The organism is Flavobacterium sp. WV_118_3 (genome assembly GCF_039778605.1).
GTDB lineage: Bacteria > Bacteroidota > Bacteroidia > Flavobacteriales > Flavobacteriaceae > Flavobacterium.
Genome location: NZ_CP156060.1, coordinates 2,750,894 through 2,866,236, shown reverse-complemented (window position 1 = coordinate 2,866,236; position 115,343 = coordinate 2,750,894). Strand labels below are relative to the sequence as shown.

At 39.5% G+C, this 115,343-nt stretch carries 99 protein-coding genes and 5 tRNA genes (2 of these 104 running past the window's edge); 59 read left to right on the top strand and 45 right to left on the bottom strand.

Annotation, left to right across the window (positions count from 1 at the left end; all coding sequences use genetic code 11):
• The 7 genes from ABFU83_RS13370 to ABFU83_RS13340 all read right to left on the bottom strand — a co-directional run.
• On the bottom strand, positions 1 to 1,465 hold the beginning of the coding sequence (locus ABFU83_RS13370; protein ID WP_347066632.1) for a PKD domain-containing protein. It extends 1,871 nt beyond the left edge of the window; the window shows 1,465 of its 3,336 coding nt (coding positions 1-1,465); the start codon lies at positions 1,463 to 1,465; the stop codon falls past the left edge of the window.
• Between the two features lie 12 nt (positions 1,466 to 1,477).
• Positions 1,478 to 2,488: a hypothetical protein gene (locus ABFU83_RS13365; RefSeq protein ID WP_347066630.1), complete on the bottom strand. Its 1,011-nt coding sequence runs from the start codon at positions 2,486 to 2,488 to the stop codon at positions 1,478 to 1,480.
• A 129-nt stretch (positions 2,489 to 2,617) separates the two neighbouring features.
• Positions 2,618 to 3,448, bottom strand: coding sequence for a T9SS type A sorting domain-containing protein (locus tag ABFU83_RS13360; RefSeq protein ID WP_347066628.1), 831 nt, complete (start codon positions 3,446 to 3,448; stop codon positions 2,618 to 2,620).
• 136 nt (positions 3,449 to 3,584) lie between these two features.
• Positions 3,585 to 4,376 (bottom strand): T9SS type A sorting domain-containing protein, encoded by a 792-nt coding sequence (locus tag ABFU83_RS13355; RefSeq protein ID WP_347066626.1) that lies wholly within the window; start codon positions 4,374 to 4,376, stop codon positions 3,585 to 3,587.
• A 110-nt stretch (positions 4,377 to 4,486) separates the two neighbouring features.
• Complete coding sequence (locus tag ABFU83_RS13350; RefSeq protein ID WP_347066624.1) at positions 4,487 to 4,813, bottom strand: T9SS type A sorting domain-containing protein; 327 nt, start codon at positions 4,811 to 4,813, stop codon at positions 4,487 to 4,489.
• Positions 4,814 to 4,925: 112 nt separating this feature from the next.
• Positions 4,926 to 6,113 carry a hypothetical protein gene (locus tag ABFU83_RS13345; RefSeq protein WP_347066622.1) on the bottom strand — a complete coding sequence of 396 codons (1,188 nt, stop codon included), beginning with the start codon at positions 6,111 to 6,113 and terminating at the stop codon, positions 4,926 to 4,928.
• 199 nt (positions 6,114 to 6,312) lie between these two features.
• Complete coding sequence (locus ABFU83_RS13340) at positions 6,313 to 9,063, bottom strand: TonB-dependent receptor (protein ID WP_347066621.1); 2,751 nt, start codon at positions 9,061 to 9,063, stop codon at positions 6,313 to 6,315.
• 196 nt (positions 9,064 to 9,259) lie between these two features.
• Here ABFU83_RS13340 and ABFU83_RS13335 point away from each other — a divergent pair, with 196 nt between their 5' ends.
• Together ABFU83_RS13335 and ABFU83_RS13330 are read left to right on the top strand one after the other, a co-directional pair.
• Positions 9,260 to 9,943: a response regulator transcription factor gene (locus tag ABFU83_RS13335; RefSeq protein WP_136403987.1), complete on the top strand. Its 684-nt coding sequence runs from the start codon at positions 9,260 to 9,262 to the stop codon at positions 9,941 to 9,943.
• Positions 9,944 to 10,987: a cell wall metabolism sensor histidine kinase WalK gene (locus tag ABFU83_RS13330; protein WP_136403988.1), complete on the top strand. Its 1,044-nt coding sequence runs from the start codon at positions 9,944 to 9,946 to the stop codon at positions 10,985 to 10,987.
• Here the strand turns inward: ABFU83_RS13330 and ABFU83_RS13325 are convergent.
• Positions 10,952 to 12,028: a glycosyltransferase gene (locus tag ABFU83_RS13325; protein ID WP_347066619.1), complete on the bottom strand. Its 1,077-nt coding sequence runs from the start codon at positions 12,026 to 12,028 to the stop codon at positions 10,952 to 10,954. The two genes, ABFU83_RS13330 and ABFU83_RS13325, sit on opposite strands and share 36 nt — an antisense overlap.
• 238 nt (positions 12,029 to 12,266) lie before the next feature.
• Here ABFU83_RS13325 and trmB point away from each other — a divergent pair, with 238 nt between their 5' ends.
• From trmB to ABFU83_RS13310, 3 genes are read left to right on the top strand one after another with little or no spacing between them, the layout of a single operon-like run.
• Entirely contained in the window at positions 12,267 to 12,941 is a 675-nt protein-coding gene (trmB, locus tag ABFU83_RS13320; protein WP_347066617.1) for a tRNA (guanosine(46)-N7)-methyltransferase TrmB, read from the top strand.
• A 17-nt stretch (positions 12,942 to 12,958) separates the two neighbouring features.
• Positions 12,959 to 13,585, top strand: a complete 627-nt coding sequence (locus ABFU83_RS13315; RefSeq protein WP_347066615.1) for a LysE family transporter — start codon at positions 12,959 to 12,961, stop codon at positions 13,583 to 13,585.
• A complete protein-coding gene (locus ABFU83_RS13310) occupies positions 13,585 to 13,917 on the top strand; it encodes an MGMT family protein (RefSeq protein WP_347066613.1) in 333 nt (110 codons plus the stop codon). Before ABFU83_RS13315 ends, ABFU83_RS13310 begins: the two co-directional genes overlap by 1 nt.
• Positions 13,918 to 13,919: 2 nt before the next feature.
• Here the strand turns inward: ABFU83_RS13310 and ABFU83_RS13305 are convergent, their stop codons facing one another.
• Together ABFU83_RS13305 and ABFU83_RS13300 are read right to left on the bottom strand one after the other, a co-directional pair.
• Positions 13,920 to 15,272, bottom strand: a complete 1,353-nt coding sequence (locus ABFU83_RS13305) for a HAMP domain-containing sensor histidine kinase (protein ID WP_347066611.1) — start codon at positions 15,270 to 15,272, stop codon at positions 13,920 to 13,922.
• 11 nt (positions 15,273 to 15,283) lie between these two features.
• Entirely contained in the window at positions 15,284 to 16,639 is a 1,356-nt protein-coding gene (locus ABFU83_RS13300) for a sigma-54 dependent transcriptional regulator (protein WP_347066609.1), read from the bottom strand.
• Positions 16,640 to 16,786: 147 nt separating this feature from the next.
• Here ABFU83_RS13300 and ABFU83_RS13295 point away from each other — a divergent pair, with 147 nt between their 5' ends.
• From ABFU83_RS13295 to ABFU83_RS13225, 15 genes are all read left to right on the top strand, one after another.
• Positions 16,787 to 18,028, top strand: coding sequence for an HlyD family efflux transporter periplasmic adaptor subunit (locus ABFU83_RS13295; RefSeq protein ID WP_347066607.1), 1,242 nt, complete (start codon positions 16,787 to 16,789; stop codon positions 18,026 to 18,028).
• A gap of 126 nt (positions 18,029 to 18,154) precedes the next feature.
• Complete coding sequence (locus ABFU83_RS13290; RefSeq protein WP_136403996.1) at positions 18,155 to 18,868, top strand: ABC transporter ATP-binding protein; 714 nt, start codon at positions 18,155 to 18,157, stop codon at positions 18,866 to 18,868.
• 30 nt (positions 18,869 to 18,898) lie between these two features.
• Complete coding sequence (locus tag ABFU83_RS13285; protein ID WP_347066605.1) at positions 18,899 to 19,642, top strand: head GIN domain-containing protein; 744 nt, start codon at positions 18,899 to 18,901, stop codon at positions 19,640 to 19,642.
• A 2-nt stretch (positions 19,643 to 19,644) separates the two neighbouring features.
• The gene (locus ABFU83_RS13280; protein WP_347066603.1) at positions 19,645 to 22,047 is read left to right on the top strand and encodes an ABC transporter permease; all 2,403 of its coding nucleotides are present in this window, start codon (positions 19,645 to 19,647) and stop codon (positions 22,045 to 22,047) included.
• Positions 22,048 to 22,383: 336 nt separating this feature from the next.
• On the top strand, positions 22,384 to 23,514 hold the full coding sequence (locus ABFU83_RS13275) for an Mrp/NBP35 family ATP-binding protein (RefSeq protein ID WP_347066601.1): 1,131 nt from the start codon (positions 22,384 to 22,386) through the stop codon (positions 23,512 to 23,514).
• A 1-nt stretch (position 23,515) separates the two neighbouring features.
• Complete coding sequence (locus ABFU83_RS13270) at positions 23,516 to 23,755, top strand: NifU family protein (protein ID WP_347066599.1); 240 nt, start codon at positions 23,516 to 23,518, stop codon at positions 23,753 to 23,755.
• A gap of 173 nt (positions 23,756 to 23,928) precedes the next feature.
• Complete coding sequence (locus ABFU83_RS13265) at positions 23,929 to 24,987, top strand: NAD(P)/FAD-dependent oxidoreductase (protein ID WP_347066597.1); 1,059 nt, start codon at positions 23,929 to 23,931, stop codon at positions 24,985 to 24,987.
• 2 nt (positions 24,988 to 24,989) lie between these two features.
• Positions 24,990 to 25,319 carry a ferredoxin gene (locus ABFU83_RS13260; RefSeq protein ID WP_347066595.1) on the top strand — a complete coding sequence of 110 codons (330 nt, stop codon included), beginning with the start codon at positions 24,990 to 24,992 and terminating at the stop codon, positions 25,317 to 25,319.
• Positions 25,320 to 25,418: 99 nt separating this feature from the next.
• Positions 25,419 to 25,781, top strand: a complete 363-nt coding sequence (locus ABFU83_RS13255; protein WP_347066593.1) for an S-adenosylmethionine decarboxylase — start codon at positions 25,419 to 25,421, stop codon at positions 25,779 to 25,781.
• Between the two features lie 2 nt (positions 25,782 to 25,783).
• Positions 25,784 to 27,010 carry a DUF4178 domain-containing protein gene (locus ABFU83_RS13250; protein WP_347066591.1) on the top strand — a complete coding sequence of 409 codons (1,227 nt, stop codon included), beginning with the start codon at positions 25,784 to 25,786 and terminating at the stop codon, positions 27,008 to 27,010.
• Positions 27,011 to 27,021: 11 nt separating this feature from the next.
• Complete coding sequence (locus ABFU83_RS13245; protein ID WP_347066589.1) at positions 27,022 to 27,207, top strand: hypothetical protein; 186 nt, start codon at positions 27,022 to 27,024, stop codon at positions 27,205 to 27,207.
• A 16-nt stretch (positions 27,208 to 27,223) separates the two neighbouring features.
• Positions 27,224 to 27,439 carry a DUF350 domain-containing protein gene (locus ABFU83_RS13240; RefSeq protein WP_300490590.1) on the top strand — a complete coding sequence of 72 codons (216 nt, stop codon included), beginning with the start codon at positions 27,224 to 27,226 and terminating at the stop codon, positions 27,437 to 27,439.
• Entirely contained in the window at positions 27,432 to 28,949 is a 1,518-nt protein-coding gene (locus tag ABFU83_RS13235) for a polyamine aminopropyltransferase (RefSeq protein ID WP_347066587.1), read from the top strand. The genes ABFU83_RS13240 and ABFU83_RS13235 overlap by 8 nt, the downstream gene beginning before the upstream one ends.
• A complete protein-coding gene (locus tag ABFU83_RS13230) occupies positions 28,927 to 30,552 on the top strand; it encodes an NAD(P)-binding protein (protein WP_347066585.1) in 1,626 nt (541 codons plus the stop codon). The genes ABFU83_RS13235 and ABFU83_RS13230 overlap by 23 nt, the downstream gene beginning before the upstream one ends.
• Positions 30,533 to 31,543, top strand: a complete 1,011-nt coding sequence (locus ABFU83_RS13225; protein ID WP_347066584.1) for a hypothetical protein — start codon at positions 30,533 to 30,535, stop codon at positions 31,541 to 31,543. The genes ABFU83_RS13230 and ABFU83_RS13225 overlap by 20 nt, the downstream gene beginning before the upstream one ends.
• Positions 31,544 to 31,573: 30 nt before the next feature.
• On the opposite strand, the gene ABFU83_RS13220 is transcribed toward ABFU83_RS13225, so the two are convergent.
• From ABFU83_RS13220 to ABFU83_RS13200, 5 genes are all read right to left on the bottom strand, one after another.
• The gene (locus tag ABFU83_RS13220) at positions 31,574 to 32,359 is read right to left on the bottom strand and encodes a DUF3050 domain-containing protein (protein WP_347066583.1); all 786 of its coding nucleotides are present in this window, start codon (positions 32,357 to 32,359) and stop codon (positions 31,574 to 31,576) included.
• A 165-nt stretch (positions 32,360 to 32,524) separates the two neighbouring features.
• Positions 32,525 to 33,703 (bottom strand): acyl-CoA dehydrogenase family protein, encoded by a 1,179-nt coding sequence (locus ABFU83_RS13215; RefSeq protein ID WP_256551590.1) that lies wholly within the window; start codon positions 33,701 to 33,703, stop codon positions 32,525 to 32,527.
• Positions 33,704 to 33,932: 229 nt separating this feature from the next.
• Positions 33,933 to 34,640, bottom strand: coding sequence for a methyltransferase (locus ABFU83_RS13210; RefSeq protein ID WP_347066580.1), 708 nt, complete (start codon positions 34,638 to 34,640; stop codon positions 33,933 to 33,935).
• Positions 34,641 to 34,648: 8 nt separating this feature from the next.
• Positions 34,649 to 35,179, bottom strand: a complete 531-nt coding sequence (gene rimM, locus ABFU83_RS13205; RefSeq protein WP_347066579.1) for a ribosome maturation factor RimM — start codon at positions 35,177 to 35,179, stop codon at positions 34,649 to 34,651.
• Between the two features lie 16 nt (positions 35,180 to 35,195).
• The gene (locus ABFU83_RS13200; protein ID WP_347066577.1) at positions 35,196 to 35,747 is read right to left on the bottom strand and encodes a 30S ribosomal protein S16; all 552 of its coding nucleotides are present in this window, start codon (positions 35,745 to 35,747) and stop codon (positions 35,196 to 35,198) included.
• A gap of 252 nt (positions 35,748 to 35,999) precedes the next feature.
• Between ABFU83_RS13200 and ABFU83_RS13195 the strand changes: the two genes are divergently transcribed.
• The 6 genes from ABFU83_RS13195 to trxA all read left to right on the top strand — a co-directional run bounded on the left by ABFU83_RS13195 (position 36,000) and on the right by trxA (position 45,945).
• Positions 36,000 to 36,683: a DUF6252 family protein gene (locus tag ABFU83_RS13195; protein ID WP_347066575.1), complete on the top strand. Its 684-nt coding sequence runs from the start codon at positions 36,000 to 36,002 to the stop codon at positions 36,681 to 36,683.
• Between the two features lie 147 nt (positions 36,684 to 36,830).
• Positions 36,831 to 38,189: a TolC family protein gene (locus ABFU83_RS13190; RefSeq protein WP_347066573.1), complete on the top strand. Its 1,359-nt coding sequence runs from the start codon at positions 36,831 to 36,833 to the stop codon at positions 38,187 to 38,189.
• A gap of 37 nt (positions 38,190 to 38,226) precedes the next feature.
• Positions 38,227 to 39,276: an HlyD family secretion protein gene (locus ABFU83_RS13185; protein WP_347066571.1), complete on the top strand. Its 1,050-nt coding sequence runs from the start codon at positions 38,227 to 38,229 to the stop codon at positions 39,274 to 39,276.
• Positions 39,277 to 39,279: 3 nt separating this feature from the next.
• Positions 39,280 to 40,863, top strand: a complete 1,584-nt coding sequence (locus tag ABFU83_RS13180; RefSeq protein WP_347066569.1) for an MFS transporter — start codon at positions 39,280 to 39,282, stop codon at positions 40,861 to 40,863.
• Positions 40,864 to 40,965: 102 nt separating this feature from the next.
• Complete coding sequence (dnaE, locus tag ABFU83_RS13175; RefSeq protein ID WP_347066568.1) at positions 40,966 to 45,468, top strand: DNA polymerase III subunit alpha; 4,503 nt, start codon at positions 40,966 to 40,968, stop codon at positions 45,466 to 45,468.
• A 159-nt stretch (positions 45,469 to 45,627) separates the two neighbouring features.
• Positions 45,628 to 45,945: a thioredoxin gene (gene trxA, locus ABFU83_RS13170; protein WP_136404020.1), complete on the top strand. Its 318-nt coding sequence runs from the start codon at positions 45,628 to 45,630 to the stop codon at positions 45,943 to 45,945.
• A gap of 103 nt (positions 45,946 to 46,048) precedes the next feature.
• On the opposite strand, the gene ABFU83_RS13165 is transcribed toward trxA, so the two are convergent.
• The 7 genes from ABFU83_RS13165 to ABFU83_RS13135 form a co-directional block, all read right to left on the bottom strand.
• Positions 46,049 to 46,507 carry a hypothetical protein gene (locus ABFU83_RS13165; protein ID WP_347066567.1) on the bottom strand — a complete coding sequence of 153 codons (459 nt, stop codon included), beginning with the start codon at positions 46,505 to 46,507 and terminating at the stop codon, positions 46,049 to 46,051.
• Between the two features lie 901 nt (positions 46,508 to 47,408).
• Entirely contained in the window at positions 47,409 to 47,912 is a 504-nt protein-coding gene (locus tag ABFU83_RS13160; RefSeq protein WP_347066565.1) for a hypothetical protein, read from the bottom strand.
• A 446-nt stretch (positions 47,913 to 48,358) separates the two neighbouring features.
• Complete coding sequence (locus ABFU83_RS13155) at positions 48,359 to 48,883, bottom strand: hypothetical protein (protein WP_347066563.1); 525 nt, start codon at positions 48,881 to 48,883, stop codon at positions 48,359 to 48,361.
• 49 nt (positions 48,884 to 48,932) lie between these two features.
• The gene (locus ABFU83_RS13150) at positions 48,933 to 49,274 is read right to left on the bottom strand and encodes a DUF1493 family protein (protein ID WP_347066561.1); all 342 of its coding nucleotides are present in this window, start codon (positions 49,272 to 49,274) and stop codon (positions 48,933 to 48,935) included.
• 166 nt (positions 49,275 to 49,440) lie between these two features.
• The gene (locus tag ABFU83_RS13145) at positions 49,441 to 50,070 is read right to left on the bottom strand and encodes a hypothetical protein (RefSeq protein WP_347066559.1); all 630 of its coding nucleotides are present in this window, start codon (positions 50,068 to 50,070) and stop codon (positions 49,441 to 49,443) included.
• 39 nt (positions 50,071 to 50,109) lie between these two features.
• A complete protein-coding gene (locus ABFU83_RS13140) occupies positions 50,110 to 50,736 on the bottom strand; it encodes a hypothetical protein (RefSeq protein ID WP_347066557.1) in 627 nt (208 codons plus the stop codon).
• The gene (locus tag ABFU83_RS13135) at positions 50,736 to 58,022 is read right to left on the bottom strand and encodes an RHS repeat-associated core domain-containing protein (RefSeq protein WP_347066555.1); all 7,287 of its coding nucleotides are present in this window, start codon (positions 58,020 to 58,022) and stop codon (positions 50,736 to 50,738) included. The genes ABFU83_RS13140 and ABFU83_RS13135 overlap by 1 nt, the downstream gene beginning before the upstream one ends.
• Before the next feature lie 366 nt (positions 58,023 to 58,388).
• Here ABFU83_RS13135 and ABFU83_RS13130 point away from each other — a divergent pair, with 366 nt between their 5' ends.
• The 3 genes from ABFU83_RS13130 (at position 58,389) to ABFU83_RS13120 (ending at position 59,838) form a co-directional block, all read left to right on the top strand.
• A complete protein-coding gene (locus tag ABFU83_RS13130; protein WP_347066553.1) occupies positions 58,389 to 59,315 on the top strand; it encodes a DUF58 domain-containing protein in 927 nt (308 codons plus the stop codon).
• Between the two features lie 86 nt (positions 59,316 to 59,401).
• Positions 59,402 to 59,478 (top strand) — tRNA-Asp (locus ABFU83_RS13125).
• A 283-nt stretch (positions 59,479 to 59,761) separates the two neighbouring features.
• A tRNA-Asp gene (locus ABFU83_RS13120) sits at positions 59,762 to 59,838 on the top strand.
• A 303-nt stretch (positions 59,839 to 60,141) separates the two neighbouring features.
• Here ABFU83_RS13120 and ABFU83_RS13115 read toward each other — a convergent pair.
• A complete protein-coding gene (locus ABFU83_RS13115) occupies positions 60,142 to 60,858 on the bottom strand; it encodes a S24 family peptidase (RefSeq protein ID WP_347066552.1) in 717 nt (238 codons plus the stop codon).
• A gap of 478 nt (positions 60,859 to 61,336) precedes the next feature.
• Between ABFU83_RS13115 and ABFU83_RS13110 the strand changes: the two genes are divergently transcribed.
• The 4 genes from ABFU83_RS13110 (at position 61,337) to ABFU83_RS13095 (ending at position 66,430) form a co-directional block, all read left to right on the top strand.
• On the top strand, positions 61,337 to 61,525 hold the full coding sequence (locus tag ABFU83_RS13110; protein ID WP_347066551.1) for a hypothetical protein: 189 nt from the start codon (positions 61,337 to 61,339) through the stop codon (positions 61,523 to 61,525).
• Positions 61,526 to 61,932: 407 nt separating this feature from the next.
• A complete protein-coding gene (locus ABFU83_RS13105; protein ID WP_347066549.1) occupies positions 61,933 to 63,399 on the top strand; it encodes a tetratricopeptide repeat protein in 1,467 nt (488 codons plus the stop codon).
• 11 nt (positions 63,400 to 63,410) lie between these two features.
• The gene (locus tag ABFU83_RS13100) at positions 63,411 to 64,874 is read left to right on the top strand and encodes a sigma-70 region 4 domain-containing protein (RefSeq protein WP_347066547.1); all 1,464 of its coding nucleotides are present in this window, start codon (positions 63,411 to 63,413) and stop codon (positions 64,872 to 64,874) included.
• A 113-nt stretch (positions 64,875 to 64,987) separates the two neighbouring features.
• Positions 64,988 to 66,430 carry a T9SS type A sorting domain-containing protein gene (locus ABFU83_RS13095; RefSeq protein WP_347066545.1) on the top strand — a complete coding sequence of 481 codons (1,443 nt, stop codon included), beginning with the start codon at positions 64,988 to 64,990 and terminating at the stop codon, positions 66,428 to 66,430.
• A gap of 43 nt (positions 66,431 to 66,473) precedes the next feature.
• Here the strand turns inward: ABFU83_RS13095 and ABFU83_RS13090 are convergent, their stop codons facing one another.
• A complete protein-coding gene (locus ABFU83_RS13090) occupies positions 66,474 to 66,974 on the bottom strand; it encodes a DUF456 domain-containing protein (RefSeq protein WP_347066543.1) in 501 nt (166 codons plus the stop codon).
• A gap of 91 nt (positions 66,975 to 67,065) precedes the next feature.
• On the opposite strand from ABFU83_RS13090, the gene ABFU83_RS13085 reads away from it, so the two are divergent.
• Positions 67,066 to 67,548 (top strand): hypothetical protein, encoded by a 483-nt coding sequence (locus tag ABFU83_RS13085; RefSeq protein WP_347066541.1) that lies wholly within the window; start codon positions 67,066 to 67,068, stop codon positions 67,546 to 67,548.
• Here ABFU83_RS13085 and ABFU83_RS13080 read toward each other — a convergent pair.
• Positions 67,526 to 68,668, bottom strand: coding sequence for a glycosyltransferase (locus ABFU83_RS13080; RefSeq protein WP_347066539.1), 1,143 nt, complete (start codon positions 68,666 to 68,668; stop codon positions 67,526 to 67,528). The genes ABFU83_RS13085 and ABFU83_RS13080 overlap by 23 nt on opposite strands.
• A complete protein-coding gene (locus ABFU83_RS13075; protein WP_347066537.1) occupies positions 68,656 to 69,600 on the bottom strand; it encodes a hypothetical protein in 945 nt (314 codons plus the stop codon). Before ABFU83_RS13075 ends, ABFU83_RS13080 begins: the two co-directional genes overlap by 13 nt.
• Positions 69,601 to 69,623: 23 nt before the next feature.
• On the opposite strand from ABFU83_RS13075, the gene ruvC reads away from it, so the two are divergent.
• The 7 genes from ruvC to ABFU83_RS13040 all read left to right on the top strand — a co-directional run bounded on the left by ruvC (position 69,624) and on the right by ABFU83_RS13040 (position 74,151).
• Positions 69,624 to 70,178 (top strand): crossover junction endodeoxyribonuclease RuvC, encoded by a 555-nt coding sequence (ruvC, locus tag ABFU83_RS13070; RefSeq protein ID WP_136402086.1) that lies wholly within the window; start codon positions 69,624 to 69,626, stop codon positions 70,176 to 70,178.
• Between the two features lie 8 nt (positions 70,179 to 70,186).
• Positions 70,187 to 71,314 carry a radical SAM family heme chaperone HemW gene (gene hemW / locus ABFU83_RS13065; protein ID WP_347066535.1) on the top strand — a complete coding sequence of 376 codons (1,128 nt, stop codon included), beginning with the start codon at positions 70,187 to 70,189 and terminating at the stop codon, positions 71,312 to 71,314.
• Between the two features lie 87 nt (positions 71,315 to 71,401).
• Positions 71,402 to 72,169, top strand: a complete 768-nt coding sequence (locus tag ABFU83_RS13060; protein WP_347070220.1) for a cyclase family protein — start codon at positions 71,402 to 71,404, stop codon at positions 72,167 to 72,169.
• A complete protein-coding gene (locus ABFU83_RS13055; RefSeq protein ID WP_347066533.1) occupies positions 72,166 to 72,528 on the top strand; it encodes a DUF4260 domain-containing protein in 363 nt (120 codons plus the stop codon). Before ABFU83_RS13060 ends, ABFU83_RS13055 begins: the two co-directional genes overlap by 4 nt.
• 1 nt (position 72,529) lies before the next feature.
• Positions 72,530 to 72,901, top strand: a complete 372-nt coding sequence (locus tag ABFU83_RS13050; RefSeq protein WP_347066531.1) for an MmcQ/YjbR family DNA-binding protein — start codon at positions 72,530 to 72,532, stop codon at positions 72,899 to 72,901.
• 81 nt (positions 72,902 to 72,982) lie between these two features.
• Entirely contained in the window at positions 72,983 to 73,708 is a 726-nt protein-coding gene (locus ABFU83_RS13045) for a PH domain-containing protein (protein WP_347066529.1), read from the top strand.
• Positions 73,709 to 73,719: 11 nt separating this feature from the next.
• Positions 73,720 to 74,151: a beta-hydroxyacyl-ACP dehydratase gene (locus tag ABFU83_RS13040; RefSeq protein WP_347066527.1), complete on the top strand. Its 432-nt coding sequence runs from the start codon at positions 73,720 to 73,722 to the stop codon at positions 74,149 to 74,151.
• Between the two features lie 35 nt (positions 74,152 to 74,186).
• On the opposite strand, the gene ABFU83_RS13035 is transcribed toward ABFU83_RS13040, so the two are convergent.
• The 3 genes from ABFU83_RS13035 to ABFU83_RS13025 form a co-directional block, all read right to left on the bottom strand.
• Positions 74,187 to 75,287 (bottom strand): DUF4407 domain-containing protein, encoded by a 1,101-nt coding sequence (locus ABFU83_RS13035; protein ID WP_347066525.1) that lies wholly within the window; start codon positions 75,285 to 75,287, stop codon positions 74,187 to 74,189.
• A gap of 124 nt (positions 75,288 to 75,411) precedes the next feature.
• Complete coding sequence (locus ABFU83_RS13030) at positions 75,412 to 75,960, bottom strand: rRNA adenine N-6-methyltransferase family protein (protein WP_347066523.1); 549 nt, start codon at positions 75,958 to 75,960, stop codon at positions 75,412 to 75,414.
• A 20-nt stretch (positions 75,961 to 75,980) separates the two neighbouring features.
• Positions 75,981 to 77,369, bottom strand: a complete 1,389-nt coding sequence (locus ABFU83_RS13025; RefSeq protein WP_136402093.1) for a dipeptidase — start codon at positions 77,367 to 77,369, stop codon at positions 75,981 to 75,983.
• A gap of 139 nt (positions 77,370 to 77,508) precedes the next feature.
• Here ABFU83_RS13025 and ABFU83_RS13020 point away from each other — a divergent pair.
• A tRNA-Leu gene (locus ABFU83_RS13020) sits at positions 77,509 to 77,589 on the top strand.
• A 149-nt stretch (positions 77,590 to 77,738) separates the two neighbouring features.
• On the opposite strand, the gene ABFU83_RS13015 is transcribed toward ABFU83_RS13020, so the two are convergent.
• Positions 77,739 to 78,176, bottom strand: coding sequence for a hypothetical protein (locus ABFU83_RS13015; protein WP_347066521.1), 438 nt, complete (start codon positions 78,174 to 78,176; stop codon positions 77,739 to 77,741).
• Between the two features lie 93 nt (positions 78,177 to 78,269).
• Between ABFU83_RS13015 and ABFU83_RS13010 the strand changes: the two genes are divergently transcribed.
• The 5 genes from ABFU83_RS13010 to ABFU83_RS12990 all read left to right on the top strand — a co-directional run bounded on the left by ABFU83_RS13010 (position 78,270) and on the right by ABFU83_RS12990 (position 85,603).
• Positions 78,270 to 78,950 carry a glycerophosphodiester phosphodiesterase family protein gene (locus ABFU83_RS13010; RefSeq protein ID WP_347066519.1) on the top strand — a complete coding sequence of 227 codons (681 nt, stop codon included), beginning with the start codon at positions 78,270 to 78,272 and terminating at the stop codon, positions 78,948 to 78,950.
• Positions 78,947 to 80,161: an NAD(P)/FAD-dependent oxidoreductase gene (locus tag ABFU83_RS13005; protein WP_347066517.1), complete on the top strand. Its 1,215-nt coding sequence runs from the start codon at positions 78,947 to 78,949 to the stop codon at positions 80,159 to 80,161. Before ABFU83_RS13010 ends, ABFU83_RS13005 begins: the two co-directional genes overlap by 4 nt.
• A gap of 133 nt (positions 80,162 to 80,294) precedes the next feature.
• Positions 80,295 to 82,796 (top strand): LytTR family transcriptional regulator DNA-binding domain-containing protein, encoded by a 2,502-nt coding sequence (locus ABFU83_RS13000; RefSeq protein ID WP_347066515.1) that lies wholly within the window; start codon positions 80,295 to 80,297, stop codon positions 82,794 to 82,796.
• 224 nt (positions 82,797 to 83,020) lie between these two features.
• Positions 83,021 to 84,172, top strand: coding sequence for a T9SS type A sorting domain-containing protein (locus ABFU83_RS12995; RefSeq protein WP_347066513.1), 1,152 nt, complete (start codon positions 83,021 to 83,023; stop codon positions 84,170 to 84,172).
• Between the two features lie 291 nt (positions 84,173 to 84,463).
• A complete protein-coding gene (locus ABFU83_RS12990) occupies positions 84,464 to 85,603 on the top strand; it encodes a T9SS type A sorting domain-containing protein (protein WP_347066512.1) in 1,140 nt (379 codons plus the stop codon).
• Positions 85,604 to 85,698: 95 nt separating this feature from the next.
• Here the strand turns inward: ABFU83_RS12990 and ABFU83_RS12985 are convergent, their stop codons facing one another.
• From ABFU83_RS12985 to ABFU83_RS12975, 3 genes are all read right to left on the bottom strand, one after another.
• Positions 85,699 to 86,220 (bottom strand): hypothetical protein, encoded by a 522-nt coding sequence (locus tag ABFU83_RS12985; protein ID WP_347066510.1) that lies wholly within the window; start codon positions 86,218 to 86,220, stop codon positions 85,699 to 85,701.
• Positions 86,221 to 86,236: 16 nt separating this feature from the next.
• Positions 86,237 to 87,151 (bottom strand): OmpA family protein, encoded by a 915-nt coding sequence (locus ABFU83_RS12980; protein WP_347066508.1) that lies wholly within the window; start codon positions 87,149 to 87,151, stop codon positions 86,237 to 86,239.
• Between the two features lie 77 nt (positions 87,152 to 87,228).
• Positions 87,229 to 87,708 carry a TspO/MBR family protein gene (locus tag ABFU83_RS12975; protein ID WP_347066506.1) on the bottom strand — a complete coding sequence of 160 codons (480 nt, stop codon included), beginning with the start codon at positions 87,706 to 87,708 and terminating at the stop codon, positions 87,229 to 87,231.
• 84 nt (positions 87,709 to 87,792) lie between these two features.
• Between ABFU83_RS12975 and ABFU83_RS12970 the strand changes: the two genes are divergently transcribed.
• The 5 genes from ABFU83_RS12970 (at position 87,793) to ABFU83_RS12950 (ending at position 92,222) form a co-directional block, all read left to right on the top strand.
• Positions 87,793 to 88,878 carry a diphosphomevalonate decarboxylase gene (locus ABFU83_RS12970; protein ID WP_347066505.1) on the top strand — a complete coding sequence of 362 codons (1,086 nt, stop codon included), beginning with the start codon at positions 87,793 to 87,795 and terminating at the stop codon, positions 88,876 to 88,878.
• Between the two features lie 66 nt (positions 88,879 to 88,944).
• Positions 88,945 to 89,883 (top strand): mevalonate kinase, encoded by a 939-nt coding sequence (locus tag ABFU83_RS12965; protein WP_347066503.1) that lies wholly within the window; start codon positions 88,945 to 88,947, stop codon positions 89,881 to 89,883.
• 54 nt (positions 89,884 to 89,937) lie between these two features.
• The gene (locus ABFU83_RS12960; protein ID WP_347066501.1) at positions 89,938 to 90,858 is read left to right on the top strand and encodes a geranylgeranylglycerol-phosphate geranylgeranyltransferase; all 921 of its coding nucleotides are present in this window, start codon (positions 89,938 to 89,940) and stop codon (positions 90,856 to 90,858) included.
• Between the two features lie 69 nt (positions 90,859 to 90,927).
• Entirely contained in the window at positions 90,928 to 91,815 is an 888-nt protein-coding gene (locus ABFU83_RS12955) for a pseudouridine synthase (RefSeq protein WP_347066499.1), read from the top strand.
• 44 nt (positions 91,816 to 91,859) lie between these two features.
• The gene (locus ABFU83_RS12950) at positions 91,860 to 92,222 is read left to right on the top strand and encodes a nuclear transport factor 2 family protein (RefSeq protein WP_347066497.1); all 363 of its coding nucleotides are present in this window, start codon (positions 91,860 to 91,862) and stop codon (positions 92,220 to 92,222) included.
• A gap of 32 nt (positions 92,223 to 92,254) precedes the next feature.
• Here ABFU83_RS12950 and ABFU83_RS12945 read toward each other — a convergent pair whose 3' ends face one another.
• A complete protein-coding gene (locus ABFU83_RS12945; RefSeq protein ID WP_347066495.1) occupies positions 92,255 to 94,399 on the bottom strand; it encodes a M3 family metallopeptidase in 2,145 nt (714 codons plus the stop codon).
• A gap of 144 nt (positions 94,400 to 94,543) precedes the next feature.
• Here ABFU83_RS12945 and ABFU83_RS12940 point away from each other — a divergent pair, with 144 nt between their 5' ends.
• On the top strand, positions 94,544 to 97,381 hold the full coding sequence (locus ABFU83_RS12940) for an AsmA family protein (protein WP_347066493.1): 2,838 nt from the start codon (positions 94,544 to 94,546) through the stop codon (positions 97,379 to 97,381).
• 89 nt (positions 97,382 to 97,470) lie between these two features.
• On the opposite strand, the gene ABFU83_RS12935 is transcribed toward ABFU83_RS12940, so the two are convergent.
• The gene (locus ABFU83_RS12935) at positions 97,471 to 97,872 is read right to left on the bottom strand and encodes a hypothetical protein (protein WP_347066491.1); all 402 of its coding nucleotides are present in this window, start codon (positions 97,870 to 97,872) and stop codon (positions 97,471 to 97,473) included.
• Between the two features lie 3 nt (positions 97,873 to 97,875).
• Positions 97,876 to 99,018, bottom strand: coding sequence for a hypothetical protein (locus ABFU83_RS12930; RefSeq protein ID WP_347066490.1), 1,143 nt, complete (start codon positions 99,016 to 99,018; stop codon positions 97,876 to 97,878).
• Between the two features lie 263 nt (positions 99,019 to 99,281).
• Between ABFU83_RS12930 and ABFU83_RS12925 the strand changes: the two genes are divergently transcribed.
• Positions 99,282 to 100,268 (top strand): hypothetical protein, encoded by a 987-nt coding sequence (locus tag ABFU83_RS12925; protein ID WP_347066488.1) that lies wholly within the window; start codon positions 99,282 to 99,284, stop codon positions 100,266 to 100,268.
• Positions 100,269 to 100,315: 47 nt separating this feature from the next.
• On the opposite strand, the gene ABFU83_RS12920 is transcribed toward ABFU83_RS12925, so the two are convergent.
• From ABFU83_RS12920 to ABFU83_RS12880, 9 genes are all read right to left on the bottom strand, one after another.
• A complete protein-coding gene (locus ABFU83_RS12920; RefSeq protein WP_347066486.1) occupies positions 100,316 to 102,076 on the bottom strand; it encodes an FAD-dependent oxidoreductase in 1,761 nt (586 codons plus the stop codon).
• Complete coding sequence (locus tag ABFU83_RS12915; protein WP_347066485.1) at positions 102,073 to 103,296, bottom strand: FAD-dependent oxidoreductase; 1,224 nt, start codon at positions 103,294 to 103,296, stop codon at positions 102,073 to 102,075. Before ABFU83_RS12915 ends, ABFU83_RS12920 begins: the two co-directional genes overlap by 4 nt.
• A 137-nt stretch (positions 103,297 to 103,433) precedes the next feature.
• On the bottom strand, positions 103,434 to 104,339 hold the full coding sequence (locus ABFU83_RS12910) for a hypothetical protein (protein WP_347066484.1): 906 nt from the start codon (positions 104,337 to 104,339) through the stop codon (positions 103,434 to 103,436).
• Positions 104,326 to 105,426, bottom strand: a complete 1,101-nt coding sequence (locus tag ABFU83_RS12905; RefSeq protein ID WP_347066483.1) for an RNA polymerase sigma factor — start codon at positions 105,424 to 105,426, stop codon at positions 104,326 to 104,328. Before ABFU83_RS12905 ends, ABFU83_RS12910 begins: the two co-directional genes overlap by 14 nt.
• Positions 105,427 to 105,429: 3 nt before the next feature.
• Positions 105,430 to 106,437, bottom strand: coding sequence for a hypothetical protein (locus tag ABFU83_RS12900; protein WP_347066481.1), 1,008 nt, complete (start codon positions 106,435 to 106,437; stop codon positions 105,430 to 105,432).
• A gap of 220 nt (positions 106,438 to 106,657) precedes the next feature.
• Positions 106,658 to 106,730, bottom strand: a tRNA-Phe gene (locus ABFU83_RS12895).
• A gap of 125 nt (positions 106,731 to 106,855) precedes the next feature.
• Positions 106,856 to 109,147 carry a GH92 family glycosyl hydrolase gene (locus ABFU83_RS12890; RefSeq protein ID WP_347066479.1) on the bottom strand — a complete coding sequence of 764 codons (2,292 nt, stop codon included), beginning with the start codon at positions 109,145 to 109,147 and terminating at the stop codon, positions 106,856 to 106,858.
• 119 nt (positions 109,148 to 109,266) lie between these two features.
• Positions 109,267 to 109,683 (bottom strand): hypothetical protein, encoded by a 417-nt coding sequence (locus ABFU83_RS12885; RefSeq protein ID WP_347066477.1) that lies wholly within the window; start codon positions 109,681 to 109,683, stop codon positions 109,267 to 109,269.
• A 71-nt stretch (positions 109,684 to 109,754) separates the two neighbouring features.
• Positions 109,755 to 109,827: transfer RNA gene (locus ABFU83_RS12880), tRNA-Phe, on the bottom strand.
• A gap of 99 nt (positions 109,828 to 109,926) precedes the next feature.
• Here ABFU83_RS12880 and ABFU83_RS12875 point away from each other — a divergent pair.
• The 5 genes from ABFU83_RS12875 to ABFU83_RS12855 form a co-directional block, all read left to right on the top strand.
• Positions 109,927 to 110,658 carry a type III pantothenate kinase gene (locus ABFU83_RS12875; protein WP_347066475.1) on the top strand — a complete coding sequence of 244 codons (732 nt, stop codon included), beginning with the start codon at positions 109,927 to 109,929 and terminating at the stop codon, positions 110,656 to 110,658.
• The gene (locus tag ABFU83_RS12870; protein ID WP_347066473.1) at positions 110,655 to 111,926 is read left to right on the top strand and encodes a hypothetical protein; all 1,272 of its coding nucleotides are present in this window, start codon (positions 110,655 to 110,657) and stop codon (positions 111,924 to 111,926) included. The genes ABFU83_RS12875 and ABFU83_RS12870 overlap by 4 nt, the downstream gene beginning before the upstream one ends.
• 7 nt (positions 111,927 to 111,933) lie before the next feature.
• Positions 111,934 to 112,488, top strand: a complete 555-nt coding sequence (gene lptC / locus ABFU83_RS12865) for an LPS export ABC transporter periplasmic protein LptC (RefSeq protein WP_347066471.1) — start codon at positions 111,934 to 111,936, stop codon at positions 112,486 to 112,488.
• A gap of 191 nt (positions 112,489 to 112,679) precedes the next feature.
• Positions 112,680 to 113,936, top strand: a complete 1,257-nt coding sequence (locus tag ABFU83_RS12860) for a hemolysin family protein (RefSeq protein WP_347066469.1) — start codon at positions 112,680 to 112,682, stop codon at positions 113,934 to 113,936.
• 114 nt (positions 113,937 to 114,050) lie between these two features.
• Positions 114,051 to 115,343, top strand: partial view of a peptidylprolyl isomerase gene (locus tag ABFU83_RS12855; RefSeq protein WP_347066467.1) — the 5' portion only. It continues 807 nt past the right edge of the window; the window shows 1,293 of its 2,100 coding nt (coding positions 1-1,293); its start codon is at positions 114,051 to 114,053; its stop codon lies off the right edge, out of view.

The following is a 115,343-nucleotide window of genomic DNA, read 5'->3' as shown; positions in this document are numbered from 1 at the left end:
AGACATTGATCCCGTTGGTGTAGAACAATACATTCCCGGAAGGATCATTTTGTACAGAACAAGCCTCCTGCATTGTATTAGTGAAAGGGATGGAAGAATTGTATAGGGGAGTTCCAGTGTTGAAATTAAGCCCGTTATAGGTACTGAAATACCAGGAATTGTCTTCATTTTGTATTGGTTGGCACAAAGAATTAAAGATTTGTTTAGCCGAAGTGGATGATGAGGTGCCGTTATTAATCGTTAATGTGACATTATAGGGAGAATTGCTTACAGAGGAAAATAAGTGTGTGGGGTTTTGTAATGTTGAGGTATTGTTATTTCCGGAGGCTGGATCGCCAAAGTTCCAAAGGTATGTTATATTCGAACCGGTCATGGTTGGTGAAAATGTAACCGTTGTTCCTTGGCAAGGAGCATAATTGCTTGCTGAAAAAGTTGCCGATATCATGTTTTGATAGTTACAAATACCGGTATAAATTGAATTGTCGGTATCGAATAATTCGTATCTATATGTGAATAAGGTGGCGAACATTCTAGAACGTTGCCCTTCGGAGAAGTGTGTTGAGCAATTGTCGTCACCATAATCCATATGATTGTGTATGTCGTCTGGTTGGTTGTTTGGCTCTATACAGGTGTCTTTGTTGATGCATAGGAAATTTGCGGTTTCAGTAGGTGGTGTATCGCAAATACGATCTCCGGCTAGATTGCAGTTTGAATTGTTTAGTTCTGTACAGCCCTCATGGAATGTATGATACAGTCCCAGGAAGTGACCAACTTCGTGAACGAGTGTTTTACCCAAGTTGTAGTTTGGCATTAGATTGCAATTTTGGCAATATTGAGCACTTCCAAAAACATCAGATCTGATAACGACACCATCAAATATGGGGGAAGTATTTGGAAACATAGAGTATCCTAAAGTAGTTCCCGCAGCACCGGTGTTGCTAATGCTTTTTACAACCCAGATCCTTAAGTAACGATTTGAAGAAATTGTGGTTCCGGCTATATTGACTAAATTTTGTTGTTCGGTTTGAGCATCATGATCGGTTAAAGCTGTACTTAAGAGGTGTACTATACCGGGAGTTGTTTGTGTTCCTCCGCTTGATGGGATTGCTATATTACCAGCTTTTGTTGCTAGGCAAAAATTAATTCCATGTGGATTGAAATAGGAGTTTAAGGCTGTTATCTGACTGGTAACCTGATTGTCTGAAATGTTTTCAGGATTATTAACCCCTCCGTGTACAATATAAACAACCACAGGGATCGTTATCATTGCAGATGCAGCTAACTTGGAACTCTGATTTTGAGTCTGATTTATTGTTCGATCCATCTCGTCCAGATAATTTTGGATCGAAGGATTTTCTTTTAGTGCATTGCGCATCAGTTCATCGGTAAGACAGGGTTCCGATTGTGCAAATCCTTTTATAGCGATTAACAGTACTATAAGGATAGTAAGGTATTGTTTTTTCATGCTGTTAAAGGATTATTTGTTATTTGTCAGATTGTTTACAAGTTTTTTTAATTCTTCAATGTCTTTAGCTTGTTTTTCATTGGTTTTATTTTGCTCAATGATGTACAGGGTTAATTCTTCGATTTTTTCCTGTTGGATTTTAAGCATTTCACCAATAGCAATTCCTTCTTCTGCAATTTGTGCTGCCGATGGCACATTTATTAAGCGACCTTTTTCCTGAATATGTTTTTCTACTTCGTTTAGTGTCGGTAATTGGTACTCCGGTTGAAATACATAATCCGCCCAGGCAGATTGAAGATTCACACGTACTTCTTCCGTTAATATACCTCCTTTTACAAAAAGACTATAATTGTTTAGATTAACACCACCGGCTGTTGTTGGGAAATTGCCAAATGTGCTTCCGATACCTACTTTTCCGTTTAGTTTTAATTGACTGGCTGTAAAATCACCCCATATTAAAGGAGTATCAGTTTCTTTGTTGTCAATATAAAGCTTATTGTCGATATCATAACTTAGTGCAACATATGCTCCAATCAATACATTGCCTGAACCTCTGCTTTCTGCTCCTGCATTGATACCAATAAATGTATTGTTATTGCCATCATTTTCTCGACCTGATCCATATCCTATAAAAGTATTTGTCGATCCAGGGGCAAATGCACCGGCTAGGCTGCCTATATATGTGTTTTGATTGCCCGTAGTATTATTAGAGCCAGAACCATAGCCAATAAAGAGATTGTTTGTTCCTGTTGTATTGTCTATACCTGAATGATTGCCGATAAAGACATTTTGTTTGCCGGAAGTATTTGTTCTTCCGGCTGAGTGGCCAATAAAGGTGTTGTTGCTGAATGTAATATTGTTTGTTGACATGCCGGCTTGATAACCATAAAAAGTATTGCCTTCTCCATTACTACCGGATTGTAGACCACCACTTGTGACGGTTGAATTAGAAGCTACGTTTTGTGCATTTAATGATAGAAATCCGCTTAAAAAGAACCCTGTTAAAAGTAGTTTTGTTTTCATATAAATTAGATTTAAAAAATTTCTGACAAATTAAGAAAATAAATTGTTTTAAAAATAACAATATGTTTTAAAATAAAAAAAAGCACCAACATTCGTTGGTGCTCGATAAGGTTAAGAATATGGAGGCTGTTATTTGATGATCAGTTTTTGTGTGGCGGTTTTTCCTTCTTCTGTAATTTTTAAAAGATACACTCCGGTGTTTAGATTGGAAAGCTGAATAGGGTTGTTGTTTTCGGATTTCAAATTCAGAACCTGTTTTCCAAGGATATCATAAATCTCAATTGTTTTATCAGATCCTGTTGTCGAAGTAATATAAAGGTTATCATTGTTGCTGGCCGGATTCGGGTATAATTTTAAACCGTCGATTTGGTGATCGGTTAGTCCCATTGGGGTGTTGTTTACCATTGAAAAATCATCATAGTAAATAAAGCCACCAACGCTGGTTGCTGATTGTCTGTAGGTACGCGCCTGAAAACGGAAATGTGTCGCATTTGTTGGAGCGGTTAGGGTAAAAGTTACTTGTACCCATTGTGCATTGTTGCTGGAATATGTTGTTGGGTGTAATGCATCTCTGTGGTCGGTTAGTTCCGATTCGTTTCCGTTGGAAATGTTAACCCAGGAATGCCAGGCACGGCTACGGGCTTTGGTATCGTTATCCAAAAACCAGTAGGAAATAGTGTAGTTATTTCCGGGAGTAACCGGGATTAGATCATTCGGACTTACGGTTTGTGTATCGTCCTGTGATTGATGTTTTACAGCTGATGCGCCGCTTTTAAAGATACTGGTTTCGCGTGTAATAAAATTATTAGCCGAGAAGGTTTCCGTGTTTACAGGTGTAAATCCGCTTGGAGTCGTGTTGTTGGTCCAGGTTTCAAAATTCCCGTTTGGAATTAAGTTCGTTTGGGCGTTAGCGGTTACGCTCAATGCGATGCTGAATAAAGCCAGGTAAATTTGTCTCATGGTTTTTTGTTGGCAAGATAGCGACCTGATGTTGGCTTTTGATCATCTTAAGGTAAAGGGTAGTTTAAGTTTTAAAATTAGAGCATAAAAAAAGCGTCAACATTGTTGACGCTTTTCTATATAGTGTGAAGAGAAATTATTTGATAACTAATTTTCTAGTAGCCGTTTTTCCTTCTTCAGTGATTTTAACGATATAAACACCAGCGTTTAAGTTAGAAACGTTGATAGCAGCTTCGTTTTCAACACGTGTATTGATTACTTGTTTTCCTAATACATCATAAACAGCAACTGATTTTACAGCTGAAGCATCAGATGAAATATAGAAGTTGTTTCCAGATACCGGGTTAGGGTATACTTTTAAACCAGCGATAGCATTTTCTTGTAATCCTAGTGTGTTATCTACTAAAGTTACGTCATCATAATATATAGCTCCTGAGTTTCCAGTGTCTTGGTATACACGGAAGTCAAAACGCAAGATAGTTGCACCAGCTGGAGCAGTAGCCGTTACAGAAACTTGTTGCCATCCTGTAGTGTTTCCATAATAGTCAGGTTGTAATGAAGTGTCAGTGATACCAGCTGAGCTAGTTCTCCAAGCTCCCCAGTGTCTTCCTTTAGCATTGTCTGTTTCGTCTTTGTACCAGTATGTCAATGTGTATTGGTGACCAGCAACTACAGCAAAGTCAGCAACACCAGCTCTTACGTTACCTGTTCCAGCAGGTGCTGTAAATTTAGCTGAACTTGTACCACCGTGTACGTTACCAGCCGCAGTTTCAAGAGTAACAGATCCTCCGTTTGCAGGAACAGTTACTGTCCATGAGTCAGGAGCACCAGCAGTCCAGTTTTCAAATCCACCGTTAGGTATTAAGTTTTGAGCATTGACAGCATACGATAATGCAACAGTTGCTAATAAAGTGTAAAGTTTTTTCATGTCTTGAATTGTTTTTAAAAAGTGGACAACAAAGTTAAGAAGTATTTCGTGATAAATGAAAACTTTTAATGTAAAATTATGGTTAAATGTAAGAAATAACCCTTTGTTAACTATTTGATAATAAGCTTTCTTGTTGCGGAAGCTTCGCCTTCTTTGATTTTGATGATATAAACACCGGTGTTTAAATTGGCGATATTCAGCTCTTTTGAGTTTAAAGTAGCTTGTAAAATACGTTTGCCTAATACATCAAAAATTTCAACTTCTTTATCTTGTGCCGATTTGGAAGTAATGTATATTTTGTCCCCGTTGGTTGGATTTGGATAAATGTTTAGACCTTCGATAGTGGTACCCGAAGAACCTTTTCCTTCCTGCGCGAATAAATTGGCAGAAAACAGAAAAAAGGCAACTAAGATAATATAAAAGTAATTTTTCTTCATAGGTCTGAATAGGGTATAAAGATATAAAAAAACTTCAAAAGTTATACCAAAAAAAATATCCCTCTAGTTAAAGAGAGATATTTTTTTGAAAAAGACTATAATTATATTTTTATTAGAATCCTACAGTCCATCCGGTAGCCCAGCTTGGAGTAGCAGTTCCGTTTCCGGCTCCTGTTGCAGCAGCCGATTCTGTGAATACAGGATTAATTACTTCGTTGGTAACAGAAGAACCGTCTGTTTTCTTACCTTTTGCGTTTGATCCTATTCCTTCGAATTTAGTGTTTGTCCCTTTTAAAGTAGTACCTACGAAAGAGATGGTTTGATCGTGTTCTACATCATATCCGGTTTTGAAATCTTTCAATACCACGTTGCTGAACATACCTTTAGTTCCTCTTCTTAGTTTTAAAGCCTGATTTTCTGGGTAAGCAGTTGCGTCAGCAGCACTTCCGGCACCGATTAAAGTTAAGTTTGTGATTGTTGGGTTGGAAACCGGGTTTGCATCAAAGTTGAACTCATAGTTATCAGCCTCGATACCTCTGTTTCCTTTTCCGAAAGCAAGTTTACCATACCAGTTGGTGTTAGTACCATTCCATCCTTCAGTCCAGTCAAATTGATCATCCTCGTTTCCGATAGAAATTAAGTTTGAAGTGTTAACGGTTCCTCCGAAAAATTCGAATCCGTCATCAGCACCGTGGTAAACCTCTACGTTTTCAACTACAGTACCAGAACCAACTCCGAAGAAAGAAACTCCGTTGAATTCTTTTTCAGTGTTGAAAGCAGCACCAGAATATTCTATTCTTAAATATTGAATTACACCAGAATTATCGTTTGCAACAGTACCACCGTATGTTAAGTCAGCAACTTCAGATTGCGCTGTAACCGTTCCTCTGTTGATTGGTGCTTTTCCACAAATTACTAAACCTCCCCAGTCACCAGCATTTTTAGTTGTCAAACCACTGGTCATAACTACCGGATTTGCAGCGGTTCCTAAAATGTTGATTTTACCCCCTTGTGCTACTGCGATATAAGCAGATGTTCCTCCGGTTCCTTCGATTCTTGTTCCGGCAGGAATAGTTAAAGTAGCACCGCTATTTACTTGGATTTTTCCAGTAAGCTTGTAAGTTGCTCCTGCAACTAAAGTTACTACACCGTCGTTGATCGTTCCTTTAAAATCATTAGCGTTAGCTGTGAAAGAAGAAGAAGGTCCGCTTGGTGTGCTCTCGTCAGACGAAGAACAACTTGCTAAAGTTCCTGCAGTTACTGCGAAAATTACAAATAATTTTACGATTGATTTTTTCATTTTGTTTTCTGAATAATTTTTTAGTTATGTTTGATGCAAAAGTGCTTCGTTTTTTTTTAAAGCGGGTTAAGCCATTGTCACGGTTGGATTAACATATAAAGAAGTAATTATTAAGCTAATGTTTCGTTTGTTAAGCCAACTTTACTTCAAAAAAGAAGGAGCGAATTATCGCTCCTTCAGGTATCATTTTCTATTTAAATTAAAACTGGTAGTTGATGTTAAAGCTCAGGTTCATTCCTTTGGTATAGGTTAACAAGGTAACATCACCGTTGTTGTTTTCCTGTACGCGTTCGATTTTAGGATTTAAAATGTTTTTAGCCATTAGTCCGATACCTAAGTTTTTATTGATTTTTGATTTTACAATAAAATCTAAGGTTCCTACAGCTTTGTCCACCTGATCACCGCGTAAGTTGGTCCCTAAAGCATAGATACGATCCGAGAAATATGAGTAGGCTAAAGTAGTGGAGATGTTCGATTCTTTGTTGTTCCATTCTTTAAAGAACGATACGTCAGCATTTAGTAATAAAGGCGATGCTCCGGTAAAGGCACTTTTCGATTTGGTAAAGTCAACATTATAACGCGTCTCTTTGTCCACTTTCGAACCGTTTAAGTCCTGAGTGGTATACATATAAGAAGCGTTGATTCCGGCTGTTACTTTTTTACTGTTGTTTTCGCCCGATTGGAAGATCAGTTTACGGAATTCGGCTTCGGCTCCGGCAACATAACCGCGATCTCCGGTGTTTATAAAGGAAATATCGTTGGTAGAAGAAGCGATTGTTACTTCGTTAATCGGATTTAAGATGTATTTTCCGAAAGCAGTAAACGAAATCAACTCTTCGCTTTTCGGGAACATTTCCCATTTCAGGTCTAAATTATAGTTGTCGGAAGGATATAAATCCGGGTTACCTACTTTTACTTCAGTTACATCTTCATAGATAAACAAAGCTCTTTCTTTAAACTGTGGTAAAGTGTAGGTTTTGCTCATTCCTAAACGAAGGTTTTGTTTTTCGTTTAGTTCGTATTTCATGATCAAGTTTGGAAGGAAGGTTGTTTTTTTGAATTCATCTTTGTCCCCAACTGGATCCAATTGCGTTTTCCAATCTACTTTCTGAAAGATATACTCGGCACGTAATCCTAAAACAGCAGTTAATTTGTCGCTGAATTTGTATTCGGTGTTCAAATAACCACCGTGGATGAATTGTTCTCCGGAATATTTCTGAGGATCAAGTGCGTTTGCGATTTCAGCATTTCCAACAAACGTACTGATTTCAAAATAACCATTGCTTAGATTTTGTTGGTTATAGAATAAATCCAGGTTGTCAGGATCTACAATAGTGGTCGTGTAAGGGCCAAATGTTTTAAAGTTAAACTGAGTGGCTTTAAAATCTCTGTTTTTAAAACGACCGTTATAACCGGCTGTAAATTTACCTCTAAAATCGCCACCGTTGGTTTTGTGGAACTTATAGTCAACCGAAGCCGTAGCAACCGTTTCGTATTCTTTTAGACGTTGGAAATAACGGTGGTTGTCCGGTTTTGACTGACTGATGATGGTGTATCCGGTATCGTTTTTTCGTAAGGTGTTATACATCCTGTCCGGAGTGTCACCAGTGATGTTGTTTTGAGCAACACCCCAATTGAATTTAGAACGATCACTAAGCGTGTGTTCGCCTAATAATTGGTTTACGAATAAGGTGTTTTTTACATATTCTGAACGGCGAATCAATCCGTTACCAGCGTCGGCAAGATCGGCGATATAACCGAAATACTCGTCTTTAACCTGGCTGGATGTATTGATAAATAAAGAGTTAAAGCTTACTTTATGATTGTTGTTGATTTTGTAACCCACATTCACCAATCCGGTTGTATTCGTATTGTAACCCATAGAAGAGAAGGTCTTGAAGTTTCGGTTTACCAAACTTCCGTCACCGTTTACGCTACCTTTAGCGCTTCCGTCGCGTTTTGAGGTGTATTCGTTTCCGAAAGATCCGGTGGCGAAAATACTCAATTTGCTTTCCGAACCGATGTCGAACGATTTACCTCCTGAGATTCCGAAAGAACCGGCTACCGGAGTTTTTCCTTCAAATTGCAAGGTGTTGAAATCATAAGTTGAAATCGTTTTCGGATTAGCCGGATTGCTAAAGCCGAAACTGTTTGGCCCTTTTGGAAGGCGGAAGTTGTCTTCGGCCAATGCATTGGTGTTGGCGTTGGAACCAATATCCAGACGTAAAAATCCTTTTCCTTTGTAATCTTTGGAAACGATATCGACGTTACCTCCGGCAAAATCACCCGACGTTTTTCCGTTATATACTTTGTCGATCGATACATATTCTACGATATCGGTTGGGAAAATATCCAATCGGATGTTTTTCTTTTCCGGATCGTTTGAAGGGATAGGTAAGCCGTTCATTGTAGTCGAATTATAACGGTCGCCCAAACCTCTCACATAGATATTTCCGGAACCTTCCTGTTTGGTAATACCGGTCGTTTTGGTAACCGCAGTAGCTACATCGCTCACGCCTTTACGGGAAAGTTCCTGTGCTCCGATACTTTGTTTTATTTCGATGGCTTTTTTCTGTTCTACTAAAAGCGCGCTTTCTTTCTGACGGTTGGTTTCGATTTTTAAAACCACATCTTCCAGTTGTACACCGGCAGTACCTAGTGCTTTGTCAATTGTCTTCGTTTCGCCCGAAGCAATTTTAAAAGGCACTTCTACGGTTTGATATCCTAAGAAGGCAATCATTAGAATGTGGTTTCCTTCCGGAACGCTCAAACTAAATGTCCCTTTTTCGTCGGTATTTGCGCCAATTGTTGTACCTTTAATTGTTACGCTGGCAAAAGGAAGTGGCTCATTGTTCATCTCCTTGTCTGTTATCGTACCTTTAACAGTCCCTTTTTGAGCAAAGGCGAAGACCGTGAACAATAATGTTGTTAGTAATAACTTAAGTTTCATTGTGTTGTTGTTTACGTGTTGTATTAAATTTTGCGCAAAGGAACCCTTTCGAAGTTAACCTGAAGTTAGTAACCTGTTATCGTTTTGTTGGGAATGTATTACGAAATCGTTAACAGATTAAATAATCGTTAACACATATAATCGTTTTGTATTATCTTTACCTTTACAACCCGAAAACACACATAGAGTGTCCATTATGAAGAAAAAAGACATTAAGATTTTATTGGTTGATGATGAGCAGGATATCCTCGAAATCGTAGGGTATAATCTATCACAGGAAGGTTATCAGATCGTAACGGCAAGCAATGGTAAAGAGGCCATTTTAAAAGCTAAAAAGGAAATGCCACAGTTGATCATTATGGATGTGATGATGCCCGAAATGGATGGGATGGAAGCGTGCGAAAACATCCGTAAAATCCCGGAACTGGCCAATGTGATCATAACATTCCTGACCGCAAGAAGTGAAGATTATTCACAAGTAGCAGGATTCGATGCCGGAGCCGACGATTACATCGCCAAACCGATTAAACCGAAAGTTCTGGTGAGTAAGGTAAAAGCTTTATTGCGTCGCTTAAAAGAAGATGAGCAACAAGGTGATGTATTACGGGTAGGTGAAATTGAAATCAACCGCGAAGAATACAAAATTGTAAAAGAAGGAGAAGAAATTATCCTGCCGCGTAAAGAATTTGAATTGTTCTACCTTTTGGCTTCCAAACCCGGAAAAGTATTCAAACGAGAAGAAATTCTCGACAAAGTATGGGGTAACGAAGTAGTGGTTGGCGGCCGAACAATCGACGTTCATATCCGAAAACTAAGAGAAAAAATCGGAGACGATCTATTTAAAACCATCAAAGGAGTCGGTTACAAATTAGAGATATAAATGTCCATAAGCTTTAAAAAATCATACAGATTTGCGGTCAAATCTGCGTTCTATATTACCCTTTTTTCCACCTTATTAATCGCAGGATTGACGTATTGGTTTTATGAACTGAACTATAAATTCTGTATTATTTTTGCTTCAGGCGTTTACTTTTTTTCCTTTTTCGTACTGCAATACCGCGTAGAACGCTTTATCTACCGACGGGTTAAAAAAATCTATGACGACGTGTCGTTACTGGATTCGACCACACTCAGAAGTCAGCCGGTTACAACCGATATGGCGACACTGATGAACGAAGTACAGAAATTTGCAAAAGACAAAAAAATAGAAATTGAAACGTTAAAAATTCGTGAGGAATACCGTCGGGAATTTCTGGGGAATGTTTCTCACGAATTAAAAACACCGTTGTTCACCGTTCAGGGCTATCTGCTTACCTTACTGGACGGGGCGATGAACGATAAAACCATCCGCAAAAAATACCTGCAACGCGCCGAAAAAGGAGTCGAACGATTGATCTATATCGTAAAAGATCTGGATATGATCACCAAGCTCGAAACGGGCGACCTAAATCTGGAATTTACCGAATTCAATATTGTAGATGTGATCCAGAATGTTTTGGATCTTCTGGAAATGCGTGCCGATCAGAAAAACATTATACTGATGTTTGATCGGAAATATACTAAGCCGGTAAAGGTTTTTGCCGATAAAGAGCGCATCCAGCAGGTAGTGACCAATCTTGTTGAAAATTCCATCAAATACGGAAAAGAAAACGGAACAACCGAAATCAGTATCGAGGATTTGGTCAATAACAAAGTGATTATTCGTGTAACCGATAATGGGGAAGGAATTCAAAAGCAGTTTATTTCCCGTTTATTCGAACGATTCTTCCGTGTGGACAAAAGTGGTGCGCGCTCCGAAGGCGGTTCCGGTTTGGGATTGGCCATCGTAAAGCACATCATCGAAGCGCACGACGAACGTATTTATGTAGAAAGTAAAATCGGTGTCGGATCAGAGTTTTCCTTTACGCTCGAAAAGACAAAATAACTGACGCCAGGTGATTTCCTGAGTGATATTTTTGAGTCCTTTATACATATCCACCTGATTTAAATCGCCAACTTTAAATTCGTCTTGTTTGGCATAAGGGACTAAACCTTTTTTCTTTAGTTTTTTGGCCAGATATTCTTGTTCATATTGACCTGGAGTTGGAATAAAAAAGGCTTTTTTGCCCAAATGCGCCAAATCCATAATGGTGGTATATCCGGAACGACTCAATACCATTTTACTCTGGTTAAAGGCTATTTCCAGTTCTTCCGTATTCATAAAATTATAGCAGGTGAAATTCAGGCGTCGCGAGATAGTTTGTTCTTCTTCAATCACACCACGGATAAAAAGGATTTTACCTTCAAAATAGTTCAGTTCCAGTTTTAATTTTTCTTCCAGTAATGTCCGTTGTGGTTCCGGTCCGGACAGAATAACCATCAGATCATATAAGGGCTCGACGGTCTTTTTGTGCAAACGACTTAACGGACCAATATATTTTACATTGGTTACCGGCGTTTCCGTATGACCCAGTTTTCCGGAAAGATTCGGACTTCCGGCGATATCCGGAACCCAGCATTCTCGGTATTTTCGGATAAACTGATGGTGGATTTTAGTCGTAATCCAGGAGGTGTTTCCGGTTAAAACATTCAATTGGTGCGTAATAAAAACCGAAGGAACTTTTGAAGAAAAAACACCCAGTCGGTTGTCGGAAATAATCCCGTCGATGGCTTCTTCCTGAATCCAGCGTTCCACCATTTTCCGTTCGTCCCGCATGGCGCGGTACATATTTGGAATCTGACGGATCATTTTCCATTTAAAATTAGCTCCGTTTTGAGCATACTGGATTTTATAAGAAGGAAGTTCCAAGGCTTGCAGGTGCGGAAATTCTTTTTCTAACAGCGACAACGCAACACCATCGGAAGCAATCACTGGCTGAAATCCGTGATTTTCCAAAGCCTCAATAACCGGGATGCAACGCGTGGCATGCCCAAGGCCCCAATTTAATGGAGCGACCAGAATTCTTTTTTTTCGTTCTTTATGCATTGTACTAAATATTCCAAAAGTTTTTCATTTTACCCCGCGGGCAATCCAAAAGACACAAATCAACCCCTGAAATAACAGGTCTTTATAAAAACCTGCGATGCATAACGGGAAGCGTAAACCAATCCGGTTATCCGGATCTAAATAAGATCGTTTTTGATAACTTATTTAATAACTGCAAAGTAAAACTATTTTAGTTCTTGGATATTTCCGTAATTTTACCAAAATTTTAAGTTTAGTCGTGGGAAGTAAAAATAAATTAAAAAGATTTAAGGAGAACGAGACATTTGGGAACGTATTTCAGCCAACTCGGGAAGAGGTGGTGTCCAATACTTTTCCGTTTAAAGGCAAATGGAAACAGGAGGTTTTTAAAAATGATAACCCGTTGGTGTTGGAATTGGGATGTGGAAAAGGGGAATACTCCGTTGGACTGGCCACGCGTTACCCGGATAAAAATTTTATCGGAATTGATATAAAAGGGGCGCGATTTTGGCGGGGAGCCAAAACAGCTGTTGAAAATGGACTGTCAAATGTTGCCTTTATACGAACGCAGATTGAATTACTGGAATATGTATTTGCAGCAGCAGAAGTAGACGAAATCTGGATTACATTCCCGGATCCGCAAATCAAATACAAGCGTACGAAACACCGTATGACGAACTCGGAGTTCTTACAGCGCTATAAAAAAATCCTGAAAAAAGACGGGATCATGAATCTGAAAACCGATAGCGAATTTATGCACGGTTATACGTTGGGATTATTACACGGCGAAGGGCACGAAGTGTTGTATGCCAATCATAATGTTTACAAAAACGAAGGAGCGCCGGAAGTAGTAACAGCCATTCAGACGTTTTACGAACAACAATACTTAGAACAAAATAAAGCGATAACCTATATCCAATTCAAAATAAAATAAAATAAATGCATTATTTCATGCCCCTCATACTTGGTTTTACAGTGGCTTCGATTGGGATCACACCACCCGGTCTGCTCAATATGACGGCTGCAAAACTAAGTGTGCGGGATGGTAGAAGTAAGGCATTGATGTTTGCATTGGGCGCTACGTTTACCGTATTTTTTCAAACGTATCTGGCAGTATTGTTTGCCAAATTTATCGACCGAAATCCGGAGATCATTAACCTGTTGCAGGAAATTGGACTTGGGATTTTTGTGTTGCTAACGCTCTATTTTTTTACGATTGCCAACAAGCCAAAGAAACCGAAGGAAGAGCTTAAAATGAAAAGCAAAACCAGTCGTTTCTTTTTGGGAATGTTACTGTCGGCACTTAATCTTTTTCCGATTCCGTATTATGTCTTTATCAGTGTATGGTTGTCGCGAAACGGCTATTTCTTTTTTAACCAATCCTATATTTCCCTGTTTGTATTAGGAGCTGTTATCGGATCGTTTTTGGTATTTTACCTCTATATACTGTTTTTTAAGAAAAAAGAAGGCGAAAAACCATCCTTTCTGATCAATAATATCAATTATATTATCGGAACCATAACCGGACTGGTTTCTATTGTTACCCTAATTAAGTTGATCAATAATAATTTGGGATAATGAAAGCCGAAAATGAAAATTTCTTTGAACGGGTGTATGAAGTGGTACGTCTAATTCCGTACGGACGGGTAACATCTTATGGAGCCATTGCGAAAACGTTGGGTGCGGCGCGTTCGGCACGAATGGTCGGCTGGGCGATGAATGCAGCACATGGGAAAGATGATGTTCCGGCACATCGCGTCGTAAACCGCGTGGGAATGCTCACCGGTAAACACCATTTCGAGGGAACCAATCTGATGCAGCAATTACTCGAAAGCGAAGGTGTTAAAGTAAAAAACAACCAGGTGGTGCACTTCGAAAAACTATTCTGGCAACCGGAAATACAGTTGTAATACTACGAATTTTCTTTTTCAATCAGACTAATAACAAATGTCGTATGCGTGCTGTCGCGTTGGTAGTTCAGATAACCGCCATGGGCTTCAATGATATTTTTGGATAGCGTCAAACCAATCCCGGCACCTTCTTTTCGCGTGGTAAAAAACGGAAGGAAAATTTTATCCTGAATCTCCTTTTCAATTCCGGCACCATTATCGGAAATCACAATAAACAAACGGTTATTGGCCACCGATGCGGATAGTTCAATTACTTTCGAATCCGTCGAATCTCCGGTTAACGCATACATACTATTGGTCAGCAAATTCAGTATAACCTGTTCCAATTGGTTGCGGTCGACATACAGCCAGCGGTCAAAATCGATTTTGTTATGGACGCTAATGCCATGCGTTTTAAACAAGGGCATCATGGTATCGACACAAGATTTTACAAGCGATAGTAAAGCGGTTTTTTCCTTTTGCGGTGATGGTAACATCGCCAGTTTCCGGTAATTGTCGACAAAGAATTGAAGATGATCACTTCGGTTGATAATCGTCGAAAGACTTAACCGGATATCCTCCAGATCTTCGGAACTTAAAGCATCCTGATCTACAATTTCCTGTAAATTCTGCGACAGCGAACGAATCGGTGTCAGCGAGTTTAATAATTCATGTGAAATCACCTTCATCAGATTAATCCAGGCTTCTTTCTCTTTTTTCTCAATTACCTTTTGAATGGAATCCAGAAAAATAATATAATATTCGGTATTGTAGCTCTTACTTAAAGACGCCTGTAAGCGGAACGTCTGAAATTCCGCATCGGCATTCGCCCGAATCTGAACAGATGTTTTCACTTCCTGAAAATCAAATTGCTCGATAGCCGAACAAAATGATGGAATCTGCTTTTTCAGATAATGCCATTTGGAAACCTTTGGCACGGTAAACTGATTTGAAAAATAATCGTTCATCAAAAAAATACCCCATTCCGCATCTTTTTTTTCAAGGATTAAAACACCGCTATCGATATTGTTTAAAATGGTTCGGTACACGAGTTCTTTGGACGTTTGTTCGTTTCTCCGTTCTTTTAGCGTTTCGTAAAGCTGGTGCAATTTGCTGTAATTTCCGGTTTTATACGCGTCGGAATAACTGGCCGAATAATCCTGCTGTAAAATAGCGGTGATGGTTTTATCGTAAAATAAAAAAGCATTTCGGATAAAATAATACATTTCCAGCGTGAGTAAGATTCCAAAAAAAACGAAACCAAATAAGGTATAGTAAAGTTGTTTTTGAAACAATACGATACAACTTCCGAGAAGTACCAGAAGTACTAATAAACGGATAAAAAAGGCATGGTGTATTTTCCAGGATTGTGTCATAAACGGCGGATTTAATCGTTGGTGTCAATTCCGAATTTTTCGATCCGGCGGTATAAAGCCGCTCGCGAAAGGCCCAATTCTTCGGCTGTTTTGCTAATGTTATACTGATGTTTGTGCAATGTTTTTTCGATGGTTCGCTTTTCCAGATCCGATAATTGCAGGTCTTCGGTTACGTTGTCCGGCTCGGAAATGGCAGTCAGATCCAGATCGGAAGCCGTGATGGTCGCCTCTTCACAAAGGATGACCGCTCTTTCGATTCGGTTTTCCATTTCACGGATATTGCCATTCCAACGATGCTTTTCCATATTTTCCAGTGCTTTCTCCTGAAATTGCAATTCCTCACGACCATATTTCGCAGCTAATTGTGCCAATAAAAAGTGGGCAAGCGGAATAATATCCTCGTTTCGTTCGCGTAAAGGTGGCAATGGAATCGTCATGGTATTGATTCGATAAAACAAATCTTCCCGGAAATTTTTTGCCGCTACTTCCTGTTTTAAATCGAGGTTGGTCGCGGTGATGATACGCACATTCAAAGGTCGGGCTTTGGCCTCGCCCAATCGGGTAACGGTTTTATTCTGGATAACCTGTAATAATTTGGATTGCAAATGCAACGGAACATTCCCGATTTCGTCCAGAAAAATCGTTCCGCCCTGTGCGGCTTCAAAACGCCCGGCGGTATCGGATTTGGCATCGGTAAAAGCACCTTTCGCATAACCGAACAATTCACTTTCAAAAATATTTTCATTTAACGAACCGAGGTCAACTGCGATAAACGGCTGGTCTTTCCGGTCGGAATGCCGGTGAATATAATCGGCAAAAACATACTTTCCGGTTCCGTTTTCACCAAGGATAAGTACATTGGCATCCGTTTTGGCCACTTTGTCGGCAATGGCATACGCCTGTTTGATCTTGGGAGCATTGCCCATAAAAACCGACTGACCGGTTTGAAGTTGTGGTGGATTCTTTTTTTGCTCTTTCCGACTTTGTGCTACAGCATTGTTGATCACAGTAAGTAATTTATCATTGTCCCAGGGTTTCATCACATAATCGAAAGCACCGGATTTAAGTCCCTCGACAGCTGTTTCGACCTTGCCAAAAGCCGTCATCAGGATGACGACCGTATTTGGTGTAAGCAACTTAATTTCCTTTAACCAGTGAATCCCTTCCCGTCCGTCTTCAAAACCGATACGATAATTCATATCCAAAAGAACCACATCAATTGGATTATCGGCGAGCAATTGCACCAATTTTTTGGGCGAATTGGCGGTATGAATGGTTTCAAAATGTTTTTTTAACAGCAGTTTTGCGGCTAAAAGAATATCATCCTGATCGTCGATAATTAAAATCTGGGCTTGTTTTTTTTTCATGGCTGTTCGGTTTCGGACAAAAAAGTGTCCGATACTGAACACTTCAAAATCATGGCGAATTATAAAACGATTGATAATCAGCAGGTTCTTGATTTTTAAAACAATGGCACGAAATTGTCCTTGTATATCGTATCAAAAAATCAAAAAATGGATACTGTTATCACTCGTAAAAATAGAAAAAATAGCTATCGTATAGGGATAGTGCTACTTTTTTTGATCGTTAGCTATTTTGCCTATTCCATGATCACCAAAGAAAAAAGCCTGAATATAAAACGAGATGAGATTAGCATCAAAACCGTAAGTAAAGCCTACTTTGAAGATTTTATTATGTTTCAGGCGAAAGCCGAGCCCTTAAATTCTATTTTGATCAATATTATTGAAGGCGGTTCGGTACAGGAAATTTTTGTGGAAAACGGTGGGCATGTCGAAAAAGGACAAGCATTAGCCAAACTGTATAATCCGAATACGGAATTAAGCTACCTGACACAGGAGACCTCCATGATCGAACAAATAAATAACCTAAACAAAGCGCGATTGGATATCCGAAATCAGGAATTAAATCTTGCAAAAGATCTGATCGCCATCGAACACGATTACAATACGGCCAAACAATTATACGATCTTAATGAACGACTGTTTAAAAAAGGAATCATTGCCAAAAACGAATGGGAAACGACGCGGGAAGGTTTCCGTTACCAACAGGAACGTAAAAATATTATCCAGCAAAGCATCCAAAAAGAAAAGCAAACCAACCAGATTCAGATTCAGCAAATCAATCGTTCGATAGCCACGATGGAGAAAAGCCTTGATATTTTGCGAGGGAATAAAAAGAACTTTTTAATTACGGCACCCTTATCCGGACGACTATCTTCATTCGAGCCGATTTTAGGTAAAAACTACCAGGCTGGAGAAAGTATCGGAAAAATTGATGTGATGCAAGGGTATAAACTGGTTGCAAAAGTCGACGAATTTTACCTGGAACGTGTATCGGTTGGACAAAAAGGAACGATCGAATACAAAGGGAAACAGTTCCCGGTACATATTGCCAAAGTAATCCCGGAAGTTAAAGACGGTAAATTTCAGGTCGAGTTGAGTTTTGAAAACGCCAAAGAACTGGATTTAAAACAGGGCTTAAGCTTTGGAGTTAAATTAACCCTTTCCGAAAGTGTAAAAACGCTGGTATTACCCAAAGGAAGTTTTAATCAGGAAACCTCCGGAAACTGGATCTTTGTAGTCAATGGTGATAAAGCCATCCGCCGTACGATCAGGTTGGGGCGGGAAAATCCGCTGTATTTCGAAGTACTGGAAGGATTAAAAGAGGGCGAAAAAGTAATCACCTCTTCCTATCAGGATTATAAAGAAGTGACTGTTTTACAATTTGACAAGTAAAATAATGGAATTAATAATAACTTTAACCGGAACCATTTTTAAGTCGGATAAACAAAAGAACAAAATGTAAAAACCTGGAAACGGGAAATCGAAAAAATCAATCAATCAATCTAAAAAACGACAGTTATGATCAGCATTCAAAATCTTTCCAAAGTTTTCCGGACGGAAGAAGTGGAAACAGCCGCATTAAATCAGATTGCGCTGCAAATTAACGAAGGGGATTTTATCTCTGTAATGGGACCTTCGGGTTGCGGGAAATCAACCCTGCTTAATATCATCGGACTTTTGGATGGTATTACCAGTGGCAGCTACAAACTTTTAGGACAGGAGATCAACGGACTAAAAGAAAATGAAAAAGCGAAGTTGCGCAAACAGCAAATCGGATTTATTTTCCAAAACTTTAACCTGATCGACGAGTTGTCGGTATATGATAATATCGAACTACCGCTGATTTACAATAACGTGGGTAGTGCGGAACGTAAAAAACGAGTGGAAGCCATTGCCGAACGGCTGTCGCTTTCGCATCGTCTAAAGCATTATCCGCAGCAACTTTCGGGTGGACAACAACAAAGGGTAGCCGTTGCGCGGGCTTTGATCACCAATCCAAAAATCATTCTGGCCGATGAGCCAACCGGTAATCTGGACAGTCGAAACGGAAACGAAGTGATGGAATTGCTAACCGATCTGCACGCCAATGGAGCAACTATTATGATGGTAACTCATTCCGATTACGACGCGTCGTTTTCACAACGAACCATTCATATGAAAGACGGCGTGATTCTCAGCGAAAAACAAAACGCCCGAAATGTAGATGTTTTGGTCGATGCCAAAGAAAATTAAAAACAACCCCAACCTTAAAAAAGAAAAACCATGATACGAATTGTAATTGCCATAACCGTAAGTCTTATCGGATTTGTGTGCCACGCACAGGTAAGTGAAAATAGAACCGTAGCCGCTTTCACAACCATAGAAGGCTCTCACGGTGTTGAAATACGGTATACGCAAAGTAAAACAGCCGGAATAAAAGTAACTTCAGACACGGCGGATAAAGTACAAATGATCACTACAGAAGTGAGCGGTGGCGTATTAAAAATCAAAATAAAAACCACTAAGGAAGTCAATAATTTCGAAATCGCACGAGTGGAGGTTTCGGGTCCGAATGTTGCCAATTTTAAATTGTCTTCCGGAGCCAAAATGACCTTCGAAAACGAAGTGGAAACCGCGAATGCGCAAATCACGCTTACGTCGGGTACCCATTTGAAAGGAAACATTAAAGCGAAAAACGTACAAATGGATATCAACTCCGGATCGGCTTTTAAAGGCGCGATTCAGGCAACGACGCTAAAAGCAGCATTATCGGGTGCCGGAAAAGCAACGATTACCGGAAAAGCAAGCGAATTAAAAGTGGATGCAAAATCGGCATCGGTTTTGAAAGCCGGTGATCTGGAAGCTAAATACGCTATCGTAGAAGCGGCAAATACTTCGAAAGTAACGGTGCGCGTAACCGAAAAGCTGGACGCTTTTGCCAGTTCGGTAGCGGCGATTGACTATTACGGTAAGCCGAAAGCGGTTACGGCCGACAAAAAATCATTAGGAACTATTACGGCAAATTAAAGATGATACAGAACTGGTTAAAAGTGTTTGTGTATCATTTTAAGCAACACAAACTGTTTTCCATACTCAATGTGTTGGGATTAAGCATCGGGATTTCCGGATTGATCTTCGCCATTCTGTATTGGAATGAGGAACAATCGTATAACGAATGGAACCCGGAAAAAGACAAGGTTTATGAAGTGATCAACGATTTAGGGGATTCTGGTAAATGGGCATGGAATGTAGCGCCAACCGCTCCGATTCTGGAGGCATCCTCCAAAAATATCGAAAGTTACTGTTATTATACGGCATGGTATTCGGAAGAAATTCTGAGCTATAATGGCAAAAAAGAGATGATCAAGAAAATTGGCGCTGCCGAAAGTAATTTCTTCTCCTATTTCCCTTTTGAATTTATAGCCGGAAACCCGAAAACTGCCATACAGGATCAAAGCAGTATAGCCGTGTCGGAAGCCGTTGCGAAACTGTTTTTTAAGGATGAAAACCCGATCGGAAAACAACTTATTTACGATGGGAAGCCCTACGCGGTAAGAGGTGTTTACCGTATTCCGGGTAAATCGTCGATGGCGCCTGATGTGATGCTGTATTTAAAAATGGATAAAAACAGCGAAAGTTGGGGTGATTTTAACTACGGATTGATGTTAAAAGTCAATTCGCCCGAAAAAGCTGCTGCGGTTGCTAAAGAAATTGAAGCGATTTACTACGAACATCGTATCCGGAAAGAGGCCAAAAATATGGGGATTTCGGAACAGGATTTTATTAAAAAATACGGAAAAATTACCGTAAGTCTGACATCGTTGGCCAAAGCAAGATTGGGCGATCAGATCAGCGGTTTGGTGGAAGGAAAAGGAAATTATCAGTTTTTGATAATCATGATGGGACTTTCGGTATTAATTCTGGTACTGTCGATCGTGAATTATGTGAATCTGGCGACCGCCAATGCGATTAAAAGAGCCAAAGAAATCGGTATCCGTAAAATTATCGGAGCGACCAAAAAACAAATTGTCTGGCAGTTTATTTTCGAAACGGTATTGGTGGTATGTGTCGCGTTAATTTTGTCGCTAATGATTGTAGAGCTGACCTTGCCGTATTACAATTCCTTTTTACAAAAAGACCTACAGCTGATTGGAAGCCAGTTTTATTTGCAATTGCTACTGATTGTAGTTGTCGTAATTGCATTAGCCGGTATATTTCCGTCGGTATATGTATCGAATTTCGAAACCTTAAAAGTACTGAAAGGTAATTTTGGACGGAGTAAAAACGGAGTATGGCTTCGAAACGGAATGCTGATTCTTCAGTTTTGCATCGCTACTTTTTTTATTATCGGTTCGTATATCGTATACCAACAGGTTAATTATATGACTAATAAAGAGTTGGGTTATAAAGGCGATCAGGTTCTTACGATTCCGTATCGTTCGAAAAGAGATGGAGCTGATTTCGCACGATACAAAACGATACAACAGGAATTACAAAAAATAAAAGGCATTAAAGGAGTAGGGGCCGGAACATTTAATTTTTCAGGGAACGGCGCTACGTCTTCTACCGGTTTTACGTATAACGACAATCCAATTCAGGCGCAAAACATGGGGATCGATTTCGATTTGCTTAAAATGCTAAACATAAAACTGCTCCAAGGTCGGGAATTGACTCCGGAACTGGCTTCCGATACGATTAATTCAATGTTGATCAATAAAACAACCTGGGAAAAGATGGGAGAGAAAGATCCCGTTGGAAAAGAAATTGAATGGAACGGCAGCAAATTAAAAGTTGTTGGAATAGTCGACGATTTCCATTTGTATGGGTTACAACGGGAAATACCGCCCATGGTTTTCTTTCATATTAAAACCATTCCGTGGATGCAAACCAATATCAACAGGATTTATATAAAAGTGGATCCGCAAAATATGGATCAGACCATTGCCGGTCTGGAGAAATTCTGGACGCAAAAAGTCGATACCGAATATCCGTTCAAATATGATTTCGTAGATAAAGAATATGCGCGAACCTATGAAACCTATGTCAAACAACGCAATTTGTTTTCGCTGCTCAATATTGTAGTGATCACTATTGCCTTGTTCGGATTGTTTGCGCTGGCATCCTATTCGATCGAAAGACGGATCAAAGAAATTGCGATCCGAAGAACCTTGGGGGCCGAAACCGGAATGCTACTTAAAAACCTATCGACACAATACATCATTTTTTGTGTTATCGGTTTTATTCTGGCAGCGATGCCGGCTTATTACCTGCTCAATAAATGGCTGGAAGACTTTGCTTTCCGGATTTCGATCACCATCTTGCCGTTTATTATTGGTTTTGTGGTCTTATTATCGCTCACATTGCTTATTGTGCTTTCGAAAGCCTATCAGGCCACGAGAATCGATATTCTGAAATATCTGAAATACGAATAATTCACTTTGATTTTTGACTACCTCTTGCTGCAATCGGACTTGTTTCGGTTGCAGCTTTTTTTGAAATAAGAGCTAAAAAAGCCGGATTGCTTGCTCGAAAATTGAATTTTAAAATGGATTTCCGAAATTAAATCGGGAATTTTTTAAAAAGAAACAACTGGAAACCGGTCTGAATTACCGTTATTGTCCCGGATTGAGGCTTTTGAAACCGGGAGTGTAAAGCGAAGCTATTGCGCAATAAACAAATACAATTCTTTATCTTTATTTTAAGAACTTTTCATCTTATCTTTGTAACATAAAGTCAGTCTTAATAAACGACTTAAAGCGAATAAAATAATGAAATTAGACAGGAAAGAAATTCTTAAAGCATTGGAAGCGATCTCCATTGCGGGAGAAGGTAAAAATATGGTAGAAAGCGGTGCGGTACAAAACGTAATCACTTTCGGAGATGAAGTAGTAGTGGATTTATTATTGCACACCCCGGCGTTGCATATCAAAAAACGCGCTGAGGTGGACATTATGAAAGTGATCCATGAAAAAATATACGATAAGGCAAAAATAAAAGTCAACATAAAAGTAGAAGCGCCGGAAAAACCGGAAATCAAAGGCAAATCGATTCCGGGAATCAGTAATATTATCGCTGTTTCGTCTGGAAAAGGGGGCGTTGGAAAATCGACTATTACGGCAAATTTGGCGGTAACGCTGGCGAATATGGGCTTTAAGGTTGGTGTTTTGGATGCCGATATTTACGGGCCATCGATGCCGATAATGTTCGACGTGGAAAAAGCACGTCCGATTTCGGTAGAGGTTGACGGAAAATCGAAAATGAAACCCATCCAGAGTTACGGTGTGGAAATCTTATCTATCGGTTTCTTTACCAGCCCGGATCAGGCGGTAATCTGGAGAGGACCAATGGCTTCTAAGGCTTTAAATCAGATGATTTTTGATGCCGATTGGGGCGAACTGGATTTTATGTTGCTGGATTTACCACCGGGAACGGGGGATATTCACCTGTCGTTAATGCAATCGCTTCCCATTACCGGAGCGGTGGTGGTAAGTACGCCACAGGCAGTGGCATTGGCCGATGCCAAAAAAGGGGTGTCGATGTTCCAGGCCGAAAGCATCAATGTACCGGTTTTGGGAATCATCGAAAACATGGCCTATTTTACACCGGATGAATTACCGGACAACAAATATTATATCTTCGGAAAAGAAGGTGCGAAAAATCTGGCAGCAGATTTACAGGTGCCCTTTTTAGGAGAAGTTCCGATTGTACAAAGCATTCGTGAAGCAGGCGATTACGGTCGCCCGGCAGCCTTACAAACGGCAACGCCAATCGAAAAAGCATTTGAAGAACTGGCGCGTTCCGTAGTACAGGAAGTAGTAAACAGAAATGAAAGTCTGCCGCCTACAGAAGCAATAAAAATTACCACGATGGCTGGATGTTCAGCTGTAAAAAAGAAATAAAATGACAACAGAAGAAATCAAACTAAACGTTGAAAGAGCACTCGAAGAAATTCGTCCGTTCTTAAATTCGGATGGTGGCGATATTACCCTTATCGAAATAGAAGACGATAAGCACGTAAAAGTTCGCCTTGAAGGTGCCTGCACGGCTTGTAGCGTAAACCAAATGACCTTGCGTGCCGGAGTGGAAACTACGATCAAAAAATATGCACCGCAGATTGAAACTGTGGTTAATGTAGCATAAATTCAGGATATAGTACCCGGCTTTTGAGATACAGAAGCCGGGACTTTTTTTGTCTTCAGGGTCTTTTCCTGACAGACAGTATAGTGCCTTCCATCGTTAAATTTCTTGATATTTGTCATAGAACAAGAAAATAATTCGAGGGACATTTGTGTCCTTAATTAATCCATTACGTAATGATTGAAACAGATATACTAATTATTGGCGCCGGTCCCACAGGGCTTTTTGCCGTATTCGAAGCCGGACTTTTAAAATTAAAATGTCATATTATCGATGGTCTTCCACAACCAGGAGGACAATTAACCGAATTATATCCCAAAAAACCCATTTTCGATATTCCGGGATTTCCGTCGGTATTGGCGGGCGATTTGGTCGATAACCTGATGGAACAGATCAAACAGTTCCAGCCGGGATTTACGCTAAATGAAAAAGCGGAAACGATAGAAAAACGGGAAGACGGAACATTTATTGTAACCACTGATAAAGGTACGCAACACCACGCAAAAGCGGTTGCTATTGCCGGTGGATTGGGAAGTTTCGAACCGAGAAAACCAATCCTGAAAGATTTGGAATTTTACGAGCAGGAAGATAAGGGAGTGGAGTATTTTGTAAAAGATCCTGAAAAATTCCGCAATAAAAAAGTAGTGATTTCCGGAGGTGGCGATTCGGCTTTGGACTGGAGTATCTTTTTGGCAAATGTAGCCTCGGAAGTAACGCTGGTTCACCGTCGAAACGAATTCCGTGGTGCTTTGGACTCGGTTGAAAAAGTTCAGGAATTAAAACAAGCGGGTAAAATTCGTTTGATCACACCAGCCGAAGTAGTTGGTTTTAAAGGGTCTGAACGTATCGAGTCGGTAGATATCGAAATCAATGGCGCCCGTATGAATGTAGAAACCGATTATTTTATCCCGTTATTCGGATTGACACCAAAATTGGGTGCTATTGCCAACTGGGGACTAGAAATCGAGAAAAACGCGATCAAAGTAAACAATGCGCTGGACTATCAAACCAATATCGAAGGGATTTACGCCATTGGCGATATCAATACCTATCCGGGTAAATTAAAGCTGATTTTATGTGGTTTCCACGAAGCGACTTTAATGTGTCAGAGTGTGTATAACAAACTGAATCCGGGTAAAAAATACGTATTAAAATATACCACCGTAAGTGGTGTCGACGGTTTTGATGGTACCCGTAAGGAAGCCGAAAAAGCGGTTGTAAAATCAATTGAATAGCCATGTCTCAGGATGTAACAATAATCATTACAGACCGTGAAGGAGCGGTTCATGAGGTACAGGCGCCTACAGATATGAATATGAATATCATGGAGCTGGTGCGTGCCTACGAACTGGCACCGGAAGGAACCATTGGTATTTGCGGCGGAATGGCCATGTGCGCGTCCTGCCAGTGTTATATACTCAACGATGTAGGTCTGCCGGAAATGAACGACGATGAAGAAGCGATGTTATCGGAAGCTTTTAATGTAAAAGAGAACAGTAGGCTTGGATGTCAGATTCATATCACGGAAGCATTAAACGGACTACAACTGGAGTTGGCTCCGGAATAATAATAAAGCGAAGATTTTTCTTCGCTTTTTTTGTAACATTTTGGAAAGTCTGCCGTATAATCACCATACGCGATAAATTTCCCGAATGGGGTATAATTAATGACACAAACTTCGTATTCTCCCGGATTACACCAACTTCTGACACTTTCTGTTCCAAACAGTAACAAGCTTACGGCGGCACAGGATTTTGTTCTTTTTACGGACACGATACTACAAAAATACCAACTCGAAAAAGTGGGTGTGGTAGTGCATTCTTTTGAAAATGATAGCTTTACGATCGCTGTCTGCTTAAAAGAATCGCATATCTGTATTCATACCTGGCCGGAATACAACCAGCTTACGATGGATATTTATTTGTGCAATTACCTACAGGATAACACCGCGAAAGTGAAGACTATAGCAAACGATTATATCGAATATTTTCAAGCGGATGTTATTAAAAATTTTGAAATTAACAGATAGATATGAGAATTACGTGCTATCAATGTGATACCCCTACAGATATTGAAGTGCCGTTTCCGGTGAAACAGTTTGTCTGCCCCAATTGTTTTAGTATTTATAAAGCAACCGAAACCGGCGACTTTACCTTTAAAGACAAATACAAATACGACAAAGAGATTGGTAGCCTTACACCGGGACTAAAAGGAATACTGGAAGGTGAGGAGTATACCATTACCGGAGTGATAATCAAGAATTATCAAAACTACTATTGGAGAGAGTATGTTCTTGCCTCGGCGACAGCTAAGTTTTTGTATTTATCGGAAGTGAACGGACACTGGATTTTGTTACGGGAAATTCCGGATGATTTTATAAAAGGCCATCCCAAAATAATCGATTATAACGATAAGGTTTTTAAGCTGTATGATATTGCAAGGCCGAGAATCGCCGCAGCGGCTGGTTTTTTTGATGTGAGTTTGCCAACAGGATTGGTAACCATGGCCGAACTTATCGCGCCACCGTATATGATCTCTTTTGAAAAGTTAGAAAAAGAAGAGCGAACGGTTTTTTTGGGCGAACATATTTCAAAGAAGCAGATAAAACGTATTTTTAAGCCTACGGCAGAATTGCCCAACCGGATTGGTATCGGATTGGTACAACCCTATATTTTTAATGTCCGACAATTGGCTTTGATATTTTGTTCGGTTACCTTGTTGATTCTATTGACGCATTTGTATGTGTATCACGATAAGCAGGAAGAAGTCGTTTTTAGCAATGACATTTCTTTTAGCGAATACAATGACAAAGAGTATATTTCCCCGGCATTTACACTTAATGGCGGTGCATCGCCACTAACCATTTCCGTGAATTCCGGAGTGGATAATTCGTGGGCCAATGCGCAGGTGGCGTTGGTAAACGAAACGACAAACGAAGAGATATATGCCAATAAAGATGTCGAATATTATCACGGTTATTCGGAGGGCGAAAGCTGGACCGAAGGCGATACGTCGGACGATTTTAGTATCTGTGGCGTGAGTGCCGGAAAATACCATTTGGCGATTACGGTTGTAAAAGCACCGGAAGATTTTACTAATACCGGAATGAGGGTAACAGCAACCTGGAACAAAGCGTCCTATTGGAATATTTGGATGCTGGTTATTATTATGGCCGTGATGGTGTTAATTACCTACTTTGGAGAGCTGTATAACGAAGTAAAACGATGGGAAGATAGTCCGTATACTCCTTATGAATAATAGTGATGACCATGAAAAATAATATGCAAACCTATATAATGCAAAATAAATGGCCACTGCTATTGGGGTTGGTCGTTTATTTGGTGTATTTGCAATTTGTAATCGGAGGAAACCGGATCTGCGATTGTGCCACAGTTGAAAAATACGGTACGTCAGAATCGCGTACCCATCATGTAAACCGATTTTATCATAAATAACCAAAAAATAAAAAATATGGATTTTATCAGTACAAAACTTATTTTAAACTCCTTGGTCTTTTCCGTTTTGGGATTGCTGATCTTGCTGGGGTCTTATTTTGTAATCGAAAAATTAACACCCGAAAATACCTGGAAAGAAATTTCCGAAAAGAATAATGTGGCGGTAGCGATTGTGCTGGCGGCATTTATTATCGGAATTTCAATGATAGTAAGCGCAGCGATTCATGGGTAAAAAATTCCTCCGATTTGAATTTTTATTGCTTATCGCCGTTTTTACAATTGCAACCTGTGGATTGGTATACGAACTCGTTGCCGGTACACTGGCGAGTTACCTCTTAGGGGATTCCGTAAAACAGTTTTCATTGATCATTGGTGTGTACCTCTTTTCAATGGGGATTGGCTCGTATTTCTCAAAATTCATTACCAAAAAACTGCTGGACACCTTTGTCGAAATCGAAATATTGGTCGGCTTAGTCGGTGGTTTAAGTTCGGTGGTGCTGTTTCTGTTATTCGAAAGTGTCGATTATTTTCAGTTTATCTTGTATCTGCTAGTGTTTACCACCGGTTGTTTGGTGGGACTGGAAATTCCGTTGCTGATGAACATACTAAAAGACCGTGTGGAATTCCGCGATTTGGTGTCCAATGTGTTTACGTTCGATTATATCGGAGCACTATTGGCGTCGATATTATTCCCTTTGGTTTTGGTGCCGCAATTGGGCGTAATGCGGACTTCTTTGTTTTTTGGTATGATCAATATCGCAATTGCGATTGGTTTGTGTTTTCTGATTAAAAAAGAATTAAACCGACCGTTTGTTTTAAAAGTAAAAGCGATTGCCTCGTTTCTGTTGTTATTGCTTGTTTTTATATTTTCGGAAGCTATTTTGTCCTTTTCGGAAGGCAAACTCTATGGAGAGAATATTGTTTATACGAGTTCGACACCCTACCAACGAATCGTGCTGACGCATAATAAAAGTGATTATCGTTTATACCTTAATAACAACCTACAGTTTAGCTCGGCTGACGAATACCGTTACCACGAAGCATTGGTGCATCCGGTAATGGCCGCTGCGAAAAAAATAGAACGTGTGTTGGTATTGGGCGGTGGCGATGGTTTGGCCGTTCGGGAAATCCTAAAATACAAAGAGGTAAAAAATATCACCTTGGTCGATTTGGACGAAGGAATGACAAAACTGTTTAAAACGAATACCATTCTAACCGGCTTTAATAAAAATTCCTTAACCGATCCGAAAGTAAAGGTGATCAATCAGGATGCTTATATCTGGGCTAAAAACTGTCCGGAAAAATTTGATGTGGCGATTATCGATTTCCCCGATCCGTCGAATTATAGTCTTGGGAAATTGTATTCGCTTAATTTTTACAAATCGTTAGAAACGATTTTAACTCCCGAGGCTTTTGTTGTGGTTCAAACAACATCCCCATATTTTGCTCCGAAGTCATTTTGGTGCATCAATAAGACAATACATGAAATTTTTCCCAAAGTGGATGCCTATCATGCCTATGTGCCGTCATTTGGTGAATGGGGCTATACCATTGCGGCTCGTAATCCGCAGGCTACTTTTGCCACTGTAAACAGGAAAGCAGATGGATTGCGGTTTTACAATTATCAGTTTGATAAATTTAATTTTTTTTCCAAAGATATGGTTTCCAATGACGTGGAGATTAATCGACTGGACAATCAGATTTTAGTGCGCTATTTCGATGAAGAGTGGGGAAAATTATAAATCAAGGCGTACATTTTTAAAAGGGATCGCAGCGTCATTGCTGTTGCTTCCGCTCGTGCAATCCTGTAAAGAGAAAGTTGCCGGGATACTCATCCGCTTGTCGGGAACCAATCATATATTGGGGCATCGGTTATGGGCGAAAAACTTTCCGAAACCAACTCGGGAGATCCGTATTCCATACCTGATTGTAGGCGGTGGAATTTCCGGTCTTAGCGCGGCACGACAATTTCACAAAAAAGGAATCACCGATTTTTTATTGCTTGAGATGGAAGACCATTTGGGGGGTAACTCCTCCAATGGCGAAAACCGGTATTCCAAATATCCGTTGGGAGCGCATTACCTTCCGTTACCCAATTTTCAGGATAAAGAACTGTTGCAATTTCTGGAAGAAAACAACATAATCACCGGATATGATGCAAAAGGTTTTCCGATATTTGACGAAGAACAGCTAACGTTTTCGCCTCAGGAGCGGTTGTATTATAAAAACAGCTGGCAGGAAGGTTTGGTACCGCGATTGGGAACGTCCAAAGCGGAAGAAGAACAGTTTCGTCAGTTTTTTGATAAAATGGAATTCTTTAGAAAAGCAATAGGCATAGATAATGCCTATTGGTTTGACATCCCATTGGCACTGTCGTCTACAGATCCGGAAGCAAGAGCTTTGGATGCGCTTACCATGCAGGAATGGATGGAACGCAACGGATTTACGACAGAAGCGTTGCGGTATTATGTCGACTATTGTTGTCGGGACGATTACGGCTTGGGCGTTGCCTATGTTTCAGCTTGGGCGGGAATTCATTATTTCTGCGGAAGGAAACACGATGCTACGGCCGATAAAAAAGAAAACGTGTTAACCTGGGCGGAAGGAAATGCAAGGTTGGCATCACATTTGAAAAAATATACCGATCAGAAAACATTAAAAAAGCATCTGGTTTATCAGGTGGAAATTCAAAACGATACCGTTACAATCGCGGCATTCGACAATGAAAAACAAGAATCGGTTACCATCATAGCCGATCGGGTGCTTCTGGCGACACCACAATTTGTAAATCAGTATTTGCTAACCGGAAGGAAGGAATTTTCAAAAGCATTTCATTATGCGCCTTGGTTGCTGGCTACGATAACGGTTGCGGAATTAATCGATAATCATAGCTATCCGTTGTGTTGGGACAATGTGATACACGATGCCCAAGGATTGGGTTATATTTATGATCAACATCAATCGCTGCAACAAGTACAACCGAAAAAAGTAATCACCTATTACCATAGCTTTTCGTCGGCAGATATACCCAAGACCAGACGAGCCTTGTACAAAAAGGATGAGGAATACTGGAAACAACAGGTCATAGCCGATTTGCAAAAAGCCCATCCGGATATAGAACAATACATCGAAACCATCGATATTCATCTTTTGGGACACGGGATGATCAGTCCTGTTCCCGGATTTTTATTCGGATCCGAAAAAGAACAGGCGCGACAACCCATAGCGAATAAAATCTATTTTGCCCATTCGGATCTGGCGGGAATCTCCATTTTCGAAGAGGCTTTTCACCAGGGGATTAACGCCGTAAATAAAATGATCAACGATGCAACCTTGGATTCATAAAGCAAAAACCGACAGTCTGTTTATTCTGTTACCGCCATTTTTGGTGTTGGCAGTGATTGTGCTTTTTCAGAAAGAAATCCTTTGGGCAGAACAACACTATTCGTTTTATACCTGGCTATTTCTGATTGTTTTTATCGATGTAGCACATGTGTATGCGACTTTGTTTAAAACCTATTTTGTAGCGTCGGAATTTCAAAAGCGGAAAAAATTATTGATCGGTGTGCCGATAGCGTGTTTTGGAATAGGCATGCTGTTGTTCTCTTTTGGAAGTGCCGTTTTTTGGTCGGTGTTGGCCTATATCGCTGTGTTTCATTTTATCCGACAGCAATATGGTTTTATGCGGTTGTATTCCAGAAACGAAGCCCGAATCAAAACGAATAAATATTTCGATAGTTTGGTCATTTATACGGCTACCGGCTACCCGATGTTGTACTGGTTTTTGTCACCACAGCGAAATTACAGCTGGTTTATGCCACAGGAATTTTTGCAATTTGAAAGCAGTTTTCTGATCGATATCGGAACGGTTTTGTATTGTGGCATACTGAGTGTTTATGTAGTGCGGACCTTATATCTGGCGGTAAAAGAGCGCTATTTTAATGTTCCGAAAAACATGGTGATCGTAGGAACGGCATTATCCTGGTATTTTGGGATTGTCTATTTTAATCAGGATTTGATTTTTACGGCTTTAAACGTGGTTTCGCACGGTATTCCGTATATGGCCTTGGTTTATTTAAAAGAAGTAAAGCAGAAAGAAGAAGTAGAAGCCGTTTCGCGTAGCAGAATAAATTATAGAAGCCTATTGTTTTATGTTGGAATTTTGCTGGGTATTGCTTTCGCGGAAGAATACCTGTGGGAAATAACGGTTTGGCAGGAACATTTCAGTACCGCCTCGTTTGACTTTAGTGCGTTGCATTTTCTTTTAGTACCCTTGTTGGTTGTACCACAGTTTACCCATTATATATTGGACGGATTTATATGGAAATCCAAATAAAAAAACATCCTGAAAAGGATGTTTTTTGTTTTATGTGGTTGCCAGGTTTTTCTGACGGATATTTTCTTCGATGGCATTCCATAATCCGATACGTTTTTCCAGCGCCAATATGGAAACGCTTTCCACTTCACTCCATTTCTCGGAATCTTCACCGCAAAGTTCGCTGATCATCTGCATTGCCATTGGACCGTGATCATCGGCATCGAGTTCGATATGGCGTTCGAAATAATAAACCAGTTTGGAAAGATCGGTTGCCGGGAAATTCTCCTGGAAATGTTTTAAGATGGCGGTAAACATACCCGGAATCAGATCTTCACGACCGAAGGTAAAAGCAGCGGCAATTTCATGCGGTTTTCCCTGTTCAATTACGCGGAAGGTAAAATCAAGGAAAGCCTTGATATTGGGATGTAGGCTACTTTGTTTGATCGACACAAAAATATTCTGAGTGTTCACTACGTTGTCCAGAAATTCGTATACCGTTGTTGTATTGGCGTGACAATCGTTCATCGCATCGATATACATTTCGAAATGACTCAGTCGTTTTCCGTCCAATGAAATATCGGATTCTTCCGCGAGTACAATCTCGTTGATCAAATAACGGGTTTCCGGATTTTTAGTAGCAAACCACGGTGTAGTCGTACAGGTTAGTTTGGATTGTAATGCTTTTAGCAATGACATAAAATCCCAAACGGCATACACATGTCCTTCGAGAAAACAATGCAGATCGTCTATATTTTGAATCTGACTGTATAAAGGATGATTTAAAAGGATATCCTTTTGAGGTTGAATTTTTTTATTGATGGATTTTATATTCATTGGTAAAAGTTTAGTACAAAAATAAACAAGCTAGCGGTTTTGTGAATAGCTTTTAACATTGATTTACGTATAAAGTGATCATTAGGTTTTACAATGTCTTGTTTTTACCATAAAAAAAGAGCTTGGTTACAAGCTCTTTTTAAATATTATACAGGGATTAGAATTCTATTTGAATGCGTTTAATCCGGTTACATCCATACCTGTTATCAATAAGTGAATATCGTGTGTACCTTCGTACGTTACAACCGATTCTAAGTTCATCATATGACGCATGATCGAATACTCGCCTGTGATTCCCATACCGCCTAACATCTGACGCGCATCACGGGCAATGGTTAAAGCCATATCCACGTTGTTACGTTTCGCCATTGAGATCTGAGCTGATGTAGCTCTTCCTTCGTTACGCAATACACCCAATCTCCAGGTTAATAATTGTGCCTTCGTGATTTCAGTGATCATTTCGGCTAATTTCTTTTGTTGTAATTGTGTTGCTCCAATTGGTTTGTCAAACTGGATGCGCTCTTTTGAATAACGTAAAGCAGTATCGTAACAGTCCATAGCTGCACCGATAGCGCCCCATGCAATTCCGTAACGTGCTGAGTCAAGACATCCTAGTGGCGCTCCTAATCCGGATTTGTTTGGTAATAAGTTTTCTTTTGGAACTTTTACGTTGTCGAAAATCAATTCACCGGTAGCCGAAGCACGAAGGGACCATTTATTGTGTGTTTCAGGAGTTGAAAAGCCTTCCATTCCTCTTTCAACGATCAATCCGTAGATTCTTCCTTCTTCATTTTTAGCCCAAACCACAGCGATATCGGCAAATGGAGCATTGGAAATCCACATTTTAGCCCCGTTTAGTAAATAGTGATCACCCATATCTTTAAAGTTGGTCACCATACCACCCGGGTTCGAACCGTAATCCGGCTCTGTTAATCCGAAACAACCGATAAATTCTCCGGTAGCTAATTTCGGAAGGTATTTCATACGTTGCTCTTCGTTACCATATTTCCAGATGGGGTACATCACCAATGAAGATTGTACAGAAGAAGTAGAACGTACACCAGAATCACCTCTTTCAATTTCCTGCATGATTAAACCGTAAGAGATCTGATCCAATCCGGCACCACCATATTCTACAGGAATATAAGGGCCGAAACCACCGATTTCTGCTAAACCGTTGATGATTTGTTTTGGGAATTCTGCTTTTTGAGCATATTCTTCGATAATTGGAGATACATCACGTTTTACCCAGGCACGGGCAGCATCACGTACTAATTTATGTTCGTCTGATAATAAATCGTCTAATAGGTAATAATCAGGAGCTTGAAATAAGTCTGGTTTCATTGTTTATAAATTTTGGTTCACAAAAGTAAGCAAACAAAATCAACTTTTCAACACTATAGAACGCTATAATATCGAATTGGCCTAAATTTTAGAGGTATAAATTCGCTGATTTAAAAATATTTTTGTTTTGAAAATAGGAAAAATTTAAAAAACAGTAAAATAGCTAAATTGAATACATTTTGTTGTAAATATAACAATTGATTGCTTGGAGTGGAGGAACAAAGATGTTTTATAACTTCAGGTAAAAATCTTTAGTCAGTGCGGTATATTCCGGAGTGTATTGATGGCGGGCGATTTCAATAACAAGTTCGTCTGTTTCCGGCTGATTTTCCGGATTTCGGGAAAAAGCGAGTAAGCTTCGTTTGATCTCGGTAGTCGGAGTGCCTTTAACCCGTGTGATTTTAAAAGGAAATAAATCGCATTCCTGCGCCAATCCGATAAAACGTTCTTCTTCTTTAAAAGGGATGATCACGGTAAAAACACCATTATCCGACAATAAAACCGAAGCGGCTTCAGTCAAATCTTCAAACGGCATGGCATCTTCAAATCGGGCCAGATCCCGTTGTTCGTTTTGAGAATAGTAGGTATCGGTGTAAAACGGCGGATTGGAAACGATCAGGTCGTATTCGTCTTCGATTTCTGCTGCAAATTCATCCAAAGCGGCATGATAGCAAAACAAACGATCGTTCCACGGACTGTTTTCGAAATTTTCAACCGCCTGTTCGTAGGCTTCTTCGTCAATTTCCAATGCGTCGACCTGTTCGGCAGTACTGCGTTGTGCCAGCATTAATGCAATTAAACCGGTTCCGGCGCCAATGTCCAAAATGCTATACGGATGATGATCAAGCGGAGTCCAGGCGCCTAATAAAACGCCGTCGGTACCCACTTTCATCGCGCAGCGGTCCTGTGCTATGGTAAATTGCTTAAACTGAAACATAGATGTTGTTAATTGTTCAGGTAGAGATCAACCAAACCTTCCGGAGTGTTTAAGATCACTTTTTTGTTCGGCCGGTCAATAGCAACGATAAAGTCATCGATCATCGGAACCAGAATTTCAATTCCATTGTTTTCGATTTCAAACAAAGGCTGCGCGGAGCTATCATTAATCGAAACAATTTTTCCGATAATTCCCAAACGGGTATCTTCCACATCAAAACCAATTACTTCGTGGAAATAAAATTTATTGCCTTCCAGTTTGGGTAAGGCACTTAACGGTAGGTATAAGGCACAGCCAAGTAGTTTGTCGGCTTCCTCTTCACTAGCTACATCTTCAAAACGGATTCTGAGAAAATCGTTTTTGTGTAGCGAACAGCTTTCAATAAAAAAAGGAACCAGATTATTGTTGAATTCAACAAAAACTGATTCCAATTCTTCGTACATTTCCGGTTCGTCCGTGTCTAAATAAGCCAGGACTTCCCCTTTAAAGCTGAATTTTTTAGCGATTTTACCTAAATAGAAGCATTCTTCTTTACGCATAGAATCGCCGGGTAAATTAAGCTTGAGTTTCTTCGTTGTTTTCTTCAACAGCAGGAGCCTCTTCAGCAACTTCTTCAGCAGCAGCTTCTTCAGTAGCAGCAGCCTCAGCAGCTTTAGCAGCTTCTTCAGCAGCAGCCAAACGCTTAGCGTTTACTTCCTGCTCTGCTTTTAACGCTTTCGCTTTAGCATCAGCCTGAGCTTTGCTTAAACCGTCTTTTTTAGCGTCAACTTTAGAAGCTTTCTCGTCTAACCAGGCAGCCAATTTAGCGTCAGCTTGCTCTTGTGTTAAAGCACCTTTACGAACACCTCCATCTAGGTGGTGTTTTAATAAAGCACCTTTGTAAGAAAGGATAGCTCTTGCAGTGTCAGTTGGCTGAGCACCGTTGTGTAACCATTGTACAGCACTGTCAAGGTTTAAGTCGATAGTAGCTGGGTTAGTGTTTGGATTGTAAGTTCCGATTTTTTCTAGGAATTTACCATCTCTTTTTGCGCGAGCATCAGCTGCAACAATCCAGTAAAAAGGTTTCCCTTTTTTACCATGTCTTTGTAATCTAATTTTTACTGACATAATCTTGTGATTAAATTTTGAGGTACACGACCTCTGTTAAATAAGGGTGCAAATATATAAAACTTTTAAATACAAACGAATACAAAATATATAAAATCCTTAGGTTCGGATGGGAAGAAAACGGGAGCTATCGTTTTGAAAACAAGATAACTTAGGTGTTTTTGTGATTTTTTATGATTTTATTAGCTTATTATCTATAAAAAACTATTTTTGTAGAAATATAATGAACCCAAATATTAATTTGAATTTAAAATGAAAAAAATACTTTCCCTTGTAGTTCTTGTGGCAGCATTCACTTCCTGTGAGCAGAACGTACAATTTAATAATCCGTCGCTTCAGGGTGAAAAGAACTATGGTTTATGGAGAGCTGCTGATGCACATGCTACCATTGGTGCAGACGGATCGGTTACAATCGAAGGGATCACGGTAGATGAGCAGGTGATTTTAAGAACATCTTCTTTCCAAAACGGAACGTATCCGTTAGGAACAACAAACCAAAGCAACAGAGCTAGTTTTATTTCGACGATGAACGGAATGGAAGATATCTATACGACAGGAGTTTTTAGCGGGCCAGCGAGTAAAATTGCTTTAGAAAACGGAGGAACTGGATATACTAATACAACTTCTGCCTTTACATCGGGTGGTTCCGGAACCGGATTACAGGTTGCGATCCAAACGACAGCCGGAGCGGTGAGTACGGTAGCGATTCACCTAAGAGGTACCGGATATGTACCGGGCGATATCGTTACTATTGTAGGTGGTGACAATCAGGCGAAATTCCGAGTGGTTAACGTTCAGGGAAGTGATGGAGAAATCAAAATTGAAAGCATCCAGGACGGAACGATTACCGGAAGCTTTAAATTTAATGCGAAAAACGATAACGATAGTATCGTAAACTATCAAAAAGGAGTATTCTACAGAATTCCGATTTACTAAATCGAAATATATAAAGATACAAAGCCACCTTTCGAGGTGGTTTTTTTATGAATTATAAATGTCTGAAATGAATAAATATTTGGCTTTTTGTGATTTTAACACTTGGTAAAAACACGCCAACTTTGCCTCATATTTATTGATGGACTTATGCATCGCAACACGCTGGTTTTTTTAAACCACAAAAAGAAGAGTATTTCAGGCTATCTACTCACTATCATTTTACTGCTTTCGGGCACAGTAACGATAAACGCCCAACAAATTACCAGGCTAAAGCTACACGATGCCTGGCAAATGGCCGAAAAAAACAACCGGTTTATTCAAAAAGCCCATATCGAAGAACAGGTTTCCGGTGAAACGGTCAAAACAAAAAAAGAACTCCGTTTACCCGAAGTGGAATTGCATTCCCTGTATTCCAGAATTACCAATCTGACAGAGTTTCAAAGTGGCTTTCTCCAGGGAAAACAGGTCACTAAAACCATCCCGGAAATCTACGACGTGTCGGTAGCATTCCGAATGCCGTTATATGCCGGAAATAAAATCAACCATACGGTAAAAATTGCCGAAAAAGAGTCGGAGTTAATGACTTTAAAATCCGAAAAAACGACCAACGACGTAAAGTTACAGGTTGTGGCTTCGTTTTTAGGAATCTATAAAATGATGGCACTTCAGGAAATAATTGACGAAAGCATCCAAGAGGAACAGGAACGTCTAAAAGAAGTACAGTCGTTTAAAAAACACGGAACGGTCACCAAAAACGAAGTCTTGCGCGCCGAATTACAATTATCCGATCGGGAACTGGACGCGCTCACCAACCGCAAAAACATTGCGATCGCCTTACACGACCTGAAAACCATGATGCAACTTCCGGATGATCAATTGATAGAACCGGACACGACACACTTACTTTCCGGATTACAGCATATCGAAAGCTACGACTACTTTTTAAAAGCGGCTTTGGATAACGAAGAGATAAAAATGGCGCAAAAGGAAATCGAAATCGGACATTTGGAAAAGAAACTCGTAAAGTCCAACTACTATCCGGTGATCAGTCTTTTTGGGAATTATAGTTTTAAATATCCGAACTATATGTTTTTTCCGCCGGATCCGTACCTCTATTCGTTGGGGCAAGTGGGGATTGAAGCCACATTTAATCTTTCCGCTTTGCATAAAAACAAAGCAAAATCCCGTATAGCCGATCAACAATTGGAGCGCCAAAAAATGGAAGCCGGCATTGTAAAAGATGCTGTCGAGGATAAAATATTTGCCGATTATAGGCATTATCAGGAAAGTCTCGCCCGGATTCCGGTAACCGAAAAAGCATTGGCATTGGCAGTCGAAAACTACCGGATTGTCAAATTAAAATACCTCAATCAACTGGTTTTGATCACCGAAATGATCGATGCCGATAATGCCTTGCTGGAAGCCCGGTATAAAAATACGGCCACCAAAATTGAAGCCGTGATGAAGTACTACGAGCTACTGCATACGGCCGACCGATTACACTAATTAGTCCAACTCAATATTTTAATTCAATTTTTACAAGATGGGAACACAAAAGGCGCCTAGGGCACATCGTTCTTTTCATACATTGATCACCGTAATTGCCGGTTGTATCGTTTTTTGCGGAATCGTACTCGGAATCTGGTTTCTGATTTTCTATAACAACCACGAAGAAACCAATGATGCGCAGGTCGATCAATATGTTACACCCGTCATGGCTAGGGTAACCGGATTTGTACAGGAAGTGCGCTACGAGGAAAATCAGTTTGTTCATAAAGGCGATACGCTGATCGTAATCGACAACCGGGAATACAAATCCCATCTCGACCGTGCGTTGGCCGATGTGGACAATGCGAAACAAAATATAAAAGTAATCGAAAACAGTGTTGCCGCCGTATCGAATAAAACGTCCGAACAGGAAGCGCAACTCGAAGCGGTGCGGACAGAAGTCTGGAAAACCGGACAGGATTACCAGCGGTATAAGGCTTTATTAAAGGAAGAAGCGGCGACCGAACAACAATTGGAACAGGTAAAAGCCGCTTACGAAACGGCAAAAGCACGGTACAGTGAAATTCAGAAAACCATCCTTACGACGACTTTAAATACAACAGAAACCCGTTCGAAACTGCCAACGGCTGCGGCTGTAGTACAATCCAATCAGGCGATGGCAGACAATGCCTCACTTTTCCTGTCGTATACTATAATAACAGCTCCGTATGACGGTTGGGTGGGTCGGAAAACCATACAGCCGGGACAAATGGTAAAAGAAGGACAAACGCTGGTTTCGATTGTCAGTAAAGAAAAATGGGTAACGGCAAATTTTAAAGAAACGCAATTGCAATATCTGACCATTGGTCAGGAAGTGGAGTTAAAAGCCGATGCGGTGCGGGGACGTGTTTTTCGCGGAACGGTGGAATCGTTATCACCGGCCAGTGGTGCGCGTTTTTCCCTATTGCCGCCCGACAATGCGACCGGGAACTTTGTAAAAATCGAACAACGGATTCCGGTTCGGATTAAACTGGCCGAAACCGATGATCAAACCGAATTTTTACGGGCGGGGATGAATATAATTGTAATAGCCGAACACCAATAGGCGATGTCGCAAACGAGTGTTTTTAAACCTTGGGTTCCGAATTGGGCGATCATCCTGATTCTGATTGTGTGTATGTTGCATTCGATGGTATTGTTGGGGGTATATACCGCGAATGTGACCTATTCGGCCAGTTTTTTGGATGTGGATGTGGAAGATTTACAGTTTTCGTTATGCGTAACCTATGGAACCTTTCTGGCTACGATTATGATCGAAAGCCGACTGTTTAAATTTTTTCCGACCAAAAAGTATTTTGTGACGATTTACAGTCTGGCGGCAATCACGTTTATCTTGTCGGCCTATACCGATAATTATTCCGTATTTATTATGCTGCGGATGGTCGAAGGGATTTTGATGGCCTTACCATGGATTCCGTTGCGTCAATTGCTGATCACCCGGTTTAAATCCAAAAATGCAGTGATCATCGGATTTAGCTGTAATTATGGAGCCTTGTTGCTGGCATCGCCTTTTATTATGAATGTCGCCGTTTGGTTACTCGAAAATTACGACTGGACGTATATGGCGTATGGTTCGGCGTTGTTTCAGATACTTTGTGTGGCGTTGGTTATGCTGACGTTTAACAACAATCGGTTTCATAAAAAAATCCCCTTGTATCAGGTCGATTGGGCGAGTTATATCTTGGTGTTGACAGCCATTTTATGCGGTTCCTTTTTCTTTATTTATGGAGAGCGGAAATACTGGTTCGATTCGTCACAGATCATTCTCGCGTTGATTATAACTTTAGTTACCGGCGGATTGTTTGTGATCCGACAACAATTGGTAAAAAGACCTTGTTTTGATATGAATGTGTTTCGCTATGCGAATCTTCGAACGGGTTTTTTTCTTTTTGTGATTTTTTATATTGCCCGGGCAACACTAAATATGTGTCATAGTGCGATGTTTGCCGTTTGGAATTGGGAACCCTCGCGCGTGGCACAGGTACAATACCTTAATGTGATCGGAAATGTAATCGGAATGGTTTTGGCGGGTATCTTTCTGGCAAAAGGCATGGCGACACGGCTTATTTTTAGTCTTGGTTTCCTGATTTTTGCGATCTATCACTTTTGGTTTACCTTTTTATTTGTGCCCGATGTAACGTTGTCAGATATTCTTATTCCCTATATGTTACAGGGTGTGGCCGTGGGCATTTTATTTGTACCGTTGGTGTTGTTTACGGTTTCGTCGGTTCCGACACATTATGCGCCTTTTTCCGGTACGGTTGGCGTAAGCGGTCGTTTTTGGGGAAGTACGATCGGTTTTTGTATCCTGCAAAATGCTCAGGTGTTTTTACAGCGATCGCATTTTACAAAACTACGCCAGTTTGTGTTGTCCGAAAGTCCTGAAACCGGCGAACGATTAGCTAAACTGACTCAAAGTTTTACGACCAAAGGATTTACGGCTGACGAAGCCTATAAACTAGCAGTTCAACAGTTGATTCAGGCTGTTTCCAAACAATCGGTATTACTGTCGGATATGGAGATTTTTACCGTAATCGGGTACGGACTTTTATTTTTAGTAGTCTTATTATTACTCAATAGGCATCTAAAACAAACCTTCGATCTGTTTAAAAACCGCGTATGGGGTAGTTAATGGCTGTTAACAAATTCTGCTATATTCTTTCTCTAAAAAGCAGTACATTTGAAAATTACTTTTTTTAAAATACGACAGATTTTAAAACACTGATTTTTAGCTATGTACTTGATATTTGATACCGAAACAACTGGTTTACCGCGAAGCTGGTCGGCACCCATTACCGATACCGACAACTGGCCGCGTTGTATCCAGATTGCCTGGCAGCTGCACGATGAAATGGGGAACCTGGTCGAACATCAGGATTATCTGGTAAAGCCTGAAGGGTTTAATATCCCGTATGACGCCGAACGGATTCACGGTATCTCGACCGAGTTAGCCATGGAACAGGGTGTGGCACTAATGGAAGTGCTCGAAAAATTTAATATTGCGCTGTCAAAAGCCAAATATATTGTAGGTCAGAATATTGGTTTCGACGTCAACATTATGGGGTGTGAATTTCACCGAATGAACGTGGGAAGTGATATGGCACAAATGCCAATTCTGGATACCTGTACCGAAGTGACCGCCGAATTGTTAAAATTGCCCGGAGGTAGGGGAGGACGATACAAACTGCCTACATTAACGGAGTTGCACCAATATCTTTTCGGAGTACCATTTGCCGAAGCGCACAATGCGACTGCCGACGTAGAGGCGACGACGCGCTGTTTCCTTGAACTGATCAAACGGGAAGTGTTTACCAAAGAAGAATTGGATGTGGATCCGGAGTACTTCTTTAACTTCCGCCAGAACAATCCGGGTGAAATCAAACTGATCGGTTTAAAGCATATCAACCTGAAAGCGGCTTCCGACGAAATCCGGAAGCGTTTGCAACAGCAAGAAGGAGAAAACCGTCAAACCGTTTCGGAAGAAGACAAAAAAGAACTTAAAGATGCGGCGTTTGCCCATTTGCACAACCATACCCAATTTTCCGTATTGCAATCAACGATCGGAATTAACGACCTGGTAAAAGAAGCCGTAAAATTTAAAATGCCGGCTGTCGCGATGACCGATACCGGTAACATGATGGGAGCTTTTCAGTTTGTAAGTGCGGTGTTAAATCATAACAAAGCAGCGGCGGCCAAAAATAAAGAAGCCGAGGAAAAAGGGGAAGAACCAACCGAAACGGAAGTAAAACCGATTGTAGGTTGCGAATTCTACATTTGCGAAAACCATAAAGACAAAACCAAAAAAGACAACGGTTATCAGGTGGTTTTCCTGGCTAAAAACAAAAAAGGCTACCACAATCTGGCCAAAATGTCATCGATAGCCTATACCAGCGGATTTTATTATGTCCCGAGGATCGACAAAACGGTAGTCGAACAATACAAAGAAGATATTATCGTGTTAACCGGTAACCTTTACGGAGAAGTACCGAGTAAGATTTTAAATATTGGAGAGAACCAGGCCGAGGAAGCTTTAATCTGGTGGAAAGAGCAGTTTGGTGAAGATCTTTATATTGAAGTGATGCGCCACAATCAGGAAGATGAAAACCGGGTAAATCAGACCCTGATTTCATTTTCTAAAAAACATAATATCAAGCTTGTAGCGACCAATAACACCTACTATGCGGCTAAAAAAGATGCCAATGCTCACGATATTTTACTTTGTGTAAAGGACGGAGAAAAACAGGCAACGCCAATTGGTAGAGGACGTGGTTATCGCTACGGTTTACCCAATCAGGAATACTATTTCAAATCGGGAGACGAAATGAAAAAGCTTTTCGCCGATCTGCCGGAAGCGATTCTTTCGATTCAGGAGATTGTCGATAAGATTGAAACCTATTCCCTTTACCGTGACGTACTACTTCCGAAATTCGATATCCCGGAAGCATTCCAGGTGGCCGAAGACGAAGAAGATGGTGGAAAACGTGGTGAAAATAAATTTTTACGTCACCTGACCTATGTGGGTGCGGCAAAACGCTATAAAGAAATAACCGATGACATCCGCGAACGACTGGATTTTGAATTATTGACGATTGAAAAAACAGGTTATCCGGGTTACTTTTTGATCGTACAGGATTTTATTGCCGAAGCCCGGAACCTCGATGTGTCTGTAGGTCCGGGTCGTGGATCGGCAGCGGGATCGGCGGTAGCGTATTGTCTTGGAATTACCAATATTGACCCGATTAAATACGACCTCCTTTTTGAGCGTTTCCTTAATCCTGACCGTGTATCCATGCCCGATATCGATATCGACTTTGACGATGAAGGTCGTGGTCGTGTTATGGAATATGTAATCAATAAATACGGATCGAACCAGGTGGCTCAGATCATTACCTATGGTAAAATGGCAACCAAATCGGCAATCCGGGATACGGCGCGGGTATTGGACTTGCCCTTATTTGAAGCCGATCGTATTGCCAAACTGATTCCGGGAATGATGCCATCCAAATGGAACCTGGCACGTTTTCTGGCGGAAGAAGAAGATCAGGTTAAAAAAGCTCTGAAATCATCGGACGAATTTGACCGCGTTAAAGAGCTAATCGCAATTGCGAAAGAACCGGATCTGGCGGGCGAAACCATTCAGCAGGCCAAAACACTGGAAGGATCGTTGCGAAATACCGGGATTCACGCCTGTGGGGTAATTATCACTCCGGACGATATCACGAATTTCGTACCGGTTACCACGGCAAAAGATTCCGATTTATATGTGACCCAGTTTGACAACTCCGTAGCCGAAAGTGCCGGATTGTTAAAAATGGACTTCCTGGGTCTGAAGACCCTTACACTGATTAAAGACACCGTAAAATTGGTGAAATACCGAACCGGAACCGAACTGGATCCGGAGAATTTCCCGATCGACGATGTGAAAACATACGAACTGTTCCAGCGTGGTGAAACCGTAGGAATCTTCCAATACGAGTCACCCGGGATGCAGAAATACATGAAGGAGCTAAAACCAACCGTTTTTGCCGACCTTATTGCGATGAATGCCTTGTATCGTCCCGGACCGTTGGAGTATATTCCATCATTTATCCGTCGTAAAAATGGATCCGAACCGATCGAATACGATTTGGATGCCTGTGAAGAATACTTAGGTGAAACCTATGGAATCACGGTATATCAGGAGCAGGTAATGCTACTGTCGCAAAAATTAGCGAACTTCTCCAAAGGAGATGCCGACGTTTTGCGTAAGGCGATGGGTAAAAAACAAAAAGAGGTACTGGATAAGATGAAATCCAAGTTTATCGATCAGGCTGTAGCCAATGGCCACGACGCGGTAAAACTGGATAAGATTTGGAAAGACTGGGAAGCGTTTGCGAGTTACGCATTCAACAAATCCCACTCGACCTGTTATGCGTGGATTGCGTATCAGACGGCTTATTTAAAAGCGCATTATCCGGCCGAATATATGGCAGCGGTACTGTCGAATAACATGAACGATATCAAACAGGTGTCTTTCTTTATGGAAGAATGTAAGCGAATGGGCTTACAGGTATTGGGGCCTGATGTAAACGAATCGTTTTATAAATTTACGGTAAACGAAGACTATGCCGTTCGTTTCGGAATGGGAGCGATCAAAGGAGTTGGGGGAGGTGCTGTAAACACGATTGTCGATTGTCGAAAAGACGGTAAATACCGATCGATATTCGACCTGGCAAAGCGAATCGATTTACGGGCGGCCAATAAAAAAGCTTTTGAAAACCTGGCATTGGCCGGAGGATTCGACTGTTTTGCTGCGACACACCGGGCGCAGTATTTTCATACGGATGGTGATAACCTGACGTTTTTGGAAAAAGCAATTCGCTATGGCGCAAAATTTCAGGAAAATGAAAACTCCTCACAGGTAAGTCTTTTTGGAGAAGCCAGTGATGTACAGATTCCGGAACCGGTAGTACCGCCATGTGAAGAATGGAGTACGATGGAAAAGCTGGCGAAGGAAAAAGAAGTAGTAGGGATTTATATTTCGGGCCATCCGTTGGACGATTATAAATTTGAAATGAAATATTTCTGTAATGCGAGTCTGGATACCTTAAAAAACATGGAACAGCATGTTGGAAAAAACCTGAGTTTTGGCGGAATTGTAACCGGCGTAGAACACCGGGTGGCCAAAAACGGAATGGGATTTGCCAGTTTTAACCTTGAGGGCTATGATGAAAGTTACCGCTTTTCGATGTTTCGGGAAGATTATCTGAAATACCGTCATTTTCTGGTAGCCAACTACTTTATGTATTTTAAAGTCAACATCAAGGAAGGTTGGGTGAATAAAGAAGGGAAACGCACGGAACCGCGGATCCAGTTTTTAGATGTCAAACCATTGCAGGATGTGTTAGCATCTTTTGCTAAGAAACTGATCATCCAAATGAATATAGCAGAATTACAGCAAAACCTGATTGCCGAATTACAGGAAATTTTCCAGATGAACGGTGGCGATCACAGTGTGACTTTTGAAGTGATGGAACTAGAGAAAGTGAAGCGTGTTGTAGAAGCACCACTGGTAGTGGAAGACGATGCAGTTGTCGAAGAGGTGTTGGAAGATGCCGAAATAGATATTCCGGAAGAAAAAGAAGAAATCCGGGTGGTGACGAAATTGAGTATGCCGAGTCGGAAGTTAAAAGTCAATATTTCTGCCGAACTGTTGCAGGAACTGGAAAAGATGCAGCTGAATTTTAGATTGAATTAAAGACTGATATTCCGATTTTAAGTGTCTGATTTGAATTTCCTTAAAAAAATGTGAAATCGATTTTAACAATTCGGACATAACGAAAACTGATTTTAAGGCGTTTTAAAAGTGAAAATAAAAAGCTACTTTTGTAGCTAATAAATCCTAAAAGAAAATAAAATGGCACAAGCAATAACAGATGCTACTTTTGAAGAATTAGTATTGAAATCAGATAAACCGGTTTTGGTTGACTTTTGGGCGGCATGGTGCGGTCCTTGTAGAATGGTAGCTCCGATCATTGATCAATTGAGTGAAGAATATGCAGGAAAAGCCGTTATCGGTAAAGTTGATGTAGATGCTAATCAGGAGTTTGCAGCAAAATATGGTGTGCGTAACATTCCTACCGTTTTGGTATTCCAAAACGGAGAAGTAGTGGGACGTCAGGTAGGGGTTGCTCCAAAGCAAACCTATAGCGATGCAATCGACGCATTATTATAATCATTCCGATTATTCAATATAAAAAGCCCTGTCAACAGGGCTTTTTATATTTTTAGTAACCCCTACAGGTTTTTATAACCTATCATATAATTCTTATTTTTTATTAAAACGAGAGTTTAACCCCGATTCCATTGGAATTAGCCGTAAACCGCATTTCATAGGAATCGTTACTTCCTACTGTTTTTAGACTGTCGTTATAGCGTTCAATACTTTTCTTTAATTTTTTTGATCTTCCGGAAAGGACCGGGATCGAAATTATGGTAGCGGCCAATCCTACATAAGTAAGTGGTGTTGGATATTTAACATCAGCTGTAGCGCCATAAAGCACATCACCAGCGGCCAATCCGATACCAAATCCTAATAATAATCCTCCAACAGTGGTCTTGGTGCGTGCTGCTTGATACAATTGCAAAGCCTCCGTATTGGACTGAAGTAATTCCCGTATTTCTTTGTTTTTAAGTTTTTTTTCATCCTTAAATATCGTACTTCTTTTTAAGGATAATTCCTGTGAAAAGGCTGAAATGCTGATCAATAATGCTAAAATTGCAATTGTTTTTGTCATAATTTTTTATTCTTTTATTTTGGTTTTTTAAAGATTTGTTATTTTCTCTTTTTTGGCAACTTAAAGTCCGTTGGGTTTAACACTCCTGTCTGGCAAAGATAGTAGTTAGATTTAATTTCTATTTATTTACGAATCATTTATCCTTACCTTAATGTTGTTTGTATATTTTATAACTGGACAGGAGTTATTAAGGAACTGGATCTGGTTTTCTACTTCGTGATATCCGGGGTAATCTCTCCTTTACAATATTCCTCTGGTGTCTTCTATTTATTTCCATGTTTTGTAGGAGTGTCTGTATCACCATTATGCAACGCAATGATTTAACCCACTTACGACCAATGCGGTTGCGGCGCCTTGCCAGAAATTTCACCGGTTAATGAGGCTCCGGCACCACCGGAAACCGTACCAAAGGCAATCATTCCGAGATTGCCACCGCCGATAATCCCTGAGTTCAGTTTGAAGATTATAATAGAACTTCCATTACTGCTTAATAAATATTATTGGGATTTTTTTGCTTTTTATATTTAGTGTGAGTTTCAGACTATCACATCTATTTTCATTAATTTTGAATGTAGATTTATAAACGTTTGATATATAAGAGCTGTTTTTAAAATATTTACTTGAAGTAAATGAAATACTATTATTAAAAAAATTACTTTCTTTATTTTTAAATTTAAAACGAACATTGAAGTTTGTTCCATTTTTTTTCAGACCAAGCTTCTAAAATTTCAATATTCGTTTCGGTTTTAAAAATATATTTATTTAAAAAAACATTTTTGTGTTTTGCTTCATCAATTGATAAACAAACATTGTTTTCCTTTTCTAATCCAACGTCTGTCTTACAGCGAATAGAAACAATTAATAATGAAGATATTAAAATATAAATTATTTTTTTTCATAATTATCGTATTATAGGTCCACCTGTAATCATTTCTAAATATCTCATATTTGGTGAAGATGTAAATCTTTCTCCTCCATAGACGTTAATTGCTTGAAGGCCATCTCTAACAACATGCCCACAATTATGAAAGAGAATATGATAATAACCATTAGCACTTTTGTATGCTGCATTTACAGCTTTCATAGCGTTTTGATACGTTGTTTTTATAGAAGCTTTTAGATCATCATATCTGGATAAGTATTTTAATGCTGAATTTCTATTTGAAAGTTCAGGAGTGGTACCTGTATTTTCTAAAATAGACACAGAATTTCCTCCAATTATAGAATTCCCATCTGTATCAACTCTACCACCAGAAGCAACATAAGTCCAAACTTTTTTATCGTTTCCAGCAACCATTGCCATATGACCTGCTCCTCCAACTGCTTTTGAGTCGTTTAGTACAATAATTTTGCTGTCCTTTTTAGCAAAACCTCCGTGCAACACATGGTTTAACCCGTTTACCATAAACCGAGCAATACCCGGCTTTTTGTACTATTGTTTATTTTCTATTCTTGCTTTCTCTCGTTCCGTAAAGATTTTTTCACGGTTTTTGTTGGCAAAAAATATCAAAATTAAAGCTAGTATTACAACATATAAAATAATTACATACCCTCCTTTTTTATCATTTTTAAAATTATAGTTTAAAAACTTTCTATCTTTTATGAAAAGAAAATAGTTTAAAAGACTTATAATGAGTATGTAAGAAAATATAAAATACTTATTTGGAATTAATGTATTAAAAGAATTGGGGAATAAATAATCAATTAGAGATACAATAAACACTATTGAAAAATAGATTATTAAAGTACTCGTGATTACTGTGAAATAAAGGGATAATCCTGTATCCTCCTTTCTAACACGGTGGTAATAATCATATAGTCTGAATAATAAATAATTGTATATTCGCATCCTTATTTTGGTTTAGTAAACATTGTGTTTCCAGAAGAATATTCGTAAATAGCTTTTCCTGCAAAATAACTTAATGAAACAGGAGCAAGAGCGGGACAAATCATAGGGGCTAATGCAAAAATAGTATCCACTCCAAATTCAAATCCTGACATATTTCCACTTCTATAATCCATGTACTCAAACCCGACTCCTGCCAGACCTAGCCCAGTACCTCCAACTTTGAGTACTTTTGAAACAGAAGCAGCTTTTGGTGCACCTCCTCTAACAAATTTTGCCATTGGAGAATTTCTTGCCAAGTTAATGGCACCTAAAGTATTACCTTCTACTTCTACTATCTTAGCAAAACTCGGTTTTACGGTTTCTTTTCTAACTTGTGTTTTTGATTTCTTCCCCGGTGGATCTGTATCACCACTATGCAACGCATGATTTAATCCACTTACTACCAATCCGGTTGCGGCACCTTGCCAGAAATTACCACCGGTTAATGAGGCTCCGGTAACACCGGAAACGGAACCAAAAGCAACCATGCCAAGATTTCCGTCACCGATAATCCCGTTAAGACTTCGAATTTAAAATCTAGTATTTTTCTATTGGATCAAACCATGCTTTACGTTTTGTGACTTCTATCATATGTGCAATCGTAATAGGTGTTTTTTTAGCGTATTTCTTTTCGATTCTTTTTGTAAACATATTTATGAATAAAGCGTCCCAAAAAGTTAGTTTATAAAAATAACGATCAATCTCAAAAGTAGCATATCCTGATTTTATATCAAATTCAGTTAAGAATTCTTCGAATATCGATATAGCATCTTCTCTATCTAGATTTATAGTATTAATAATTGTGTCTAATGAAATTTTATCATCTTTTAAGACCCATTTGTTGAAAAAATTAATGACTCTATTTTCTAATGATTCCATGAATTGATTATTTGACAAGCCCTAAATAACAATAAGGATTCATTCGAATCCTTATTGTTTTCTTTAATAAAGTTACTAGTTCCCTTTGGATAAGGAGAAATTATTTTCCAGTTCAGAATAGTCATCTTGTAGAACCAATAAAAAGGTTGTTTGTTTTATAAGGAGATTAATGCCGGGTTCTTTTTTTCTTTTTTTGAATTGGAAAGAGATCATCAATATCGATATCAACAGGAATGTCGTCTTTGGGTAAGGGTTTAAAAATATATTTCTGGTAGGGAGCTTCCCGAATTCTTTTGGCTAAATGTCTATTTAACTTCATGTTAATTTTAGGAAAAGGCTTCGCTAATTTCAGATAAAGGGTGTCGCCTGTTGAATCTAAATATCCGGTATAGTTTGCAGGATATTGCCTCCAATCCATTCCTGTTGTGAAAAAAGTAAATAGCCCTTCCAAATGAATGGTATCACGACTAAAATAATATTTTCCATAGTCTAACCTTACATTATTGTTTTTTATTTCTTTAATTAAGTTCGAATTTACCCAGTCAGAATGAGGAGACTGAATGAAATGGTCATTTTTTAGAAATAAAATCGGAGAGATGTAGACATATCTCTTAAAAGCTTCAATACTGTCATTTCCCTTTGAGATATCATATAAACTATAGACGCCATTTAGCTGCATTTTAGTGGTATCTGATGTGGATTTGATTTCAGGTATATATGATCTTCTTTTTTTAATTGTACTTCCATAAAAAATAAGGAGACCGGTAGCTAATACTACGATAAATAGATGTTTCATTAGTACTATAAATAAGATGGATTATGAATAGACGCGAGATTAATGTCGGGTTCTTTTTTTCTTTTTTTGGATTGGGAAAAGATCCTTAATATCGATATCAACAGGAACATCGTCTTTGGGTAAGGGTTTAAAAATATATTTCTGGTAGGGGGCTTCCCGAATTCTTTTGGCTAAATGTCTATTTAACTTCATGTCAATTTTAGGGAAAGGTTTGCCTAACTTCAGATAAAGAGTATCCCCTGTTGGGTTTAAATATCCGGTATAATTTGCTAGATATTGTCTTCTATCCATTCCTGTTGTTAAAAAAGTAAATAAACCTTCCAGATGGATGGTATCGTCTCTAAAATAGTATTTTCCATAATCGAATATCCATTTCCTGCTTTTTGTTCGGGCTATTATAATAGAATCATAAGTTGAATACGTATTTTGTATAAAATATCCCTTCTTTAAAAAAAGTATGGGTTTATGATAAATAAACTTCTTAAAAGCTTCGATACTGTCAACTCCTTTAAAAGTGTCGTATAAGCTATAGAGGCCGTTTAATCGGATGCTATTGGTGTCTGATATAACTTCTACTTCAGGTATATATGATCTTCTTTTTTTAGGTGTACTTCCATAAAAAAGAAGGAGACCTGTAGCTAATAGTAAGATAAATAGATGTTTCATTAGTAATATAAATAAGATGGATGATAGCTCCCGAAGTAACTATACATACGGGATTTTAATTTAAAATCATAGAAATACGGGGTCAATACAGGGCCTATTCCGATCGTCCTTTTTAGGCCGCCCCCATGTATCCAGTTCTGAATATCGTGAAGTCTTTTTTCACTGTTATGACCGGCAAAAAAACTTTGTCCTTTGTTGATGACTCCTCCATAGAAGGTTCCGGCTCTTAAATGATGCGTCTTTTCAAAAGTGTAATTATAAGTTTTAGGATGAGACTCTGGAATTGTTATGTCTTTCATCATTTCGCCTGTCATCATGCTACCTCCTATAGCCAGAGTAAAGGCATCGTTTATTTTATAAGTGGCTAATAAACCACCTGTTCTGTAACGATCACGTTTATCACCAATGTGAGGCAAATAATCTTCATCGATACGAATCCCGAAATCACCAATTTGAAAATTAATAGCGCCGACTCGTTGTGCCGTATTTCCGGAAAACGTAGTACTGGACAGGCCAATACCATAATTGGCATGGCCGTCGTTACAACCGGCAAAACCTCCAACTCCAAAATAGGAGCTATTGCCAGCGGCTTCCCCTAATGAACTCATACCGGAGTTATAACCGGCACTTATACTGCTACTCCAAACAAAGTCACTGAGTTTTCCACTAGCATTTAAACTTCCTCCGGCAGTGAAACCGCTACTACCAAAACCAATCATAGGAGAAATACCAAGATTGAAATTAGCGGATTGATAAATTGGGATATTCGGTAAAAAGCGATTAATTTGATTTATGCCAGCTGCAAGAAAGGCTTGCCCTACTGTTGTAATACCGCCACCGCCAAGACAACCTCCCACTGCGCCCATACCTGCAGACATCGCAATCTGACCAAAATTCATTTTTCCATCATGGATCAATAAATCGACTCCTACATTTACTGCTGCAAAAATTACTGGGACAAACCAAACAAACTCTCCATCAGGATCGGTAAATTTTAGCGGGTTATTCCAACAATAGCCATAGCGGTTATAATTTTGCGTATTATAGGGATCCTGCACATAATTATCGGGCGAGAGGAACCGGTGGAGTTTTGGATCGTATATCCGTCCGTTCATATTGATAATCCCGACACCCTGTATATGCTCGTGTCCGGTATAGCCGCGATCGAGTAACGTTAATCCGACCAGATTATGATCCTGTCCATCCTGAACTTTTAGCAATTTCCCCCAAGGATCGAAAAGGCGTTTTTCGACAAAATTCCCGTTTTGGTTGGAGATCGCCACGATCGTTCCCTGATAATCCCGATGCAGGTAATAATAGCTGCGGGTTTGCCCGTTATCTTTAAAAATAGCAGGCGCGGTATAGGCATCACCACCTACAAAAAACACAAAAGTAGAGACTCCTGTTTGCTGGTTCGTGGTAATTTCCATCGAGCCATCGGCGGCATAATCTTTTCGTAAAGGTTGTTGTTCCGGGTCTTCCAATCCACCGTAATACATGGTATTTCGGAAATGATCGGCGGTATACGAAAAGGCTACTTTTTCGACACCGGTTTCGGTAATGGTTATGGGTTTTTTAAACAGATCATAGGTAACATTCAACTGGCGCAAATCAGTTTTCGGGTTACTGGTTTTTCGGATTCGGATATCGTCAAACCAAACATTGCCACCTCCTTGATTGTCCACTCTAATGTTTAATTTTTTAATGTGGGATGGGACATATACGGTTCGCTCCATATACACCCATTGGCTAGTGGTTTCGGTATATGTATCGGCCACGATGGTATAATACCCCGTTTCGGTTTCGGAATTCATAAATAGAAGAATTCGCGAACTGGGCCTGTCGCTGTATACCCATCCGGAAAAAGTATAAGAGGCGCCATGCGGATTGTCAATTGGAATCCAACGATCAGCATGAAGGGTATGTGATTTATCGGTCGGATTATGAATTTTTAAGGAATATTTTCCGGTTTTGGACTTGGAATCGTCGTATATCGGTTTACCGAAGATACTCCATCCGATCCCTAAATCCGACCATCCTTTTTGCGCTTCCATCCCATCGTTAAAGATCCCTTCCCGGTTTTGGTAGTAGGAAGCATCCTCCGCGTTGAGGTCGATGGAAGTGTTTCGATACGCTTTATCGGTATCGGTATAGTTATATTGCCCAAGTTTGTTTTCGGTAATACGACCACGGTTGTCATATCGTTGTGTTTCGGAGCGATCCATTGTTACCAGCAGATTGTCAAGGAAAAACACCATAGGATAGGATCCGGCCAGAGGCAGTGTATCAAGGTGTAGTTCGATAACCGGATATTGCGTTACGGTATGTTCAAAAGACTGGGTTCCATTACTTGTATAATCTTTGGGCGACTTAAAGTACTGACCGTTATCTGGGTTGTATTCCCAAATAGAAATACGGGTTATGTGAGTAGTTCCTTTATTGAAATCGAACCGGATTTTTAGTTGATCACCGACTTTGGCTTTGGCGAGCAACACTTTTTTAATACCAGTGCAATTTGGTGTTATGGCTACTTTCAGGCTTCCGTTTTCGTTTGTAAGCGTAGCACAGGTTTTGGGTTCAAATTCCCCGATAGCCTGATCGAAAGTATCGTGGTGTAGCATAACCGTTTCGTTATCCCATTGTACCAATCGGTCGAGTGTATCGTATTGAAAAGTAGCCGAATGGTTTAATAGATTGTTTTTCCGCGCGGTAAGATTTCCGGTTCGGATATCGAATTGCGTTACCAGATTCAGCATAGGTCGTCCGGCGGAAGTATTCCGGTTTGGATGATAGGTATCCGATCTTTGGATGTAACCATAATCATCATACTGATTACCGATATGGAGACCGTTGCCAAAAGCACCCTGTGTAAGCTGATCACGGGCATTTACCGAATGTGCTGTCCATAAAGCCTGTCCGGTAGCATCATCCAGTATCTGATGACGGTACCCGAACTGATAGGTATACCGGAAGGTTTTGGAACTGTTTTTTCCATTGGTTTTTACGGTAGCGGTTTGTTTTTCTTTGTCGATTCTTCCAAAGGCATCGTAGGTGAGTTCTTTGATAAAAGTAGCATGAGGTGTTGCCTGAGTTATACGGTGTGGTCTTCTATACTGGTCGTATTGATAATCTTCTTTATGAACGATTTTCTCATTTTGAACGTTTTTTCGGATAACGCGTTGCGGCGTATGATCGGCATTATAATAGTACCAATTCAAATAGGAATTTCCGTCATTGTTTTCTTCCAGGGTTTCCTCGGTAACACCGAACCGATTTATAGTATGTGTTGTGCTACCTTTTGGAGTAGTGGTAGTCCTGACTTCACCAAAAGGATAGTAGGAGTATTCGTATCGACCCGCTGAAGGATCATTCAAGCTGGATTTTCGTCCCCAATTGTCGTACTGGGTTGTAATTTTAGTACCCTGAAAATCCGACTCGGTTACGGCTCCGCCTGCGTTATAGTTATAAGTAACAGTACCACCATTATCGGTACTGCTAATAGTATGTCCGTTTGCATTTTTAGTGAGACTACTGGTTTTTCGTCCATCGTCGGTAGTTACCGTTAGGCCATCATAGGTAATGTGGGTTATCTTACCAGTAGGTAATGTGGTTTGTATTAACCGTCCGTTAGCGTCGTAAGCATAAGTAGTCCATAGGGAAGGCGTATCCGGAAAGGGGTCGCTTTCCTTTATTTTTCGTCCCAGAAAATCGTATTGAGTTGCTATATAGCTCCATTGACCATCGGATAGTTTTATTCCCTTTTTAATCTGCTGACCAAGCGTATTGGCTACGGATATACTACTGCTACCATCGGTATTGGTGATTTGTGTGGTGTAACCATCGCTGTTTTTAAGGTACGTATACTGCGTACTATTATCCAGATAGTCCGTTGCCGAAAGTGGCTTTCCCCAGTTGTCATAAACCGAAGTGGTGGTTATGTGATTGGGCTCGGTTTTGGTGAGAACCGTTCCGTATAAGGGATGATACGTATATAGGGTGATATGATCCAACATATTTCTGGAATTGATGATAAACCTGCCAGATGGATCGTAGGTATATTCGCTAACCCGTGGTGCTACTGTAGGGGATGCATCAGGAGCACTCAGGGTTTCCTGTGTTATATTACCATAGTCGTCGTATTCAAATTCTGTTGTTATATAATAACTTTCGGCCACCGGTTTTTTCTGGATTTTTTGCAGTGTTCCATTAGAATGGTACGTATAAAGCGTTTCAGATTGATGCCTGTCATTATAAGCGGAAGAAGTTTCGATGGTCTTTATCGGTCTGCCGATATAATAGTTGCTTCCGACACCGCTTGGATTGCTTTGGTATTCGGTTTCGAAGGTCGTTTCGCCCTGTAAGCTTGTATCCAAAAAATTTTGCGTTCGTACAATTTCCGGCAAACAGAATACCGGCTGGTACTGATAGTCTTTTACCGTTTTAACCGAAGTAAGGTAATCGGTTGTGGTTTGCCGGGTAAGCAAAGGCGTATAGACTTTATTATTTGTGGTGATCGCATATTGGTTAGTCATACTACTGATCACATTCTCTGGGATATTGGATCCGGAGGTAAGCGAAAAAGCGGCTCCGGAGCGTTGTAGCTGTGCATAGGTATTGATCAGTAATCCTCTTTTGGTTGGATCGTTGTGCATAACATTCCATATTTTGGAATCGGAAGGATTTTGATACCAACTGCTTCGGGCGGTTTTAGTAAATCCTAAAGTGCCAAGACCATGTATATTAACCGTATAACCATGGTATCGAAAATCCTGATGGCGGGTTATTTCACCAACAGTATGAGTTAATCGGGATACGACCCGGTTAAAAGGCAATCGTTTGATTTCGACATTGGGATAGGAAACACTATGGGAAGAAGAGTAAAATTCGTCCGGATTTCCATAGCCGTCATTTTGGTCCGAAGTATCGAGTGGCTGATAGGCGATTTCATACACCAAAGCCCCATCGGCAGTGGTTACTTTTTTAAGCAGATTGTCTTTTGCAACATCTTTGGTGAAATTAACATAGGTAACCTGATTGTAGTGGTTTCGAACCATAAGGATTTCCTTGTTGATGCCGTGTCGGTATGTTGATACAATTGGGATTACCATATCCGGGGAATCACTGTGATGATCACAGGAATTATCGTAATTCTGACATGGTGTTTCATAGTCGAGTGTAAAGCCACTGGTGCCTGTTTTTCCGATGTTGTTGACAAAAGAGGTGATTTTCCAGTTGGTATCGTGATCATTAATGGTCCATTTGGGTTTGTAATAATTGCGCCAGATCCGAACCAGATCCGATTTTCCATCGCCATTGGTGTCCAGAACGTAATACGAACTGTATTGTATACCATCTTTAAAATGCATGCCGGAATGCTGCCAGTAGTCGACAATACGGAAGGTTTCCATGGTGAAAAAGGAAGTGTGATCGGGTTTTGGATTACTATAATAAATATCCCACCAATCGTTAGTTTCGTTATACTTTCCACTGGCTCTTGGCAACATGACATCGGTTTTTCCATCGCCGTTAAAATCGCCAAAGAGGATTTGTTTGGATGGTGAATAAGAATCCAAAGTGCCTTCGCCCAGAATTTCAATTTCCAACCAAGGTGCCTGAGTAAGCTCTTTAAAGTTAATCACCTTATAGGTTTTGTCATTCTTAATAATTAGGACGTCGGTTTTTCCATCGCTATTAAAGTCCATAGTGTGAATACCAACTCCTTCAAATAATCTCGAATTAGTAAATTCGATATATCCTTTTGTACCAAGGGTTGTAGAACTATTTGGATTTAGATCGAGAATTCGGGCTAAATTTGGTGTTGGATTCTTTTGAATGACTTTCTTGCAAGGGCCCTCCCAGTGAGGAAATGGCATTGGATTTCCAGGTGTAAAATTGTATTTTGTAGACTCTTCATAACCAATTATTAATACCTCTGATATTCCATCACCGTTAAAGTCGCCTTCAAGATATTTGTTGGAATCTTTTATATATGTTTGATTATGGCAGGGGCTACTGGGACAAGAGGAAGTGCAATAGCCGAAGTTGGGTAAGGCAATGGCTTTTTGATAGGCTGTTTCTAATGATCGCGAAGCGCCGTTAAAGTTGGAAATATGGAAAGTAACACTTTCTAAATCGGATAATAAGGAAACAATCGATTGAAAAGGGTTGAGTTTTCCGTTATGTAATGTAGTGGCGGTAAATTTTCCTGAGGAAAGATTTGGATAGGAGAAGGTAATAGGGGTTGAACTATTGCCCTCAAATAATTTGGTGTAAATTTTATTATTATTCGTTATAAAATCCAATCGACCGTCGCCATCAAAATCACCGCTCAATGTTATAGCGCTAAAATCGAGATTATTCTGATAAGACGTTAGAATTTCTGATCCGATATTCTGAGTTTGTGTGTTTTCATATTCGAAGATTACCGGATTAGCGGGTTCCATGGCGCCATTAAACTCCTGAATTTGAGATACCTTTTCATACCCCAATTGAGGATCTGTGATATGGGTAAACTCATATTTCCGAAACAATTGGTTATTGGTTTTGACCTCGATATGGGACAAAAGTGCTATTTTTTCGAGTTTTTGTCCTCTGGCATAAGCCGACTCTGTTCGTTGTGCTTTTTTATAATGAAATTGAATACTGTTTAAAGGAGCCAGACCATGGGTATTGCCGCTAAACCGGATTTCGCTGATACATAAACTTTTGGCAAAAGGCTTGGTATAGCGATAGGTGATGTAATTTCCAAGCGGATCTTCATACCGGCGGATATAAAATGCTGAAAGATCAGTACTGTTATTGTCGTAATTACCATACCAGGAACGCGACCCATCGGGTGCAGTCACTATAAAATAGAGTCCAAATCCGCTTCGTTGTAATTCGATTTTAAGGTTGGATTGGGTTTCGGTTTGATAAACAGAACCGATTTGCCAATATTCACCGGAAACCACAAGTAGCCGTTGGCCGTTTAATGCCAGTTTATCGGTGCTGTCAAAATGAACCCCTTCACGGGAACCGTCCAAATCGGTTCGACTTGCGATTCGGGTAATGGCCGAAATAGAACTGATATTCCATCCTTGTCCGGCGATTCCTCCCAATAGACCGCTTTGATATACGATATTGATCACCGGCCCTGTGTTTTTAAGACTCGGCGGCATGGCAATGGGCAAGGTATAGGTCGCTTGTCCCGCGTTGGAAATTTCCAGCTTCCCCTGAGTGTCGTGAAAATGTTGCGCCGGTACCAAAATAGAATAAATAAGCGTCCATAGCAATAGTAATCTTCTCATCATAGTAGGTTTCAAATTATGGGGGGCGATCAGTTATTCCGGGGCTTTGGGGAATTAGGGGAGATTTACTGTAAAAACAAGCGGCTCTATAATCGGACTCGAAATGGCCGTCTTTGATAGAGTGACAATAAGCGATTGGATTATTAAAGTATTAAAAATTTGTTTTAAAAGGTATGCGATAGTACAGATGTACCCGTTAAAACAGGATTTGACTTATATTCGGGCTAAAGTGACTGTTTGTCTTTTGTTGTCGCGATGTCTTTTAAAACTGTAAAAAGTAAAAAGGGTTTGATTTCGTGTCTTAAATTTTAAAAGAAGCTTTTTTAAAATAGAAAAGCATTCAATTATCTCATTATCTTTGGAAGTATGAAGATTGACCATCAAATTGCAAAAATATCAAGTTTTCAGCATCTGGAGCTTTTGGCCAACCAGATCGTAGAAGGCTTTATTTCCGGGATGCATAAAAGCCCGTTTCATGGATTTTCGGCCGAATTTGCGGAACATAAAGTCTATAATCCCGGTGAAAGCACCCGACATATCGACTGGAAGTTATTTGCCAAAACCGACCGTTTGTATACCAAGCGTTTCGAAGAAGAAACCAACCTGAGATGTCACCTGATACTCGATAATTCCTCATCGATGCATTATCCGGAATTAGGGAAAGAACAGTTGTTTTACGAGAATAAAATTGGATTTTCGGTATTGGCCTCCGCGGTATTGATGAACCTGCTTAAAAAGCAGCGCGACGCGGTAGGGTTAAGTGTTTATTCGGATACTTACGAATACTATGCTCCCGAAAAAGGTAGTGAGCGTCATCATCGGATGTTGCTCAATGTACTGGAAAATGTTTTACAAGCGCCAAAATCGTCAAAAAATACCGATACGATCACCTTTTTACATCAGATAGCGGAAAAGATTCACAGAAGATCAATGGTGATTTTATTCACGGATATGTTTCAGGGGGAAGAGGACGAACGTCTGTTTAAAGCCTTGCAGCACTTAAAACACAATAAACATAAAGTGGTCTTGTTTCATATAATTGATAAAAAAACAGAATTTCGATTCGATTTTGACAATGCCCCACGGAAATTTATTGATCTTGAAACCGGTGAAGAGATCAATCTTTTTGCCGAAAATGTCAAAAATGATTACGAAAAATTGGTTCAGGATTACTTTACAAGAGTAGCAAATACCTGTACGCAGTATAAAATTAAGTATGTTCCGGTTTCGGTTGACGAAAAATTTGAAAAAATAATGACTACCTACCTGGTTGAAAAACAAAAGTTTGGGTAGTAATCTGAAATTAATTCTGATTTTTTTTTAGAATTTGTTTGGAGAAATGGAAAAGGGTTGTATATTTGCAACCGCAATAAAGCACTGGTTTGGTAGTTCAGTTGGTTAGAATACATGCCTGTCACGCATGGGGTCGCGGGTTCGAGTCCCGTCCAGACCGCCAGTAAAGAGGAAGCCTTTCGAAGAGAAAGGCTTTTTTGCCCTCTTAAAATATTTAAGATTAGTTGTGTTGTTTAGGTACGCAAGTACCAGGTTTAGTAGTTAGACCAATGAAAAGCTTTCCTATGTTTCTGAGTGCTCAGATTCGGGAGGGCTTTTTTGATTTTGTAAGTCTCAGTTATTATAAATACTGGTGTTCAGGGAGTTATAAAAAACATGATTTTTTCTTTAAAAAATGTTTGCAAATCATTAAAAACGTTCTATATTTGCAACCGCAATAAAGCACTGGTTTGGTAGTTCAGTTGGTTAGAATACATGCCTGTCACGCATGGGGTCGCGGGTTCGAGTCCCGTCCAGACCGCCAGTAAAAAAGAAGCTTCTCATATCGGGAAGCTTTTTTTGTATCTTTTATTTGATGTATTACGTTTGTATCATTGATTCGGATCACTTGGATGTTTATAAAGAGGTTATGATGAATCCGGATGAACGTTTGAAGTATATCATTTAGAGGGAGGTAGTGAGTTCACTTCACGTGCATCCGATTGGAAATTGGTTTATAGTAAAGTATTTGAAACTAAAAAGAAGCCTTTTATTTTGAACTGCCCCCAAAAAGTTAGACACTATTTGGAGGCTTTTTTATTTGATATTGTTTCATTTTTTGCAACTGTTACTCCGTATGGATAACACCGGTGGCGATGGCAATAGCATTTATTTCCTTCCTGTGTAATTGAAAAGGCAGGAATTCCGGATTTTCGGAAACGATCAAAATGTGGTCTTCATCTTTTCCTTCGAGAACCCGTCTGATTAATAATCCTTGTGTTGTGCTTATAATATAAATGTGATTCCATTGCAGGAAACTGTCCATTGGGACTCTTTTGCAGGCAACCAGATCACCGCTATTGTATTTTGGACTCATGGAATTTCCTTTTACGCTAACCAGAAAGTCGACATCTTTAAAAGTTGGGACGTGATATTTTTCAAGAACGTGATCAGTGGTGATCAGAGCTTTATATTTAATCTTGGAAAAAGCCGTTTCGGTAATCAACGGGATTAAAGCGGTGTTTTTAAAGGATACACAGTCGAAATTGATATTGTTTTCCACTGTGGGATAAGTATCACGGTTTTCGTTTGCGGCAGAGTTGGAATTAGTGTTCTCGTACACATTGTCTTTTCGGAACATTTTTCCGTTACCGAGTAATAGCCATTCGGGTGAAATATCGGGAAAAGTCGTCAGGATATGAATCAAAGTCTCGTCTTTCATACTGGCAGTTCGTTTGATAGCAGTCTGAATAGAGTTGTTGGACATATGGATTTTCTTTTCAAAAGCACTGATGGATAAACCGTAATATCGGATTATTTCTTTGACACGTTCTATAGGCTTCATATGTATAATATTAGGTTTAGTGTTAGGTTGTAGCTTTTTGGAGTGGGTAACTTGGGTTTTAGTTTCCTTATTTGAAACTAAGAAGTTGATATGTAAAGTTATAAAAAAAAAATAAAATTATTTGCGGTGGTTTGATTTTTAGATAAGGTTGCTGTTGCGGTTTCTTTTTTTGAAACTCATATGTTAAATGAATGAAGTAGTAGCTATAGCGATTGTATTATATGATTGTTTTGTGGTTGCACATATTGAAGTTTTAATCCGGATAGGGTTTTCTGTTGTAAACGGGTATTTTGTTTAATGGCGATAGGAACAGAAAAGATGTAATATCGGATTGTTTCTTTATTGGGCTGTATTGACTTCGCAATTAAAAGATTTTCTCAAACAATGTTCTTTTTTTGTTAGAATATTTTTGCTATATTTAGAATGAAGTTAGTGTATGGGCATTTCTGTATAAAACAAAAAATCAATATACAAAGTTATGAAAAAAAATAAGTATAACAAGTATAATGTTCTTGTAATTAACAGGCTTTCAGAGAAATATGGATTTACAGGATATTATATTCGTCAGTGTTTACGAGGCGATCGAAAGAACTTAACGGCTGATCAATTGAGAAAAGAGTATAATAATCTTAGTAAAGCGATTACCAAGCTGTTGGAAGAAAGCTAATCAAAAGCGTGTTTTAAAATCGCTGTGGTATAGGATAAATATTTTGTAGCACAGTAAAAGTGTGTCCTTATGGTTTTAATTTTGGAAAGCACGCAGCTAAAAAAAACAAAATGTTTTTTTATTGTTTTTATATGTAAAAAAATAACATATATATAGTGTATATGTTTTAAAATTGTATTTTTGTACTTGAAATGTTGGATGTTTATCTTTTAATGTAGGCCGAAACTATAGAGAATAACGCTTACATTTATAAGGCCTACTGGCTAAATAATGGCATTGAACATTTTCTCCGTATTTCCTAAAAAAAGGAATTAGATTTAATAACACCTCCCCTCAATAAATTTCAAAATAACTTCGATTTGTCGAAGTTATTGTTATGTGTTATAAAAAATTAGGAATGATCTTGTATGAAATATAGCCTTTTCTTTTTAGGATTACTCGGGATTTTGCCGTTGGTATATAGTCAGTCTAAACAGGCGGAATTCGATAGTTTATTTCAAAAAGCAATACGCTTGGATGCCATCGCATCGCCACAGGCATTTACCGCGGCTATAAAGGCAATTACTTATGCCGAACAAACCGCTTATAATCCTGGGATTTTAAAGGGAACATTGTGGATTTGCGAGCATTATATCAGAAATGGAAACGATGCACAAGCCCTGTTATTTGCTGCTAAAGCAGAAAAAAAAGAGCCTTTTCTGAAGGGTGATGGCAGTGTGAAATTAAAGCGAATTAAGGCCAGGAGCCTCATTCGGATGGGTTTTTATGAAGAAGCCGATAAAACACTGCAGGAAGCGTTGACTTATGCTTTAAAACTAAAAGGCGACAAAAACATACCGTTGCTGGGAGCTGTATATACAGATATGGGAACTAATTATGCCGAACGTAATGTTACGTCGCATCTAGCCATCGAATATTATCAGAAAGGTTTACAGTTATTTCAGAAAATGAAAGATTCGGATCCGCTCAAACCGCAATATACTTTTTGGGTATTGGTGAAAATCGCATCTTTTTACCGAAAACAGCGACATCCGGCTAAAGCACGACAGTATTTAAAAACAGCGGCATTGTATTCAGGTCAGCTGAAAAATAATTTGGGAAAAACAGACTTTTATTATAACAAAGGGATAGAAAGTAATACGGAAGGAAAAATAGATGAGGCAAAACAATATTTTCAGAAAGCACTGGATATCGTAAAGCGGGAACGTAAAATAACCTGTAAAAAAGAGTTGTATTATGAACTGTTTAGAGTTTGTCAGAACTTAAAAAAAACAGACAGTTGCCGATATTACCGGCAACAATACATATTGTATAGCGATAGTCTTCATCAAATGTATCGAAAAGATGCCAGTGTGGCCCTGCGTTTTTTTGAAAAAGAAAAACAACAGGAAATAAGGGAACGTTCGTTAGTATATTTTTTGATACTGTTGCTTTGTATACTCATTATTCTGGTGGGCACTACAAAATTGTTCCGGGATCACAAAAAATTTATAATACTGCTGGAAGAGAAAATAGCAATAGAAGGGCGATTGCAAAAAAACGAAAGTAATCTGAACCAGATAAAAAAGAAGAATAATCTCGAGGTTGGCACGACAGTAACACTGAGACGACTGGTGAAAGAAGGGAATCCGGCCTTTCTGATCGAGTTTAAAAAACTCTATCCGGATTTTTACGACCGTTTGTTGGTATATAATTCGGAAACGGGCAATGATATGAAGTTTTGTGCCTTGATCAGATTAAATTATACTACGATACAAATGGCCGAATATACAAAAAGTACGATTCGGGCAGTAGAATCCAGAAAATACAGGTTACGGAAGAAATTTAATATTCCAAAGGATAAGAATATTTATGAGTGGTTTCAGGAATTTTAAAAGGGAGGACAATGGAAAAGATTTTTTTATACAGTATGATAATACTGCTATCCGGTTCAGTTTTTGCACAGCGCTATACCGAGTTGCAAATTGATCAAATGATACAAGATATCGATCAGATGGTCGGTAAAGAACCGGATAAGGTATTGCCAGCAAGTTTTAAGTGTTATAATTATTCAAAGGAAATCAATTATAAAAAAGGAATGGCGAATAGCCTGCTGTTAACAGGAAAAGGTTTGTTGTCATTGGAGCAGTATGATACCGCTTTGGAGTATGCGGCCAAAAGCGAGGCTATTGCAAGCAGACAGCATTACAGTGAAATAATGTGTGAGGCCTGTCGGATGGAAGCAGAATGTTATCGTTTGTTGGGTGTCGAATATCAGGTGTATAAAATGTTGCAGAAAGCAATGCGATTTACGTTGGATATTCGGGACCAAAATAAGCAGTATCATGAAAAAGGAGTAGTTTTTAGCGATATGGCACATTACTATGAGCGAATGGAAAAACAGGACTCGGCGTTGGTTTATTATGAAAACAGCGATAATATGTTGAGTAGAATGAAAACCGGCCCGGTCAAAAATGTCGATCGATCGCTGGTAGCCTCCGGGATGGCTATGCTATGTATGGAAAAACAACAATACGATCTGGCGGAGATGTATCTTAAAAAAGCAGAAGCTCTGGGAGAATCGACTGATGGTACCGAAGTAAAAATGAAAATTCTCCGAAATAAAGCGAAACTCGAAGCAGCCAAAGGGAATAGTGAAATCGCAATTGCGTATTACGGAAAAACACTATTGCTGGCAAAACAATTAAAAAAAAAGGAGCTGCAGACGCTTATTTATCACCGATTATCGATGTTGTATGAAAAAACAGGAGAGGAAGAAAAAGCGGTGCAATGTTTTTTGGAAGGTCATAAAATAAGCAATCATCTGGAAAAAAACAAAACAACTGCTCGTGAAATACCGGTAAAAATGGTCGTTAAAAATACAGAACAGCAATTTAAAAAAAGTAGAATGGGAACTGTAACAGGTCTGTGTATTGTAATATTCTTTATTCTGTTTTTGGTGGGACGCATATTTTGGTATTGTAAAAAAATGAAGGATGAGCAATTGGCAATGAAACGTACGGAACAAGAATTAAAGCGTAAAGAAACTTTTTTAAAGCAAGTACAAAATATTGATGAGATAACAATCGAAAAAGTTGTACAGTTGGGAGTCGAGAACGATCCGCAATTTCTGCCACAGTTTGCTATCATACAAATGCCGTTTTACGAACGTTTACTGGAACTAAAGCCATCGTTAAAAGAAGAGGAACTAAAAATAGGAGCCATGCGGAAACTGGGATTTTCGACAAAAGAAATTGCTATTATTACCGATGTTTCGGTACGGTCTGTGGAGGCACGGATCTATCGAATCCGAAAGAAAATTAAAGAGTTTTTTAGCGAAGAAGAGCAACATTGGTTTGAAATGATATAATGAAAATTATTATAGAAAGGTAAATTTGTTATAATTGTTTGAAATGTGTATTATTTTGATTTTTATGCTTTTATGTTTTTTATTTTTATATAGAATAGAAAAAAAGTAGTAATATGATAAAAAAATACATATTGAATATATTCGTGCTTGCCTTCAGTATAGTACAGGCGCAGGAATTTTCGATCCGGGAAATGCCGAACCTGATCAATGTACAATATAGCTCGGTCGCTTTTGCCGACGTAAATGGTGATGGGAATGCGGATTTATTGCTTTGTGGCGCCGATGGCGGTTATGCATTGCGTTCCAGTTTATATCTGAATGACGGACAAGGAAATTTTTCGTTATCCGATAATCCCGATTTAATGGTTATCCGGGAAGGTGCTGCCGCTTTTGCCGATATCGATGGGGATGGCGATCAGGATTTACTCATTACCGGAATAACCGAAGTGGTGACACCAGCCGGAAACTACGGAACCCGAGTAAAATTGTACCGAAACAACGGAGCCGGCTTGTTTTCGGAAATAGCAAATCCGGGTTTGGAAGCCGTAAGTCAGAGTGCGGTTTTGTTTCAGGATATTGATAACGACGGTGATGCGGATCTGATTATGACCGGGCAAGGAGGAGGAGTGGCTGTTACGAATCTGTATGTTAACGATGGCAATGGTAGTTTTACAGTAGCCAATGCCAATATACCCGCCAAAATTAATCTGATGTATTCGTCCATCGCAATGGCAGATATCGATGGTGATGGCGACCCGGATTTGCTGCTAACCGGAATGGATGGAGCAGATAATCAGATCAAAATGGCTTTATATAAAAACAACGGATTAGGCGTTTTTACCAAAGTAAATAACCCGGGAATTGAACCGATTTTTACCGGAGGAGCCGTTTTTGAAGATGTTGATAACGACGGTGATTTCGATCTGATGATGATGGGTGCAGATCCGTTATATGGCAAAGTCGCAAAATTATACCGGAACGACGGAAACGGAAACTTTACATTAAAAGCGAATACCCCTTTTATCGGAGCACAATATGGCGATGTGAAGTTTGCCGATGTGAATAACGACGGCTTAAAAGATGTGTTGATCACCGGTTACAGAAACCCCAATATGCGAGCCGATTTATATATCAATAACGGAAATGCCGAGTTTACAATGGCTACGGATATGCCTTTTATCGGGATGAATAATAGTGCCTTGGCTTTTGCAGATATAGATAATGATAACGATATGGATCTGATAATTACCGGGCAGAATTCGCCATTGGGAACCCTGACAAAGTTATACATTAACCAGACCAATATGCTGTCGGTTGCCGATCCGAAGACGCAGATTGTAAACGTATATCCAAACCCGGCACAGCACACGATTAACATACAGGTCCCGGACGGGACGATGGTTGGAAAAATTGAAGTATACGATAGCCGGGGTAAATTGGTTGTACAACAACAATCCGGACAAACCCTATCGGTTGAAAAACTACCTACGGCATTATATATGGCGGTAATTTATACGGACAAAGGAATTTTAAGACAGAAAATAGCCAAATATTAAAAACCTGTCAGGTCTCAAAGGCCTGACAGGTTTAGTAGTAAATTTAAAACCAGATATGGCGATAATCCCATACTTTGGCTAGAAAAAGACCAAGGTAAACCATGCAAACCACAAACTTGATAAAAGTGGAAGCCAGAAAACCGATAAAAGAACCGGTAGCAGCTTTAACAGCCCGGTGATGGTCTTTGCTGTCATAAATTAATTCACCAACCAACGCGCCTACAAATGGTCCGATAATAAAACCCAGCGGAATAGGAGCGATAAGTCCGATGATTAACCCGATATTGGTTCCCCAAACACCATATTGACTACCACCGAATTTTTTGGTGCCCTTGGCAGGAATAACATAGTCCAATATGGCGACAGCAACCGCTACAAATAGCGTTATACCCAAAATCCAGTAACTAAACGGAATGCCTTTGGTCAGGTAAAGTAATAACAATCCGACCCAACTAATTGGTGGCCCGGGTAAAACAGGAAGGAAACTACCGAGTATCCCAACCAACATACAGATCAAACCCGTTATTAGTAAGAAGTATTCCATAATTTTAGTACTTTTGACGACTTAAAGTTACGATTTATCATTGTAAGAAAGAACAGCGGGATTTAGAAACCTGTTTTAAGAAACATAAAAAATGAAAAAACACTGGCTTTTATTCTTTATAGTAATGGCGATAACTTCCTGTCAGTTTTCTGATAAAAAAGTACAATCGGAAGACGAACTACTACAAAAAGAACTTAAAAAGATCGACTGGAAAAAAGTGGATGCTTTCCCAACCATCGATGCCTGTGAAGCGATTTCCGATGAAACCCAGCGACGCCAATGTTTTTTCGAATACCTCACACAAACCATACAGGAAAAACTAAACATCGATACATTGGCGGTTTTATATCCCGAAATTGATACCATCGCGGTAAAAGTAACCGTATTCCCGGACGCGACCATCAAATTTGAACCACAGTTTCCGAAAGACAGTGTGGCCTATGATAAAGTAAAAATAGACAGTATTCTACACAACCGTCTGGTCGATTTTCCAAAGATCAATCCGGCGATAAAAAGAGGCGTTCCGGTGAAAACACAATTTATACTTCCGGTTATTTTGAACGTAGAGAAGTAAACATCCTTCCTTTCCACGAATAGGAACCATTAAGGGAAAACAAGGCAACAGCAACCGAAAAAAACGGATAGATAATACTACTGATCAATACTGAAGTCATCTTCATATCAAGTAAACGGTTCGTTTGCCATATTAATATCCAGTCGACTGTAAATTTTAGAAGTGTAAAGCCTAACAGCAATAACCAGCTTATTTGCTCCGTAATGGCAAGTACCAGTACCGTTAACAGACAGCAATTGGCAAGGAAAACAACAAACGCCAGTCCTTTTGAAAAATCCGATTGATAGGCCCCGGATTTAGATGCCCAACGCACATGTTGTAAGAAAACTGCCTTCCAGCTTTTTAGCGGTTTCGTTTGAACGATAGCCGCTTTGGTTTTTAAATAAAATACCCGCTCCGGATCGTGCGCAATGGCTTTTTGTAGTAAAAAAACGTCATCTCCACTGGCAATATTGGTGTTTCCATTAAAGCCATCCAGTTCGGAAAATAGCCGACGATGATAAGCCAGATTGGCGCCATTACACATAAAGGCTTCGTTAAGTCCAAAACTGCCCAAAGTAGCGCCCTGCAAACTCAGTATATCCATCTGTTGGAAATGGGACAACAATCCGGGATCTTTTGGCAGGTTAACCGCTCCGGCAATCATTGCAGGATTTTGTTGCTGAACGCATTTGTCCAGGGTTAACAACCATTGGTAAGGAACACGACAATCGGCATCGGTGGTCACAATCCAATCTTTTTTTGAAATGGAAACCGCGCGGGTAATGGCATCTTTTTTGGGAGCATTTGTGGTACGAACATTGTCCAGTATCGTCACATGAAAAGCGGTATGTTCCATACGCCAGGTATTGATCAAACGAACTGATTCATCTTCGGAAGCATCATCCACAAAAATAATTTCGAACAATTCTTTCGGATAATCCAATACGGCAAATGACGCTAATAAGTCCGATAAATTCGCAGCTTCATTCCGGAAAGGAACCACAATCGAAAAAGAAGTTTGTGCCTTTTTCGGGCTACTATCAAAGGATTTTACTTTTGCAGATCCGTAGATGAGTAAGCCGATAAAAAGTGCATAATCGATAAAAATCAGGCAAAAAAGAAGGATTAGGATTTCCATTGGGATTTAAAATTTAAAACAAAATAACTACCGATTATAACCGGAAGTACCACGTTTAAAAACCACATCAAGGTACTAATAAAAACGACAATCCATTCGTTCACACCCAACAAACCAAAAAAATACAAGGCCACACTACCTTTTACCGCAAAATCCAGAAACTGGAACGTTGGAAGCGACGACGCCAGAAAATACACGCTGGTTATTGTAGCCATTAGGATGGGATAAGGTAGATTCACGTCGAATACAAGGAAAAGAATATAATATTGATGCGAAAAAACCAGATAACGACCAATCGCCAGCACTATATTTTTTCGATGTACGGATTTTGGGATTTCGTTTATTTTATGGATCAGTTTTTCAATAGAATAGCCTTTGATGGTGATGCGTTTTGCCAGAAAAAGAACCACAAGTAAGACAAGTAGAGAGCCGAACAATATTAGTACGGTTTGCGAGGTGATTACCTGAAAAGAAGCATTAAAATACAGCAATCCGAAAAGCCCGAAAATTATAGTTAAAACCATCTGAATCCCGTTACAGATCAGATTTAGAAACACAATTTTTTTAGTCTGTGATTTTTCAAAAAACAAGGCCTTTCCGGCATATTCTCCAATACCGTTTGGTGTAAAAATCGCAGCGGTTAAGGCGCCCAGAACCTGTTTTGAGGCTTCGCCAACGGAAACCGGACGGATTACCGAAACCAGATTTTGCCACTTTAAAATCTCCAGAAAACGATTCAAAAACGTCAGTAACAGGATTAAGGCAATACTGCCAAAAGTCTGCTTACTTTGTATTAAAGTGATGAATTTTTCCCAATCGAGTTGGTCATTTTGCATCAATTGCTTGTAAATAAAATAAAAAGCGGCGCCTACAATCAAAAGTTTGACTACAAGAACGAGGAATTGTTTAGCTTTGTGGGATACAGAAATCATCGCTGCAAAATAACAAATTAAAATTGGCAAACGAACGCATCATATTAGGAATTGATCCCGGTACCACAATCATGGGATTCGGTTTGATAAAGGTTATCAATAAAAAAATGGAGTTTTTACAATTAAATGAATTGCAATTGTCCAAATACGATGATCATTATACTAAACTGCGAATCATTTTTGAACGTACTATCGAGTTGATCGAAACCCATCATCCGGACGAAATCGCAATTGAAGCACCGTTTTTTGGAAAAAACGTCCAATCGATGTTAAAACTTGGGCGAGCGCAGGGTGTGGCGATGGCGGCAGGTTTGTCCCGTCAGATTCCAATCACGGAATACGAACCGAAAAAAATCAAAATGGCGATTACCGGAAACGGAAATGCGAGTAAGGAGCAAGTGGCTAAAATGTTACAACAATTACTGGGATTAAAAGAATTGCCGAAAAACCTGGACAGTACCGACGGTTTGGCGGCTGCCGTTTGTCATTTTTTTAATTCCGGAAAAGTGACCGTTGGTAAGAGTTATTCCGGTTGGGATGCTTTTGTAAAACAAAATGAAGATCGGGTAAAAAAATAACATTCGTTTTGGCAGGAATTTATATCCACATACCGTTTTGTAAGCAGGCGTGTCACTACTGCGACTTTCATTTTTCAACTTCTTTAAAGAAAAAGGATGAAATGATAGCCGCATTGGTTCGCGAACTGCAACTCCGTCAAAAAGAATTGGGTAATGAAACGGTGGAAACCATTTACTTTGGCGGCGGAACACCGAGCATTTTACCCATAACGGATATTCGTTTACTTATCGATACGATTTACGAACTTTTTAACGTGGCGGATAACCCGGAAATCACCGTAGAAGCTAATCCTGACGATTTATCGGAAGAACGGATTATCGCGTTGTCGGAAAACGGAATCAATCGATTAAGTATCGGAATCCAATCGTTTTTTGAACAGGATCTGAAATTGATGAACCGGGCGCACAATGCAACCGAAGCTTTAAAATGCCTTCAGATTGCGACACAATATTTCGACAATATCTCAATTGATCTGATTTACGGAACACCGGGAATGGACAATCAGCGTTGGCTTGAAAACATTCAACAGGCGTTGGATTTAGGTATTCCGCATATTTCGAGTTATGCACTAACGGTCGAGCCTAAAACCGCTTTACAACAATTTATCAAAAAAGGAATTGTACCGCAACCGGATGATGCGGTGGCACACGAGCAGTTTTTATTGTTAGTTGATCAGTTGGAAACAAATGGATTTGTGCATTACGAATTGTCCAATTTTGGAAAGGAAAACTACTTTTCGCAAAATAATTCAGCCTACTGGCTGGGTAAAAAATACCTGGGAATTGGTCCTTCGGCACACAGTTATGATGGAATCCATCGCAGTTGGAATATCGCTAATAATACTTTGTATATTAAAACTATCGCAGAAGATAAACTGCCGTTGGAAATCGAAGCATTAACACCAACCGACCGTTATAACGAATATGTGATGACCGGATTGCGAACCATCTGGGGCGTATCGATTGACCGTATTGAAGCCGAATTTGGCCCGGTTTATAAAGACTATCTTTTACAGGAAGCACAGCAGTATCGGGATAGTGGAAAACTGGAACTGAAAAACAACATCTTGCGAACAACCCGCGAAGGAAAATTCTTTAGCGATGGTATTGCGAGTGACTTGTTTTTTGTGGATTAAAAATACCGTTTAAAAAGGATTGCATGGAAGTCAAATCCTAAGGGAAAAGGTTTATATTTGATGATATAAATGACCTTAATCAGAACCATGAAAGCCATCATCCATCATAAAAACCAGGATTTTGAAGTCAATTTAGCACAGCCTATCGACATTTCAATACCCATAACCAATACCGATCAGAATCCGATTGCCTGGTATATCGAAAAACCGGTTATCGAACCGGTACGTTTCGGCGATTGGATTGGGAAAGTAAGCGAAGGAAAATCATCGACCAATTTTAATAATATCTTTTTTAATCCGCACGGACATGGTACCCATACCGAATGTCTGGGGCATATTACCCGCGATTTTTACAGTATTAATCAGTCGTTGCAACAGTTTTTCTTTACAGCCGAACTGGTTTCCATACAACCGGAACAACAAGGGGACGACTGGGTGATCACCAAAGCACAAATAGCGACAGCATTGGGCGATAAAAAGCCGGAAGCCATCGTAATCCGTACCCTTCCGAATGCTGCCGAAAAAAAATCCCGTAACTATTCGAATACCAATCCGCCGTATCTGGACGAGGCGGCGGCTACTTTTATTTGTGAAACGGGAATCGAACATCTGTTAATCGATTTGCCTAGTGTAGACAAAGAACATGATGAAGGGAAACTATTGGCACATAAAGCCTTCTGGAATGTGACGGATGTTGGTAATTTGAATTCGGATGCCCGAACAACTGCGACGATTACGGAAATGATCTTTGTAAAAGATACTATTTCCGATGGAAGCTATTTGCTCAACATACAAATCGCCTCTTTTGAGAACGATGCGTCACCAAGTAAACCAATACTTTATACCATACAATGAAAAAAATACTCCAATTAGAAGAAGCGGCCCTGTTTTTAGCGGGATTAATCTTGTTTTTACAACTGAATTTGACCTGGTGGTGGTTTCCGTTATTATTGTTAGTACCCGATGTATCGATGTTGGGCTATCTGTTTGGAAATAAAATTGGAGCCTGGAGTTATAATTTTGCGCATCATAAAGCAGTAGCCATTATCGTCTATTTTATCGGGATTTATACGGTAAATAAAAATCTGGAACTGGCAGGAATCATTTTGTTTTGTCATTCCAGTATGGATCGGGTTTTTGGCTATGGATTAAAGTATATCGAAGGCTTTTCGAAAACACATTTGGGAATAATAGGAAAACATAAAACACAATAAAATGGATATACAGACGTATTATGAGTATTGTTTGTCTAAAAAAGGGGTAACCGAACATTTTCCTTTCGATGAAGATACGCTGGTGTTTAAAGTAGGTGGAAAAATGTTTGCTCTTTCGTCATTAAAAGAATGGGAAAATGGTCGTCCGTCCATAAATTTAAAATGTGATCCGGAAAAGGCACAAGAATTGCGGGGACTATTTGACGATATCAAACCGGGATATCATATGAGTAAAATACATTGGAATACCGTTACGGTAAACGGCGAATTACCGGATAAATTTGTCAGAGAACTGATCGCGCATTCGTATGATTTGATCTTTAACAGCCTGACAAAGAAAATACAAAGTGAAATTAATCAGTCCGAAAATTAGAAAAATTCAAAAGGACTTTGCAATTTTGCATTCCGTAAAATGAAATCAAATAAAACAGCATTACGCTGAAAGGATAACAATATGAAAGATCAAATTAAAAAGTTTTTAAACGAAGACCAGGATCCGAAAGCCATTGAGAAAATTACGTCCAAATTACAGGATTTGCTGATGCGAAATGAAGAGGTAGGCTATATCGGTGTACAAAAAAAACCGGCGATCACCGTATTTCCGGACAGTATTGTACTGACGAACAAACGCATTATTATGTGTCGTCCGAAAAACCTGGGACTATCAATGGATTTTGTAGATTATAATTGGGATGATATCGCCGGAGCCTTTGTAAAAGAAAATATTTTGGGTTCCGAATTCTCCTTTTCGACCAAAAGTGACCTGACGATCTCGATTGATTATATTCCGAAAACACAGGCGCGAAAACTATACACCTTTGCCAAAGAACAGATGGACGCTTTAAAAGAACCGTTAAATCCGGTACAAGCGGCACCTGTTACGGAACCAACACCGGTTGCCGAAGCATTTGTAGAGGAAGTGGAAGAAGTGGAAGAAATCGAAGCCGAAGAAGTAACCAGTTTTGCTGAAATATTGCCGGCTACTCCGGTTAGTTATCAGGAACCGGTTGTCGAAACGCCGGCACCGACACAAACGGCATCGGGAGACAAAAAATTAAGCGACCTGACCAAAGAGGAGCTTTTCGAAAAATTGCAGAATTATAAAAAATTACTGGACAACGGGCTAATTCTTCAGGGTGAGTACGATACCTTGAAAAAAGAGATTTTAACTTATATGTAAAACACTATCGTATGGAAAAAGGTAAAGACGTAGAAACACTGATTCCGCACCGGGCACCGTTCCTGTTTGTAGATGAAATTCTTTCGGCTAACGAAAAAGAAATCATAGGAGTATATACCTTTAAAAAAGATACGGATGTCTTTATAAAAGGTAGTTTTCCAGAACTCGAATTCGTGCCGGGAACAATACTGATCGAATCGATGGCACAATGCGGAGGCGCCGGCGTACGGTTATTAGGTGTTTCAAAAGGTGTTTTTGCCCTTGCGCAGATCGAAAGTGCCCAATTCTTTAAAGCCGTAACCTATGACGAACAGGTGCGATACGAAATTGCGATACAACGGATGAGCGAAAAAATCATCAAACAATCCGGAATTGCTTATGTTGGCGATGTCAAAGTAGTAGAAGCTTCCTGGATGTCCATCCGGATTGATTCGGCTCAATAAAATATAAAAGCTCCGTTATTAACGGAGCTTTTATATTAGAGTGCTTTTTTCTGTTTTTCCGAAAAATTGTCGGCTTGCATTTCCAGTAATTCGATTGCTTTTTTCTTTTTATAGTCGTACAATCCACGATCCTGTCGTATTTCGGCATACACATCGTCATAAATACCGGCATCGGTAGTGCGTTGCAATTCCCGTTGGTAGTTGTTTTGTTCCAACAGCGTTTTAAGCGCCATTTCGGAATCTTCCAGTTTAAAATCGTATTCGCTTTTGGCGGCTAATAACTTCGCAATAATGGGTGAGGTTTCGATCGCTAAAAACAAAAGCATAATAAAAATCGAAGGCAGACTTGGTAGTTTGTTTAGCGCATTGATACGCGCCATCAAACCGTCGAAACCGTCGATTACCGGTTGGGTATCGCTCACTTTTTTATCCAGTTCGGCCTGTAAAGTCTTTGCTTTGGCCTCTTTTTCGATGATCCTGGCCAGATTTACTTTCCGCAACGTATCCAATTCTTTTAAAGCCGCATCGTGTTTATCGCGTTTTTCTTTATAAACCGGACCTTTGCCTAGTTTTAGGGTTCCTTTGGTTCCTTCGGCTTCGGTGATATAGGTTGTATAAAGATCGTTAACCTCTTTTTCTTTTTTAAGAATATCCGCTTTCAGACCGTCAATTTCGGCTTTATTTTTGGACAGATCCGTTTGGAAATAATTGGAGACTTCCTTTTTATTTGCCAAAGCCATGGCATTTTTTTCTTTAAGTAATACGGTATTGATTTCCTTTTCGAATATTTTAATCTCCAATGGTTTGGAGATAACAATAGCGATGATCATTGCCAGAATAATCCGTGGCGTTGCTTGTAGGAATTCGCTCCAGAAGCGGTCGCGTTTCCGAATGGTTGAAACGATAAAACGATCCAGATTAAAAATAAGCAATCCCCAGACGATCCCAAAGAAAACGGCCGTATACGCATTGTCGAAAACGGTATACAAGGCGTAGGCACTTGCGATAAAAGCCATAACGGCAGTGAAAAATACGGTTGCTCCGATCCCGGCGTATTTGTTTTGTTCCCCGTTACTACAGGAATCGATGAGGTTTTTGTCTGCGCCGGAGCACAGCATAAAAAAACGTTTTAACATGATTGATGATTTTGATTGATGATGATGCAAATGTAACGCCAAAAAAGATATAATGTTGTAAAAGCTTGATATATTTTGGATTAAAGGCGAAAGTGACACTGTAAAGAGTCCGAAAGACCACCGATTATTTACGGCAGATAAAAACAAAAGCAGGTGGAATGTTGAAAAAAGTAAAGCGGATTTTTACTTTTGAGAAAACAGATTTTAGCTTCGAACGCAATTTTAGCGAATATTGAAACTGTATAAAAGCACCGGATTCCGAAAGGCAATATTTTGAGTTGATCAATATATTATGAACCATATTTTCCGGTAATACGGTAAGCGGGAGCGACGATACGATAAAATCGGCATGCGAACAATGGTAGTGACGCAAATACGATTCGATTTTTTCAGCACTGTCGTTGATTACAATCAGACGGGGATCGTTGATTTGTTTTAAAGCTTCGTAAAACTCTTTGTTGACTTCAAAAATGAGTAATTTTCCTTCGGGATGTAGTCTTTCCAGCAGTTTTAAAGTGAAAATTCCTGTGCCCGGACCATACTCTACGATACAACGCGCGGTTTTAAATCGGATTGGCCGTAGCATTTTTTTAGCCAAAAAGGAGGAACTCGGTGACAAAGCACCAATAGTTCCTCCTGATTTCAGGACTTCGGATATAAATTTTTTGTCCAAAGTAATATGTTGTAAATACTCTATTTACTCAGTTCGGTAAAATATTTGTAGAACAATGGAATGGTTTCGATTCCTTTCAGGTAATTAAATACACCGAAATGCTCGTTTGGCGAATGGATGGCATCGCTATCCAATCCGAATCCCATTAAAATGGTTTTGCTTTTCAATTCTTTTTCGAATAAAGCTACGATTGGAATACTTCCGCCGGAACGTACCGGAATCGGTTGTACACCAAAGGTATCGTTATACGCTTTGGCAGCCGCCTGATAGCCAATACTGTCGATCGGAGTTACATAACCTTGTCCGCCGTGGTGTGGTTTTACAACCACTTTAACGGCTTTAGGAGCGATGCTTTCGAAATGTTTCTGGAATAATTCGGTAATTTCTTTCCAATCCTGATTCGGTACCAAACGCATCGATATTTTGGCATGTGCCTTGCTGGCGATAACGGTTTTAGCGCCTTCACCGGTATAACCGCCCCAGATTCCGTTTACATCCAATGTTGGACGGATGGAATTTCGTTCGTTGGTTACATAACCGGTTTCTCCGTATACATCGTCAATATTTAGGGCTTTTTTATAATTCTCCAAAGAGAAAGGTGCTTTTGCCATTTCGGCTCTTTCTTCTGTTGAAAGTTCCTGTACTTTATCATAGAATCCCGGAATGGTAATATGATTGTTTTCATCGTGAAGTGACGCAATCATTTTGGCCAGTATATTAATCGGATTGGCTACGGCTCCACCGTATAATCCGGAATGTAAATCGCGATTTGGTCCGGTTACTTCCACTTCCACATAACTCAGACCTCTAAGGCCGGTTGTGATGGAAGGCTGCGTATTGGAAATCATTCCCGTATCGGAAATCAGAATTACGTCGTTAGCCAGTTTTTCCTGGTTGCGTTCAACAAACCATCCTAAGCTGGCAGAACCCACTTCTTCTTCACCTTCGATCATGAATTTAACGTTACACGGAAGTGTGTTGGTTTGGACCATATACTCCAATGCTTTTACGTGCATGTACATCTGACCTTTGTCGTCGCAGGCGCCACGCGCAAAAATAGCACCGTCAGGGTGTAATTCGGTTGTTTTGATTACCGGTTCGAACGGCGGAGAGGTCCATAATTCGATCGGATCGGCCGGTTGTACGTCATAATGACCGTATACTAAAACCGTAGGTAATTTCGGATCGATGATTTTTTCACCGTATACAATAGGGTAGCCTGGTGTCTCGCAAAGCTCTACAAAATCGCATCCGGCTTTTTCCAGACTGGCTTTAACGGCATTGGCGGTATCGATAACATCTTGGGAGTAAGCACTGTCGGCACTTACAGAGGGAATTTTTAATAAATCAACTAATTCGTTTATAAAACGTTCTTTATTTTCCTGAACGTATTGTTTAATAGTATCCATTTATAATGCTAATATGATGAAAGCCAAATGTACAAAAAAAACTATCAAAAATTTTTTCATTTTTTTCTTGGATGGTAAGAAGTAATGCGTATATTTGCACCCACAATAACAAAGCAATTGCGCTTTACGAAGTTGTCCTGCGGGTGTGGTGAAATTGGTAGACACGCCAGACTTAGGATCTGGTGCCTTCGGTGTGTAGGTTCGAGTCCTATCACCCGCACAAAAGCCTCTGATTTATCAGAGGCTTTTTTTATGCAAAAAAACTAACGACTTGACAGGTGATGTCTGTTGAAAATGTGTGTTTTAGGTTTTTTTTTGCCTTGCTTTTATTTGGTTCCGTTTCGAGTTGTGATAAATAGCTGTAATCCTTTACATCGGTCGTAACGTATTACTATAGGTAATTTTATACGGATTTTTGGTTTCCGCATTGTCCTTCATCACATAAATAAATTTGTACTGTTGTGCTTTTTTTGGTTCAATTATCACTTCTTTATTGCTTATTTTATCGGTAATTGTTGTTGGAAGTGTATTGTCGATTCGCAACGAATGTGCGATTCCATTTCCCAGATTGGTGATGGTGGTTCCTTTATATAGCGTCTTTTTCTCGTTCGAGATAGTAACCAGTTCACCTTTAAAGCCTTTGGTAAGAATAAGAACCGAAAAGTTTTCACCATTGGCATTCATATCAGACAGAAATTGCTTTTTCTGACTCTCGGAAACCGAGCGGAAATCGTCGCGATACTGCACATTGGAAGTACTGCACATTGTAAATAATAAAGCAAAAAGAAATAGGGCTATCGTTCTCATAAAATCAAAATCAAAGGTTCATACTATAAAAGTAACGGGTTAAAAGGCAATTCTATTATATCTTTGCAGGATTAAATCTAATCGGAACCGGAAATGATTCATAAAATTGGGCATAGAGGCGCTAAAGGTTTTCTGGCGGAAAACACGTTGGAATCCTTTAGTAAAGCACTGGATTTGGGTGCCAATGCGATCGAATTGGATGTGCATGTTTGTGCTACCGGAGAAATTGTGGTAATCCATGATTTTACGGTAGACCGTACGACCGATGGTTTCGGAGAAGTACATCAGTTATCCCTTTCAGAATTAAAAAAGTTCAAGATTGAAGCATTGTACACGATTCCTTTATTAGAAGAAGTATTGGATTTAATAGCTGGAAAATGTTGGATTAATGTGGAATTAAAAGGACACGGAACAGCAGAACCTGTCGCTGGACTAATTGAGCGATATGTTAATGAAAAAGGCTGGGAGTATGCCGATTTTGTAGTTTCCAGTTTCCAGAAAGAAGAATTAAAAAGAATTAAAAAAATAAACCCTGAAATTCCAATCGGAGTACTCACTCAGGCCAGTGTAGAACAAGCGATCCATTGGGCTGATCAATTATCGGCCCAGGCGATTCACCCGCATTTTTCATTGCTAACCGAAGATAATTGCAAAGAAGCGCAAGCAAAAGGATATGCAATTTTTACCTGGACTGTTAATGAAGAAGATGATATCCGCCGTGTAAAAGCATTGGGTATTACCGGTATCATTTCCGATTATCCGAACAGATTATGAATGCAAACTACGATGTTATCATTATAGGTGGTGGAGCGGCCGGTTTTTTTACGGCTATCAACATTGCCGAAAGCAATTCGAAACTAAAAATAGCCATTCTCGAGCGTGGTAAAGAAGTGCTTTCCAAAGTGCGTGTTTCCGGGGGGGGACGATGTAATGTAACGCACGCCTGTTTTATTCCGAATGAACTGGTTAAATTTTATCCAAGAGGCGAAAAAGAACTAAAAGGCCCTTTTCACCAGTTTTGCTCGGGTGATACGATCGAATGGTTTGAACGCCATGGAGTAGAATTAAAAATTGAAGACGATGGAAGAATGTTTCCGGTCACCGATAGTTCGCAAACCATAATCGATTGTTTTCAACTGGCGGTTAAAAAACTGGGAATTGATGTGCTAACCGGACAAAGTGTACAATCGCTTTTTCGGGGTGAAGACTATTGGAAAGTAGAGACGACACAGGAGACCTTTAAAACTTCAAAAATAGTGATGGCTACGGGTAGCAATCCGAAAATGTGGGAAATGATGCAAACCTTAGGGCATTCCATTGTACCACCGGTACCATCTCTTTTTACCTTTAATATTAAAGATCCTAGAATTAAGGATTTAATGGGCGTTTCGGCTCAGGCTACCGTAAAAGTAAAAGACAGTCGACTACAGGCTTCCGGTCCGTTATTGATCACCCATTGGGGAATGAGTGGCCCTGGAATTTTAAGGCTTTCCGCTTGGGGTGCTCGGGAATTGTTTGCTAAAAATTACCAGTTTGTACTACAGGTAAATTGGTTAAATGACCTCGATTTTGAGGAAACGGCCGAATTACTTCGCGAACTTAAAAAGGAACACGCCAAAAAAGGAATCGTAAAAAAATCACCATTTGATTTCCCGAACCGATTATGGGAAAGTTTGGTACTGGCTTCCGGGATTTCGGCGGAAACCAAATGGGCCGATTTGTCCCGTAAACAATTGGATGATCTCGCCACACAATTGGTAAACGGCTCGTATCCGGTAAACGGAAAGAGCACCTTTAAAGAAGAGTTTGTGACCGCCGGAGGAATCGATTTAAAAGAGATCAATTTTAAAACGATGGAAAGTAAAATCGTACCGGATTTGTATTTTGCGGGAGAAATTCTGGACATTGATGCGATTACAGGTGGCTTTAATTTTCAAAATGCATGGACTGGAGGATTTCTTGTGGCTAAAAACTTCTCAAATTGACATTTTAATAATCAAAATTGTGAGAATTATTTTTATTTTTAACACACAAGATGTGTTAGAATAAAAGTTTATGCCCCTAAAACCCGTTTGCAGGTTAATCCTGTTAGTATTTCTATTGCCTTACATGAATGTAATGGCACAAAATGTCACTTTAAAAAACTTTAAACAGAAAAATGGACTGCCCAGTAATGAGGTCTACGATATTTTTCAGGACAAAAACGGAGTGATGTGGTTTGCTACCGATCGGGGATTGGCAAATTACAATGGATCAAAATTTAAAAAATTCGAACCCAAAGACGGACTAACCGATATTACCGTTTTCGATTTCTTTCCTCAGGAAAACGATCAGATATGGTGTACTACCTTTAACGGTAAACTATTCTATTTTGAAAACGGATCCGAAAAATTTATACCCTATCGGTATAATAACGTTATCGAAAATTTTTTTAAAGAAAGAAATCTGTCCGGATTTTTAATCATTTCATTAGCAGTTGATGCTCAAAATGCCTTACATTTTTTTACGACTTCCGGTTTTTATCTTAAAATCGATGCAAAAGGAACGCTTACGTGTATTTCTGAAATAAAATTACCAACAGAAGAGCCGCGGTATTTTCACTATAAAAAGATTAATAAAAAACAAGGAATCGAATATTTTTCAGAGCGAAAATCGGAGTTTACGCCCTATGCCAGAATAAATGAATCCATAAAAAGATTTTTTAGCTTTAAGGACATTAAGGTAGTTTATACGGAAGGAAAGGTATGGATTTTTCGAAAAAAAGGAAATCCGCTTCTCATTTCAGGTAAAAATTCCGAGCCATTGGAAAGTGGCGAATACGATGCGGATCATTTTTGGATTAGTTATAGAGGGAAAGGGATATTTGTATACGATACAAACGGAAAAGTCGTAAAAAGAAGTCTCAATGGACATTCTGTTTCCCGGATTTTTAAAGATAATTTCAATTCGCGATGGTTTTCAACGGTTAATGGAGGCGTTTTTTACGAACAGGAAGAAAAAATAGCTAAAAATATACTAAAAGGAACCTACATTTACTCGTTAACCCGTAATGCGGAAGGGGAGTTGTTTTTAGGGTGCTATAATGGCGATGTTTATAAAAGAACCCAAAAAGGTGCATTAGTATTGTTGTATCGCGGATTGACAAACAAACCGGCAATTGTACAATATTATAAAGCAGAAAAATGCACCTATTATATGGTTGATGGGATGCTTTATACCGATACCGGAAAACAAATGATTTGTCTTGGAGGCGTTTTAAAAGCATCGGACGATACTCCGGTACCGATTATCTCGCGTTTTGGTATTCTCAATGTAATTGAGGAAGCAAAGGTTCGGAAAATAGACACCCTAATGTTCCGTATACACGATGTTTCGGAGCATGACGGTAACTATTATTGCGCTTCGATGAAAGGCATCAAAGTGAGTAATGGAGGTGAAAAGTATGTTACGATAAAAAAGCGTTTGCTCAATTACCGATTTGATGATATGGATTATGAACCGGAACGAAAAGTTTTTTATCTCGCCAGCTTAGGTGTCGGAGTGGTGGTTTACAATCCGCATACGGGTGCGACCATGAATATTGACAAATCAAAGGGATTGTCGGACGATTTGGTGACAGAAGTATATGTAGAAGATAAAAATACCATTTGGGCTTGTACAAACTATGGACTCAACAGAATTACATTTGACAAAGACGGTACGTTTAAGGTACGTTATATTACAACATCCGATGGTTTGTCAGAAAATCAGATTCGGGATGTAGAAATTGTAAACGATACCATATATGTAGCTACGGCCAATGGTTTGTGTAGTATCGCGAAAAACAATTTTGAAGCAATTTTTAATAAGCGGAAATACTTTCTGCGATTAAATGCAATAGCGGTTAATAGTACGATTCTGGATAAACCGGCAAAACAATTGTCCCTGTCGTATGATAAAAACCAGCTCGATTTTTGGGTTGAATCGGTTGCCTATGGTCGAAAAGAACAGGTCTATCGCTATAAATTAAAAGGACTACACGAGAATTGGAATTACACCAGCGATCGCAAAATTGCCTACGAATTTATCCCGCCGGGACATTATGAATTACAAGTACAGGTTTTGGAAGACAACCGTCTTTTTTCAGATGAAAAGATCCGTCTTCCCATCACAATTCGCAACCCATTTTGGACAACCTGGTGGTTTATTATTATCGTAATAGCTGCATTGGGAGCCTTAATTTATCTCTTTTTCAGAATTCGGGTACTAACGTACAATAAAGATATTATCCGGGAATTACTGCGATTATGGGTGCGGAAAATCAAAAAGAAAGAAAAGTATTTTGTATTTAAAGAACAAGGTAAGGAAATACGGATTCCGACCAACACCATTCTGTATGTCAAATCCTCCGGAAACTACATGGATATTGTGACCGAAGAAAAAGTATACGTCATGCGATGTAAAATAGGCGATTTTATCAGTAAGGTACCTGATCCGTTAGAATTTTTACGGGTACATCGTTCGTATATCATACGCATTGACAAAGTGGAACAGAAAACCAAAAAAATGGTATTGATCAAAAAACAGGAGATACCGGTAGGCGAAACCTATGTCGAAGAACTGGATAAAATCGTCTTTTAAGACAAAGGATTTAATATAGGGTAAAAAAGCCATCACAAAATAAAAGGTGTTGGTAAAACGGGTTAATATCAAAAGGTTGTTTTGTCACTATTTGAAACACTGTTCATCACAAATTGCGATTTTTCAACTGTTTTTGCTGTTGTTGCGAATAGTTTTGTGGTAATAACCTCTAAAACTTTTTTATGAAAAAAACAGCATTACTTTTTTGTGCATTTCTACTCTTTATGAGTACAAATCTCTTTGCGGCGTTAACAGGAAACCTGCAATTTTCTCCGGCGTTGGGTGCGAACATAACGGTTTATCCGAATAGTACGCTTTATCCGGCTAGCTATGAAGTACGAATTTCGGTTTCGTCTTATTCCAATACATTTTGTGCGGGAAGCTATTCTCTTTCATTAGAGCGCAGAAATATTACAAACGGCACATCGGGAACCTGGGGAAGTGTAACGCCCAATACTCCGTTTCCAAACCTTGGAACTGTCGAGTCGTATTCCGGGACATGTATGATTTATCAAGCTCATGCGACTAAATACGAATACAGAGTAAAAATTGTTTTCAATCCTACGGGTTCATCTGGTACAACTTGTGCTACTATGGCAAACGAAGAAAAATATACCAATATCGGAACGGTTCAGGTAAAACCAAAAGCAGTGCCGAACTTTACCGTAAATGGGATGACTATTCCGGCGGATGCATCCCCGTTATCTCCATGTTATTCACAAGCATTAGTTATGGATGCCGATCTAACTAGTAATGAATCCGACTATTTTATGGCGGTAGCCGAATCCAATCGTTGGTGGGAAAGTACCGGAAATTTAGAATGGGGCGGATGGTTTGCTGGTCAGGCTCCGGATAATATCGTGGTTCAGGACAAAATGCTTAATAATAAGCATTATTTTACAGCACCAACACCAGCTCAGGTTACGGCGAGCCCATCGTTAGCGGTTTTAAAAGGAGGATTGCTTCAAAGCCCACCATCTTTAGCCGGGCAAGACCGTTATTATCGTCTCCAGATCTGTGTGGGCGAACCGGAATGGACCTGTAAAATGGTTTTAGTTCGTTTCGATATGGGTTGTAGAACCGCTTCGGTTGTAGATGTATCTGATTCAAAAGAAATAGGAGAATTTTTAACGGAAGAAAATACATCTGGTGTGAAGTTATTCCCTAATCCGGTGAAAGATGTTGTTAGTATCAACACCAAAGAAAAAGTATCCGGATATACGGTTTATAATTTAAGCAATACGATCGTAAAAACAGAACAAAACAAAAAAGGCGATCTTCAGCAAGTAGACCTTACCGGTCTTAAACAAGGGTTATATGTTATTGAAATCACTACCGAAAAAGGAGTGGAAAGACATAAAATCATAAAAGAATAATAAATTAGTAACTCAAATAAAACCTGTCGGATTTAATCAAATCTGACGGGTTTTGTTGTTTTTGGAGGTTGCGTTTGGAGTGATTTAGGATCGAATGCGATCAAGCTATTTTTCAAACTAAAAGAGAGTAAAAAAGATCGTCCCAAAATAAAAGGTGTTTGTAAAATAGATAAATATCGAAAGATAATTTCGTCACTATTTAGTATAGTATTCGTCACAAACTGCTATTTTACGGGTGTTTTAGTACATGATGCGAATAGTTTTGTACCATCAACTTTTAAAACTAAAAACATGAAAAAAATTATTTTCGAGGTAAAAAGAGCTGCGATTGTGTGCGGATTGTTTTTACTAACAACCTTGTCGGTAAATGGGCAAACTTTGACTTTAGGGACTACAAATGCATTAAGTATGCCGGCTCCAACAACTTCTGGAAGTCCGGTGACGTATATGTATAATGTAACCATACCGTATTTTGCCAACCAATTAACGGGGACGTTTAATATAACCGTTCCGTATTCTTGTCCGACAAATTATACAAAAAAGTTATTTTTAAGCAATGCATTAGGTGCAGTAAACTCATCATCTGGAAGCAATATAATAACAATTCCGGGGACATTGGGAGTTGGAGTAAATAGTTATACGGTAACCGGGTACTGTGAAGATGGGTCGAGTTTGCCGGATCCGGTAATAACAACATTTAATATCAAAATTATAGTGACGCGAGAAACAGCACCGTCTGTTAGCTTAAGTTTTGCGCCATATTGTAAGCTTACGCCTAATAGTAATCCGCCACTGTATAATGGTTATATCGGATTTAATGTAACAGGAAATTATGCAAATGCCGGTAAATTATATTTAAGAGTAACAAATGCTTTGGGGACTTGTCCTACTGCCGATTATAAAGTGACCTTGTTGAATGCTTCCGGAGCAGCTACGGCTACTATTAATCCTACAGCTAGTTTTTACGATTGTGCCGCTGGTACAACCTATACAATTAAGCTGGTATATAAAACAACAAGTATGTCGGGAACGGCAATTAGCTATGTTGTGAATAGTGGTGAAATTGGTTGGACGGATTACAGTTGGGCGAAAACATTTCGATCATGTCTAAACAAACTTGAACCTGTACCTGGAGATCCGGTATTTGGACGTAACGTAGCTGAAGACATGACGGCTGAGCTTGCAGATGTTAAAAAATACAACGTATATCCAAACCCAACCAACAGCGATTTGAATATAGCACCAGCCGAAGGGAAAGAGATTCGTAGTGCTAAAGTGATCGATCCAAGCGGTTTTGTATACGAAACCAAAGCGTTTCGTAACGGAAAAGGAAAGCAATCCATCAATATGAGTCATTTAAAGCCGGGAATCTATTTTGTAGAAATCGAAACCAACGAAGGGGTGTTTGTAGAAAAAGTAGTGAAAAACTAAATAACATTAAAAACGGTTTTGAGCTTGCCGTTTTTATCCGAAGCCTGTCAGGATGTAATGTGCCTGACAGGCTTTGTTTTTTTACAGATTTGTGATTATTCCCGTCCGCCGTCGAGTTTGTCCTGCCATTCTTTTAGTTCCGACCATTTTCCTTCGTACGCCATTCGGGCTTGTCGCGGCCATGTTGTAGGATTATGCATGGCAAAACGTTCACCGGCTTTATGGAGGATCTCATTGCAACGGTCTACCGAAGTTTCCGACAATGCTTTCCAGGAAAATATCCCCGAAGTGTTGAATAATTCTTCAATTTTAGGACCAATACCTTCGATAATTTTCAGATCGTTTTCGGTAATTTTTCTACCCAGTACCGAAGCGGCCAGTTTGGCATTAAAAGGTTCAATTATTGAGGTAGCGGCAAATCCTAATGAAGAACCCTGACGTTTCAGAGCGTCCAGTTCGGCTGTAAGTGTTGCGGATTTAGACCGGCAATTGTCCAGATCAATTTGTAATTGCTTGGAATTATGGTTACCCGATGTAGCTGATTTACCAAGTAAATAGCCTAATAATGCACAGATTAAACCTGTAATAACCGGGATGAGTATACATGGTGCATTCATATGTAATGGTGTTAGATTAATGGATCGTGATTACGGTACGTCTGTTTTTAGCTTGTCCTTCTTTGGTAGTGTTGCTTTGCAACGGATCGTCCGGACCTTTGGAGCTGCTGTTGATCTTATCTGGTGGGATGCCATTTTGAATAAAGTAATTTTTGGCAAAATCGGCACGTTGCTGCCCGATATGGATATTGGTTTCGCGGTTGCCGACATTGTCGGTATAACCTATGATATCCAGTTTGGCATTTTCCACATGATCGATATAGCGTATCATATCAGCTATTTTCTGACGGTCGGTTTCGGATAGGAGAATCTCAGTTTGTCCAGAGTTAAAATAGAGTGTCAGTGGATTGGTGTTCAATTGTGTTTTTACAGCTTGCCAGTCGGTTTCCGGCTTGGCTTCGGTAGCGGGTTCGACAAGGTCAAAGGTGATCGGTCCGAGCAGTGTTCCGTTCTGAACAATCAAGTCATCACTAATTTTGCCATTAATTTCAATTTTAGCGGAAGGGATTCCCTGGGAAACAAAATAATTTTTGATCTCGTTGGCCCGCGCATAGCCCAGATTTGGAAAAATGGAAGAATTGACTTCGTCTTGTAGCGCAAACCCGTTGATTTTTAATAATGCCGGACTGTTTTCAAGAAATGATTTTAGTGAAGCCGCCCCGATTGCTATCGAATCGTCGACAGGAAGTAGTTTTTTAAAATCATTTTTTAAAAAATTAAAATTATCCTGTGCGTTAAAACGAATGCCGTTGCCTTTCAAGGCAAACGGATAGGCCGGATGAAGCGTGGTATTGTCTGTGCTACCAATAGCTGTGTTGTCCTTTTCAGAACAGGTATTGCCACAATGGACACAACAAAATTGATGGTACAAAAAACAACCGATAATTAGGGTTGCTAGTATACCAAGAAGGTAAGTCGCTTTTTTTGGCATAATCGGTAAATTTGATTTATTCTCAAATTTAACTAAAAATGCTTTTTATTTCTTTGTTTTTGGTTAAAAAGTATATATTAATATTGATTAAGTTGCCATATGCTTGCATTTAATACCCCTGCGAAAGTAACCCAGGCAAGATAGGGTAGCAACAGATAACCGGCAATTTTGTGAATCTTTCGAAACGATTGGTAAGTTTCGTAAATCATTAGCCAAAGTATAACCAGCTCGATTAAAGCCAATAAAACATTGTGAAGTCCGAAAAATAAAAACGACCATAACGCATTCAATCCCAGCTGAATAGTAAAGAAAAGCAAGGCTCTTTTTACGGCATCGCGTTCAAAATCAATCCGATTCCAAACCAGTCCGGCTGCAATTCCCATCATAATGTATAACGTACTCCATACCGGAGCAAACAACCAGTTGGGCGGATTAAACGACGGTTTTACCAAAGTAGGATACCAGGTTTCAATACTGCCACGGGTTACAATTCCGGAAAAATAACCTACCACCAGACAGGTTACCACGATCATTACTATACGGGTGATGTTTTTCATACTTCAAAAATACACGAATTCCGGCAATTTTTTCCAATGGATCGCTATTTCAAAAAAAGTATCTTTGCGTAAATTTTTAAGGATATGTTTTTAGAAAAAGATTTTGTTTACAACGGAACGTTGGATGGTGTGGAAAACGGAAATTCCGAATGGAGCGCGCCCAGCAATATTGCGCTGGTAAAATACTGGGGGAAAAAAGAACACCAGATTCCGGCGAATCCGTCGGTGAGTTTTACGCTGAATAATTGTAAAACCATTACCAAACTGTCTTTTTCGAAAAAAGAATCCGCTGCCGATTTTTCGTTTGACCTTTTATTCGAAGGAAAAGAAAAAGAGTCTTTCAGACCAAAAATCCAGAAGTTTTTCGAGCGAATCGAAACGTATTGCCCGTATCTGAAAAACTATCATTTTGTTATCGATACCTTAAACACCTTTCCGCACAGTTCCGGAATTGCCTCCTCGGCCTCAGGAATGGCGGCATTGGCGATGAATATTATGGATTTGGAAAAAGCTTTAAACCCACAAATGGACCAAGCTTATTTTTATAGCAAAGCCTCCTTTTTGGCGCGTTTGGGCTCCGGAAGTGCCTGCCGAAGCATAAAAGGAAATGTTGTGGTTTGGGGAACGCATAAAGAAATTGAAGGTAGTTCTGATCTGTTTGGAGTGGAGTTTCCGGGACAGATTCACGAAAATTTTAAGAACTATCAGGACACGATTTTGTTGGTTGACAAAGGTGAAAAACAGGTGTCGAGCACGATAGGTCACGATTTGATGCACAATCATCCGTATGCCGAAAAACGCTTTGAACAGGCGCATGTTAACTTGTCTCAGATCAAAAACATTCTGGAAACAGGCGATGTGGAAAATTTTATCAAAATCGTCGAAAGTGAAGCGCTTACGTTACATGCCATGATGCTTACTTCTATGCCGTATTATATCCTGATGAAACCTAATACACTTGAAATTATCAACCGCATTTGGAAATACAGAAGTGAAACCGGAACGCCGGTGTGTTTTACACTCGATGCCGGAGCAAACGTACACGTCTTATATCCGGAATCGGTAAAAGAAAAAGTATTGGCATTTATTCAGCAGGAATTAGTTGGCTATTGTCAAAACAGTCAGTACATTTGTGACGAAATCGGAAAAGGAAGCGAAAAGAGCAATTAAAACTTTTTTTCACTACCTTTATACTAGATTTAGCGGTAAACCGTTTCTAAAGCAGGAAATACGTATATGAAAGGACCACTTTTTTACTCGAAAATTTTACTCTTCGGAGAGTATGGTATTATCAAAGATTCCAAAGGGTTATCCATCCCGTATAATTTTTATAACGGGGCATTGAAAATAGCCGAAAACCCAACTTCGGAATCGATAAAATCAAATGCGGCTTTACAACGTTTTACAGCCTATCTGGAAGATATTCAGGAAGAAAACCCGGAATTGGTAACCTTTAATATGGAAGCCTTAAATGCCGATGTGGCTCAGGGAATGTATTTCGATTCCAGTATTCCGCAAGGATACGGAGTGGGAAGTAGCGGTGCTTTGGTGGCGGCTATTTATGATAAATATGCCAACAATAAAATTACCGTACTGGAAAACCTGACACGCGAAAAATTACTACAGTTAAAAAATATCTTTGCCCAGATGGAATCCTTTTTCCACGGGAAAAGTTCCGGATTGGATCCGCTAAACAGCTATCTGAGTTTACCAATATTGATCAATTCCAAGGATCATATTGAGCCAACCGGCATTCCGTCGCAAAGTACCGAAGGGAAAGGAGCTGTATTCCTTATCGACTCCGGAATTGTAGGTGAAACGGCACCGATGGTGAATATCTTTATGGAAAACCTAAAAGATCAGGGTTTCCGAAAAATGCTAAAAACACAATTCGTAAAATATACCGATGCCTGTGTGGAAAACTTCCTGCACGGCGATGTAAAATCCTTATTTTCCAATACCAAAAAATTGTCGAAAGTAGTCTTGAACAACTTTAAACCGATGATTCCGGAACAATTCCATCAGGTATGGCAAAAAGGGATCGATACGAACGATTACTACTTGAAATTATGTGGCTCCGGTGGCGGTGGTTACATACTCGGATTTACGCAAAATCTGGAAAAAGCTAAAGAATCCTTAAAAGATTATAAGTTAGAGGTCGTTTATCAATTCTAATTTATAACTTTTCGGTCGGAAAATTCCGCGGATGATAAATTAATAGCCAAAACCATGCTTACCCGTAAATCCAAATTGACTTTGATGAAGATCCTCAGTTTGTTTTCTGTGGTACGGGGTTATAATATTCCGATTATTGTACTGGCGCAATACCTGTCATCGATCTTTATTCTGGCCAAAGACGAACGCGCATTGGATGTGATTCTGGACTGGCGTTTGTTTATTCTGGTGTTTGTATCTACGCTAACAATAGCTTCCGGATATATTATCAATAATTTTTACGATGCGCAGAAAGATCTGATTAATCGACCGAACAAATCAATGCTGGATCGATTGGTGAGTCAGCAAACCAAATTAAAAGTTTACTTTGGATTGAATTTCCTGGCAACGGGTCTGGCCTATATCATATCCTGGCGGGCGGCTTTCTTTTTTGCAGCCTATATTTTTCTGATCTGGTTTTATTCGCACAAGCTTAAAAAATACCCGATTGTTGGAAATCTGACGGCTTCTGTCCTTGCGGTAATGCCATTTTTCGGAATATTATTGTATTTCAAAAACTTTTACCACGTAATTTTTGCCCATGCGGGATTCCTTTTTCTATTGATCCTGATTCGTGAAATGATCAAAGATCTGGAAAATATCAAGGGGGATTTGGTATCCGATTATCAGACCATTCCGGTTCGTTTCGGAACTAATGTATCCAAAAAAATGATAACGGCTTTAACGATCGCTACGGTTATTCCGGTATTTATCCTGGTCGAAAAATACGATGTAGGTTATATGGATATTTACTTTTATATAGCATTGATTATCTTGATGTACTTTATCCGGTTATTGTGGAAATCGGAAACCCGCGAAGAATATGTTCAATTGCATATGATATTGAAAACCCTTATTGTAGCCGGAGTTTTCTGTATTGTACTCATTGATCCTACGGTTTTGGTCAACGGCAAAAAACTATTGGCCGGACTATAACAATCTTTCAAAATACTTTTTTAACACACAAAGAGATAAATAGTATCTTTGCAAAAATTTTTTAGCGAAATGAATAACGGAAAAGGAAATAATAAAAGAGGTTCTTCCAACGGCAAACCGGGTTTTGGACCAAAGAAATCAAATGCGGCTGGGAAACCGAATTTTAAAAAAGACGATAGAAAAAGTAATTTCTCAAAACCGAAACCGGACTTTGAAAAAAAGCCGAAAGCGCCTAAAGGACCTGCTTCGGATGATATCCGTCTGAATAAATATATTTCTAATTCTGGCGTTTGCTCTCGTAGAGATGCTGATATTTATATCCAATCGGGGAATGTAAAAGTGAATGGAGAGGCGATTACCGAAATGGGTTATAAAGTGAAACCAGGTGATGTTGTTAACTTTGACGGAACGGTGATTACACCGGAGAAAAAAGAATACATCCTGCTAAATAAGCCAAAAGGATTTACTACGGCCGGCGATGGAGACGGAAATACGGCAAATGTGTTGGATTTGGTACGAAATGCAACCAAAGCAAAACTACAATCGGTTGGACGTATGGATAAAAGTACAACGGGATTGTTGTTGTTTACAAACGATTCGGATATGGTTCGTAAATTTACGGCCCCAAACCAACGTTCGTCAAAAGTATACCAGGTAACACTGGACCGTAACCTGAAATTTGAAGATCTGGAAAAAATCCAAAAAGGACTTACGATCGATAATTTTAGAGTATATGTAGAGGAGATTTCGTATATCGAAAACGAACCGAAAAGTGAAATCGGTTTAAAGATGAAAACGTCCAATGTAAAAGTTGTGCGTTCTATTTTCGAACATCTGGAATATGATGTGATTAAAGTAGACCGCGTTGTTTTTGCGGGACTGACCAAGAAAAATTTACCACGTGGAAACTGGCGTTTTCTGACCGATCAGGAAATTATAAACCTTAAAAATATATAAATCCACAATCCTGAAGCTTGCTTCGGGATTTTTTTACCATACTAATGACACCAGAAACATTACAATCGATTGCCTTTCGTTGGTTTGAAGCGTTCAATACCAAGCAACTTGACAAATTACTATCACTTTATGATGAGGAAGCACAGCATTTTAGTCCGAAATTAAAAATGCACCAACCGGAAACCAAAGGATTGGTTGTTGGGAAAGATGCTATGCGTGCCTGGTGGCAGGATGCATTTAACCGTTTGCCAAGCTTGCATTATAAAGTGACGTCGTTAACGGCAAACTCCGATCGTATTTTTATGGAGTATATCCGTCAGGTAGATGGGGAAGAGGATATGCTGGTTGCCGAAGTACTCGATGTAAAAAATGGAAAAATAATAGCATCACGTGTATATCACGGATAAAAAAAGGCTGTCTATTACGACAGCCTTTTAGTTTAGTTTTTTAATGGTTTGGCACCATTGTTCAAACCGCGTTTGTTGAGTAGCGGTGTGATGTTCGGTTCCTCACCACGGAATTTTTTATAAAGTACCATAGGATCTTCTGTTCCTCCTTTTTCAAGGATATATTTACGGAAAGCTTTGGCTTTTTCCGGGTTGAATAACGAAGTGCTTTTAAACGCTTCAAACGCATCGGTATCCAAAACTCCGGACCAGATATAGCTATAATAACCAGCCGAATAACCCCCGGCGAAAACATGGCTAAAATACGTACTTCTATAACGCGGAATGATTGAATTGATCAATCCGATTTTTTTCATGGAACTAGCCTCAAATGCAGTCGCATCCTGTGTGATGGCTCCGGTTTGTGTATGGTATTCCATATCCAGTAACGAAGCAGCTAGATATTCTACAGTAGCAAATCCTTGGTCGAAAGTGCCGGATTTTTGTAATTTTTCAATTAACGCATCGGGAATTACAGCTCCGGTTTGGTAATGCTTGGCATACATTTTTAAAACTTCTGGCTCGGCAGCCCAGTTTTCCATAACCTGAGACGGTAATTCTACGAAGTCTCTTGGAACCGCAGTTCCAGCCATACTTTGGTAATTCACATTCGATAATAAACCGTGTAGAGCATGACCAAATTCATGAAAAAATGTTGTCGTTTCGTCAAATGTTAATAAAGTGGGTGCGTCGCCAATTGGTTTGGAGTAATTACAAACGATTGAAATCACCGGAGGAATACGTTTCCCGTTTTCCATTTGCTGCGCACGGTAGGAGGTCATCCAGGCACCACCGTTTTTGGAAGCACGCGAATAGAAATCCATATATAAAGTACCTACGGGAGTTCCGTCCTTTTCCATAACTTTCCAAACGGTAACATCTTCATGGTATTTTGGAACATCTTTTAGTTCTTCGAATTTCAACCCATAAAGATTTTCGGTTACTTTAAAAATCCCCTGTTGTACATTCTGAATACTGAAATATGGTTTTACTTCCTGTTCATCCAGATTATAACGTTCCTTACGGATTTTTTCGGCATAATAACGCCAGTCATACGGTTGTACGGCATCGGAAATACCATCGGCCACCATCATTTTTTTGATATCGGCCGTTTCCAGTTTTGCTTTTTCAAGTGCCGGTTTCCAAAGTTTGGTTAACAACTCCGTCGCTTTTTCCGGTGTTTTGGCCATACTTTCTTCCAATACATAGGCAGCGTGGTTTTTATAACCTAACAAACGTGCTTTTTCACCGCGTAGGTTGGCCATCTGGATTAGATTTTGTTTGTTGTCGAATTCGTTATTGTTGTTGCCACGGTTCTGATAAGCTGTCCAGATTTGCTTGCGCAGTTCGCGATTAGATGCATATTGCAGGAATGGCATCACACTCGAATTACTCAGTGTAAACACCCATTTTCCATCCTTTCCGGAAGCTTTGGCTTTGGCCGCTGCGGCAAGGATCAGTTCGTCCGGTAAACCGGCTAAATCCGCTTTTTTATCGATCACTAATTCGTAGGCATTGTTTTCTTTAAGAATGTTGTTGCCAAATTTTAGTGATAACAAGGATAACTCTCCATTGATTTTGCGCAGTTTTTCTTTATCGGTTTCCGAAAGATTCGCACCACTGCGCACAAAAGCTTTGTATTTTTTCTCCAGTAAACGGGATTGTTCCGGAGTTAGTTTTAAGGTTTTACGGGCCTCCCAAACCGCTTTTACCCGGGCGAATAATTTCTCATTCAGATTGATATTATCATTGTGCTTAGAGGATATTGGTGCCATTTCCTGAGCGATCGCCTGTAGTTGGTCGTTTGTGTTGGCTGAACTCAGATTGCTAAAAACAGTCGCAACCCGATTTAAAAGCTGTCCCGAATTTTCGAGTGCCAGAATGGTATTATCGAAAGTTGGTTTGGCCGGATTATTCGTAATGGCATCGATTTCCTGTTGGTGAATTTTAATACCTTCCAGTAAAGCCGGTTTAAAATGTTCGTTTTTAATCAAATGGAAAGGAGGAACTTCATAAGGAGTATTGTACGCGGCCAGAAGCGGATTGGTTGGATCGCCGTTTCGCTTGGATTTGTCCTCGTTTCCCGAAAGTAAAGACATTCCCACAGTTGTAAGAATCAGAACAGTTTTTGTAATCATGATGTTATTTTGATTAATTTAGTTATGTAAAAATAACAGAAAAAGTGATTACCGTCGGTTATAGCACATTTTGTTAACGAATTTTTATGAGCCGAATACGGAATATTCTGTTAAAATTTGAAAATTAGATAGTACTTTTGTAGTATGAAGCGCTCCCCTAAAAATATAATCCTCAAGACCCTTAAGATCACTGGAATCACAATCGGTAGCATATTGCTGTTATTATTCCTGATTCCGTTGCTGTTTCCGGGAACCATTGCCGAACAGGTAAAAAAAGCCGCGAATCAAAAACTGGATGGCGAACTGAATTTTAAAGAAACGCATTTGTCGTTTTATAAGCATTTTCCGTCGTTAACGGTTTCGTTGGATGAATTTTCGTTAAAAGGATCGGCACCCTATCGAAACGATACTTTGGTAGCGGCAAAAGAAGTGGCTTTCGGAATCAACCTGAAACGCCTTATTTTTGACAATCAGGTGAGTATTGACGAGATTTATTTGTCCGATGGACAGGCGAATATCAAAGTGGACGAACACGGACATGCGAATTATAATGTCTATATTTCGAATGCACCCAAAACAGCCGACACTACAGAATCGGCTTCGATACGACTGGATCGGATCGAAATTAAAAACGTTCATTTAAAATACAACGACCTTTCAGCTAAACTGGCGATCGATGCCAAAGATTTTAATTATATCGGAAAAGGCGACTTGGATAAGTCTATTTTTGATCTGACAACAAAGGCGCGAATCGGATCGTTGGATTTTGCTTTTGACGGAGAAACCTACCTGAAAAACAAAGTGGTTAACGCCGATTTACTAACGCGAATCAATACCAATTCCCTGTCGTTTGTTTTTAGACAAAATAACCTGAAAATTAATAAACTTCCGGTGAAATTTATCGGAAAACTGAACTTCCTGAAAGACGGATATGATATCGATATTCACGTAGAAACCCAGAATAGTAACCTAAACGATTTGTTCACCGCGATGCCACCGGCCTATGTGACCTGGTTGGAGAAAACAAAGGTACAGGGACAAACGGATGTGTTATTTACGTTCAAAGGAATCTACAACGCTTCTCAAAATAAAAAACCCGATTTAGGCTTGGCAGTTAATATCCGCGACGGTTATATCGCTTATAAAGATACACCGTTTCCGACTTCGAATATCTTTTTAAAATTCAATACCCGAATGCCATCGTTAAATCCGGATTTATTGGAAATCGATATGGATTCGATCCACTTTAATGTTGGGAAAGACTTTTTGGCTGGGAAACTCTATTCCAAAGGAACCAAACATATCAATGTAAATACCGATATGAAGGCCAAACTGGATCTGGAAAAATTAAACCGTGCTTTGGGATTGGAAAAGATAGAAGTCAAAGGATTGTTAACCACGAGTATCAAAGCCAAAGGCGATTATGATGCGACTCAGAAGCTATTCCCGATTACCGATGGATTTTTAGCCCTACAAGGTGGACGATTAAAGACACCGTATTATCCAAACCCGATCGATTCCATCCGAATCAATGCGCGTATCAAAAATACAACGGGTAATTATAAAGATCTTATGGTAAAAGTAACGCCGGCTTCCTTTCATTTTGAAGGCAATCCGGTGTTTGTCGCAGCCGATTTATCGAATTTTGAAGATCTGTCTTATAAAGTCAAAGCTAAGGGCGAAATTGACGTCGCAAAAGTCTATCAAGTATTCCGTCAGGAAGGACTTGACGTAAAAGGGTATATCAAAGCCGATTTATTTTTACAAGGAAAACAGAGCTATGCTACTACGGGACAATATGGTAAAATGAATAACAAAGGGACCCTGGTATTACGGGATATTACGGCAAAATCGCAGTTTTTTCCAAAACCATTCCTGATCAAAGAAGGTTTGTTCCGATTTGATCGCGACAAAATGTTTTTTAACGCTTTTAAAGCGGGCTATGGGCAGTCGGATTTTAATTTGAATGGTCAGTTACAAAATGTAATCAATTATGTATTGAACGATAAAAGTGTTCTTTCCGGAAACTTCGCGTTGCAGTCCGATTTTCTAAATGTTAACGAATTTATGGCCTACAATCCGGATGGTGTCAAAACAAATAATTCCAAGGTCAATGCGAAAAAAACAAAACCGAAAGAACCAACGGGTGTTGTTGTGGTACCTACAAATCTGAATGTTTCGGTTGTGGCCAATGCTAAAAAAATTGACTACGATGGTTTGGTACTGAATGACATGTCTGGAAAAGCAATGGTCAAAAAAGGAAAAATCATGTTGCGCAATGCGGGTATTGGCATTATCGGAAGCCGGATGACATTGGATGGTGTTTACGACGATGTAAGTGCCGATAAAGCGAACTTTAGTCTGCGTTACCGCGCGAAAGATTTCGATGTGAACCGTGCGTACCGTGAAGTGAAATTATTCCGCGATTTAATGACATCGGCCGAAAAAGCCGAAGGAATCATAGGTGTCGATTACCGTTTACGCGGCGTACTCGATCAGAACATGCAACCGATCATGCCATCGTTAAAAGGAGATGGTGTGGTAACGGTTAAAAAAGTAAAAATAAAAGGGCTGAAATTGTTTTCGGCGATCAGTAAAAAAACAGGATCCGATGGTATCAATGATCCGGATTTAAGTGAAGTGGAAATCAATTCGAACATTAAAAATAATGTGATCACTATTGATGAAACGTTGATCAAAGTAGCTTTATTCCGTTTGAAATTCAAAGGGCAAACCAACTTTGCCGGTCAGATGAATCTGCGAATGCGTTTGGGATTACCGCCATTCGGATTAATCGGAATTCCGGTTGTGATTACAGGAAACAAAGACAATCCTAAAATAAAAGTATTTAGCAAAACGGGCGAAGAAGTTCCCGAAACCGAATACAAAGGAACACCGGCACCGGCTACGCCACCTCCTTCGGAACCAAAACCGGAACCGTCGGTAACACCCGCACCGGAAAAACCAAAAGAAAAGGAATAGCATAAAAAAACACTCGTTCTAGGAGTGTTTTTTTATGTACTTTAACGATTGTAAAATTGTAATGCAAAAATAAAATTGAAGTATAATTTTTATATTTTATGAGTCCAACCTCTCTCAATGGCTTTGTTTTTGAGTTTTTTGGCACTTTTCTTCATTTGATTGGTTGTTGCGATATTGGTGTAGTCAATGACAGCATGTCCGGCAAATGGGGTATTGTCTTCGTAGGCATTTAAATTTTGAATGGCAATTACTTCTGCAAATGTTACCGATAAAACGCCCGCAGAAACATAATTTTGAGTAAAGTGGTTAAAAGAGTCTAGGGCTGAAAATTTTTCACCATTATAAACAGAGAGTTTTTTATTATCTTTTTCTGAAGGCGTAAATGCTAAAGAGGCAATGTTGTTTTCAGCTAAGAAAGCCTGTTCGGAAATAAAATTATTTTGAATCCAGCTAGGATGTATTTGCCGATGAAGTAAAGTTGCGTTGGTCATTAATTACGTGATGTTTTGAGAAATAAGAGTGTTGATTTTAATCCAGTCGGAAGGAATTTTTAAGTCAATATTTTCCTGAAAATCATTATTATCGTTTTCCATGTCGAAATAGAAAATATCTGCCTTTAAATGGCTTAGATCTATTTCTATTGAGATTTCAATGGTGCCTTTTTTCCATTCAAGAACAATATTTCCATTTAATGTTGGGAAAATAGCAGGTAGTTGTAAGTCAGAATTAAAATAGGCATTAAAGTAATCTTTAAAAAGTAAGGTATTCTTTTGGTTTAACATCTTGCCATCTACACCGTCATACCATTTGTCTTTCAACTCTAAAAGATCGTTTAATCGAACACTTACGTCAAATGGATCCAATATGTCCATTGATTCAATTTTTTCGATGTGAATTAGTTTGTTCTGATTATTAAACAAACCTGTCGCTTTTACCGAAATTAATGTTTTGTTTTCATATTCTTGAAAAGCTGTGATAATGGTGTCGTGAAAATCAGTTACGATAGGACATTCGTAGGTAGCGTCTTTTAGTTCAATATAAAAGACTTGTTTTTTTTTATCTATAGCAGATATACGAACGTTTTCGTGGATCAATTCCGAATATTCAAGTTTTTCATTTCGAGAAAGCAGTATTTTTCTTCGCGTATTTTTGCTGAACGTTACATTTCTTGTAGAAGAATCGGAATTTAGAAAGTCGATCGTTTCGCCTTCTTTTAAGTTTTTTCCAATTCGGTTAAAATAGTTTAGAAACTTGCTCTCTGTTTCAACAGATTTATCAGAATTTGCATTTTCAATTAATTCAAATACTTTATCCCGGGCTTTTTCAAAATAGCTAAAATACTCGTCGTTAGGAACACTGATGTTAGGAGTAGCAAAAACACTAATAGTAGTAGCGATTACTATTTGTGGAATGGTACTACCTTCTTCTATAGTTGAAAGTTTCAGATAAATATTTTCTGTAAACCCTTTGGGGACTCTTTTTCGCTGCGGATTGAGATCAAGATATATTTTTTTTGCCAGTTCAAAAATTAACTCTTCAAAAGCGGAGAAGTCTTCTAAAATATTGACAGGAAGCGTGTGGTCATCAAAACGTTGTCCTTCTAATTTAGGTTTGATAAAAATCTTCTCTGTTGACATAAATATATAGTAACAATAATAAATCGAAATAATGTTATAAAGGAAAGAAATTCATGATATTGTTAGAGCTATTTATACAAATATAAGTTTTTTATTCTGCTAAAGAAAAAATGTATTTTGTTTATCAGTGAATTAGGAGTGTTTTTTTGAGTCATTTGATAAATTATCAGGAAAAAATGGTAACTTAATTCCTGTATTTAAAAATTCCTAAAAGAAAACAGATTTCGGGTTATTTAGTATTCATCGATTCTAAAATCATAACGATGGAAAACACAACTGTACTCAAAAAATACATTCCCCAAGTAGTATTGATCAGCGCGTTTGTTATAACGTCCTGTTCCGGATTTCAGCCCAATCGGATGAAATCACAATTGTATACGAGTAATTGCAATCAGCAGAATGTCTACAATTATACGGTAGCCGAAATGCCCCAACCCATGCACACCATTCCGGTCGACACGGCTCTGGCCTCGCGATTTAGTTTTAAAAGTCTGAATGCGGCCAATGCGATTGGTGTTTTGGATTTGGTAGGGGATTATGTGACGATACGCAAAAAATATAAACAGGATCCAACTATTGAAAACCGACTAACGCAATTGGAGTTGGTTCAAAAGTTAAACCAACGCATCAATATCGCGTCATTGGAAGTATCGGCGGTTTCCTCGGAAATGGATTGCGAAGAAGAACGAACCAGTCAGATCGCCGATTTTTTAAAAGGGAAAGAGGACGAAACGGAGAGTAAATTAACCGTTGGAGCGATCGTAATCGGCGCTGCGGGAGCGATTGCTTCCGGATTGTTAATCGACAAAGGAAATACCGGCGATTATATTGGACTGGGAACCGGGATTACTGAAGCCACCTTAGGGATGCTGATTCTTCGGAACAAACGCAGTATTGAGTTTTATCATAACCGGAATGCGTTGCGTGATATATGGGAAGGTCGGCCGACTTCTTCTATTTTTCCGCCAACGGTTTGGTATTATCTGAATTATAGCAATCCAAACGAACCGGGAAAAGTCTCTTTCCGTCGGGAGATTATTGAAAAATGGATGAATTTTGGTCAGATTGCGGATGAAAAATCCAAAAAGAAAACCCAATTACTGGAATTGTATTTTGGAAATGGCGGTAAATATTCGGCACAGGAATTGGATAACCGGGCCAATATGTACGACCAGTTGGAATCGCAGATCAACCTGATGAAACAGGATTTAAAAGCGCTGTCGATGGAACTGGAAAACCTGAAAATATAAGTAGAATATCTTCCGGGCAATGTTGTTTGTCCGGAAGATAAGTTGTATTACCAGCCTAAATAATACGCCGGATCCAGCCATTCCGGACGCTCTAGTCCAAAATGAGTTTCCAGCATTTTTTCGGCTTCACATAGTGCGCCTTCAACCCATCCTTGCTGATCGGAATAGGCTTCCCCGCAAATATGGATTTGTTCTGTTGGTTTTGGTTGTCGCATGTATGGCATGACATTTTTAACCTCATATCCGGCTTTCCAGGCGTGATATCCGGCACCAAACGGATCATCGGACCAGTCTCTGAAATAGGTCACATACGGATCCGGGATTTCCACATCCGGACCATGTAGTTCGCGTAACTGGTTCATCACTTCGTTTACCATCATTTGGGAAGCCTGAACGCTATCCAGTTCGTGTAGTTCTTTTAACGAAGCCGATTTGGACGCTTTTACTTTAAAAAGAATCTTATCGTCCGATAGTGCTTTCCAGAACGTTTCGGTTTCCATGTCTCCGTAACTACCCAATAACATTGAATTATCGGTATGCGTATCGGTGCCAAAATAATAGCACTGGCGCATTGGTAAATCGGTTATGGAATGCCCGGAATCGATGCCTAGTTTTTTCCACCACGGATGCGGGAATCCCATCAGGATTTTAAAAGCCGGTTCCATAATCACCGAACGGATATTATTGTTTAGCGTACTGTCTTCATTCACATTAAAAAAGAAGTTTTCCTGATCCAGTAATTCCAGCGATCTACGCGGCATCGCCAATACGATATTATTGGCATAAACATGCCATTCCTCATTGGTTTTAATATTTAGGAACGTCAGCTGGTATTTGTGCGAATGCGTAAAAGCGTGCTCTTTTGTAAAGGTAATTAATTTGTTTTCTGACCAGATACAGGCGCCCGGATTGTCCATATAGGTGTTGGCAATGGCGTAGGCAATACTGTCAAAACCTTCTTCAATGGTTTTATAAACGGTCCCTTCGGAAAAGTCGCCCACCATATATGGGAAGGCTTCAGCTGAATTCCAGTTGATTGTATTGGAATAATAACCGCCGGCATTGGCTAAAAAAGTATAACCTTCCTGTGATACCTGATCTTTGATCAAATTCCAAAAACCGATGTCGTTTACTTTTCGGCCTTCGTAAGGCGATCCTTTAAAATTATAGCGCAATTTCGGTTTGATATCGTCCCATTGGCGACTCGTTATTTCGAAAGTATAGTCGTATTCGGATGTTTTTTTGACGAAAGCCGAATAATGCTCCCGGAACCATGGATCGGCCATTAGCACGTCATAAATGATCTTATTGAACAACTGATCGGAACTAAAACCGATAGTGTCGTCATTCAGATAATAACGGGTGATGAACTTTTCACCGGCATCCTGAGCCACATTCCAGGCATCCTGTTTACAGCGCTCTTTTCGCAAATACATCAGTAATTTTGAAGTGTCGCCCATTGGAAACGGCACCGGGTTCATTTTGTCAACCAGTACCTGTTTGCGTTTGTTTAGATCGGGTTCGGTTAACGGATAACCTTCAATAAGTGTGGTTACGATTTCCTGAGATGTCAGGTAGCGCATTCCACCTAATTCGCCCCAGAAATCCATTCCGGGCATAATCACCGATTCCAGTCGGCCGCCTAAACGGTCATTCAGATCAAAAATCTGAACCTGATCGGCGGTGAATTTTTTATCGGCTACCAGTCGGTAAGCTGTATATAATCCGGAAGTACCGGCGCCAACAATGGCTACTTCAATTTTTAAACCGGGTTCCATCCCCGGATTTAAAGGTGTGTTTTTATTCATAATGGTAGGTTTTGGTTAATGGGTTGAAGCGCTCTAAAGAATTTATAACCCAATTGGAAATTGGAAATATCGTAATCGGATTTACCATCCAAAGCCATATCGGATAAGATCTTACCCAATAGCGGCGTAAATTTGGCCGCCCATCCGGTCGCATAGACCACGATATCCTCATGGTTGGGAACGTAGCTTGGTGCGAAATCGATGATCAATTCTTTATTCGGGATTTTACTCAGTGCGATCAGACAGGTCGACGTAAAGCAAGCCTCGGTATCCAACCCGGTCATATGATTTTTAACCCATTCGGAGGTGTAGTGCAATTCTTTTTCGTTCGGAATAAAGGAACGGTCGTACGGTTCGTCCAATGGTTCGATTACAAAATCGGGTGCGACACGGATATAGTCCGGATGATCCCAGTCGACTTCCGGGAAGCCATAAAACTGATTGCCATTGTCGCCTTCGGCATTCTGAAAGACAAACCAGGTTGGATATTGTACTTTTTCGTTGGTCTTTTTAAAATAGGCGGAAGCCATATTCCAATAGGTTGCTTCAATCGTAAAATCCAATAAGTTGATCACACTATTGATATACGGACCGGGAGTGATCACGATTTTTTTAGCGGCATAATAACCATTGGGAGTCGTAAGGTGAAACAAATCGTCTTTGCGTTCGATATCGGTTACCGGAGATTGTTCCATCAAAGTGATATTGGCGTCTTTCCGGCAAAGCTCCAGTAAGGTTTCGATAGTCGCTTTAAAGTTGATACTGGCACCGTCTGCCTGAAACAAACCGGTATAGTTATCCGGTAGGTTGCGGAAATTATATTGTTCTTCGACTTCCTTGGCGGTCAGTTTGGTATAGGGAACGTTGAGTTCTTTTAAGGCGATTTCAGCTTTTGCGATATTTCCTTCGGTAGAGTGCACCTCCGGATCGCCAAACCAAAGCGTGCCGACTTTGTCGAGTAGTTCGGTTTCGGTATGGCTTTGGAGTTCTTTCCAATACGGTAAGGAATCCAGTGCCATCTGAACCATATATTTTTCAGGATACGGAATACGGAATTGTCGGGAAACACCGGCAGAACTTCCCTGTTGGTTTACAAAAGTAAACTGTTCCAGCACGAGTGTTTTGGCCTTTCTTTTTCCCGAATAGTAGGCAGTGGACAGGCCCATAGCGCCGCCACCAATCACGATTACGTCATAAACGTCATTTGCAGTAGTCTCCATAATAAGATGTAGGTTGTCTTGGTTATGAAGTTAAAATTAGGCGCTATGAAGGTAGGATTTTACAGTAGAAACACCTGTTTTAGTTACTTTTTGCCGAAGCGGAAATAAAGGCGTTTTTTGCGATCCGGCAATGTGTTTTATAAAGTGTACAGGAGTTGTATCAAGAAATTATTTTCGGTAAACGCATTTTTAGTTTTAAAGAATTGATTTTTGTCGTCACGCTTACTAAAAAACAAATTGTTCGATTTTCCGGAGCTAAAATGTAGCGCCACCGAAATATGTTTTGATAGCGAATAATGCAGTTCGATAAGGTAACCGATTTGGAGTGCTTCGGCTTTAAAATCCTGTATTTCATCAAAGGTTAGCGGGAGGTTTCCGGACGAACCGATAAATTGCGATTTATAGTTCGAAGTACTGGCAAAAGCTCCTACGGAGGGTGTGAATTTGTTGATATTGTAGTACAATTGGATGGGTAGTTGTAATTTGAAATTTGTACAATCAATCGTTTTAAAAAGCTTTGGCTGCTTGTTGTTTGTAAAATAATAGCCATTAAGAACACTTTCATTTTGTGTGGCATCAAACGAAAACGAACCTATCCAGTAAAAGGCGTCAAATCCTATTCCGACAGAAAAATCGGAATTAAAAAGTGCTTTCCGGGTCCAGATTCCAAGCCCAAGGCCGACGGTGTTTGGCGCATTCATTTCTTTAAAAAGACTATTTCGGGCGATACCCAAATGTAGTTTTCCGCCAAAAAACCAACTTTGAGCTTGCTGTTTTTCGATCCTTTTTTTATCGGTCACCAGAACAAGTGTGTCAATTGCGACCTCGAATTTTTTTCCGTTTTGAATTAATTCCAGTTTATCTTTTTTATCGGTTTCGGAAGTAAAAACTGCCTTGTCAATTTTGGTAAAAGGTTTTTCGACAAAAACCGTGTCGTATACGATGACTTCTTCATACACAAAAACCGTGTCGGTCTTTTTTTCCTGGGAAAAAGCAAAACCGGTAAAAGCTAAAAAAAAGAATAGGAGTTTATCGCGTAACATAAATAGTGTCTTTTTTTACAATTTGCTTTTTAATGACAACTACTTTCTGAGGTTCTTCCTGTATTGAATCTTTTAGTGTGGTAACAATTGAATTTGCAGTTGTTTTTGAGGTATTGTTTTGTAAAACCGTTGCTTTTTCCGGTGTGGTAACTGTTGCTTTTTTATTCGGATTTGGACGAGTAATCGTTTTGGTTTTTACGGAATCGTTCGTGTTTATAAGCGGTTGACTGATAATTATATTTGTTATCGGTTTTGGATGCAATTCCGGTGTTTTTTGCTCCGGAATAACGTTATAATGAAATACGTAGGTATACATCAAAACGCTGAGTATGCTGATCAAAACTAAGCTTGCTGCGATCGTTTTTACGGCAAAAGTAGTTTGGGTTAAACCGATAAAATCCTTTGGAAATGGCAACTTCTCCGAATGTACTTCTAATTTTTTCTGTGGTTGTATTTCAAAATCCTGGAACGGTTTTCGATAATAGTTGGCAAACATTTGATTTCCGAACCCTAAGAAAAGTAAAAAAGCAATGCGGCGTTTTTTCTTTTGATCAACCGGTTTCTCCTGAATTTTTTCAAGTAAAAAGGCTTGAATGGCTTTCCGGGCCCGGAACAAATGCGATTTTGAAGTCCCGGTTGAGATGTTGAGTATTTTACTGATTTCAACATGCGAAAACTGGTCGATTACATAGAGGTTAAAAACCGATTTGTGGTGTTCCGGCAATTGGTCGATTGCTTCCAATATATCGTTCTTTTCCAAATCGGAACTCAGAAGTATGCTTTTTGAATCTATTTCTGCGGTGTTCATAAGAGTAGTGGTATCAGCAATTTCGCAGTTTTGGTCGGTTGAGAAGTTTATCTTTTTGGTTTCTTTTAAATGATGGATAGCCATGTTGATCACAATTCGGCTTAACCAGCCATTTATAGCGTTGGCGTCTTTTAGCGTGTTTTCCTTTTGGATCGCCACGATAAAAGAATCCTGAATAATATCTTCGGCCGTGGCCAGATCTTTGATGTACCTGCGACAAATCCCCAGTAATTTTGGGGATGTCTTGCTATAAATTTCGTTCCAGTTAAAGGTTGCCATCGTTTAATTCTGAACTACAAAAACCGACATAAAGGTACCATCGGAATCATTGATGTGCATGGCTTCAACACCATTAACAACCAAATGACTGGTATAACCATCTCCAACGGCTACCTGTGTTATTTTGTAGGCACCACTGTTTTGAATTTTAAAATCGATAATACCGCCCAATTCCGGCTGACTGTTATCGAATGAAACACCGTTTTTGTAAATCGTATTCGAACCATTGGTAAGATATAGGTCCGTGGTAAACTGCATTTTTGTAATTCCGTTGATCGGTGCCGGAAGTGATGTTTCCGCATTGGTGTTGGTATTTTTATAATAACCGGCATTATTCAAGGTTCCGTATACAAACATTTCGGAGCCATTCGAAGCCAAACCATTTAGAATCGAATTTGGAATTTCGTTAAAAATACTGTTGGCATAATAGCCGTTAAGTGTTTCGTTTCCATTCGCGGAAGCCGTGATATAAACCGTGTTGTTTTGTATTTTAATTTGTGGAAGATTCTGAACATAGTGACCATAGTTACGAACGGTAGTTTTAACACCGTTTTTCCAATAAGCAAGTGTATAATCATCGAAAGTAATAATCGGTTTTTTGGTATAACCCACCAAGTAAACATCGTTTCCAACGACTTCCATATCGGTAATGGTCATTACTTGTTCCTCATCGGTGCTTAAAGCAGCTTTTAGATTGGTAAGCACTCCGTTTTTCCAAAACATCGGAACGGTTTCCAATGCCGTTGTTGTCGCTCCGATTCCAATTCCTAAAACATAGACATCGTTATTGGATACGATTATTTTGCTTGCGGTTGGAGCGGTAAAACCATTGGAATCCAAAAAAACAGGTTGGTTGTTTTTCCAATAACACGCCTGATTATTCTTTTGACCGGCAACATAAACATCGGCCGAGTTTGTCGCGGTTGCATTGGAATTCGAAATCAGGTCTTCACTACAGGAAATTTGTAATAACGCGGTGGCCAGAGTTAGAACAAGTAGTATTTTTTTCATAATAAAAATAAATTAGGTTAATATAGTTTAATTTTATTATAAGAGTGAAAAAACGATAAGGGTTGCAGTAAAAAAGTAAAAATATTTTGAATTTATTTCAATCGATACGATTGACGCTTGATTTGTAGCTGTAGAAAAGTGATTTATGGAAAAAAGAATAGTTCCTATTAGGACTAAAAAAGGAAAACCCTTGAAATCGTAAGAGATCAAGGGTTTTTTGTGGTGCCTCCAGGAATCGAACCAGGGACACATGGATTTTCAGTCCATTGCTCTACCAACTGAGCTAAGGCACCGTCCTTATTGCGGTTGCAAATATAGAATCATTTTTCGGTTTTCCAACACTTTTTTATGGAAAAAAGAGGGTGTTTTTGTAACTGACTCAATGTTAAGGAATTATTTTCTTAAATGTTTTTTTGGATTACCGTTTTGGCTTGTTACTTAAATAAAAAGTTAACTCGGCATTGTCGTAAAGCTCGCCATGTAACAGATAATCGCGATCGATTTCTTTATTGTTTAAGGTGATTTTCTGTACATATACATTTTTTGGTCCTTGATTGACCGTTTTTATTTTTAGCGATTTGCCGTTTTCAAAATGCAAGGTAGCGGCTTTAAGCAGCGGACTTCCGATGGCATATTGATCCGATCCCGGAAGCACCGGATAAAAACCAAGCGCGCTAAAGACATACCAGGCACTCATCTGACCAGCGTCGTCGTTTCCGCACAAACCATCAATCGAATTGGAATACATCGTATCCATAATCATACGAACGCGCTCTTGTGTTTTCCAGGGCTTACCGGTCCAATTGTATAAATAGGGGATATGATGCCCCGGTTCGTTACCGTGTACATAGGCGCCGATGATACCGTCGCGGGTAATATCTTCGTTTTTCTCAATATATTTATCATCCAGTTTGATCGAAAATACCTGATCAAGCTGTGCGGCAAATTTGTTTTTACCACCCATCATTTCGATCATGTGATCAATATTATGCGGAACATAAAAACCGTAGTTTAACGCATTTCCTTCGATAAAACCTTGTCCGTGGGTGTCTAGTGGATCGAAAGGTTCTTTCCATTTTCCATTGTTTAACTTCGGACGTATATAACGGGTCGACGGATCGTACACATTTTGGTAATTTTCAGAACGCTTCAGATATTCCTGATAAACGGTCGTATTATTGGCTTTTTTGGCAATCTGTGCGATACACCAGTCATCGTAGGCAAATTCCAGAGTTTTCGAAACGGAATTACCACTTTTATCTTCCGGAACATAACCCAGGCGCATATAACTATCCAATCCGTCGAAATAGGGAACGGTCGACGTATTTTTTCCGGCGGTAAGTGCGCGGTTAAGGTCGACATCGGTGGTGTTTTTGGCAATGGCGTCGGCAATTACGGAGATCGAATGATACCCAATCATACACCAGTTTTCGTTGGCGTAATGACTCCAAACGGGTAGCATTTTATGAACGCTTTGATCGTGGTGTGCCAACATGGATTTGATCATGTCGTTATTCCGTTTGGGTTGGATCAGATTAAACAGCGGATGTAACGCGCGGTATGTATCCCAAAGCGAGAAAACGGTATAATTGGTGAATCCGTCTGATTCGTGTACGTTCTGATCCAGTCCTTTGTATTTTCCGTCGACATCTTCATACACAATTGGGCCAAGCATGGTGTGGTATAAGGCGGTATAGAAGGTTTCTTCGTCTTCCGGTTTTTGGGTTTCGATGGTGATTTTGGATAGTTCTTTATTCCATTTATCGCGTGTTTCGTGTCGGGTTCTCTGGAAATCCCAATGCGGAATTTCGGTTTTTAAATTTAACAGCGCGCCTTCGGTACTCACCGGTGATAAGGCGAATTTTACCTGAATCTTTTCGTTTTCCTCGGTTTTAAAGTTAAAATACGCACGGATGTTTTTACCGGCCATTTCCGGGAAGTTTTCTTCTTCATTAAAACGACGGTAAAAGCCATTGTATGGGCTGTTGTCGTATTTTTTATGACCGTAAGATAGGAACGGTTTCGAAAACTGCATGGCGAAGTATACCGTTCGGGTTCGTCCCCAACCATGGGTTTGGCGGTAGCCGGTTACGGTCGAATCGTTTTCCACGCGAATAAACGTCCAGACATTTTTGTCATCGTAATTGTAAATATTATAAACGAGGTCTAATATAATATGTGCGGATTCCGATTTCGGAAAGGTATATTGATGGAATCCGACGCGATCGCTGGCGGTTAATTCGGCTTTGATGTTATAACGATCAAGTTTGACCATATAGTAGCCGGGTTTGGCAAATTCGTTTTCATGGGAGAAATTCGAAAAATAACCGCTTCCGGGTTCGCTGGCTTTTCCGGGATTTAAATCGAGTTTTCCGGTGGTAGGCATAATCAGGAAATCGCCTAAATCGGCATGACCGGTTCCGCTAAAATGGGTGTGGCTAAATCCGAAAATCGTTTTATCGTCATATTGGTATCCGGCACAGTATTTATAAGCATCCGGATTGTATTTGCCGTCGACAAACATAGAGGTGTAATTGGTTTCGGGGCTTAATTGTACCATTCCGAACGGAGTAGTAGCGCCGGGAAAGGTATGCCCCATTTTATGAGTACCGATCATCGGGTTGACAATATCGGCTGGTCCGGCAACGCGTTTCTGACTAAAGCAAACGGCGGTAACCAGCAAAAAGAAAAGGGATAGTTTTGTAGACATGAGCGATCTAATAACAAAAATGATAGCTCAAAGATACTTTATTTTCGTTTTCAGAAAGTTGAAAATAAATAGCCGTAAAATAAAAAGAACACACTCGAATTGAGTGGTTTTAATTTGTTTTATGTTAGACGCCATTCGGCAAGCGTCTTGGTAAAATAGTTTTGGAACGTTCCGGTACTATTTTTTCCATTGCATATATAATAACCTATAAAATGCTCCGGGTAAAAATCATGTTTGCCAATAGTTATTTTGCAAAAATAATAGTTGTTTCCGATCCGACTTTTATGGCTGTAAAATACTCCGCTCCAAAAACCATTTAGGTTTTGACACATAGCCTCGCCGATATATGCGGTTAATTTTGCTTCAAGATCACATTTTGCGTCTTCGGAGTTGAGAGGGAAAGTTTCTAAAATACGATCGATTTCTGATTCTAAACTTTGAAGACTAAAATCAAGTTGATAACCAAATGCCTGCATTTCTTTTGAAAATAAACTAGCGGTCAACTTTGGATCGTCGGGTTGGTTGTTAGGAGTCATTGCAGTGTAAAGTGAATAACAAAACTAAACAAAAAACCCTTGAAATCATAAGATATCAAGGGTTTTGTAAGTGGTGCCTCCAGGAATCGAACCAGGGACACATGGATTTTCAGTCCATTGCTCTACCAACTGAGCTAAGGCACCGTCCTTATTGCGGCTGCAAATATAGGGGCATTTTTTATTTATCCAAAACAATTCGAAAAAAAAATCTATTTGTATCTTTGAATTTTAATCGGAAAAATAATGCTTTTAGCAATAGATATAGGGAATACCCGGATTAAAGTCGCTGTATTTGAAAAAGATAGCTTGCTTGATCAGGATGCTTTTGATAAAACGGAAGCTGTAAATCGGATCTCAAAAATCCTTGAAAAATATACACAAATAGAAAATGCGGTGCTTTCCAGAGTCGGATTTTTGGACGAAACGGTTCTGAAATGGCTGGAAAGTCAGCTAAAAGTGCATGTTATTACTTCGGATAGTCCAATGCCGTTTCAAAATCGGTACGAAACGCCAAAAACATTGGGTATCGACCGAATGGTACTGGCTTCGGGCGCAGTATTTCAGTTTCCCAAACAAAACCGACTGATCATCGACTCCGGAACCTGTATCACGTACGATTTTATTGATGCCGACGACAATTATCTCGGTGGTGCCATTTCGCCGGGACTTCGGTTGCGGTATGAATCCTTACATAATTATACGGCAAAATTACCGTTATTAACCCTTGAAAACCCGTCGGGCTTGATCGGAGGATCTACAAAACAGTCGATTCATTCCGGTGTAGTAAACGGTTTTTTGTGCGAAGTTGACGGGCTCATCGAACGCTATCGTCAACAATATCAAGTTTTAACAGTAATTTTAACAGGAGGTGATACGGATTTTTTGGCTAAAAGCGTAAAAAACACCATATTTGCCAATCCAAATTTTCTATTGGAAAGTTTGAACCACTTATATCAATATACAATCAACAAATGATTAAAAAGATAATTCTAGGCACTAGTTTGCTTTTTTCTTCCGTAATTTTTGCGCAGGAAGGTACTGCTTCGCCGTATTCATTTTATGGAATCGGAGATGTAAAGTACCGCGGAACCCATGAAAATAAAGCCATGGGAGGGTTGGGGATCATTCCGGACAGTATTCACCTGAATCTTCAAAATCCGGCATCGCTAGCGGCCTTACGCCTAACGACATTTTCGGTGGGAGCGACAAACCGTAGTACGACTTTTAAAACGGATTCGCAAAAAGAAACAGCAAGCAGAACGACATTCGATTATCTGGCACTGGGATTTCCGATTACTAAAAAAGCGGGTGTTTCGTTTGGAATCATGCCATATTCCTCTGTTGGATATAAGGTGGATCAAACAACAACTACGCAATTGTCAACCGGAGATATTGTAAATACGAACAAACGTTTTACTGGTGAAGGTGGTGTAAATAATGTATTCTTAGGATTGGGATATAAAATCACGTCGAAATTAAGTATCGGAGCTGATTTTCAATATAATTTTGGACGTGTGGAAACCAAATCCGTTGTTTTTCTGGACGATGTATATCTTGGAAAAAGAGAAATCAATACGGCTCGTTATAGTGGAGTCGCCTTTAATACCGGTTTGATGTATCAGTCTAAAATTAACAAAAAATACGATTGGTATAGTAGTTTTACCTATTCCCCGCAAAGCAATTTAAAAGCCGATAATAGCGGTTCGGTAGCAGCAATAACCTATTCCGGTACCGGAGCAGAGTTGGAATCGGATGTGGTAAACTATGAAGCCACGCAATCTACGTTTAAATTACCGGCTAAATATGCATTAGGAACTGGTTTTGGAATTGCAAAACAATGGTTTGTTGGTGCTGAAGTAACCTTTCAGGATAAAAGCGAATTTGTAAATCGTTTTGATCAGATTACAAATGTTGGTTTCGAGAAATCCCAACGTTATGTAATTGGAGGATATATTACACCAAAGTTTAATTCGTTTACAAGCTATTTGGAGCGTGTAACGTATAGAGCTGGTTTCCGATATGAAAACACCGGGCTTGTGATCAACAATCAATCCGTTAAAGATTATAGTATAAATGCCGGTTTTGGACTGCCAATCGGTCGAAGCCTTTCGAATCTGAACGTCGGATTTGAATACGGTACAAAAGGAACAACAGGTAGTAACCTGGTTCAGGAAAACTACTTTGGAATTTATATCGGACTGTCGGTAAATGACCTGTGGTTTAAGCGAACTAAATACGAATAGTATTCTGATGAAGGTACACTTTGGAAAATATTTTCTAACATTAGTCACAGTTCTCGCTGTGACTGTGTTTTTTTCATGCGAAAGCAATTTTAAAGACGTACAGCGTATCAATGCGGTACCGTTTTCTCCCATTGGTGAAGCCGAAAATGTGAACTTAAAATACACCGATTCGGGTAAGATCAAAGCGATATTAGTGAGCCCGTTATTGTTGGATTTTTCCAATTTAAAATATCCGTATACTGAATTTCCGAAAGGCGTATTTGTGACCCTTTTTGACGAACGTGGTAATAAAAGCTACGTGGAATCCGACTATGCGATTACCTACGCTAAAACCGATATTATCGATTTACAGGGTAATGTAAAGATAACCTCGAGCGATGGTAAGGTCTTGCAAACGGAACAATTGTACTACGATCAGAAAAATGAATGGTTTTTTACCGAGAAATATTTTAAATTTACAGATGCGAACAGTTACCTGGAAGGAAAAGGTATCGATTTTAGCAAAGATTTTTCAGTTATGAATGCCCAGCAAAACAGGGGCGAGATTTCAAAGATAGAGTAATTATGGGATTATTAAAGTACGTCCACTATTTGTATTTGGTTTTAGCAGTATTGTTTATTTATGAAGGCGTACGGCGACAACAGGCCGGAGAAAGCTACCTGATTAATTTTCTTTTTGCGGCTGTAGCCATTTTTATGTTTTTCTTCAGAAGGCATTTTTCAAACAAGATGAAACGATAGGATAAGCAATATATGGAAATAGCGATAATCATAACGTGTCTGATTTTGTCCGCGTTCTTTTCCGGGATGGAAATAGCCTATATCGCTTCCAATAAAGTTTACCTGAGTATCGAAAAAAAACAAAACACTTTTTTTTCAAAAATACTAACCCGACTCACCGAAAAACCGGCTCATTTTATAGCGTCTATGCTATTGGGAAAAAGTATCGTTTTTACGATTTACGGTTATTTTTCCAGTGCATTGGTGGTGCAATTGCTTCGGGAACACAGTGTTTTATTAAGTCCGTTTCAGATGATTGTGATGCAGGTGGTTATGGCAACCGCATTGTTATTACTTACATCCAGTTTTCTTCCGAAAGTTATTTTTCAGATTTATCCGAATACGCTGATTAAAGTACTGGCCTTGCCGGCCTATTGCTTTTACCTGCTATTTTCCGGGATTTCCAAGATTGTCGTAGCGATTGCTGATAAAGTCCTGGTTCATGTTTTTAAACTCGAACGAAATAAAGAGGTACTGTATTTTAATAGGGGCGAGTTGGGAACCTATATTACCGAACAGGTCAATGCGGCCGAAAACCAGCAGGAAATAGATACCGAGATACAGATTTTTCAGAATGCATTGGAATTTTCCGATGTAAAAGTGCGCGATATTATGACGCCGCGAACGGAAATTGCTGCGGTGGAATTGTGTGATAATGTTACAGAACTGCGGGAATTATTTGTAGAAACCGGTTATTCCAAAATAGTGATATACGAAGGGACGCTTGATAATAGCATCGGATATGTGCATTCGTTCGAACTGTTTAAAAAACCAACCGATATTCAGTCGGTAATGATACCGGTGGAATATGTACCGGAAACCGTGCTGATTAAAGAGGTGTTGGATTTGCTTACAAAAAAGCGGAAAAGTATGGCGGTAGTTATCGACGAATATGGAGGAACTGCCGGTATTGTTACGGTAGAAGATATTATCGAAGAATTATTCGGAGAAATTGAAGATGAACACGATTTGGAAGAACTGATTGAGGAAAAGCGAAATGATCATTCATTTTTGTTTTCGGCTCGTTTAAATGTGGAATATGTTAACCAGAAATATAATCTTAAAATTCCGGTAAGTGATTCCTATGTTACATTAGGAGGCTTCATTGTACATGCGACCAAGGAAATCCCGCAACAGGGACAGCAATTGGAGTTGTCCGGTTACCGGATTATAATACGCGAGGCTTCCGGTAAACGAATTGAATTAATCGAAGTTCGTATCAAAGAATAAAGAAATATCCAAATAAAAAAGTAAAAATATTTGAAAATATAGTGGGACATCTTTTATTATTAAATAGATAATTGTATTTTCGCCCACTGAATAAAAAAAATAATATCATAAAAGATGGCAGTTTTATCAAAAATTAGACAGCGTTCGATCCTTTTAATTGGAGTTATCGGATTTTGTTTGCTAGCATTCGTAATTGGGGATGTTATCCAAAGCGGAGGATTTAGACAAAGTACACGTAACGTAGGTAGTGTAAATGGAGTAGATATCTCAGCTCAGGACTTTTTGCAAAAAGTATCTATGGCAGAAAAAAACAGCCAGGGTATGAGTAATACACAAGCTTCAAACGGAGTTTGGGAGCAGGAAGTAAAACAAATCCTATTAGACGCTGAATTTGAAAAAATCGGTTTAAAAATCGGAAAAGAGCAAATGATTAATGTGATCAAACAGAATCCTAACTTTGCTCAGGATCCAAGATTTTTAAATGCTGCCGGTCAGTTTGACGTAAATAAATTCAACGAATTTGTAGCCAGTATCAAATCATCGCAGCCGGATCAGTGGAATAACTGGTTGGCGTATGAAAAACAATTGCAGCAAATGGCTACCGAGCAAATGTATTATACCATGATCAAAGCAGGTCTTGTAACGACTAAAAGTGATGGTAAATTTGCTTACGAAAGAGAAAATGACAAAGTTAATTTCGACTATGTAGCGGTTCCATATACTACAATCAACGATGATGAAGTAAAAGTTTCCGATAGCGAAATTTTGGATTACGTTAAGAAAAATCCTAAAAAATACAAATCTGAAAACTCACGTGAAGTAGAATACGTATTCTTCGAAAACAAACCGTCTAAAGAAGACGAGGATGAAATGAAGAAAACAATCACAGGATTGTTATCCGGACGTGTGGTTTACAACGAAAAAACAAGTACTAACGATACCTTACCAGGTTTCAAAGGTGCTAAAAACGTAGAAGAGTTCGTAAACGCGAATTCCGATATCAAATACGATTCATCGTATGTAGCGAAAAAAGACCTGCCATTGGAAAACCAGGAGCAGTTGTTTAACCTTGCTACAGGAGAAGTATTTGGTCCTTATATCCACAACGGTTACTATTGTTTGTCTAAAATGATGGGTAGAAAAGGTGGAGCGACTGCAAAAGCAAGTCACATTCTATTGAGCTATGCCGGGAAAATGCCAGGTATTACCAGAACAAAAGAAGAAGCAAAAGCGAAAGCAGAAGAATTGTTAAAACAAGCACAGGCAAATCCATCAAGTTTTGCCATGTTGGCGATGACCAATACAGACGATCCGGGATCAAAACAAACCGGAGGTATGTACGATAACATCCAACCTGGTCAAATGGTGAAAACCTTCAACGATTTCGTATTTAACAACCCGGTAGGT

Excerpts from the sequence above, each read along its gene's own strand:
- ABFU83_RS13365 (WP_347066630.1), bottom strand. The coding sequence starts at position 2,488 with ATGAAAACAAAACTACTTTTAACAGGGTTCTTTTTAAGCGGATTTCTA.
- ABFU83_RS13360 (WP_347066628.1), bottom strand. The coding sequence starts at position 3,448 with ATGAGACAAATTTACCTGGCTTTATTCAGCATCGCATTGAGCGTAACC.
- ABFU83_RS13355 (WP_347066626.1), bottom strand. The coding sequence starts at position 4,376 with ATGAAAAAACTTTACACTTTATTAGCAACTGTTGCATTATCGTATGCT.
- ABFU83_RS13350 (WP_347066624.1), bottom strand. The coding sequence starts at position 4,813 with ATGAAGAAAAATTACTTTTATATTATCTTAGTTGCCTTTTTTCTGTTT.
- ABFU83_RS13345 (WP_347066622.1), bottom strand. The coding sequence starts at position 6,113 with ATGAAAAAATCAATCGTAAAATTATTTGTAATTTTCGCAGTAACTGCA.
- ABFU83_RS13340 (WP_347066621.1), bottom strand. The coding sequence starts at position 9,063 with ATGAAACTTAAGTTATTACTAACAACATTATTGTTCACGGTCTTCGCC.
- ABFU83_RS13335 (WP_136403987.1), top strand. The coding sequence starts at position 9,260 with ATGAAGAAAAAAGACATTAAGATTTTATTGGTTGATGATGAGCAGGAT.
- ABFU83_RS13330 (WP_136403988.1), top strand. The coding sequence starts at position 9,944 with ATGTCCATAAGCTTTAAAAAATCATACAGATTTGCGGTCAAATCTGCG.
- ABFU83_RS13325 (WP_347066619.1), bottom strand. The coding sequence starts at position 12,028 with ATGCATAAAGAACGAAAAAAAAGAATTCTGGTCGCTCCATTAAATTGG.
- ABFU83_RS13315 (WP_347066615.1), top strand. The coding sequence starts at position 12,959 with ATGCCCCTCATACTTGGTTTTACAGTGGCTTCGATTGGGATCACACCA.
- ABFU83_RS13310 (WP_347066613.1), top strand. The coding sequence starts at position 13,585 with ATGAAAGCCGAAAATGAAAATTTCTTTGAACGGGTGTATGAAGTGGTA.
- ABFU83_RS13305 (WP_347066611.1), bottom strand. The coding sequence starts at position 15,272 with ATGACACAATCCTGGAAAATACACCATGCCTTTTTTATCCGTTTATTA.
- ABFU83_RS13300 (WP_347066609.1), bottom strand. The coding sequence starts at position 16,639 with ATGAAAAAAAAACAAGCCCAGATTTTAATTATCGACGATCAGGATGAT.
- ABFU83_RS13295 (WP_347066607.1), top strand. The coding sequence starts at position 16,787 with ATGGATACTGTTATCACTCGTAAAAATAGAAAAAATAGCTATCGTATA.
- ABFU83_RS13290 (WP_136403996.1), top strand. The coding sequence starts at position 18,155 with ATGATCAGCATTCAAAATCTTTCCAAAGTTTTCCGGACGGAAGAAGTG.
- ABFU83_RS13285 (WP_347066605.1), top strand. The coding sequence starts at position 18,899 with ATGATACGAATTGTAATTGCCATAACCGTAAGTCTTATCGGATTTGTG.
- ABFU83_RS13280 (WP_347066603.1), top strand. The coding sequence starts at position 19,645 with ATGATACAGAACTGGTTAAAAGTGTTTGTGTATCATTTTAAGCAACAC.
- ABFU83_RS13275 (WP_347066601.1), top strand. The coding sequence starts at position 22,384 with ATGAAATTAGACAGGAAAGAAATTCTTAAAGCATTGGAAGCGATCTCC.
- ABFU83_RS13270 (WP_347066599.1), top strand. The coding sequence starts at position 23,516 with ATGACAACAGAAGAAATCAAACTAAACGTTGAAAGAGCACTCGAAGAA.
- ABFU83_RS13265 (WP_347066597.1), top strand. The coding sequence starts at position 23,929 with ATGATTGAAACAGATATACTAATTATTGGCGCCGGTCCCACAGGGCTT.
- ABFU83_RS13260 (WP_347066595.1), top strand. The coding sequence starts at position 24,990 with ATGTCTCAGGATGTAACAATAATCATTACAGACCGTGAAGGAGCGGTT.
- ABFU83_RS13255 (WP_347066593.1), top strand. The coding sequence starts at position 25,419 with ATGACACAAACTTCGTATTCTCCCGGATTACACCAACTTCTGACACTT.
- ABFU83_RS13250 (WP_347066591.1), top strand. The coding sequence starts at position 25,784 with ATGAGAATTACGTGCTATCAATGTGATACCCCTACAGATATTGAAGTG.
- ABFU83_RS13245 (WP_347066589.1), top strand. The coding sequence starts at position 27,022 with ATGAAAAATAATATGCAAACCTATATAATGCAAAATAAATGGCCACTG.
- ABFU83_RS13240 (WP_300490590.1), top strand. The coding sequence starts at position 27,224 with ATGGATTTTATCAGTACAAAACTTATTTTAAACTCCTTGGTCTTTTCC.
- ABFU83_RS13235 (WP_347066587.1), top strand. The coding sequence starts at position 27,432 with ATGGGTAAAAAATTCCTCCGATTTGAATTTTTATTGCTTATCGCCGTT.
- ABFU83_RS13230 (WP_347066585.1), top strand. The coding sequence starts at position 28,927 with ATGAAGAGTGGGGAAAATTATAAATCAAGGCGTACATTTTTAAAAGGG.
- ABFU83_RS13225 (WP_347066584.1), top strand. The coding sequence starts at position 30,533 with ATGCAACCTTGGATTCATAAAGCAAAAACCGACAGTCTGTTTATTCTG.
- ABFU83_RS13220 (WP_347066583.1), bottom strand. The coding sequence starts at position 32,359 with ATGAATATAAAATCCATCAATAAAAAAATTCAACCTCAAAAGGATATC.
- ABFU83_RS13215 (WP_256551590.1), bottom strand. The coding sequence starts at position 33,703 with ATGAAACCAGACTTATTTCAAGCTCCTGATTATTACCTATTAGACGAT.
- ABFU83_RS13210 (WP_347066580.1), bottom strand. The coding sequence starts at position 34,640 with ATGTTTCAGTTTAAGCAATTTACCATAGCACAGGACCGCTGCGCGATG.
- rimM (WP_347066579.1), bottom strand. The coding sequence starts at position 35,179 with ATGCGTAAAGAAGAATGCTTCTATTTAGGTAAAATCGCTAAAAAATTC.
- ABFU83_RS13200 (WP_347066577.1), bottom strand. The coding sequence starts at position 35,747 with ATGTCAGTAAAAATTAGATTACAAAGACATGGTAAAAAAGGGAAACCT.
- ABFU83_RS13195 (WP_347066575.1), top strand. The coding sequence starts at position 36,000 with ATGAAAAAAATACTTTCCCTTGTAGTTCTTGTGGCAGCATTCACTTCC.
- ABFU83_RS13190 (WP_347066573.1), top strand. The coding sequence starts at position 36,831 with ATGCATCGCAACACGCTGGTTTTTTTAAACCACAAAAAGAAGAGTATT.
- ABFU83_RS13185 (WP_347066571.1), top strand. The coding sequence starts at position 38,227 with ATGGGAACACAAAAGGCGCCTAGGGCACATCGTTCTTTTCATACATTG.
- ABFU83_RS13180 (WP_347066569.1), top strand. The coding sequence starts at position 39,280 with ATGTCGCAAACGAGTGTTTTTAAACCTTGGGTTCCGAATTGGGCGATC.
- dnaE (WP_347066568.1), top strand. The coding sequence starts at position 40,966 with ATGTACTTGATATTTGATACCGAAACAACTGGTTTACCGCGAAGCTGG.
- trxA (WP_136404020.1), top strand. The coding sequence starts at position 45,628 with ATGGCACAAGCAATAACAGATGCTACTTTTGAAGAATTAGTATTGAAA.
- ABFU83_RS13165 (WP_347066567.1), bottom strand. The coding sequence starts at position 46,507 with ATGACAAAAACAATTGCAATTTTAGCATTATTGATCAGCATTTCAGCC.
- ABFU83_RS13160 (WP_347066565.1), bottom strand. The coding sequence starts at position 47,912 with ATGGTAAACGGGTTAAACCATGTGTTGCACGGAGGTTTTGCTAAAAAG.
- ABFU83_RS13155 (WP_347066563.1), bottom strand. The coding sequence starts at position 48,883 with ATGGTTGCTTTTGGTTCCGTTTCCGGTGTTACCGGAGCCTCATTAACC.
- ABFU83_RS13150 (WP_347066561.1), bottom strand. The coding sequence starts at position 49,274 with ATGGAATCATTAGAAAATAGAGTCATTAATTTTTTCAACAAATGGGTC.
- ABFU83_RS13145 (WP_347066559.1), bottom strand. The coding sequence starts at position 50,070 with ATGAAACATCTATTTATCGTAGTATTAGCTACCGGTCTCCTTATTTTT.
- ABFU83_RS13140 (WP_347066557.1), bottom strand. The coding sequence starts at position 50,736 with ATGAAACATCTATTTATCTTACTATTAGCTACAGGTCTCCTTCTTTTT.
- ABFU83_RS13135 (WP_347066555.1), bottom strand. The coding sequence starts at position 58,022 with ATGAGAAGATTACTATTGCTATGGACGCTTATTTATTCTATTTTGGTA.
- ABFU83_RS13130 (WP_347066553.1), top strand. The coding sequence starts at position 58,389 with ATGAAGATTGACCATCAAATTGCAAAAATATCAAGTTTTCAGCATCTG.
- ABFU83_RS13115 (WP_347066552.1), bottom strand. The coding sequence starts at position 60,858 with ATGAAGCCTATAGAACGTGTCAAAGAAATAATCCGATATTACGGTTTA.
- ABFU83_RS13110 (WP_347066551.1), top strand. The coding sequence starts at position 61,337 with ATGAAAAAAAATAAGTATAACAAGTATAATGTTCTTGTAATTAACAGG.
- ABFU83_RS13105 (WP_347066549.1), top strand. The coding sequence starts at position 61,933 with ATGAAATATAGCCTTTTCTTTTTAGGATTACTCGGGATTTTGCCGTTG.
- ABFU83_RS13100 (WP_347066547.1), top strand. The coding sequence starts at position 63,411 with ATGGAAAAGATTTTTTTATACAGTATGATAATACTGCTATCCGGTTCA.
- ABFU83_RS13095 (WP_347066545.1), top strand. The coding sequence starts at position 64,988 with ATGATAAAAAAATACATATTGAATATATTCGTGCTTGCCTTCAGTATA.
- ABFU83_RS13090 (WP_347066543.1), bottom strand. The coding sequence starts at position 66,974 with ATGGAATACTTCTTACTAATAACGGGTTTGATCTGTATGTTGGTTGGG.
- ABFU83_RS13085 (WP_347066541.1), top strand. The coding sequence starts at position 67,066 with ATGAAAAAACACTGGCTTTTATTCTTTATAGTAATGGCGATAACTTCC.
- ABFU83_RS13080 (WP_347066539.1), bottom strand. The coding sequence starts at position 68,668 with ATGGAAATCCTAATCCTTCTTTTTTGCCTGATTTTTATCGATTATGCA.
- ABFU83_RS13075 (WP_347066537.1), bottom strand. The coding sequence starts at position 69,600 with ATGATTTCTGTATCCCACAAAGCTAAACAATTCCTCGTTCTTGTAGTC.
- ABFU83_RS13060 (WP_347070220.1), top strand. The coding sequence starts at position 71,402 with ATGAAAGCCATCATCCATCATAAAAACCAGGATTTTGAAGTCAATTTA.
- ABFU83_RS13055 (WP_347066533.1), top strand. The coding sequence starts at position 72,166 with ATGAAAAAAATACTCCAATTAGAAGAAGCGGCCCTGTTTTTAGCGGGA.
- ABFU83_RS13050 (WP_347066531.1), top strand. The coding sequence starts at position 72,530 with ATGGATATACAGACGTATTATGAGTATTGTTTGTCTAAAAAAGGGGTA.
- ABFU83_RS13045 (WP_347066529.1), top strand. The coding sequence starts at position 72,983 with ATGAAAGATCAAATTAAAAAGTTTTTAAACGAAGACCAGGATCCGAAA.
- ABFU83_RS13040 (WP_347066527.1), top strand. The coding sequence starts at position 73,720 with ATGGAAAAAGGTAAAGACGTAGAAACACTGATTCCGCACCGGGCACCG.
- ABFU83_RS13035 (WP_347066525.1), bottom strand. The coding sequence starts at position 75,287 with ATGTTAAAACGTTTTTTTATGCTGTGCTCCGGCGCAGACAAAAACCTC.
- ABFU83_RS13025 (WP_136402093.1), bottom strand. The coding sequence starts at position 77,369 with ATGGATACTATTAAACAATACGTTCAGGAAAATAAAGAACGTTTTATA.
- ABFU83_RS13015 (WP_347066521.1), bottom strand. The coding sequence starts at position 78,176 with ATGAGAACGATAGCCCTATTTCTTTTTGCTTTATTATTTACAATGTGC.
- ABFU83_RS13010 (WP_347066519.1), top strand. The coding sequence starts at position 78,270 with ATGATTCATAAAATTGGGCATAGAGGCGCTAAAGGTTTTCTGGCGGAA.
- ABFU83_RS13005 (WP_347066517.1), top strand. The coding sequence starts at position 78,947 with ATGAATGCAAACTACGATGTTATCATTATAGGTGGTGGAGCGGCCGGT.
- ABFU83_RS13000 (WP_347066515.1), top strand. The coding sequence starts at position 80,295 with ATGGCACAAAATGTCACTTTAAAAAACTTTAAACAGAAAAATGGACTG.
- ABFU83_RS12995 (WP_347066513.1), top strand. The coding sequence starts at position 83,021 with ATGAGTACAAATCTCTTTGCGGCGTTAACAGGAAACCTGCAATTTTCT.
- ABFU83_RS12990 (WP_347066512.1), top strand. The coding sequence starts at position 84,464 with ATGAAAAAAATTATTTTCGAGGTAAAAAGAGCTGCGATTGTGTGCGGA.
- ABFU83_RS12985 (WP_347066510.1), bottom strand. The coding sequence starts at position 86,220 with ATGAATGCACCATGTATACTCATCCCGGTTATTACAGGTTTAATCTGT.
- ABFU83_RS12980 (WP_347066508.1), bottom strand. The coding sequence starts at position 87,151 with ATGCCAAAAAAAGCGACTTACCTTCTTGGTATACTAGCAACCCTAATT.
- ABFU83_RS12975 (WP_347066506.1), bottom strand. The coding sequence starts at position 87,708 with ATGAAAAACATCACCCGTATAGTAATGATCGTGGTAACCTGTCTGGTG.
- ABFU83_RS12970 (WP_347066505.1), top strand. The coding sequence starts at position 87,793 with ATGTTTTTAGAAAAAGATTTTGTTTACAACGGAACGTTGGATGGTGTG.
- ABFU83_RS12965 (WP_347066503.1), top strand. The coding sequence starts at position 88,945 with ATGAAAGGACCACTTTTTTACTCGAAAATTTTACTCTTCGGAGAGTAT.
- ABFU83_RS12960 (WP_347066501.1), top strand. The coding sequence starts at position 89,938 with ATGCTTACCCGTAAATCCAAATTGACTTTGATGAAGATCCTCAGTTTG.
- ABFU83_RS12955 (WP_347066499.1), top strand. The coding sequence starts at position 90,928 with ATGAATAACGGAAAAGGAAATAATAAAAGAGGTTCTTCCAACGGCAAA.
- ABFU83_RS12950 (WP_347066497.1), top strand. The coding sequence starts at position 91,860 with ATGACACCAGAAACATTACAATCGATTGCCTTTCGTTGGTTTGAAGCG.
- ABFU83_RS12945 (WP_347066495.1), bottom strand. The coding sequence starts at position 94,399 with ATGATTACAAAAACTGTTCTGATTCTTACAACTGTGGGAATGTCTTTA.
- ABFU83_RS12940 (WP_347066493.1), top strand. The coding sequence starts at position 94,544 with ATGAAGCGCTCCCCTAAAAATATAATCCTCAAGACCCTTAAGATCACT.
- ABFU83_RS12935 (WP_347066491.1), bottom strand. The coding sequence starts at position 97,872 with ATGACCAACGCAACTTTACTTCATCGGCAAATACATCCTAGCTGGATT.
- ABFU83_RS12930 (WP_347066490.1), bottom strand. The coding sequence starts at position 99,018 with ATGTCAACAGAGAAGATTTTTATCAAACCTAAATTAGAAGGACAACGT.
- ABFU83_RS12925 (WP_347066488.1), top strand. The coding sequence starts at position 99,282 with ATGGAAAACACAACTGTACTCAAAAAATACATTCCCCAAGTAGTATTG.
- ABFU83_RS12920 (WP_347066486.1), bottom strand. The coding sequence starts at position 102,076 with ATGAATAAAAACACACCTTTAAATCCGGGGATGGAACCCGGTTTAAAA.
- ABFU83_RS12915 (WP_347066485.1), bottom strand. The coding sequence starts at position 103,296 with ATGGAGACTACTGCAAATGACGTTTATGACGTAATCGTGATTGGTGGC.
- ABFU83_RS12910 (WP_347066484.1), bottom strand. The coding sequence starts at position 104,339 with ATGTTACGCGATAAACTCCTATTCTTTTTTTTAGCTTTTACCGGTTTT.
- ABFU83_RS12905 (WP_347066483.1), bottom strand. The coding sequence starts at position 105,426 with ATGGCAACCTTTAACTGGAACGAAATTTATAGCAAGACATCCCCAAAA.
- ABFU83_RS12900 (WP_347066481.1), bottom strand. The coding sequence starts at position 106,437 with ATGAAAAAAATACTACTTGTTCTAACTCTGGCCACCGCGTTATTACAA.
- ABFU83_RS12890 (WP_347066479.1), bottom strand. The coding sequence starts at position 109,147 with ATGTCTACAAAACTATCCCTTTTCTTTTTGCTGGTTACCGCCGTTTGC.
- ABFU83_RS12885 (WP_347066477.1), bottom strand. The coding sequence starts at position 109,683 with ATGACTCCTAACAACCAACCCGACGATCCAAAGTTGACCGCTAGTTTA.
- ABFU83_RS12875 (WP_347066475.1), top strand. The coding sequence starts at position 109,927 with ATGCTTTTAGCAATAGATATAGGGAATACCCGGATTAAAGTCGCTGTA.
- ABFU83_RS12870 (WP_347066473.1), top strand. The coding sequence starts at position 110,655 with ATGATTAAAAAGATAATTCTAGGCACTAGTTTGCTTTTTTCTTCCGTA.
- lptC (WP_347066471.1), top strand. The coding sequence starts at position 111,934 with ATGAAGGTACACTTTGGAAAATATTTTCTAACATTAGTCACAGTTCTC.
- ABFU83_RS12860 (WP_347066469.1), top strand. The coding sequence starts at position 112,680 with ATGGAAATAGCGATAATCATAACGTGTCTGATTTTGTCCGCGTTCTTT.